Source organism: Ktedonospora formicarum, assembly GCF_016587355.1.
GTDB lineage: Bacteria > Chloroflexota > Ktedonobacteria > Ktedonobacterales > Ktedonobacteraceae > Ktedonobacter > Ktedonobacter formicarum.
The window spans coordinates 1-115,343 of record NZ_BNJF01000009.1 but is presented as its reverse complement, the minus strand read 5'-3'; the positions used below and the strand labels follow the sequence as shown (position 1 = coordinate 115,343).

General features: G+C 51.2%; 99 protein-coding genes, 1 tRNA gene, 13 pseudogenes and 1 riboswitch (1 of these 114 running past the window's edge). Of the genes and pseudogenes, 58 read left to right on the top strand and 55 right to left on the bottom strand.

Going from position 1 to position 115,343, the window contains the following annotated elements; genetic code table 11:
- The 4 genes and pseudogenes from K3T82_RS50705 to K3T82_RS43500 form a co-directional block, all read left to right on the top strand.
- Window positions 1-138 carry the 3' end of a DUF5372 family protein gene (locus K3T82_RS50705; RefSeq protein WP_220198350.1) on the top strand. The gene continues 159 nt to the left of window position 1, outside the view, so only the last 138 of its 297 coding nucleotides appear in the window; the start codon falls outside the window, past its left edge; it ends in the stop codon at window positions 136-138.
- Window position 139: 1 nt separating this feature from the next.
- A pseudogene (locus K3T82_RS43505) lies at window positions 140-982 on the top strand (recombinase family protein); the annotation flags it as partial.
- Window positions 983-1,007: 25 nt separating this feature from the next.
- Window positions 1,008-1,241 (top strand): annotated as a pseudogene (locus K3T82_RS50700) (recombinase zinc ribbon domain-containing protein); the annotation flags it as partial.
- A gap of 69 nt (window positions 1,242-1,310) precedes the next feature.
- Window positions 1,311-2,150, top strand: a complete 840-nt coding sequence (locus K3T82_RS43500) for a hypothetical protein (RefSeq protein WP_220198378.1) — start codon at window positions 1,311-1,313, stop codon at window positions 2,148-2,150.
- Here K3T82_RS43500 and K3T82_RS43495 read toward each other — a convergent pair.
- From K3T82_RS43495 to K3T82_RS43480, 5 genes and pseudogenes are all read right to left on the bottom strand, one after another.
- Window positions 2,081-2,926 carry a transposase gene (locus K3T82_RS43495; protein ID WP_220199701.1) on the bottom strand — a complete coding sequence of 282 codons (846 nt, stop codon included), beginning with the start codon at window positions 2,924-2,926 and terminating at the stop codon, window positions 2,081-2,083. The genes K3T82_RS43500 and K3T82_RS43495 overlap by 70 nt on opposite strands.
- A gap of 66 nt (window positions 2,927-2,992) precedes the next feature.
- Window positions 2,993-3,076: pseudogene (locus tag K3T82_RS49545) on the bottom strand (transposase); the annotation flags it as partial.
- Between the two features lie 52 nt (window positions 3,077-3,128).
- Window positions 3,129-3,605 (bottom strand): annotated as a pseudogene (locus tag K3T82_RS43490) (transposase family protein); the annotation flags it as partial.
- A 111-nt stretch (window positions 3,606-3,716) separates the two neighbouring features.
- Window positions 3,717-3,968 (bottom strand): hypothetical protein, encoded by a 252-nt coding sequence (locus tag K3T82_RS43485; protein WP_220199699.1) that lies wholly within the window; start codon window positions 3,966-3,968, stop codon window positions 3,717-3,719.
- Between the two features lie 24 nt (window positions 3,969-3,992).
- Window positions 3,993-4,595: a transposase gene (locus K3T82_RS43480; protein WP_268886741.1), complete on the bottom strand. Its 603-nt coding sequence runs from the start codon at window positions 4,593-4,595 to the stop codon at window positions 3,993-3,995.
- Window positions 4,596-5,112: 517 nt separating this feature from the next.
- On the opposite strand from K3T82_RS43480, the pseudogene K3T82_RS43475 reads away from it, so the two are divergent.
- Window positions 5,113-6,009 (top strand): annotated as a pseudogene (locus tag K3T82_RS43475) (IS6 family transposase).
- Here K3T82_RS43475 and K3T82_RS43470 read toward each other — a convergent pair.
- From K3T82_RS43470 to K3T82_RS43460, 3 genes are read right to left on the bottom strand one after another with little or no spacing between them, the layout of a single operon-like run.
- Window positions 5,987-6,892, bottom strand: coding sequence for a hypothetical protein (locus K3T82_RS43470; protein WP_220199697.1), 906 nt, complete (start codon window positions 6,890-6,892; stop codon window positions 5,987-5,989). The pseudogene K3T82_RS43475 and the gene K3T82_RS43470 overlap by 23 nt on opposite strands.
- 39 nt (window positions 6,893-6,931) lie before the next feature.
- A complete protein-coding gene (locus K3T82_RS43465; RefSeq protein ID WP_220199696.1) occupies window positions 6,932-7,150 on the bottom strand; it encodes a hypothetical protein in 219 nt (72 codons plus the stop codon).
- Between the two features lie 26 nt (window positions 7,151-7,176).
- Complete coding sequence (locus K3T82_RS43460; RefSeq protein ID WP_220199695.1) at window positions 7,177-7,353, bottom strand: hypothetical protein; 177 nt, start codon at window positions 7,351-7,353, stop codon at window positions 7,177-7,179.
- A 152-nt stretch (window positions 7,354-7,505) separates the two neighbouring features.
- Between K3T82_RS43460 and K3T82_RS43455 the strand changes: the two genes are divergently transcribed.
- On the top strand, window positions 7,506-9,617 hold the full coding sequence (locus K3T82_RS43455; protein ID WP_220199694.1) for a diguanylate cyclase: 2,112 nt from the start codon (window positions 7,506-7,508) through the stop codon (window positions 9,615-9,617).
- Between the two features lie 533 nt (window positions 9,618-10,150).
- Window positions 10,151-11,308, top strand: a complete 1,158-nt coding sequence (locus K3T82_RS43450) for a hypothetical protein (RefSeq protein WP_220196968.1) — start codon at window positions 10,151-10,153, stop codon at window positions 11,306-11,308.
- Between the two features lie 44 nt (window positions 11,309-11,352).
- Here K3T82_RS43450 and K3T82_RS43445 read toward each other — a convergent pair whose 3' ends face one another.
- The 4 genes and pseudogenes from K3T82_RS43445 to K3T82_RS43430 all read right to left on the bottom strand — a co-directional run bounded on the left by K3T82_RS43445 (window position 11,353) and on the right by K3T82_RS43430 (window position 14,747).
- Window positions 11,353-11,712 carry a hypothetical protein gene (locus tag K3T82_RS43445; RefSeq protein ID WP_220199693.1) on the bottom strand — a complete coding sequence of 120 codons (360 nt, stop codon included), beginning with the start codon at window positions 11,710-11,712 and terminating at the stop codon, window positions 11,353-11,355.
- Between the two features lie 191 nt (window positions 11,713-11,903).
- Window positions 11,904-12,665, bottom strand: a pseudogene (locus K3T82_RS43440) (IS701 family transposase).
- Between the two features lie 213 nt (window positions 12,666-12,878).
- Window positions 12,879-13,835, bottom strand: a complete 957-nt coding sequence (locus K3T82_RS43435; RefSeq protein ID WP_220199692.1) for an alpha/beta hydrolase — start codon at window positions 13,833-13,835, stop codon at window positions 12,879-12,881.
- An 18-nt stretch (window positions 13,836-13,853) separates the two neighbouring features.
- The gene (locus tag K3T82_RS43430; protein WP_220199691.1) at window positions 13,854-14,747 is read right to left on the bottom strand and encodes an alpha/beta hydrolase; all 894 of its coding nucleotides are present in this window, start codon (window positions 14,745-14,747) and stop codon (window positions 13,854-13,856) included.
- Between the two features lie 76 nt (window positions 14,748-14,823).
- Between K3T82_RS43430 and K3T82_RS50695 the strand changes: the two are divergent.
- Window positions 14,824-15,156, top strand: a pseudogene (locus K3T82_RS50695) (helix-turn-helix domain-containing protein); the annotation flags it as partial.
- Between the two features lie 140 nt (window positions 15,157-15,296).
- On the opposite strand, the gene K3T82_RS50690 reads toward K3T82_RS50695, so the two are convergent.
- Entirely contained in the window at window positions 15,297-15,422 is a 126-nt protein-coding gene (locus tag K3T82_RS50690; RefSeq protein ID WP_420799418.1) for a DoxX family protein, read from the bottom strand.
- 815 nt (window positions 15,423-16,237) lie between these two features.
- On the bottom strand, window positions 16,238-16,861 hold the full coding sequence (locus K3T82_RS43415) for a TetR/AcrR family transcriptional regulator (RefSeq protein WP_220199689.1): 624 nt from the start codon (window positions 16,859-16,861) through the stop codon (window positions 16,238-16,240).
- Between the two features lie 150 nt (window positions 16,862-17,011).
- On the opposite strand from K3T82_RS43415, the gene K3T82_RS43410 reads away from it, so the two are divergent.
- Together K3T82_RS43410 and K3T82_RS43405 are read left to right on the top strand one after the other, a co-directional pair.
- Window positions 17,012-18,652: an FAD-dependent monooxygenase gene (locus tag K3T82_RS43410; protein ID WP_220199688.1), complete on the top strand. Its 1,641-nt coding sequence runs from the start codon at window positions 17,012-17,014 to the stop codon at window positions 18,650-18,652.
- Between the two features lie 113 nt (window positions 18,653-18,765).
- Window positions 18,766-19,899 (top strand): IS630 family transposase, encoded by a 1,134-nt coding sequence (locus tag K3T82_RS43405; RefSeq protein WP_220199687.1) that lies wholly within the window; start codon window positions 18,766-18,768, stop codon window positions 19,897-19,899.
- Between the two features lie 418 nt (window positions 19,900-20,317).
- Here the strand turns inward: K3T82_RS43405 and K3T82_RS43400 are convergent, their stop codons facing one another.
- Both K3T82_RS43400 and K3T82_RS48735 read right to left on the bottom strand, forming a co-directional pair.
- Window positions 20,318-20,764, bottom strand: a complete 447-nt coding sequence (locus K3T82_RS43400) for a pyridoxamine 5'-phosphate oxidase family protein (RefSeq protein ID WP_236031921.1) — start codon at window positions 20,762-20,764, stop codon at window positions 20,318-20,320.
- Window positions 20,728-20,871 (bottom strand): hypothetical protein, encoded by a 144-nt coding sequence (locus tag K3T82_RS48735; protein ID WP_236031915.1) that lies wholly within the window; start codon window positions 20,869-20,871, stop codon window positions 20,728-20,730. Before K3T82_RS48735 ends, K3T82_RS43400 begins: the two co-directional genes overlap by 37 nt.
- A gap of 181 nt (window positions 20,872-21,052) precedes the next feature.
- On the opposite strand from K3T82_RS48735, the gene pdxR reads away from it, so the two are divergent.
- From pdxR to K3T82_RS43380, 4 genes are all read left to right on the top strand, one after another.
- On the top strand, window positions 21,053-22,543 hold the full coding sequence (gene pdxR / locus K3T82_RS43395; protein ID WP_220199686.1) for a MocR-like pyridoxine biosynthesis transcription factor PdxR: 1,491 nt from the start codon (window positions 21,053-21,055) through the stop codon (window positions 22,541-22,543).
- A 1,138-nt stretch (window positions 22,544-23,681) separates the two neighbouring features.
- Window positions 23,682-24,860 (top strand): RNA-guided endonuclease TnpB family protein, encoded by a 1,179-nt coding sequence (locus K3T82_RS43390; protein WP_220199685.1) that lies wholly within the window; start codon window positions 23,682-23,684, stop codon window positions 24,858-24,860.
- A gap of 254 nt (window positions 24,861-25,114) precedes the next feature.
- Window positions 25,115-25,819, top strand: coding sequence for an N-acyl homoserine lactonase family protein (locus K3T82_RS43385; RefSeq protein ID WP_220199684.1), 705 nt, complete (start codon window positions 25,115-25,117; stop codon window positions 25,817-25,819).
- Window positions 25,820-25,996: 177 nt separating this feature from the next.
- Window positions 25,997-26,434, top strand: a complete 438-nt coding sequence (locus K3T82_RS43380; protein ID WP_220199683.1) for a hypothetical protein — start codon at window positions 25,997-25,999, stop codon at window positions 26,432-26,434.
- Between the two features lie 162 nt (window positions 26,435-26,596).
- Here K3T82_RS43380 and K3T82_RS48730 read toward each other — a convergent pair whose 3' ends face one another.
- The 3 genes and pseudogenes from K3T82_RS48730 to K3T82_RS43370 form a co-directional block, all read right to left on the bottom strand.
- A complete protein-coding gene (locus tag K3T82_RS48730; protein WP_236031914.1) occupies window positions 26,597-26,962 on the bottom strand; it encodes an RNA-guided endonuclease InsQ/TnpB family protein in 366 nt (121 codons plus the stop codon).
- A 22-nt stretch (window positions 26,963-26,984) separates the two neighbouring features.
- Window positions 26,985-27,149 (bottom strand): annotated as a pseudogene (locus K3T82_RS50685) (transposase); the annotation flags it as partial.
- On the bottom strand, window positions 27,146-27,727 hold the full coding sequence (locus K3T82_RS43370; protein WP_220199681.1) for an RNA-guided endonuclease InsQ/TnpB family protein: 582 nt from the start codon (window positions 27,725-27,727) through the stop codon (window positions 27,146-27,148). The gene K3T82_RS43370 and the pseudogene K3T82_RS50685, both read right to left, overlap by 4 nt.
- A gap of 197 nt (window positions 27,728-27,924) precedes the next feature.
- Between K3T82_RS43370 and K3T82_RS43365 the strand changes: the two genes are divergently transcribed.
- The 8 genes from K3T82_RS43365 (at window position 27,925) to K3T82_RS43330 (ending at window position 36,804) form a co-directional block, all read left to right on the top strand.
- Window positions 27,925-28,362 (top strand): HEAT repeat domain-containing protein, encoded by a 438-nt coding sequence (locus tag K3T82_RS43365; RefSeq protein ID WP_220199680.1) that lies wholly within the window; start codon window positions 27,925-27,927, stop codon window positions 28,360-28,362.
- A gap of 27 nt (window positions 28,363-28,389) precedes the next feature.
- Window positions 28,390-29,478, top strand: a complete 1,089-nt coding sequence (locus K3T82_RS43360) for a LacI family DNA-binding transcriptional regulator (protein ID WP_220199679.1) — start codon at window positions 28,390-28,392, stop codon at window positions 29,476-29,478.
- A 333-nt stretch (window positions 29,479-29,811) separates the two neighbouring features.
- Window positions 29,812-30,777, top strand: a complete 966-nt coding sequence (locus K3T82_RS43355; RefSeq protein ID WP_220199678.1) for an ABC transporter permease — start codon at window positions 29,812-29,814, stop codon at window positions 30,775-30,777.
- Window positions 30,778-30,796: 19 nt separating this feature from the next.
- The gene (locus K3T82_RS43350; protein ID WP_220199677.1) at window positions 30,797-31,717 is read left to right on the top strand and encodes a carbohydrate ABC transporter permease; all 921 of its coding nucleotides are present in this window, start codon (window positions 30,797-30,799) and stop codon (window positions 31,715-31,717) included.
- A gap of 232 nt (window positions 31,718-31,949) precedes the next feature.
- On the top strand, window positions 31,950-33,536 hold the full coding sequence (locus K3T82_RS43345; protein ID WP_220199676.1) for an extracellular solute-binding protein: 1,587 nt from the start codon (window positions 31,950-31,952) through the stop codon (window positions 33,534-33,536).
- Between the two features lie 128 nt (window positions 33,537-33,664).
- Window positions 33,665-34,750, top strand: a complete 1,086-nt coding sequence (locus K3T82_RS43340) for a Gfo/Idh/MocA family protein (RefSeq protein ID WP_220199675.1) — start codon at window positions 33,665-33,667, stop codon at window positions 34,748-34,750.
- A 6-nt stretch (window positions 34,751-34,756) separates the two neighbouring features.
- Entirely contained in the window at window positions 34,757-35,896 is a 1,140-nt protein-coding gene (locus K3T82_RS43335; protein WP_220199674.1) for a mandelate racemase/muconate lactonizing enzyme family protein, read from the top strand.
- Window positions 35,897-35,898: 2 nt separating this feature from the next.
- Window positions 35,899-36,804, top strand: a complete 906-nt coding sequence (locus K3T82_RS43330) for a DUF6807 domain-containing protein (protein WP_220199673.1) — start codon at window positions 35,899-35,901, stop codon at window positions 36,802-36,804.
- A gap of 148 nt (window positions 36,805-36,952) precedes the next feature.
- Here K3T82_RS43330 and K3T82_RS43325 read toward each other — a convergent pair whose 3' ends face one another.
- Window positions 36,953-37,465, bottom strand: a complete 513-nt coding sequence (locus tag K3T82_RS43325; RefSeq protein WP_220199672.1) for a hypothetical protein — start codon at window positions 37,463-37,465, stop codon at window positions 36,953-36,955.
- Between the two features lie 139 nt (window positions 37,466-37,604).
- On the opposite strand from K3T82_RS43325, the pseudogene K3T82_RS50680 reads away from it, so the two are divergent.
- The 8 genes and pseudogenes from K3T82_RS50680 to K3T82_RS43285 all read left to right on the top strand — a co-directional run.
- Window positions 37,605-37,700 (top strand): annotated as a pseudogene (locus K3T82_RS50680) (pentapeptide repeat-containing protein); the annotation flags it as partial.
- Between the two features lie 219 nt (window positions 37,701-37,919).
- On the top strand, window positions 37,920-38,471 hold the full coding sequence (locus tag K3T82_RS43315) for an RNA polymerase sigma factor (protein WP_220199671.1): 552 nt from the start codon (window positions 37,920-37,922) through the stop codon (window positions 38,469-38,471).
- A gap of 5 nt (window positions 38,472-38,476) precedes the next feature.
- Complete coding sequence (locus K3T82_RS43310) at window positions 38,477-39,307, top strand: hypothetical protein (RefSeq protein WP_220199670.1); 831 nt, start codon at window positions 38,477-38,479, stop codon at window positions 39,305-39,307.
- A 51-nt stretch (window positions 39,308-39,358) separates the two neighbouring features.
- Window positions 39,359-39,754, top strand: a complete 396-nt coding sequence (locus K3T82_RS43305) for a hypothetical protein (protein WP_220199669.1) — start codon at window positions 39,359-39,361, stop codon at window positions 39,752-39,754.
- Window positions 39,755-39,846: 92 nt separating this feature from the next.
- A complete protein-coding gene (locus K3T82_RS43300; RefSeq protein ID WP_220199668.1) occupies window positions 39,847-40,083 on the top strand; it encodes a hypothetical protein in 237 nt (78 codons plus the stop codon).
- A gap of 1,284 nt (window positions 40,084-41,367) precedes the next feature.
- The gene (locus tag K3T82_RS43295; RefSeq protein ID WP_220194907.1) at window positions 41,368-42,765 is read left to right on the top strand and encodes a hypothetical protein; all 1,398 of its coding nucleotides are present in this window, start codon (window positions 41,368-41,370) and stop codon (window positions 42,763-42,765) included.
- 105 nt (window positions 42,766-42,870) lie between these two features.
- Window positions 42,871-43,119, top strand: a complete 249-nt coding sequence (locus K3T82_RS43290; protein WP_220199667.1) for a J domain-containing protein — start codon at window positions 42,871-42,873, stop codon at window positions 43,117-43,119.
- A 31-nt stretch (window positions 43,120-43,150) separates the two neighbouring features.
- A complete protein-coding gene (locus K3T82_RS43285; RefSeq protein ID WP_220199666.1) occupies window positions 43,151-43,867 on the top strand; it encodes a hypothetical protein in 717 nt (238 codons plus the stop codon).
- A 96-nt stretch (window positions 43,868-43,963) separates the two neighbouring features.
- Here the strand turns inward: K3T82_RS43285 and K3T82_RS43280 are convergent, their stop codons facing one another.
- On the bottom strand, window positions 43,964-45,205 hold the full coding sequence (locus K3T82_RS43280) for an MFS transporter (RefSeq protein ID WP_220199665.1): 1,242 nt from the start codon (window positions 45,203-45,205) through the stop codon (window positions 43,964-43,966).
- Between the two features lie 991 nt (window positions 45,206-46,196).
- Here K3T82_RS43280 and K3T82_RS43275 point away from each other — a divergent pair.
- A pseudogene (locus tag K3T82_RS43275) lies at window positions 46,197-47,336 on the top strand (nuclease/transposase family protein); the annotation flags it as partial.
- Window positions 47,337-47,778: 442 nt separating this feature from the next.
- Here K3T82_RS43275 and K3T82_RS43270 read toward each other — a convergent pair.
- Window positions 47,779-48,030: a hypothetical protein gene (locus K3T82_RS43270; RefSeq protein ID WP_220197514.1), complete on the bottom strand. Its 252-nt coding sequence runs from the start codon at window positions 48,028-48,030 to the stop codon at window positions 47,779-47,781.
- Between K3T82_RS43270 and ltrA the strand changes: the two genes are divergently transcribed.
- The 3 genes and pseudogenes from ltrA to K3T82_RS43255 all read left to right on the top strand — a co-directional run bounded on the left by ltrA (window position 47,918) and on the right by K3T82_RS43255 (window position 51,700).
- On the top strand, window positions 47,918-49,717 hold the full coding sequence (gene ltrA / locus K3T82_RS43265; RefSeq protein ID WP_220196912.1) for a group II intron reverse transcriptase/maturase: 1,800 nt from the start codon (window positions 47,918-47,920) through the stop codon (window positions 49,715-49,717). The two genes, K3T82_RS43270 and ltrA, sit on opposite strands and share 113 nt — an antisense overlap.
- Window positions 49,718-49,723: 6 nt before the next feature.
- Window positions 49,724-50,230 (top strand): annotated as a pseudogene (locus K3T82_RS43260) (AAA family ATPase); the annotation flags it as partial.
- Between the two features lie 69 nt (window positions 50,231-50,299).
- Window positions 50,300-51,700: an IS4 family transposase gene (locus K3T82_RS43255; RefSeq protein WP_220199664.1), complete on the top strand. Its 1,401-nt coding sequence runs from the start codon at window positions 50,300-50,302 to the stop codon at window positions 51,698-51,700.
- Here the strand turns inward: K3T82_RS43255 and K3T82_RS43250 are convergent.
- The 8 genes from K3T82_RS43250 to K3T82_RS43215 form a co-directional block, all read right to left on the bottom strand.
- Window positions 51,695-52,036, bottom strand: a complete 342-nt coding sequence (locus K3T82_RS43250; protein WP_220199663.1) for a MarR family winged helix-turn-helix transcriptional regulator — start codon at window positions 52,034-52,036, stop codon at window positions 51,695-51,697. The genes K3T82_RS43255 and K3T82_RS43250 overlap by 6 nt on opposite strands.
- Before the next feature lie 171 nt (window positions 52,037-52,207).
- The gene (locus tag K3T82_RS43245; RefSeq protein WP_220199662.1) at window positions 52,208-53,266 is read right to left on the bottom strand and encodes a DUF4126 domain-containing protein; all 1,059 of its coding nucleotides are present in this window, start codon (window positions 53,264-53,266) and stop codon (window positions 52,208-52,210) included.
- Window positions 53,267-53,748: 482 nt separating this feature from the next.
- Window positions 53,749-54,447, bottom strand: a complete 699-nt coding sequence (locus K3T82_RS43240; RefSeq protein WP_220199661.1) for a sensor histidine kinase — start codon at window positions 54,445-54,447, stop codon at window positions 53,749-53,751.
- Window positions 54,448-54,458: 11 nt separating this feature from the next.
- Entirely contained in the window at window positions 54,459-54,650 is a 192-nt protein-coding gene (locus tag K3T82_RS43235; RefSeq protein WP_220199660.1) for a hypothetical protein, read from the bottom strand.
- Between the two features lie 61 nt (window positions 54,651-54,711).
- The gene (locus tag K3T82_RS50675; protein ID WP_420799417.1) at window positions 54,712-54,840 is read right to left on the bottom strand and encodes an alcohol dehydrogenase catalytic domain-containing protein; all 129 of its coding nucleotides are present in this window, start codon (window positions 54,838-54,840) and stop codon (window positions 54,712-54,714) included.
- A gap of 164 nt (window positions 54,841-55,004) precedes the next feature.
- Window positions 55,005-55,670 (bottom strand): nitroreductase, encoded by a 666-nt coding sequence (locus tag K3T82_RS43225; protein WP_220199658.1) that lies wholly within the window; start codon window positions 55,668-55,670, stop codon window positions 55,005-55,007.
- Window positions 55,671-55,812: 142 nt separating this feature from the next.
- Entirely contained in the window at window positions 55,813-56,526 is a 714-nt protein-coding gene (locus K3T82_RS43220; protein ID WP_220199657.1) for an SDR family NAD(P)-dependent oxidoreductase, read from the bottom strand.
- 150 nt (window positions 56,527-56,676) lie between these two features.
- The gene (locus K3T82_RS43215) at window positions 56,677-57,294 is read right to left on the bottom strand and encodes a TetR/AcrR family transcriptional regulator (protein ID WP_220199656.1); all 618 of its coding nucleotides are present in this window, start codon (window positions 57,292-57,294) and stop codon (window positions 56,677-56,679) included.
- A gap of 395 nt (window positions 57,295-57,689) precedes the next feature.
- Between K3T82_RS43215 and K3T82_RS43210 the strand changes: the two genes are divergently transcribed.
- Window positions 57,690-58,694, top strand: coding sequence for an aldo/keto reductase (locus K3T82_RS43210; RefSeq protein WP_220199655.1), 1,005 nt, complete (start codon window positions 57,690-57,692; stop codon window positions 58,692-58,694).
- A 370-nt stretch (window positions 58,695-59,064) separates the two neighbouring features.
- Here the strand turns inward: K3T82_RS43210 and K3T82_RS50670 are convergent, their stop codons facing one another.
- Window positions 59,065-59,277, bottom strand: coding sequence for a hypothetical protein (locus K3T82_RS50670; protein WP_420799416.1), 213 nt, complete (start codon window positions 59,275-59,277; stop codon window positions 59,065-59,067).
- Between K3T82_RS50670 and K3T82_RS43205 the strand changes: the two genes are divergently transcribed.
- Window positions 59,213-59,467, top strand: a complete 255-nt coding sequence (locus K3T82_RS43205; RefSeq protein WP_220199654.1) for a hypothetical protein — start codon at window positions 59,213-59,215, stop codon at window positions 59,465-59,467. The genes K3T82_RS50670 and K3T82_RS43205 overlap by 65 nt on opposite strands.
- Before the next feature lie 225 nt (window positions 59,468-59,692).
- On the opposite strand, the gene K3T82_RS43200 is transcribed toward K3T82_RS43205, so the two are convergent.
- The 4 genes from K3T82_RS43200 to K3T82_RS43185 form a co-directional block, all read right to left on the bottom strand.
- Entirely contained in the window at window positions 59,693-60,568 is an 876-nt protein-coding gene (locus tag K3T82_RS43200; RefSeq protein WP_220199653.1) for a 5'-3' exonuclease, read from the bottom strand.
- A gap of 41 nt (window positions 60,569-60,609) precedes the next feature.
- Window positions 60,610-61,806, bottom strand: a complete 1,197-nt coding sequence (locus K3T82_RS43195) for an RNA-guided endonuclease InsQ/TnpB family protein (protein ID WP_268886740.1) — start codon at window positions 61,804-61,806, stop codon at window positions 60,610-60,612.
- Window positions 61,803-63,665: a reverse transcriptase/maturase family protein gene (locus K3T82_RS43190; RefSeq protein ID WP_220195552.1), complete on the bottom strand. Its 1,863-nt coding sequence runs from the start codon at window positions 63,663-63,665 to the stop codon at window positions 61,803-61,805. The genes K3T82_RS43195 and K3T82_RS43190 overlap by 4 nt, the downstream gene beginning before the upstream one ends.
- A gap of 566 nt (window positions 63,666-64,231) precedes the next feature.
- Entirely contained in the window at window positions 64,232-64,846 is a 615-nt protein-coding gene (locus K3T82_RS43185; RefSeq protein WP_220199652.1) for an IS607 family transposase, read from the bottom strand.
- 431 nt (window positions 64,847-65,277) lie between these two features.
- Window positions 65,278-65,344: riboswitch (guanidine-III (ykkC-III) riboswitch) on the top strand.
- Between the two features lie 35 nt (window positions 65,345-65,379).
- Between K3T82_RS43185 and K3T82_RS43180 the strand changes: the two genes are divergently transcribed.
- Complete coding sequence (locus tag K3T82_RS43180; RefSeq protein ID WP_220199651.1) at window positions 65,380-65,631, top strand: CBU_0592 family membrane protein; 252 nt, start codon at window positions 65,380-65,382, stop codon at window positions 65,629-65,631.
- A gap of 392 nt (window positions 65,632-66,023) precedes the next feature.
- On the opposite strand, the gene K3T82_RS43175 is transcribed toward K3T82_RS43180, so the two are convergent.
- From K3T82_RS43175 to K3T82_RS43155, 5 genes are all read right to left on the bottom strand, one after another.
- Window positions 66,024-66,953 (bottom strand): leucine-rich repeat domain-containing protein, encoded by a 930-nt coding sequence (locus K3T82_RS43175; protein ID WP_220199650.1) that lies wholly within the window; start codon window positions 66,951-66,953, stop codon window positions 66,024-66,026.
- A gap of 1,632 nt (window positions 66,954-68,585) precedes the next feature.
- A complete protein-coding gene (locus tag K3T82_RS43170) occupies window positions 68,586-70,025 on the bottom strand; it encodes a SagB family peptide dehydrogenase (protein WP_220199649.1) in 1,440 nt (479 codons plus the stop codon).
- 38 nt (window positions 70,026-70,063) lie between these two features.
- Window positions 70,064-72,070, bottom strand: a complete 2,007-nt coding sequence (locus tag K3T82_RS43165) for a TOMM precursor leader peptide-binding protein (protein ID WP_220199648.1) — start codon at window positions 72,068-72,070, stop codon at window positions 70,064-70,066.
- A gap of 7 nt (window positions 72,071-72,077) precedes the next feature.
- Window positions 72,078-74,249: a TOMM precursor leader peptide-binding protein gene (locus K3T82_RS43160; protein ID WP_220199647.1), complete on the bottom strand. Its 2,172-nt coding sequence runs from the start codon at window positions 74,247-74,249 to the stop codon at window positions 72,078-72,080.
- A 222-nt stretch (window positions 74,250-74,471) separates the two neighbouring features.
- Window positions 74,472-74,714 carry a hypothetical protein gene (locus tag K3T82_RS43155; protein ID WP_220199646.1) on the bottom strand — a complete coding sequence of 81 codons (243 nt, stop codon included), beginning with the start codon at window positions 74,712-74,714 and terminating at the stop codon, window positions 74,472-74,474.
- Between the two features lie 1,492 nt (window positions 74,715-76,206).
- Here K3T82_RS43155 and K3T82_RS43150 point away from each other — a divergent pair.
- The 3 genes from K3T82_RS43150 to K3T82_RS43140 are packed head-to-tail and all read left to right on the top strand — an operon-like array spanning window position 76,207 to window position 77,642.
- A complete protein-coding gene (locus K3T82_RS43150) occupies window positions 76,207-77,034 on the top strand; it encodes an alpha/beta fold hydrolase (RefSeq protein ID WP_220199645.1) in 828 nt (275 codons plus the stop codon).
- Window positions 77,031-77,198, top strand: coding sequence for an alpha/beta fold hydrolase (locus tag K3T82_RS43145; RefSeq protein ID WP_220199644.1), 168 nt, complete (start codon window positions 77,031-77,033; stop codon window positions 77,196-77,198). Before K3T82_RS43150 ends, K3T82_RS43145 begins: the two co-directional genes overlap by 4 nt.
- 21 nt (window positions 77,199-77,219) lie before the next feature.
- Window positions 77,220-77,642 (top strand): PPOX class F420-dependent oxidoreductase, encoded by a 423-nt coding sequence (locus K3T82_RS43140; RefSeq protein ID WP_220199643.1) that lies wholly within the window; start codon window positions 77,220-77,222, stop codon window positions 77,640-77,642.
- 284 nt (window positions 77,643-77,926) lie between these two features.
- Here the strand turns inward: K3T82_RS43140 and K3T82_RS43135 are convergent, their stop codons facing one another.
- The 5 genes from K3T82_RS43135 to K3T82_RS50650 all read right to left on the bottom strand — a co-directional run bounded on the left by K3T82_RS43135 (window position 77,927) and on the right by K3T82_RS50650 (window position 82,181).
- Window positions 77,927-79,783, bottom strand: a complete 1,857-nt coding sequence (locus K3T82_RS43135; RefSeq protein WP_220199642.1) for an ADP-ribosylation family protein — start codon at window positions 79,781-79,783, stop codon at window positions 77,927-77,929.
- A 139-nt stretch (window positions 79,784-79,922) separates the two neighbouring features.
- Entirely contained in the window at window positions 79,923-80,198 is a 276-nt protein-coding gene (locus tag K3T82_RS50665) for a Tn3 family transposase (RefSeq protein ID WP_420799415.1), read from the bottom strand.
- Window positions 80,199-80,229: 31 nt separating this feature from the next.
- On the bottom strand, window positions 80,230-80,340 hold the full coding sequence (locus K3T82_RS50660; protein WP_220199856.1) for a DUF4158 domain-containing protein: 111 nt from the start codon (window positions 80,338-80,340) through the stop codon (window positions 80,230-80,232).
- Between the two features lie 375 nt (window positions 80,341-80,715).
- A complete protein-coding gene (locus tag K3T82_RS50655) occupies window positions 80,716-81,009 on the bottom strand; it encodes a hypothetical protein (RefSeq protein ID WP_420799411.1) in 294 nt (97 codons plus the stop codon).
- A 242-nt stretch (window positions 81,010-81,251) separates the two neighbouring features.
- Window positions 81,252-82,181, bottom strand: coding sequence for a hypothetical protein (locus tag K3T82_RS50650; RefSeq protein WP_420799421.1), 930 nt, complete (start codon window positions 82,179-82,181; stop codon window positions 81,252-81,254).
- Between K3T82_RS50650 and K3T82_RS50645 the strand changes: the two genes are divergently transcribed.
- A complete protein-coding gene (locus tag K3T82_RS50645) occupies window positions 82,158-82,292 on the top strand; it encodes a hypothetical protein (RefSeq protein ID WP_420799420.1) in 135 nt (44 codons plus the stop codon). The genes K3T82_RS50650 and K3T82_RS50645 overlap by 24 nt on opposite strands.
- Window positions 82,293-82,664: 372 nt before the next feature.
- Here the strand turns inward: K3T82_RS50645 and K3T82_RS48725 are convergent, their stop codons facing one another.
- Window positions 82,665-82,979: a hypothetical protein gene (locus K3T82_RS48725; protein WP_236031913.1), complete on the bottom strand. Its 315-nt coding sequence runs from the start codon at window positions 82,977-82,979 to the stop codon at window positions 82,665-82,667.
- 643 nt (window positions 82,980-83,622) lie between these two features.
- Entirely contained in the window at window positions 83,623-84,660 is a 1,038-nt protein-coding gene (locus K3T82_RS43110; protein ID WP_220199640.1) for an NAD-dependent epimerase/dehydratase family protein, read from the bottom strand.
- 464 nt (window positions 84,661-85,124) lie between these two features.
- Here K3T82_RS43110 and K3T82_RS43105 point away from each other — a divergent pair, with 464 nt between their 5' ends.
- The 4 genes from K3T82_RS43105 (at window position 85,125) to K3T82_RS43090 (ending at window position 88,330) form a co-directional block, all read left to right on the top strand.
- The gene (locus K3T82_RS43105) at window positions 85,125-85,691 is read left to right on the top strand and encodes a TetR/AcrR family transcriptional regulator (protein ID WP_220199639.1); all 567 of its coding nucleotides are present in this window, start codon (window positions 85,125-85,127) and stop codon (window positions 85,689-85,691) included.
- Window positions 85,692-86,192: 501 nt separating this feature from the next.
- Window positions 86,193-86,262: transfer RNA gene (locus tag K3T82_RS43100), tRNA-Glu, on the top strand.
- 861 nt (window positions 86,263-87,123) lie between these two features.
- The gene (locus tag K3T82_RS43095; protein ID WP_220199638.1) at window positions 87,124-87,522 is read left to right on the top strand and encodes a PAS domain S-box protein; all 399 of its coding nucleotides are present in this window, start codon (window positions 87,124-87,126) and stop codon (window positions 87,520-87,522) included.
- 142 nt (window positions 87,523-87,664) lie between these two features.
- Entirely contained in the window at window positions 87,665-88,330 is a 666-nt protein-coding gene (locus K3T82_RS43090; protein ID WP_220199637.1) for a hypothetical protein, read from the top strand.
- Between the two features lie 653 nt (window positions 88,331-88,983).
- On the opposite strand, the gene K3T82_RS43080 is transcribed toward K3T82_RS43090, so the two are convergent.
- Window positions 88,984-89,913 carry an ROK family protein gene (locus K3T82_RS43080; protein ID WP_220199636.1) on the bottom strand — a complete coding sequence of 310 codons (930 nt, stop codon included), beginning with the start codon at window positions 89,911-89,913 and terminating at the stop codon, window positions 88,984-88,986.
- A gap of 31 nt (window positions 89,914-89,944) precedes the next feature.
- Window positions 89,945-91,417 carry an APC family permease gene (locus K3T82_RS43075; protein WP_236031912.1) on the bottom strand — a complete coding sequence of 491 codons (1,473 nt, stop codon included), beginning with the start codon at window positions 91,415-91,417 and terminating at the stop codon, window positions 89,945-89,947.
- Between the two features lie 205 nt (window positions 91,418-91,622).
- On the opposite strand from K3T82_RS43075, the gene K3T82_RS43070 reads away from it, so the two are divergent.
- The 9 genes and pseudogenes from K3T82_RS43070 to K3T82_RS43030 all read left to right on the top strand — a co-directional run.
- Complete coding sequence (locus K3T82_RS43070; RefSeq protein WP_220199634.1) at window positions 91,623-92,855, top strand: ROK family transcriptional regulator; 1,233 nt, start codon at window positions 91,623-91,625, stop codon at window positions 92,853-92,855.
- Window positions 92,856-92,959: 104 nt separating this feature from the next.
- Window positions 92,960-93,358, top strand: a complete 399-nt coding sequence (locus tag K3T82_RS43065; RefSeq protein ID WP_220199633.1) for a hypothetical protein — start codon at window positions 92,960-92,962, stop codon at window positions 93,356-93,358.
- A 102-nt stretch (window positions 93,359-93,460) separates the two neighbouring features.
- Window positions 93,461-94,408: an outer membrane protein assembly factor BamB family protein gene (locus tag K3T82_RS43060; protein WP_307811389.1), complete on the top strand. Its 948-nt coding sequence runs from the start codon at window positions 93,461-93,463 to the stop codon at window positions 94,406-94,408.
- 980 nt (window positions 94,409-95,388) lie between these two features.
- Window positions 95,389-96,027 (top strand): HD domain-containing protein, encoded by a 639-nt coding sequence (locus tag K3T82_RS43055; RefSeq protein WP_220199631.1) that lies wholly within the window; start codon window positions 95,389-95,391, stop codon window positions 96,025-96,027.
- Window positions 96,028-96,177: 150 nt separating this feature from the next.
- On the top strand, window positions 96,178-97,128 hold the full coding sequence (locus K3T82_RS43050) for an NADP-dependent oxidoreductase (protein WP_220199630.1): 951 nt from the start codon (window positions 96,178-96,180) through the stop codon (window positions 97,126-97,128).
- 280 nt (window positions 97,129-97,408) lie between these two features.
- Window positions 97,409-98,413, top strand: coding sequence for a GlxA family transcriptional regulator (locus K3T82_RS43045; RefSeq protein WP_220199629.1), 1,005 nt, complete (start codon window positions 97,409-97,411; stop codon window positions 98,411-98,413).
- A gap of 417 nt (window positions 98,414-98,830) precedes the next feature.
- Window positions 98,831-99,547, top strand: coding sequence for a PAS domain-containing protein (locus tag K3T82_RS43040; RefSeq protein WP_220199628.1), 717 nt, complete (start codon window positions 98,831-98,833; stop codon window positions 99,545-99,547).
- Window positions 99,548-99,664: 117 nt separating this feature from the next.
- On the top strand, window positions 99,665-100,795 hold the full coding sequence (locus K3T82_RS43035) for an RNA-guided endonuclease InsQ/TnpB family protein (RefSeq protein ID WP_220199627.1): 1,131 nt from the start codon (window positions 99,665-99,667) through the stop codon (window positions 100,793-100,795).
- Window positions 100,796-100,934: 139 nt separating this feature from the next.
- Window positions 100,935-101,708 (top strand): annotated as a pseudogene (locus tag K3T82_RS43030) (sensor histidine kinase); the annotation flags it as partial.
- A gap of 652 nt (window positions 101,709-102,360) precedes the next feature.
- Here K3T82_RS43030 and K3T82_RS43025 read toward each other — a convergent pair.
- Together K3T82_RS43025 and K3T82_RS43020 are read right to left on the bottom strand one after the other, a co-directional pair.
- The gene (locus tag K3T82_RS43025) at window positions 102,361-104,067 is read right to left on the bottom strand and encodes an outer membrane protein assembly factor BamB family protein (protein ID WP_220199625.1); all 1,707 of its coding nucleotides are present in this window, start codon (window positions 104,065-104,067) and stop codon (window positions 102,361-102,363) included.
- Entirely contained in the window at window positions 104,060-104,722 is a 663-nt protein-coding gene (locus K3T82_RS43020) for an RNA polymerase sigma factor (protein WP_220199624.1), read from the bottom strand. Before K3T82_RS43020 ends, K3T82_RS43025 begins: the two co-directional genes overlap by 8 nt.
- A gap of 338 nt (window positions 104,723-105,060) precedes the next feature.
- Here K3T82_RS43020 and K3T82_RS43015 point away from each other — a divergent pair, with 338 nt between their 5' ends.
- Window positions 105,061-106,197, top strand: coding sequence for a TOMM precursor leader peptide-binding protein (locus K3T82_RS43015; protein WP_220199623.1), 1,137 nt, complete (start codon window positions 105,061-105,063; stop codon window positions 106,195-106,197).
- Window positions 106,198-106,579: 382 nt separating this feature from the next.
- Here the strand turns inward: K3T82_RS43015 and K3T82_RS43010 are convergent, their stop codons facing one another.
- The 3 genes from K3T82_RS43010 to K3T82_RS43000 all read right to left on the bottom strand — a co-directional run bounded on the left by K3T82_RS43010 (window position 106,580) and on the right by K3T82_RS43000 (window position 109,615).
- Window positions 106,580-108,001, bottom strand: a complete 1,422-nt coding sequence (locus K3T82_RS43010; RefSeq protein WP_220199622.1) for a glutamine synthetase family protein — start codon at window positions 107,999-108,001, stop codon at window positions 106,580-106,582.
- A gap of 869 nt (window positions 108,002-108,870) precedes the next feature.
- A complete protein-coding gene (locus tag K3T82_RS43005) occupies window positions 108,871-109,239 on the bottom strand; it encodes a hypothetical protein (protein WP_220199621.1) in 369 nt (122 codons plus the stop codon).
- Between the two features lie 124 nt (window positions 109,240-109,363).
- The gene (locus tag K3T82_RS43000) at window positions 109,364-109,615 is read right to left on the bottom strand and encodes a hypothetical protein (protein ID WP_220199620.1); all 252 of its coding nucleotides are present in this window, start codon (window positions 109,613-109,615) and stop codon (window positions 109,364-109,366) included.
- Window positions 109,616-110,729: 1,114 nt separating this feature from the next.
- Here K3T82_RS43000 and K3T82_RS42995 point away from each other — a divergent pair.
- A complete protein-coding gene (locus K3T82_RS42995; RefSeq protein WP_220199619.1) occupies window positions 110,730-111,785 on the top strand; it encodes a M42 family metallopeptidase in 1,056 nt (351 codons plus the stop codon).
- Between the two features lie 628 nt (window positions 111,786-112,413).
- On the opposite strand, the gene K3T82_RS42990 is transcribed toward K3T82_RS42995, so the two are convergent.
- Window positions 112,414-114,294, bottom strand: a complete 1,881-nt coding sequence (locus tag K3T82_RS42990) for an ATP-binding protein (protein WP_220199618.1) — start codon at window positions 114,292-114,294, stop codon at window positions 112,414-112,416.
- A gap of 90 nt (window positions 114,295-114,384) precedes the next feature.
- Between K3T82_RS42990 and K3T82_RS42985 the strand changes: the two genes are divergently transcribed.
- Window positions 114,385-114,825: a class I SAM-dependent methyltransferase gene (locus tag K3T82_RS42985; RefSeq protein WP_220199617.1), complete on the top strand. Its 441-nt coding sequence runs from the start codon at window positions 114,385-114,387 to the stop codon at window positions 114,823-114,825.
- A gap of 444 nt (window positions 114,826-115,269) precedes the next feature.
- Window positions 115,270-115,343 (top strand): annotated as a pseudogene (locus tag K3T82_RS50945) (putative immunity protein); the annotation flags it as partial.

Genomic DNA, 115,343 nt, shown 5'->3' with positions numbered 1-115,343 from the left:
TCTCTCCCTCTGGCCTGGACCAGTCTCGCCCCTCCTGATCCCTTTCTGGTTGTTGCCGCAGGGCGAACCATGCTTCGTTTTGAAGACATAGGACCCCTCAACCAGCTACTCAAGACTCACCAGAAGGAGGATCACTAAGATGACCCAGCAGGTCAGCGCTCATCATCTCAGTCGCCTGGCATATCTGTATGTGCGGCAAAGTACACTTCAACAAGTGCTCGAAAATACCGAAAGCACTGCTCGCCAATATGCGCTCCGCGAACGGGCGCTGGCGCTTGGCTGGAGCCAGGAGCGTATTGTCGTGATTGATCAAGATCTGGGTCATTCGGGAGCCTCAACTGCTGATCGTTTAGGCTTCCAGCGCCTAGTGGCTGAAGTTGGCCTTGGACAGGTTGGGTTGGTCTTGGGGCTGGAGGTTTCTCGGCTGGCACGCAACTCCAGCGACTGGCATCAGCTCCTGGAAATTTGTGCGCTTACCCGCACCTTGATCCTGGACGAAGAAGGGCTCTATGATCCAGCGGCTTTCAACGACCGGCTTTTGCTTGGCCTGAAAGGCACCATGAGTGAGGCTGAGCTTTTTATCCTGCGTGCTCGACTGCAAGGCGGTATCCTCAACAAAGCGCGTCGGGGAGCCCTCAAATTGACCTTACCCATCGGATTTGTCTACACCGAAACGGATGTGGTGGTGCTTGATCCCGATCTCCAAGTGCAGGCCAGCATTCGCGAGGTCTTTCGCAGTTTTGCGCACACTGGCTCGGCCTTTACGACCGTCCGCCACTTTCGTCAACAGCATTTGCTCTTCCCGCGTCGCTTGCGTCGGGGAGCGCATCAAGGAGAACTGGTCTGGGCAGAGATCGAGCATCATGATGTGTTGCGGCTCCTGCATCATCCAGCGTATGCGGGAGCCTATGTCTACGGGCGTTCACGTACGACGAAGACGGCTGATGGCAAGCTCCACATTCAGGATGTTCCCCGCGCCAACTGGGTAGCCCTTGTGCGTGAGGCTCATGTTGGGTATATTAGTTGGGAAGACTTTGAGAGAGAACGCGTCACAGCTTGCTTTGAACAGCCAAGCGTATGCTCCCAAGCGTTTTTCCCCACCACGAGAGGGACCTGCGCTCTTGCAGGGTTTGATCCTCTGTGGCTGCTGCGGCGAACGGATGACGGTGCGCTCTCACCAGCGCAGAGGGCAGCGTATCATCCCAGATTATCTGTGCCAGAGCCGAAGCATTGCCCAGGGGAATACTCCCTGTCAACGCATTCCTGGGCGAGATCTGGATCAAGCCGTTGGGGCGGTGCTCCTGGAGCGCATGACCCCCGAAGCCCTCGCCTTGACCTTGGCAGTACAGGAGGAAGTCATCCAGCGAGCAGATGAGGCTCGTCGCTTGCGTCATCTCCAGGTGGAGCGTGCGCAATACGAAGCGGAGTTAGCGCAACGGCGTTATCTCAAAGTCGATCCGAACAATCGTCTGGTAGCAAGCGTTTTGGAAGCGGAATGGAACGCGAAACTGGTCGCCTTGGAGGAAGCACGAGCAGTTGAAGAGCGCTACAACCAGGGCGATCAGCAGCAAGTGAGCGTGGAAGAGCGGACGGATATTGAGCAGGTACCCGAACGGTTTCGCCGGTTCTGGAACGGCCCCAAGACCACCGCACGAGAGCGCAAGCGTGCAGTTCGGCTGGTCATTGAAGACGTAACGGTCCACAAAACGGATCAGATTGTGGCACATATTCGCTTCAAGGGAGGGGCTACACAGACGATCATGGTAGAACTCCCTCTGCCGTTGTCCCAATCGCGTTTGACCCCTCCAGAGACATTGGCAGCCATGGACCGCCTTCTTGAGGAATATACGGATGCAGAGGTGGCTGAGCAGTTGAACCAGCAAGGTTTCCGCACCTTTGAGGGGTTGCCTTTTCTCAGCACGCATGTCTATCAACTGCGTCGACATCACGGGCTTGCAGATCGATGTACCCGCCTGCGAGCTCAAGGGCTGCTGACCGCTGACGAATTGGCGCACTCCTACGGTGTTACAGCCCAAACCATTTGGCGTTGGTATCGTCAAGAACGTATTATTGGGATCTGTTACAATGATCGTGGATCCTGCCTCTTTCTTCCACAGGAGAGGCAACCGCTTCTGGCTGAAACGATATGATATTGATCCAAGTGACGAGGTGCATTATGCAACGTGATCGTTGTTCTGGGGAGGGTTAATCCTGCGAGGACGGCTGCTTTGTCTCGCTCAACACTCTTGACAAACCCTTGCAGTTCACGGATCTGACTCGCTCTCGTGCTCTCAAGCCAAGCATCAAGCTGTTCTCCGGTCCGCATGTGCAGCATCTGGGCAAACTGCCGAACAAGGTTGTAGGCCAGTTCGATTTCTGGATCGAGCTGTTTGAGGGTGATGAGTGTTTGTTGTTCATCAGTCGAAAGGGCTTCAAGCTGACGAAGGAAAAGGAAAGCTGCAGACCTGGAGGAGAGAGGAGCCGCAGAGAGGTTGCATGTGAGTGCAGCGTTCTTTGTCCCTCCTGGAAGCAGGCGAAACACCTGGTCATAGACTGACTGATATGACCCCTTGTAGCCACGCTCCAGCAATTCCCGATACATCTGCATGATGTTATGGCAACCCGCTCCCCAGCGTTCGCGGAGAAAGGGGAGGTGGGCATCAACGCCAGTCTTGCGCAAAGGCGGTTGTCGTTCAGGATACGTGTCACACCTCAACCAACGCGAGACCGTGGAGTGAGCGATCCCTACCCGATTGGCAATGGCCGTCTGCGAGAAGCCTTGTTTGCGTAAGGCCACGACTTGCTCGTATTGAGCAATGCGCTCTTCTCGCTTTGCCTGGCTCAGTTCGGCAGCCCTTGGATGAGATCGATGATATCTCGGCGGCAGTTTCGCTGGCACATCAGAGAGAGGAGTAGCCGAGGACATTTCTGCCTGGTCTCTTCGATGAGCAGCCAGATGACGGGCCAGCAGCCCCTCTACTGCCTCGCCAAGATTTTTCAGGACGTGAAACCTGTCTGCACACTGGACTGCCTGAGGAGCGGCAGTTTTGGTTGCTGATGCATAGTCCCCCCCGATCTCGACTCACCAGCTCAATTTCTGGGTGAGTTGCTATCCAGGCAGCTGTAGTTTCTGCAGACCTATCAGGCAAAATATCGATGACCTTGTGGCTTTGCATATCAACAAGGATCGTGCCCCATTTTCGCCCTCGTTTCCAGGCGAAGTCATCTATCCCAAGCTCTACTACCCGTTGGACTGGCTCTCTTGGCAATGCCATGATCCGACGAAGCACCATCATCCAAGAGGTATTGATCCCTAATCGCTCTGCTAAACGCGCTCCCAGCATGCCGCCAGTTGCCAGGCCGAGAGCCTGAACGACTTGAAACAGGCGAGCAGTAACTCGCGCCAGAGGTTCAACAAAAGGAGTCAAACGCTCAGCAAAGATTTTCCGCACGCATGTACTGGCATCACAAAAGCATTTGCGGACCAGAACGCGCAAACAGACACGCTTTCCACCAGACGGGAGATCCGTGATCTGGCGGACGTACTGGCTATGGAATCGTTGCGCCGGAGTGCCACAGAGGGGGCAGCTAGGAGCGTTCCGCATGGAATGAGCGGTAATAGTGAAAACTTCATCGATCATCGTGATCTCGGTGACCTCCAGTTCTTCTGGCAAGGCAAGCGGAGCAGGAACTTCCATCTTCTTCATCTGATCCTTCTACAAAAGCATATTATTCATGTAGAACGATCTGTCAATATGACAGTAGCAAGCGAGCTTCACCGAGAGTGTGTATGAACCATCGAGCATCTGCCGCAGCGTCGCTCGGTGCCATTGATCGCGGTGGATAGCACGAGCATCGCCCGCTCCAGAGCGCGAAGGAGCGAGGATCGAAGTGTGCAATACATGCACAACTTGCCAGAAAGTGCGAAGCCAGTGACGGATGGCTGGATGGCTGGGGGGGCGCCACATCTTTTGACTCTGTTGGTGAATGGTTTAAAGAGCAAGGGCAGCAAAACGGGAGATACGATGTTGGGAAGGAGTCTCACCCATTTGCCATTGGAAGAGGCGAACCACATTCATAGCCGTAGCAATCAGAACATGCTGGAGATGGGTTTTCTCTTGGCCAAGATAACGGGAAACACGAAGACCAAATGCCCGAATGCCTTGAGAAATCGTGCCTTCAATCCCGGATCGTTTGGAATAGCGTTCTTTGAACGCTTTCGTCGTTTGACGTCTTCGAGCTGCCTGAATAGCCTCATGATGTTCCTGCTGACGAAAGACGATTTGCCGTGGATTGACTGCTGCACGGGTACATTGTGAAACGGCCGGGCAGGCCAAACAATCTTTTTTGCCGAATTGGGCGCGAATGACATCCGAGACGGTTTTGTCCTGCTTCACAGTCCATTTCTTGCTTGTTTTCCCTTGAGGACACGTCATGATCTTCTTTTTCCAATCAATCAGAAATTGCGTGTTCTCCAATCCTTCTGGAGATGTAGACTGCCAGCTTCCATTCACGGCAACTGGTCCAATTACCTCCACTCCATAGGTTCTCTGGCATGTCACGAGATGCTCTCCATCTACATACCCTGTGTCCATCAGATGTTCTGAGGGAAGAAGCTGTTGCGCGCTCCAATTTCTGATGAATGACGCTTGTCATTTCCATATCTTGTGTCGTTGCTGACGTCGTTTCCACATGGAGAATCAAGTGTGGAGAGACATCGTCACAGGTCTCAGTCAGATGGGCTTTGTATCCAGTCCATACTGTCGAGCGTTTGACGTTCAAGTGCGCTTGCACGTCATATGGGGAAGCGATCAGAAGGGATGAAGAGGGAATAGTGTCATTTGAGCGCCACTGTATCCTACCCTCCTCCATCCAAAATAGTTGCATCCAGACCTGCCGCAGGATTTCCACCGCCGGAATATCTCGCAACCAAGAGGGAGCATCCGCCTCTCGTATCCAGGTTTATACCTCCCATCCATCTTGCCCAATTTGTTCCACCAAAACTTGCAGTTTTGTGGGATGTGTCAGAACTGAGAACAAAATCCCGAGCAGCGTTCCCACGAAGGCGCGATAGACTGAGAAGCGCACACCTGTTTTGAGGAGGAATGCCCCTTGAATTGTCCGCATTGCCTGTCAGGAACGACAAAAGAACAGCGCAAGAAAACCATACTCGGGTACCGAACCTTTCGCTGCTCAGCCTGTCATCACAGCGACAACGAACGAACAGGAACCCCTTTCAACTTCCTGGAATGACCTCCTGATATCGTCCTGCTCGTCGTTCTTTGGCGGCTCCGCTACAAACTGAGTCTGCGTGATCTGGCTGAGAAGTTTCTGGAGCGCGGTTGGGTGTTCACGCATGAGGCAGTTCGGGAGTGGGAAGCGCGTTGTGCTCCGTTGTTGGCAGATCAACTCCGTGTGAGGAGACGAGGACAAACGCGAACCTCCTGGTAGGTTGACGAAACGTACCAGGAGGTTCGCGGGAAATGGTGGTATTTGTATCGGGCTATCGACCGGGATGGGAATCTCGTGGATTCCATGTTGAGCCAGAAACGGGATATGGAGGCCGCCAAACGGTTTTTCAAGCAGGCGGTCGAGACGGTTGGTCATGCGCCAGAACGCGTGACGACCGACGGGCATGACTCCCACCCTCGTGCGATTCGCGAGGTCCTTGGCGGCGAAGTCCTCCATCGCTGCAATCAGTATCTGAACAACCGACTGGAACATGACCATCGTAGCATCAAACAGCGGTATTCTCCCAGGCGTGGGGTTGGATGCTTCACCTCGGCAGCCCGGTTTTGTCGGGCCTTTGATGAGCTACGTCAATGCTTCCGTGTCCCCATGACGATGAAACAGTCTGTGCCTCTCTCTCAGCAACGCACGATGTTTTGCCAACGTCTCGATACCTTAAAGGCTCTGATGCCAACTGCTGAAACAGAGAGAAATGGAGAGGAGGTGTATCGAACACACGTTGTTCGCTCTTTCCTTCTCAATTCTGACACATCCCTTTGATGTTCGTCGCCGATTCTTGACACTGCTGGGGCAGCAAACATGAGCGGCACTGACCGATCCGCGCGGCATACAAAACTCTCAGTGATCCATTGCGTTCTGGTCGGCGCTCTTGTGCATACAAGGGCCGCCCAGCCGGACAGAGGAGGGTCCCATCTGGCTGGAGCGCGAAATCGGCTCCAGCAAATCCTTTCGTGTACGATTGGCGCGCCCACTGTGGTGGTCCATACATGACGGGGGCTGGTTCTGGTGTCTGAGGGACAGGATCAGGTGCTGCTTCCGCAGACTCATCCGTCCTCGCGGAAGCGAATTCTGTTGTGCGCATGAGCGTGGGATGCAGTGCATGCCCCAATTCAATGCGAAGGTTCCAGATCCATTGTGCCAGAATGAGCCAGAACTCCTGGCCCCAGGCGGTGTGCGAGCACCAGCGGTCAGGGGCCTGTTCCCTGTCTTCGTCACCGAGCACACACTCGAACGCTCCCCGGTGAAGATACAGATTCACCACATCGGCAGGAGTGAACGCTTCTGGTGGCAAGGCGGTGTAGAACAGCTCGTAGACCACCTCGCCATGTGTGGTACCGATTGCAGCTTTCGTTTCGGTCGCTGGATGTGTGGCAACGATGACTTGTGCGTGAAGTCCTATCGGGGAAAGGTGCAGATTTGGGCAATCAAAGAGTGTGCGGCAGGTTCCGGTCTCGGGATGCGTCATTTGCTGGTCAGGGGGCTGAACCAAGCGAGCCTGCACCTCTTGCCCATCAAGGAGACCGTAGTCCTTGCCCCGCATGACGTAGGCGAGACCAGCCAGATCTGTGATAATGGCCCCGTTGCCATATTGACCATCCAATCGGACCACAGCTCGACAAAGCGGGAGGGACAGGGCTTGCATATACGCGCTGATCGTCTTTACTGCCTGTCGCAGCTCTCCTCAATAATCGCCATTCCCAGCGCCCGATACCCCCGAAAATGTGCCGACCCATTGGTGTGTATGTGCTTGGAGGATGGTCGTCCAAGTCCGAACGGCTTCCCCGCGTTTGTATCCTGTATAGCTAGGGGCGCAGACCTCACTTAACCGGCGTTGTGCTGACGGACGATCAAGCGTACAGGGCAAGGCTCGCTCCACCAGCACATCAGGGTCTTTGAGCAACACTTGCTGCTTTCATCGTTCCTGCGTCACTCCCTGAGCGCTCGCAGCACCACCGCGCACCTGGTCAGCAGCAGCCTTTCCTCTCCGAATGCCGCCAGGGCACCACCCACGCGAGCACCTCTCTCTGCCTCTAGAGGAACGCGCTCTAGACGCGACGATTTGCGGTACACATCGATCACTTTATACCTGGCAACATGCCACATCCAGCGTTGTTCCTGTTTGATTTTTCAATTATAATAGAGACATAAGCATGATTTCTTAACTAAAGCGAAGTTTTGAAGAGATTATCTTCTTATACTCATCATATCGAGATATCTCTGATAGGAAAGGAAGATTCCTACAGAAAGGTCTTTTCATGCATACCGAGGGATCATTGCTTCTTCGCTTCTTGCGTGGAGCAGCAACATCTTCCGCTCATCGTCAGCAAGGGCAGCATACGGACCTCTTCTCTGGCCTGCCAACGATTCTCGGCAGACGTGAGCTTGTTGCCCTCGGCATCAGCATTGTCTTATTCTTCGATGCAGTAGAGGATATGCGACCTTTTGGACCAGTGAGCTTGCTCTTTTGGGTTCTTGGTATTGTGACCTTTCTCTTGCCTATGGCCCTTGTCACCCAGTGGTTCATGCAGCATTTTCAATCCTATCAGCAAATAGAACGTTTTCTTGGACCTATGGCGGGATTTCTTCTACTCTTTGGCACCTGGTGTCCAGGTATCCTTGCTCTCGGTGGTGTGTTGAGTGGGATTCTCGTCCTCCTTGACCACACCTTGCCCCCCTGGTTCCATACGCCTCTCGGACAGACTATCTTTCTGCTTGGGGTTCTCTGGATCATGGGGGGAATAGCCTGCTTCCCACTTCGTCTCTTGATGTCCCTCCTCCCCTGGTGTTGTCTCATTATCTGTGCAGCGTATCTCTTTCTGGGGGGAACGGCTCTGTGGTGGCTCCTCACTGATCATCTCCCTGATCGTCTCTTACAGAGAGAACACTGGCAGCTTGGCCCATCAGCCATTTCCATGTTGAATATCACGCTCTTCGCGCTGCTTGGCATTTACTTTCCGTTCTTCATGCAGGGGAGCATACGAGGAGGGCGTGCTGGTATCAAGCGCGCATCGAGGTATGTGTGGTGGTGCGCCGGGATTGTAAGCCTCTGCTATCTGTCCGCGACCTTCGGCTTGCTCGTCCTTCCGCCTTCTATGACAGAAGGGACACTTCTCTCAACAGCCGATACTATAGCAGCCGTATTGGGTCCACAGTTCGGACTACTCTTTCGCGGGCTACAAGCCTTCATGTACCTCGTTTTTGCCATGAGTCTGATGGTGCTCTTTTCTCGTACCTTGGTCGTTCTGGCACAACATCATTACCTCCCACCCTCACTGGCGCGTCTCACTGCATATGGCGTGCCAGTACGTAGTATTCTCGTACAGGTGGCGGGAGCGACGCTCATTCTTCTATTTTCCTTCTTTGTGCTTCCCGTACTGTTTGAAGAAGCGGTCCAGCCAGCAGCGGCGGTGCAACGAATTTCGCATGTGCTCCTGGCAAGTACGAGTGTGCTCTGGTTAGGTTCGACCAGTATCGTGCTTTCCATGCCCTTGCTGGCCCTTTTCTCTCGCCATCGACGAGGTCGCAGATTGCGCAGCAAAGATATTCCCCTCTCCCTGTGTGCTTTCGTGGGGATCCTGGTCAGTTTGATTGGCATCTTTGGGACACTCTTCAATTCGTGGGTGCCCGGACTCATTTCTGATCGACGCTGGTCGGCATTAATCCTCCTTGTGGTGATAGCAACCATCGCTATTGGCTGGATTGCTGGCGAATCCCCGCGTTTGCGCACGTTTATGAAGGACTTGCAAGCACTTATGGAGCAGGAGCGCGGGTTCAGACAGCAACTAGAGGAAAGTTACAGACACCAGGAACAATTGCTCAGCGAAGTAGAACGTCTCTACCACGAACAGGAGCAGGCAGCACTCACCGACCCGGTGACGGGCTTGCCCAACCACCGCGCCCTCATGGGCAAGCTGAATGAAGTATGCGTGAGAGAGCATCCCGAGCCACGCTCCTGTGCCCTCCTCTTTGTGGATCTCGATCACTTCAAAAAGATCAATGATCGCTGGGGACATCGCGTTGGGGATGAGGTATTACGCCAGGTGGGGCAGCGCCTACGCGGGGCCATTCGTACTCAAGACTTCGTGGGACGTTATGGGGGCGAAGAGTTTGTCCTGCTCATCCTCGATGTGCAGCAGCAGGAAGCCCTGGCCCTGGCGGAGTCTCTGCGCATGCTCTTTGTGAAGCACCCTTGCGTATGGCACATGGAGAATGATATCACCAGTATTTCAGTGACGGTAAGTGTTGGGGTCGCCTACACGTCGCAACAGCGCAAGACACGCGATCAGTTGATAGAGGTCGCCGATCACGCAATGTATCAGGCCAAACACAGTGGACGAAACCGTGTCTCTATGACAACGCTTCAATAGGCATATGCTGCTGAAGTGCATATCTACATATTCTGCCCCTTCACAGGTATTTCATGAGTCGCTCTTCATTTTCGGCTCATCGCACGAGAGGCGCAACGATTCGGCAGCAAATGAGCAAAGAAGTAACGGAAGGGATGAGTAAAAACAGACTGAGACGTTTGACCCTTATGACGGTAGTGTTGCAAAAAATTTTGAGCGGAGAAAATGGACCCAGTAATTAACAGCATAAGCATCATTGTTATAGAGAAAGGGCGCATGTTTTGCATTTTTTTGCGAGTAGGGTGTATTTGTGGGTATTTTAATTTGCAGAACTTTCATTTTTTGCAACACTACCGTTTTTAGTGGTAGTGAGTGCGACGAGTTGACAGATTTTTTGGTGAAGAGTGGTTCTGTCTCACATTTAGTGATTGATGGGCTTATTAGATCTTCCTGGCCTTTTCTTCGAGCATAAAAGAAGAGCGGTAGCACTGCGCTAACTGGTGAAAAGGTCAGGAAAGCTTGAAAAAAGCAGCGTCCAAAGAGATGCTGCGCTTATGCAAAAAAGTACAGAGCCAATGGACGCATCCTCTCAATTTTGCCCGAACGAGATGTGTTGCGCAAGAGGCAAAAAAGGGGCAGGAAACATCAGTATTCATGGACGCAAGCGACCACGATATCGATGTCAGATGTGTCGAAAGACCTTTAGTGCCCGCAAAGGGACGATGCTGGAAGGCCTACGCAGGCCAGCGAGCCTGGTGATCATTGTGATGACGTTAGTGGCCTATGGTTGTCCGGTCCAGGCCATTGTGCAGGCGTTTGGGTTAGACGAACGCACCGTCGCCAGTTGGCGTGATCGAGCAGGCGAGCACTGCAAGCAGGTCCATGAGGCGATCGTGCAGCAAGGACAGCTTGATCTAGTGCATGTGCAGGCCGATGAGATCCGGGTGAAAGGGCGTCAAATGGTTGCCTGGATGGGGTTAGCGATGATGGTCTCAACGCGTCTGTGGCTGGCTGGGGTAGTGAGCCGAAGGCGCGATAACCAGCTCGCTGATTGCCTTCTGCGGCAGGTGCGAGCGTGCAGCCAATCGTTGCGGACGCTACTGGTCTGCACGGATGGATGGGCATCGTATCCGGGCAGCATTCGTCGAGCTTTCCGTGAAAAGGTGAAAAAGACCGCAGGCAAAGGAAGAGCATGCTTGATGCCGTGGCCTGACATCGTGATTGCAACGGTCATCAAGCGCACGGAGAAAAAGCGTGTAGTGGAAATCACGCGGAGAATGACACAAGGTCTGCTGTCTTCAGCCGAAAAGCTGTTACAGCAGTCACGAGGCGGAACGGTGCTCAACACCGCTTTTATCGAGCGCTTCAATGGGACCATGCGCGAACGGCTCGCGAGCCTCACGCGTAAATGTCGCCATGCGGCCCATCGTGTACACGCGCTGGAAACGGGCATGTATCTGCTCGGCTGCACCTACAATTTGTGCTTTGCACACCACGAATTGAGTTCGGCCAAGCATTTCGGGTTTCCTTGTACGCCAGCGATGGCGTCAGGCCTCACCAATCATATCTGGGGCATTGGCGAGGTGTTGACCTTCAAGATTGCTCCAGCACCTTGGGTTGAGCCGAAACGGCGGGGACGTCCTCGCTCACGCCCGTTGCCTGATCCAACGGTGCCCAAGCGACCGCGAGGGCGTCCCCGCAAGCTCGCTTGAGCACGTTCACCGGTTAGTGGGGCTGTACCCATGAAGCCGCCACCCTATGAAATAGGAGTAGCGGCTTTCATTTTTTCCGTCTGTTGGCACGTCATTTTGCTTTTGGTGGTATCTGGATTCTGCTTCGTTATGGACACTGCCCATTCGACCAGGCGCTGCCCGCATCGTCCTTTTCGAGACCAGACGCGCGTCAGGGTCGGATGAAAAGCCACCTGCATCTCATCTTGCAGAGAGAGATCAGCGCGTGGGAGCGGAGCGAGCAAATCGGCCGTGTTGGCGGGAAGCTGACCCCAGAGGTCAGCCTCGACCAGATCATGAACGGGTAGAGGTTCGGGTACGGTCGTACCGGCTAATTCTACAGTTGTAGATAACCAATGTACGCGTATCGACGCCTGTAATGACAAAACTGTGCGATGGCTTGGTGCGTGCGTCGCCAGCATGACCAAGCAAGGTGGTAGGCAAAAGAGAGAGAGAGAGAGCTGGGCTATCAGACGAAAAAACAGCCGCCGAATTTCAGCAATACTGAGAGGAACCATCACTAAGAGATCAGAAGATAGGTAGGCTTGGGCGAGATCAGGGGCTTCAGGCTCGGGTGCTAACTCAGGCTTTTTTTAAGCACAGCCTCTTCTCCATTAGCTCGCAGAGCCGTTAAAAAGGCCATAGCGAACATTGAGAACGTGACGTGACGGAACCAGCCATGCCAGGAACGAACTTCATATTCATCCAGACCCACTTCTCCTTTAGCTTCCTCAAAACCATGCCGAAAGCCTCCACTATCTCTTGAAGTGTTGTCCCAGCAGGAGCAAAGACCAGCACGTAAGCCATCTCCGCATGTTTGATTCCTTCATCCAGGGTTCGTTCCAACATACACAGTGCTAACTCTGGTTTCGTAGCGAAGGTTACCTCTTCTGGCACGTGAGCTTCTCGACAACGCTCCTGGTCATCAGTCCAACTCTTGGGCAGACACAATTCGCGATCCAGCAACGTGTGTCCACGCGAACTTGCGTAGGAAAGAAACACACCCACCTGACAGTTTTCGATGCGTCCAGCCGTACCGCTGTACTGCCGCTGCACACCTACTGATTTGCATCCCTTTTTGAGAAAGCCTGTCTCATACGGCATTGGGTTCTGCAAGCGTTTCCCATACGTACATACGCAACGCATCTCGTAGTCCAGCGCAATCCCACTTGGCCCGATCTAAGAGATGTTGTATACCATACGTAGTACTTTCCCCTACTTCCTCAGCGATCTGCCATCCGTTTTTTTGTTCAACAGGACTAAGCAGTCCGTAGAGATACTTCTTCGCTCGAAGCCAGGATTCTTGGCGCACGAAGGGGTGGCAGATACGTTGACAGATCTGATCAAAGGTTCTCTCCCAGAGCGTCTCAACGCAATGAGCCGAGTCTTTTACATTTGAGGAGAAAAAAGGTGTTTGCAATCTTTTCCCTTTCAGAGAAAAAGAAGGTCACAGAAAAGCCTCATGAACTTTCTTCTGTGACCTTTTCCTGTATGAGAACGTCTCCAGCACTGCCGTCCCTGAAACGTGGGTGTCCTTTTACAGAACACATGATCAGAGGCCCAATGGTTTGGCCTTGCTCTCAAGAGCTGTACGTAACTGCTTTGCCGTAAAATAGATGGCGGCCTTGCCCTGTGCCAATGATCCAGCCATGAGCATAAAGGGATGAATCATGCCATCAAAGCGTTTCAAGATGATTGGCACTCCTGCCTCTTGTAAACGGCTCGCATACTGTTCGCCTTCGTCGCGCAAGGGATCGTATTCAGCAGTGATGATCAGTGCAGGAGGCAGCCCTGCCAGGCTTTTCGCCCTCAGCGGTGCAGCATAAGGCGTCAGCGCTTTCGATGTGTCGGGAATATAGTGTTGCCAGAACCAGATCACGGCTTCTCTGGTCAGGAAATACCCTTCGGCATTTTCCCAGAGGGATGGAGTTCCTGGCTCATAGTAGTCGGTCATGGGTTGCAAAAGCACTTGATAGCGGAGCTGTGGGCCACCGCGCTCTTTTGCCAGGAGCGTGACCACCGTACTCAGATTCCCCCCAGCGCTATCACCCCCGATAGCCAGACGCGTCGCGTCGCCATTGATACTGGCCGCGTTTTCGGCGAGCCACATGGCTGCGGTGTAGCAGTCGTCCAGACCAGCAGGGAAGGGATGCTCGGGAGCCAAACGGTAGCCGACCGAGACGACGAGAGAACCAGACTGCGCCGCGAGGTGACGGCAAAGGCGATCATAGCCCTCGATGCTCCCTGTGGTCCAGCCACCGCCGTGAATGAACAGCAACATGGGTAAGGATTTCTGTCTCGATGGTGTGTAGACACGTATAGGGAGCGCGCCAGCCGGCCCAGGGATGGTCAGATCCTTGATATCCGCGAGTGGGACGACTTCGCCACCCATCGTTCCTACCGTATCGACAAGCTGGCGGATGGTCTCCAGTGGAAGAGTGTGTGCTGGCGGTGCTTCGGGATCGTTCATGGTCTGGAGCAGCGTACTCACCTGTGGGTCAAGAGGCATGTCCTTTCTCCTTTTCTGCTACAAATACTTCAAGAACCAGTCGCGTGCGGCCCAGGCGGCGAACGTGTGAACCTCCGGCTCGTCATACGCAGCATAGTGGTTGCCATGGTAGGTCAGCAGTTGCTTTGGCTCTCCGGCACGCTCAAAGTAGGCCTGATTGACCGACAGCGGGATCAACTCATCCTGGTCTGCAAAGATCATCAAAAGGAGGGTGGGCGCAATCAGATCGATAAAGGCCCCACCATCGAAGTTTGCCAGATGATCGAGCGAGAGCATGGTGAATTCATTGTGGAAGGTAGGAATTTCTCGCTCCAGACGCTCGTGCCATTGCAATCCCCCCGGGCCTAACGCCGACTGTTCCCCCGCCGGGGCAGTGATTTTGATGCGCCGGGGGATTTCTCCCTGGCTCAGACGCCTCCGCTCTTCCGTCCAGAGGTCACGAAGCCTTGTCGCATCAGCTGGGAACGCAGAGGTAAGATAGCGCCAGAAGGAGATACCCGGTATCTGGGCCACGACCGCCTTGACTCGCTGATCAAGCGCTGCGACATGCAAAACGACGCCACCGCCAGCGGAGGTTCCCCAGATACCAATGCGATTGGCATCGACCTCCGGTTGCTGTTCCAACCAGCTCATAGCGTTGCGCATATCCTCAGCCTGCGCGCGCGGATTCACTGTCTGGCGTGGTTCCCCACCACTCTCTCCCAAGAAACGATAATCGATCGCAAGGGCAATCAGCCCGGCTTCGACAAAATGCCGTGCAAAACTGGGCAGGTGCATCTCTTTGACACTGGCCGTGCCGTGACCGAGCACGACCGCCGGGGCAGTATGGGCAGGGGAAAGCGTCTCTGGAAGGTAGAGCGTGCCAGCGCACTCCACATCTTCACTCCAAAATCGAATAGATCTCTGTTGCATGATCGCATACCTTTTCCTTTGAACACAACGCTTGCACACGCTGTCAACTGCTGACGCGTTGCGTTGTGGTAGAATCATGCCAGAGGTTTGTTTCTGGAACCAGGACCCAGGTTATCGGGGGGATAAAAACTACCAGGATAGGAAGGGGTATCTCTTTATGAATGATCAAGAGCGACGCCGTGTCCTCGCTCAATTCTTACGCACACGGCGTGAGCGGGTAACACCGGAGCAGGTAGGACTTCCCAGCACGGGGCGTCGCCGCGTCAAGGGACTGCGGCGCGAGGAACTCGCCACACTTGCGGGCATCGGCGTCGATTGGTATACCCAACTGGAAAAGGGGAACGACATTACGGTCTCGACGCAGGTGGTAGAGAGCCTGGCACAGGCCCTCGGCCTGAGCGCTGAGGAGCGCAACCATCTCTATGTCCTGGCACGCGGCCAGTTTCCCGCCGACCCCTATCCCCTGACAGATATCATCAGGCCTGCGCTGCAAACTATGGAGATTGGCAGGAAACATCACGACAAGCAAGAGCGAGAGACAGGTACCAGCTACCATGCGCGTCGGGGGAGGAGCAGACCAAGCGCGCCAAGGATCTCCAAGACGCCTGTCAGAGGCACCAACAAGCGGGGAGCAGGCAACCCAGCAGGAACCATCTTCACCAGATCCTCCTTCATGGGTGCAAAGTGAGACCCCCCAGTGATAACGAACACCAAGGCCAGAGCGCTTGCTGCTGCCATGTTACAAAGAAAGCAATACCCTGCATCCCAAGCCCTCTAAAGATGAGGAGAGACACGATCAGTATCGAAGGAATAAGCATGCTCCTTACATCCCTTTATAAACATACATTAATCTAAATCCAAATAATGCTCAGAAATGTGCAAACAAAGAGGAAGTATTCGCCCATCTCCCGAAAAGAGCTCTCAGCAAGCGCTCGGTGAGTGTGTGCTTACCACTTCCGAACAACATTCAGTTACCAAACAATGTTCGGTACAACAACTACTATACACCATCCCAGCAAGCTACGCAAGAGGCGAGATTTCGCAGACCGTGCTCACCCCTACAGTCTTTGCTATTCTCTTTTACAAAAGCGCTTCTGTTCTCTCGCCAAGTTGGCAATACCACCACGATTTCCTGGCTCCCATTGAGAACGTTTGACGAGGTCAGATGTGGCAATCAAGCAATAATCAGTGGAACTGCCAACAGAGCTATCGCGATACCCCAATCCCTGGATGCGAGTCACACGCTCTCGTAGGATGAGCGCAGCCAGGATCACTGTTGCGGCAGGGTAGAGGGTTGTGTTGCAAGTAATCGCAAAGGAAGAAACGGGATGTGATTGTTCTTCACCTCCCTTTCCATACCATGAAGAAATGCATCACCAGAGGATGAAAGCGCTGCGCAACGCGAAACTCTTCGTGGCTGAGGCATCGAACAAGGAAGCTATCAGCCAAGCAGCACTATCAAACACACCTGTTTTCGAGCGCGTTCGCCTTTAGCTAATTATTACTCCCTTAAGGATCATCTGTGCAAGTTGCTCAAGAAAGAGCTCATCTAATGGGGCGTCTAAGACTAACATGCGCACATAGAGCGCTCCCGTCACCGCCGTCATCACCACATCTGGATTGATTCCTGGCGCGATTTCCCCCCTCTCGACCGCTCGCTGGATCATTACTCCTGCGTGACTGAAACGGGCCGTCCAGTAAATCTGACGCACTTTTGAATCCTCATGTTTCATGGTCGCAAACATCGATCTCGTGAGCAATCGCCCCTCAGAAGATTCGAGGAACACCGCGCTATCTCGCAAAAACATCTGCAAGTCTGCACGAAAACTCCCCGTATCAGGCAGAGGAATGGTCTCTTCCATATGCGCCATCACGGTCTCAACCAGGAGTTCCTCACGGCTTTTCCAGTGGCGATAGATCGTTGATTCGGGCACGCCAACTCTGGCTGCCACCTCCGCTACATGAAGCTCTTCCGCTGATCCCTGCTCGCGTAGCATGTTCATCGTGGTCTCAAGCACTGCGGCTCGAATACGAGCACTGCGGCCTCCTAGCCGGCGCCTGGGTGTAGCTAATGTGCTCAGGGCCTCAGCCTGCGCTTGCTCACCATTTCCCATGGCAAAACATTCCTCTCTATTTATTAATGCAAGTTACTTGCATTAATAAATAAGGCATGATAGAATAGCGTCGACTCAAAATTTGCAAGTGACTTGCATTAAGAGGTGATATTCCAGTGTATCATATACACTTCAGAAAGGAAAGAGACGATGAACGATGAGATGAGCACGACACATGAGATACAGGTACCTGTCCTGATTGTCGGCGGAGCGCTGGTGGGACTTTCCATGTCCCTTTTCCTCGCCTGGCAGGGGGTGCCATCCCTCCTGGTTGAGAAACACTCCGCGCCAGCTCGCCTGCCTCGCGCACGTGGGCATAATGCTCGCACGATGGAGTTGTTTCGAATGCTTGGATTAGAGGAGACACTCCGCGCGGCCCAATCGCCTATGGCAGAGAATCGAGGCATCATGCGCGTGGAGTCGCTGGCTGGGTGCGAACTCGCTCGTTTAGATGAGGGAGGTCAGGGAGATTTTTCAGCGTTCACTCCCACCACTGGCTGCATCATTAGCCAGGAGCAACTTGAACCTCTCCTGGTTGAACATGCCAGGAGGCTTGGAGGTGATATTCGTTTCAACACGGAGATGATTTCCTTTAAGCAAGATGAGGCCGGCGTGTGCGCGGTAATTCGTGAGCGTTCTACTGGGCGGACAAGGCGTGTGCGGGCACATTACCTGATCGCCGCAGATGGTAGCCACAGTAGCATTCGTGAGGTGCTTGGGATTCAGACCCAGAGATCAGGAGGTGTTTCTCATTCGCTCGACATGGTCTTTGAGGCAGATTTGCACGAAGCACTCCGTGGGCGGCATATCTTTATGTATTATGTAAGCAATCCCCGTTTACCCGATGGGTTGGGGGGATTGATGCCTTTGGATAATCAACGGCGGTGGTCTTTCGGCACGCCAATTCATCCTGAACGCGGAGAGCAACGAGAGAATCTGACCGATGAGCGCTGCATCGAACTCATTCGCATTGCCACAGGTGTTCCAGACCTGGAAGTCGAACTTCTCCCAGTGTATCCATGGGACTCGACCAAAGTGGGCATCTGGGAACTCCAGGCTCGCCATGCAGAGCGGTATCGGCAAGAGCGGGTCTTTCTGGTTGGGGATGCCGCCCATGCCATCCTGCCTGCTGGCGGATTTGGCGCGACCACTGGTATTCAAGATGCCTTCAATCTGTCCTGGAAGCTAGCCCTGGTTCTTTCAAGGAAAGCGGATTCTCGCCTGCTCGATTCCTATGAGGAGGAACGGCTTCCTATCGGCAAATTAACGGTCGAACAAACGCTCCTTCGCACCTCCTATCGCACTGGTATCGGAGAGCGCACGTTTCTAGACGATGCCGAAATGATCTTCGGATATCGCTACCAGAGCCTGGCAGTTCTCAGCGAATCAACGACTCCCCGCGCTTCGCTGACGCAGCATCCAAAGGTACTGTGTGGTGAACCAGGAACGCGTGCCCCTCATCTGATGCTGCAACGCAAAGGGGAATATATCTCAACTATTGATCTGTGTGGGGGCAAGTGGTCTCTATTGGTTGGTGCCCAAGAGGCTGGTTGGAACGAGGCGGCGCACCATGTGGCGCAGGAAATGGGTTTCGTGATAGCTGTTCACTCGATTGGAGCGCAGGCTGAATGGAGAGATATCGAGGGTCGTTTCGAGGAATGCTATGGGATAGGTGCAACGGGTGCGGCACTCATACGGCCAGATGGTTTTGTGGCCTGGCGTTCATCTGGTCGTGTAAACCATCCTCCAAGACAGCTCAAACAAGCAGCTGCCAGTCTTCTCGGCAGATAGCCCGCCCATGTTTTATCAACCTCTCTGAGGGGAATCAGGAGAGCAGATTGAGGCTTGCCTAATTCCCCTTTCTCCTCTTGAAGTACATCACAAACAAATGAGACGTGAGCCTTGTGAAAAAATATCGAGAGGTACTGACCACAGAACAGCGCGAGGAATTGTCCCTCATGATCTCGACCGGAAAAGCGTCGGCACGCGAGCTGACGCATGCCCGAATTCTGTTGAAAGCCGACCAGGGGCAAGTAGGGCCAGCCTGGAGTGACAAACAGATCCAGGAAGCTCTGGACATCAGTGCAGTAACTGTAGCACGGGTGCGCAAACGCTGCGCTCAGGTTGGTGTGCAGGAGGCGATCGTGCCAGCATCTGTCCAACGAGTGCGCCAGCATCGCCTGGATGGAACCCAGGAAGCGTACTTGATCGCCCTGGCTTGCAGTCAGCCACCAGACGGTTATACGCGCTGGACGTTGCGCTTGCTCGCTCAGCAGTTGGTCGAATTGGGCTATGTCGAAACCGTCAGTCACGAGACGGTGCGACAGGTCTTGTTGGTCAATGACCTCAAACCCTGGATCAAAAAGCAATGGTGCATTCCTACCCGAGCGGATGCCGAGTTTGTCTATCACATGGAAGATGTCCTAGAAGTCTATACCCGTCCTTACAGCCCGAGACGACCGCAAGTCTGCATGGATGAAGTCAACACCCAACTGCTCTCTGAGACGCGCGAGCCGTTTCCCATGGAACCGGGCAAGCCGAAGCGGGAAGATTATGAGTACGAACGGCAGGGAATATGTAACGTGTTTTTGGCCTGTGAGTCGTTGTCCGGAAAACGTTTCACCATGGTGGCCACGCGCCGGACCAAACAGGAATGGGCCGAATTCGTCCGCAGACTACCTGACAAATGCTATCCTGATGCCGAAAAGATTATCCTGGTGATGGATAACTTAAATACCCACACCCTGGCTGCGCTCTATGAGGTCTTCCCGATCGTCAAGGCACGCCACTTGTGCCAACGCTTTGAGGTCCATTACACCCCCAAGCACGCAAGTTGGCTCAACATGGCTGAGATAGAACTCTCGGCGCTGGATCGGCAGTGCTTGTCGCAACGCTTTGCCTCTCCGGAGGTAGCTGAGCGGCATATCGCTGCCTGGACCACCCGGCGCAATCAGCAACAAACCACTATCCAGTGGCGCTTTACTGCCGAGGATGCATCCATCAGACTCAAACACCTATACCCATCAATCAAAGATTGACAGAGTACTAGTTTTTTTGAAGAGAAACACGTAATCCTCCATACTTTCTATGCGCAATCCTTTTGATACGTTGAATCCTCTGGGAAATCTGATCCGTATACAAGGTCCGCTTTGTGATGGCATAATCAATGGTGCATCTTATCGACAGCGTGAGCAAACGAGGGAGCTCACCCAACACGCTCACCTTATCGACACCGTTTGGTCCTTTTTGAGGGGCAACGGTGCCGATAAAGTTCAGTATCATCACCATTGCCCGATACCGGCAGGGAGCAGTGGGAATGGTGAGATTTGCTCATCCTGCCCGAACTCCTGAAAAGAGATGATTGCGAAACTTTCGACCTCTCTGAGAGCCCTTCGTCCCAGTTCTTCTTCCGGGTTGCAATCCTTATCAACCGCAAATTACAGACTCAACATAAACTCAATAGGAATAAGTGTAAGCGCCGGGAAAATCCGCTGGAACTTCTTTTTTCTTCCCACTCCATTCTTCAATAGCAATGCGATAGACGCTGGTACGGGTCAATTCTTCTGGGGTAACCGCACGATAATCCTGACCCAGTTGCAAGTGTGGTGCGTATTTCTGGAGGAGTAAGTGCAAGGCATCAGTGGCTTGTTTCTCGTTACTGATACGCGTAGCAGTACCAAAGATGACAAGACTGGCATACTCAACGCTAAAATTCAGGGCGGCAGCTGCGGGGAGAAGTCGACCCATTTCATACACAGTGAAACAAACACGTTCATCGATCTCAATGTTTGCACGTGTACGACCCAATCGGGCCGTGTGCATGTAGATGGCTTGTTCCGCACCATCATAAACGAAAATATTGCTGTTTAAGAAAGGTTGTCCGTCATGGACAGTCGAAAGGATTCCAATGGGGCACGCTGTAAGAGCGCCTTCATCCAGGCCTCATCGTTGACTGCGCGGTCGCTGCGGCGGATCTGGGTGCGTGGCAAGGAAGTGTAGTCTCTCGGCATGGATAGCTCTCCCTTTATTACATAATAGGTTGAAAAGATGGCTTTCTCCAAAGGTTCATGTTGCCTTTTACCAAAGAGGCATTGTCAGTAGTTCCGATTGTACCGACTAATTGGTCTTGATACAATAGCCAATATCTGGTATGGTATACATACCAATCATTCGTTGGAGGGAAGCAAATCCATGAGTAAGCAACCGACTGCTGCATGGCCATATCTTTTGCAGCTTGACCATACAGGGAAGGAGCCGCTCTACTTGCAACTCTATCACGCCCTCAGGCAGGCTATTCTGAGCAGGCAATTGAGCGCAGGCACACAATTGCCACCCACACGTGTATTGGCAACTGAACTCGCTGTGTCGCGCACGACGGTCATCACGGCCTTTGAACAGCTTGTTACCGAAGGGTATCTTGAAGCGCATGTTGGAGCAGGAACGTTTGTGGCATCTACATTGCCAGAAGAGATGCTGCAGGTGCATGCCCAACAAGCTCCTCCTCAGGAGGGGAAGAAGCCTCCTCGATTGTCGCAACGCGTCCAACAGGTGATGCATTCCCCATTGCGTCCCCCTGTCCAAGCACTATCAGCCAAAGCTTTTCAGCCGGGATTGCCCGCTCTGGATGCATTTCCGTTCGACGTATGGTCCAGAATAGCGGCACGACGTTATCACCATCCACCGCCTGAATTGCTAACCTATGGCGATCCAACAGGCTACCGTCCCTTACGCGATGCACTTGCTCAGTATTTGACAGCTTCGCGAGCAGTGCGCTGTCAGCCTGAGCAGGTGCTGATTGTCTCGGGCGCTCAACAAGCCATCGATCTCATAGCTCGGGTCCTCCTCAACGAGGGGGATATGGTCTGGGTAGAAGATCCCGGCTATCCCAGAGCGCACACGATTCTGTTAGGGGCTGGTATCAGGGTCGTCTCGATTCCCCTCGATCAAGAAGGGCTCAATGTCGAGGCTGGCAAACGGCTGAGTGAAAGGGCACACCTGGCCTATGTTACTCCATCGCATCAGTACCCCCTGGGAGTCACCATGAGTCTGGCACGACGACTCGCGCTACTCGATTGGGCGCAGCGTGTAGGAGCATGGATACTGGAGGATGATTATGACAGCGAGTTTCGTTATTGTGGGCACCCACTTGCTTCTTTACAAGGTCTGGATACGCATGGACGAGTCATTTACATGGGGTCGTTTAGCAAGGTGCTCTTTCCGGCGCTGCGATTGGGCTACCTGGTATTGCCACTCGAGTTAGTGGAGCCCTTTATTGCGATGCGAGCGTTATATGGGCACACCTCCCCTCTGTTAGAACAGGCCATTGTGGCTGATTTTATCATGGAAGGCCATTTTCTCCGGCATATCCGGCGGATGCGTACATTGTACGCCCATCGCCAACAGATACTGATTGAGGCAATACGGCAAGAACTGCATGGAGTGATTGAATTGGAGAAACATGAAGCAGGAATGCACTTGATCGGCTGGCTTCTGCAAGGCCTGGACGACCGCCTGGTTTCACAACTGGCAGCACGGCAAGGCATAGACGTTCGTGCGCTCTCTGCATGTAGCAAGCAAGAGTTCAAGAGTTCCGGGCTACTCTTGGGATATGCAGGAGTCAATGAACAGGAAATACGCGAGGGTATCAAGCATTTGGCGAAAGTAGTAGAGGCAATAGTGTAGTCTTATGTGACAACTCCCTACGACGAAAGCCGAAAGCTTCTCAGGAAACGCGGCACCTCCTGGTGTACGCTGGCTCCTGAAGGTGGTGTCCTTCCTACAAAATGTTGTGAAGTAGGCGGTTGACGCGTTGCCTTGCAGCAAGCTTTCATCCCCCTCCCCGAATGAAGTAGAGTACCGACGAGGTACCATGGTTCTCTCATGGCCCTTTTCGCTACCCTCTTCCCAAATGCAGTAGGGCACCAGCGAGGTACTTGAAAGCCCTTATCTATTGCCTCCTTCCCAAAGGGTACGGGCGCATTTCTACGCATACCGCTTCCCAGAGAAGACCGATCATAGGGTCGGGAAGAAGCGAGGACGTATGCATTACTTGGCCTTGCAACCCTCGCAGTTCTGACCTGCCACTCCTGCTGCTCTTTGCCCTGCGACCGGCTCTTCCGGTTTTCCCTGATGAGGTGTTACGCTCGCGACTCCTATGGCAGCCCTGTCGCCCCATCTGACTCGCGTCAGGAAGGCGATCCTGTGGTACGTCGCTGTGGTGCGTTCTCGCTTCCCGTAGCGCCCTGACTCATCCTTTGAAAGACCTCGTTGGTCTTCGTTCACGTTTGAGGAGTGTATCAGCCCACAGTTCATGCCGATACAAAACGTGTCATCGGTTTCAAGCAATGCTATTATATCCCATGCATGGCTTTGGGAACTTTGCGTCAGCAACTCGCTTCTATTGTGCGTCTGATAAAATACGCCAATATTTTCGCTTTTGGTATGCAAGCCGCTCACGGAAGGGTTGCCACTGGCGCATCAGCGGCAACCCTTCCGTGAGCGGCTTGCAGTTTTATATGAACTGATGATTGCAACTTCGTCGTTCTGCAAATGATATCGAAAAGACTGTAAATGCGCTTGTGGGTGCCTGTCTTCTCAGTTCTGACAGAACTGGGGAGCGTGGATCCTGTTTGATTTTTTAATTATAATAGATACATATGCATGATTCCTTGATTAAAGCTAGAAATTGAAGGAATTATCATATCCGCACCAGAAAACCGCTGTGGTTAACCCATGGGGATGAATGGCGCGTTCCTCTGTTGTGTGGAGCGGGTGGGGCAGAGGATTGCTTGTTTACATTGTTTCTGCTAGACTGTAACCTATGAAACAGATACACGCCTACAAGTATCGATTTACCCCAACTGACGAGCAGAAGCAGACGCTGGCTCGCACCTTTGGCTGTGTTCGTTTCATCTCCAATTGGGCGCTGCGCAAGAAGACCGATGCGTTCTACAACGAGCACCAGCGCCTCTATTACAAAGACCTCTCTGCCATGCTCCCTGACTTGAAAAAGCAGGAAGCGTCTGCATGGCTCTCCGAGGTGTCGAGCGTTCCTTTGCAGCAAGCCCTTCGCCACCTCGACAAAGCCTTCCTCAATTTCTTTGAAGGGCGTGCCAAATATCCTCGGTTCAAAAAGAAGCGCGCACGCCAGTCTGCGACCTATGTTGGGACGGCCTTCACCTGGCGCAATGGATGCCTCACCCTGGCCAAAATGCGTGAACCGCTCGCTATTCGTTGGTCGCGTCTCTTACCAGAAGGTGCGATCCCTTCGAGTGTGACCATCACCAAAGACAGTGCGAATCGCTACTTCGTGAGCATCCTGGTGGAGGAGGAGATGGTGCATCTGCCATCCAATGAGCAGGTGATCGGGGCTGACCTAGGCTTGACGTCCTTTGTGGTCCTCTCCGATGGGGAGATCGTGGGCAATCCCAGGTTCTTCCACAAGGATGAGAAGAGACTCGCCAAAGCGCAACGTCGCCATGCCAGGAAGCGCAAAGGCTCCAAGAATCGAGAGAAGGCACGTCTGAAGGTGGCTCGACTCCATGCCCGCATTGCGGATCGCCGCCGTGACTTTCTGCACAAGCTTTCCACCCGCTTGATCCGTGAGAACCAAACGATCTGTGTGGAAAGTTTGCAGGTCAAAAACATGGTGAAGAATGGCACGTTGAGTAAAGCGATCAGCGATGTGGGCTGGTCTGAGTTTGTGGCGCAACTCTCCTACAAAGCTGATTGGTATGGTCGAACCCTGGTCAAGATTGACAAGTGGTACCCCTCCAGCAAGCGCTGTTTCGAGTGTGGGCATGTGCTCGATTCCTTACCGCTTGAGATTCGTCACTGGGACTGCCCTGAGTGTGGCGTTCACCATGACCGTGATCTCAATGCAGCCAAGAATATTGTGGCGGCTGGGCAAGCCGTCCTGGCCTGTGGAGAGGCCGTAAGACCTGGACGAGTCTTGTCTCGTTTGGGCAAGCCTCAGCGAAGCAGGAAACTCTCGAGGTGACTCGGGCAATCCCCCGGCTTGAGCCGTGGGGAGGATGTCAACAGGTATACTTTCTCTCAAATCTGCAAATTGTGTTCCCCATCGAGAGACGAACGAGCTATTGGAATGCGGAAGATGGGCGCGCATGTCAAGTGGGGTTGCTCATGATCGTGCCAGCAGTTGAAGGCATTGATCTGTTCTGGCATCGCAGATCGCGTCTTCGCCTTCGATGAGAATGCGAAATAGGAACACGAAGAAAGGTTTAAAACACAACAATGGCTGATTCAACGCTAGAGCGCTTGTATTTCATATTAGTAATACCTGATCCTGAGTGGCCGGTTGGCTGCTATCTCGTGCAGACAAACAATGGGAAGAATGTGCTCATTGATAGTGGCTTGCCTAGAGAGAATGAGGAAGCTGATGATCAGCCTCCTATTTGGGGGAAGAATGTGGTTGAGCAACTTGCTGAGATAGGTCTAGGGCCTCTCGACATTGATACCATTGTCTGTACCCATTATGATCGTGACCATATAGGCTATCATAGCTCGTTCACCAATGCCGAGTTTGTGGTGCAGCGAAAACACCATGAGGCGGCTCTTCAGGGACTCAAGCGTTTCGCTCGTAGTCGGGTTCATTGGGATCTTTCTGGGAGAAAATACCGTCTGATTGATGGAGATGTTGAATTGTTTCCAGGATTGCAGGTAGTTGAGACGAGTGGTCATGTGCCGGGTCATCAGTCAGTCCTAATCCATTTACCACAGACAGGCGCCGTGTTGTTAGCAATCGATGCGGTCACAAGAAAAGAGTTCTGGCGTGAAGATCGGGAGACGGGGCCAAATGATATGGATAGGAATGAGACCATTGCGAGCACACGAAAGCTGATAGACCTGGCAGAACGGGAGAAGGTGACATTGGTGGTTTGTGGACATGATAGCGATGGGTGGAAGGCATTGAAAAAGTTGCCAGAGTATTACGCTTAGCTTGCGTAGGCAGGACTGAGGGATCAGCAGGGACGCTCATGGTCACACCAACAGTTGAAGGCATTGATCTGTTCAAAATAGCGAACCGCTCCATTTCAAGATGGATTCCGAGCCTCAAAACAGGAACGGTTGTGAGGCAGCCGTTTTGTAGCCAACTGGAGGCGCGTCTCTTGATTGATGTGGCTTGAATACTATCCTCACGTTGTCAGTTACGCTCGTGGCGACATCGATCAAGCATTCGCACAAGCCTATCGATTGCCCATCCCCAAGCACTCGCCATTCGCCATTGGCTACACCTTTAAAGGTAAACCCCATCACTACCTGCCCGATGCCGTAGGAACACTCTCCAACGGACAGCTAGTCATCGCCGAGGCAGGCATGGAGGATGACAAGCGTGGGGATCGTAACCTCGCTAAGGCAGAGGCTGCACGAAGACTTGCTCACCTTCAACAAGGTGTTTTCTGGATTGGCACTGAGCGCTCCCTGACCAATCGTCGCTACTACAACTTGGCCTTTTTGCATGCCAGGCGCAAGATGTTCCCCGCCTTCGCTGACATCGCCGAGGCCATAGCTTCTATTTGGCCGTGGGAAAAAATGGCCGAGGTGCAGAGGTGACGAGCCGACTTTCACACCGGTTCCGTTCTCCGAAACTTACCCAAACATGGACAAACCATACCCAGCATTCGGTTCCTGCTTCAATGCAGACAGCAAGCCTTTCGCTCGTCTAACATCTGCTCCACAGGCGTCACTTCCCGCAGAACTTGCGGTACTGCATGTTCATTGTGCCAAGGCCGCGAGATTGTTGGCGGCATTGGCATCTCGATCCTGCACACTTCCACACTCCAGACAGACAAAGACCCGATCCGAAAGCGTGAGCGCCTCATTGACCCAGCCACAACACGAACAGGTTTTTGAAGAAGGTTCCCAGCGCGAGGCCAGCAGCACCTGTACCCCTGCCTGTTCGGCTTTGTAAAGGATCTGCCGCTTGAACTCGTACATGCCCACATCCGCGATCGCTCGGGCCAATCGGCGATTCTTGAGCATGCCTATAATGTTCAAATCCTCGAGCACAATCACACGCGGTCGCTCGGCATCGGGCGCGGGTTCTCGCCACGATCTGAGCCGTCGCTTGGTGTAAGGCATCGTTGCGTACGTTGGCGATCCGGGCATGCATCCGCGAGAGGCGCTGCTTGGCTTTCTGGCGATTGCGTGATCCTTTGGCCTTGCGGCTATGACGTCGCGAGACTCGCTTGAGGGCCGTGAGTTTCTTGCGCAACGCCTTGGGATTCTCGAAGGTGCGTCCATCAGAGAGAGTCGCCAGGGTTTTCACGCCAAGGTCAACGCCAATGACGTCACCTCTGGCTGGCTGGGGTCTTTCGCTTCCTCGTGGACACAGATCGAGACAAACCACCTGCCTGCTTGCTCATGGATGGTGGCACTGCTGATCTTGCTGTTCAAAGGGAAATAGCCATGCTCTTTGAGTCGTAAGAGCCCCAAACGAGGCAACTGGATGGCATCAGGAGACACCCGAATGCTCCCGGTGAAGCGGGCGCCACCAATGGCTTTCTTCCGGCTTTTGAAGCGAGGATAGCCACACTTTCCTTTCCATGTGCCCGCTTTTTTGAGCCGGCACTTGCGAAAGAAGTGCTTGAAGGCGGCATCCAGGTCACGCAATCCTTCTTGGAAGGCGCACTTGCTGACCTCGCGCATCCAAGGCTCAGAGGGCTTGAGAGCATTGATCTCGCGATGCAGATCAATAGCGGTGGGCGTTTTCTGCCCAGCTTTGTAGGCCTCTTGTTTGCGGCGAAGACCATAATTGAAGGCCCAACGAGCGGCTCCAGCATGTTTGCGGCAGCGCGTCTTCTGCGCGTTATTGAGGTCAAGTTCTCCCCGATACCCACGGATCATCGGTTGCGCTTCCTCCCTCTGTATCGTAAGTAGAACAAATATACCAGAAAACCGCAGCTTTGGCAAGGAGGGATATATGTCTCTATTTGCCTACATCTGTCTCAAGAAATAAAAACTAACTATAGCCCCATCAATCTGGTGGAGGCCGCGATCTGGAAAAATTGTTGGAGACAGAGCGGCACAGGGTCATCTGTTGGTTGATCTGGATCAGTTCACGTTATGAAACTTCGCTCTCCGTTCTGGCCAAAATTGAGCGAGGAGAACTCTCAGGTGCAACCACCAAACCATTGGTAGAGCTATTGCATAGTCAGGGTGCAAGTGCAAACGAGAGAGAATACATTGTGGATTTGTTAGGAGAGTCGGGGGAACGAGCAGCCGTTGAACCATTGTGTACCGCATTACAGGATAGCCATCCAGACATACGCATGAAGGCGGCTTATGCCCTAGGAAAACTGGGGGAGAGGGCTGCAACGAAGCCTTTGTGCGTGGCTTTATTGGTCCTCTTTTTCTTCTTTTCTCACCACTCTGACAGATCAGCTTTCTTTTGCAACACAGCCCCCCAGGAAGGGATTCCATTGACAATCGCTTATTTCATTGGTTATACTTCTAAAAACGTTTTTGAAAAACGTTTTTAGAAGTATAAAAGTGATAGGAAAGCGCTGATGCGTCGGAAAGCCGTCACTATTCGAGATGTTGCCCAACTAGCCGAGGTATCGGTAAGTACCGTTTCACAGGTCTTGAATGGAAACATGCAATATGTTAGAGAGGCTAAACGAGAGCGTGTCCTTAATGCCGTGCGGGAATTGCGGTACCGTCCAAATGCTATCGCCCGGAGTATGGTCAAGCGGAAAACTGCCACAGTAGGCGTTGTATTTACATCTCTCGTATCTAACCTCTTCTCGCCAATTATTGAATGTATCCAGGATATCTTGCGCCCCCACGGTTATAATATTATTCTGGCAAGCACTCCCGATGCAGAAAGTGAAATCCAGGCGATTAATGCATTAAAAGATCAGCAGGTGGATGGTTTTATTTTCGTATCTTTCATGTATGCACGCTTGCAGAGTCAATCAGACCATTTATTGGACTTGAAAGAGGAGGGGATCCCTTTTGTGGTGATCAATCGTCCTCTTGAGCAAGAGTATGATTTCAATCAGATACGATTTAATCATAGGGAAGCGGGTTATCTTGCAACCAAGCATTTGATCCATCTGGGTCATACCTCTATCGCTACTATTAGTGGTCCGCTCCATCATGTCCCCCCCTGGCAGAGCGCAATCGAGCGCCAACAAGGATGGCTGGAGGCACTCAAAGAGCATAATCTAGAGGTTGTACCAGAATGGATTCGTGATGGGAATTATACGTATCAAGGAGGATACGAGGCTGCCTGCTGGTTGCTTGAACATTGGGACATAGGGCGGAAACGACCAACAGCACTCTTTGTTGCAAACGATGAGATGACACTGGGAGCATTGAGAGCGTTTTACTATCACGGAGTACAGGTACCCCATGAAGTAGCTCTGGTTACGGTGGGAGATCCTCCATACGCGGCTCATATGTTTCCTGCTCTGACAACTTTTGCTCATCCGCTGAAAGAAGCAGGGCAAATTGCCACCCGCATCCTGATCGATCAATTACATGCCACTGATTCTCTACCAACGCAGAAGATTATGCTCAGCTATCAACTGCATACACGTGAGTCCTGTGGGACAAATCCAGAGCCAAAGAGTAGGGGGCTGATAGCCCATTGACACTGGGATATCATTCTACGTGGTCATCCTGAAACGTTGTGGAGTTTTAACGCGCTCCAGATTGCTTTTTTCGGGGGAGAAGATAAGAGGCCACCCATCAAAATTTGACAAACAAGGGCTGAATACGGCCCTTCAAGTAAACGTTTTCTCTCACTGGTAACGCGTTTATAACGACTAGTGAGAACGCGTGCACAAGATTGTTAGAGTGAACCTACACAAAACAACCTGACAATTGAAGATAGGTAGCATAAGAGAGAAAGTGAGTATATTGGTTTCATAGACAAAAGATCGTCAGGAAACGTTCGCAGTCTAGCGTATTGCTCAAGGAGGAGTATGAATACAAAGACATTGGTTGCATCCAGGATGCCAACGATACGATTGGCGGGCCGTATCAGGCTCTTACTAAGGCGAATGTGGCGTTATCGGATAGTCTACCTGATGCTGCTGCCCGGCCTTCTCTATTTCGCAATCTTCCGTTATGGGCCACTCTATGAGGCCCAGATCGCCTTCAAGGATTTCCAGCCGCTTTTGGGTGTCGAAGGCAGCCCATGGATTGGCTTCCAGAATTTCGCGACATTCTTTAAGTCCTACTATTTTTCTCAACTCATTGTGAATACGCTTATTATCAGCGTAGCAAAATTGATTTTCGGCATTCCACCAGCGATTATTCTAGCGCTCGCATTAAGTGAAGTCCGCTATTTCCCGAAGTTGGCACGAATAGCCCAAACGATGTCATATCTTCCGCACTTTCTCTCCTGGATCGTTATCTTCGGTATCTTGTTAGGCTTGTTGTCACCGAGCACTGGCCTGATTAACTCAGCCATCAGTAATGCAGGAAAAGAACCCGTTGGCTTTCTGACCGACCCAAACTGGTTTCGCATTATTGTCGTCTCTTCCGATATCTGGAAAGAGACAGGGTGGGGAGCTATCCTCTATCTAGCCGCGCTACTCGCCGTTGACCCCACCCAGCATGAAGCCGCAGCCATTGATGGTGCCTCACGCATACAACGCATCCTGTATATTTCCCTGCCGAATATCAAAGACGTGATTGTTTTGGTAACGTTATTGCGTCTGGGTTCGATTCTCGATGCTGGTTTCACGCAAATTTTTGCTCTTTACTCATTGCCTGTTTACAGTGTTGGCGACATCATTGATACCTGGGTATATCGTACAGGTATCTTAAATGCCCAGTTTAGCCTGGCAACCTCGGTAGGACTGTTTAAGGGCCTGATCGGTTTATGTTTGATCTTCACAGCCAATCGCATTGCGAAACGCTTTGCTGGAACTGGTCTATACTAACCGGAAGGGGTACGAGTATATGGAGAATACTGTTGAGACAAAGCATGTCTTAAAGACGAGCGCAGGCAAATCGGGAAAGAGCAAGATCAGCACGTTCGATTGGGGGATCACAGCATTTCTGATCTTCGTTATCCTCGTCACCTTTATACCACTCTGGTATGCTGTTGTCGTCTCGGTCACTCCGCTGGAGTTGACAAAGGAATCGGGATATAACCTGTTCCTTTCACCACTGAGTTGGTCATTTGCAGCCTATACCCAGTTGATGAGCCAGAATGCCTTTCTCCAAGCGCTGTTTAATAGTGTGTTCCTAACCGTCTCTGGGGTTGTCGTCAGTATGCTGCTCACAACGTTCATGGCCTATGGGCTTATCTTCAAAGAGATGCCTGGGCGCAACCTGCTGCTGACTCTGGCTCTATTTACATTCCTCTTCAACCCCGGATTGATCCCGACATACATGGTGGTGAAAAATCTCAATCTGCTCGACAACTACCTCGCTATTATTCTGCCAAACGCCGTCAGTGTGTATAACATGCTGGTCATGAAAGCGTTCTTCCAGAATATTCCCTCGAGTTTGCGGGAGTCGGCCATTGTCGATGGGGCCAACGAATGGCAGGTACTCTGGCGCATCATTTTGCCACTGTCCAAGCCTATCCTGCTCACAATCGGACTGTTTTACGCGGTCGTGCAATGGAATGATTTCTTTAATCCGATTCTGTATCTGAGCAACAATGACTTGATGCCGTTGCCAGTTCTGCTGCGTAACATCTTGCTAGCAACGAATATTAATGATTATGTTGAAACCAACTCACTCTTTACCGCTCCACAGGACGCGCTCAAAATGGCTGCAGTAATCCTGACTATGTTACCCATGCTCGCCATTTATCCCTGGATACAGCGCCACTTCACGAAAGGTGTCCTGGTAGGTTCAGTCAAAGAGTAGCTACATTGTGTACGACTTTTCATCAGCCTTTTCGCGCTCATTTGCATATTGGGCTCGCGAGCGGGATAGAGGATGTGCTTTGTTTTGTGTTCTGATGATAGAAAACTTTGCAAAGGAGGTGAGTGACAATGTGAGACGTCTGTCTATGCGTCAAGCTCCGAAGACAGTAATTAGCATCATCACTATTTGTGTTCTGAATCGCTGCGTCATTGACATGTAAGGAGAGATACTCATGAAGGGTGTATCCACTGCACGCACATCGATTGTGTGGTCATGTCTGTTGCTAACACTCTTGCTCAGTCCGCTAGTAGCTGCCTGTAGCTGGGGGAATAGCACATCCAATGGACCGGTTGATCTGACGCTCTGGACCGTCCCATCAGCCGGCGAGGTGGGGAATCCGCCACCTGATTGGTTTCTCACGAAGACGGTGCGTGAGAAGCTGAATATCAATCTGAAAGTCACATTTCTTCCCTATGGCGATGACGGCGATAACAAAATGAATGCCGCCGCCGCCGCCAACGGCCTGCCCGACTTCTTCCAGGTCCCAGCTAACAACAATATCTTCCTGCAATGGGTCAGACAAGGATTGATTGCTCCTGTAGATTCGTTGTTTCCTTTGATGCCTGGGCGCACCAAAGATCGCTACAGCGATCCGCAGATGCAGAAAATCGCAACCATGAACGGAAAGCCATATGTGCTTCAGGAGAAGGCCGGACTAAATAAACGGCAGACGCTCTTTATTCGCAAGGACTGGCTGGACAAACTGGGATTAAAGGAGCCCAAAACGCTGGATGATTTCTTCAATGTTGCCAAGGCTTTTACCCAGAGAGATCCCGATGGCAATGGGAAGAATGATACCTATGGCTTTGCGGCAACTATCAATACCAGCGCCCCAGAATTAGGCAGCGGCTGGCGAATGTTCTTTGGAGCCTACGGGCTTCCTGATGTCTGGAACTTCAATACTCCCGGCAAAGCCAGCCTGAGCCTGCGTGATCCAGGATATCTACAAGCCGTCGAATTTCTGAGAAAGCTGTCAGATAACAAACTCATAGATCCTGCCTGGCCGACGTTAAACACCAACGACTTCCGTGCGGGCTGGAAACAACAGGGCAAATATGGCATCATCTCAGAAGATTTCTGCGCCGCTATCTGTCAGGCAAATTACCAGGCGTTTGACACCAACTACCCCAATGGCGTGTGGCAGCCGCTGGCACCGCCGCAAGGACCTAATGGTCAATCTTACATGGGCACATTTACCAATGTTGGTTTGCGCATTGCGGTCTCAAAGAAAGCGCTGGATGCGGGCAAAGGTCCCGCAATTGCCAAGTTTTTAGAGTGGACGAACACTGGTGAGGGGTACTATCTAACCGCCTTTGGTCAGGAAGGTGTCCACTACAAATTCGACGCACAGGGCAATGTTACGGGAGAAGGGGTACCTGTGCCTTTCTATTCCCATGAAGCTGCTCCTCTTAATCAGATCCGCGCTCTCGTTTATAAAAATACGACAGCTGAACTCAAGGCACGCTATAACAGCTTCAAGACAAAGAATGGGAGAACCATCGACCCCATCGAGATATATCAGACAATCGGTACGTTTCCCTGGCGAGATCAAACTGGCGGTTTTGTCATCCAGCCAGCTCCCAACCAGGCAGACATCAACCGTTACGTCGACGAGAATCTGGTCCAGTTTATCACCGGGCAGAAAGCTCTCAATGATGGGAGTTGGCAAACCTTTATCACAGGGCTTGATGGTTTGAGCGTCTCGGACTGGGAGACAAAGGCCAATCAAGATCTCAAAGCCGGGGGATTCTTACCATAAGGCGCTAGCCAGGGATGCTTGCTCTGTGAGCAAGCAGTAGGAAGAGTGATCTATGTTCCATCTGGAATGTAGATCACTCTTCTAGGCAGCATTTCTACAATGTACCCTAGAAACACGGGAGTATTTTCATGTCACGTTATCGTGCTGCAATTATTGGTACGGGGAATATTGCAAGAAGTCATATGCGTGCTCTTAATGAGTTGAAAGATAGAATTGAGGTTGTTGCGGCGGTGGATGTTGTTCATGATAGAGTAGAAGCGTTCAGTAAAGAGAATGGTATACCGAGTTTTTATCTTGATGCATCAGAAATGCTGGAAAAGGTACAGCCCGACCTCGTCCATATCGCGACACCTCCTAATATACATTACCCTCTCATAATCCAATCCCTGCAAGCAGGAGCTTCAGTATTCTGTGAGAAACCGCTCTGTACCTCGTTGGCTGAACTTGATCGTATCGCATCTGTAGAGCAGCAAACAGGAAAATATTGTAGCAGTGTCTTTCAATGGCGCTTTGGATCAAAAGGTCAACATTTCAAGCAACTGATACAGGAGGATGTATTAGGCCATCCATTAGTCGGGATCTGTCAGACCACGTGGTTCCGCAACGCGGCATATTACGAAGTGCCGTGGCGCGGCAAATGGTCAACGGAGGGTGGTGGGCCCACAATGGGACACGGTATTCATGCTATGGATCTGTTCTTGTGGCTGCTTGGCGAGTGGGATGAGGTCAGCGCCTTCACCGATACCCTTGACCGTGCCATCGAAGTAGAAGATGTCTCGCTCGCTATGGTACGCTTTAAAAATCGCGCGCTGGGCAGTATTGTCAATAGCGTCTTGTCACCGCGTGAGGAGACCTATCTGCGCTTCGACTTCCAGAAAGCCTCAGTAGAGTTGACCGGGCTGTACGGTTATACCAATGAAAACTGGCGTTTCACCCAGCCCAAAGGGCAGGAGAGTGAGGCGGTATTGGCACGGTGGGACGAATTAGCGCTAAATACTCCCTCATCACACAAAACCCAGTTGAGCCAACTCTTAGACAGCCTGGATCAAAAGAAGCGGCCATTATCCAGCACGCCAGATATACGACCAACGCTGGAATTTCTGACCGCGATCTACAAATCCGCCGCAACCAGGCAAATAGTGCAGCAAGGCTCCATCGTCGCAGGTGATCCATTTTATGATCATGTCAGCGGCATCAGACAGCAAGGATCGTAACACGCGATGAGCATGATTCAGAAGATCGACGTTTTCCCCATTTCCTTACCAGTGACACAGGCCTTCCGCTTCTCTTCTGGTAGCGCTGGCGTGGCTGGTGGAAACGCACCGATTGTGCTGGTCAAATTGACGGATAGCGAGGGGGAAGTCGGCTGGGGCGAGGGACGCCCCATGCCACAATGGGCCTACGAGACCATTGAATCAGCCACAACCGCAATCCGTACATACCTGGGTCCGGCGATTCTCGGACAAGAGATCGTAGATCGTTGGGGACTGCATCAACGCATGCATCGTGCAATTGGTCGTGGCCCTAGTACTGGCATGCCTGTTGCTAAGGCAGCTATAGATATGGCGATACATGACTTATGCGCTCGCAGCACAGGTCTGCCATTGCGAAGTTATCTGGGCGGGAGTCAAGAGCGCAATACCGTCACACTCAGCTATACCCTTACCTCGCATGATGTCAATGGGGTACAGAAAGAGATCATTGCCGCCAGGGAGAAAGGCTTCCACCATTTTAACTTTAAAGCAGCTGTAACGCCAGAAACCGATGTCGCCGTGGCGAAGGCAATTCGGCAGGCAGCCGGGCCTGATGCCTTTGTCTGGGCAGATGCGAATCAAGGGTTTCAGTCCCATGAGGCGCTAACTGTAGCACGCGGCTTCGCCGATGCAGGAGTGAATGTGCTGGAGCAACCATTCCCCGCTGACCAGTTGCAACTTATGCGACGCTTACGCAATCAGTGCCCTGTCCCCCTGGCAGTCGACGAGGCAACTGTCAGCCCTGCCGATTTCTTTCACTATGCGGCAGAGGGTCTGGTTGATTTCCTTGTCATCAAAGTGACGCGTAGTGGCGGTATCTGGCCTTCCTTGCAACAGATAGCTGTAGCCACTTCCGCTGGCTTGCCCTTACTCGTAAGCGGTCTGACTGACAGTTTACTCACCAAGCTCGCCGCATGCCAACTGGCAGCAGCATTTGGGCATCAAGGGCCGGCGGCCCTCAATGGGAGCCAATTTCTTGATGAGTCTGCACTCTATCCAGATAAAGAGGCGATAGAGTTTGATGGAAGTGTACATCTCAACAAACAAAGCGGTATCGGGGTACAACCCGATCCACAAGCACTCACTCTGTACTTAAAGGATATATAGGAATGAAACCAACGCTCACGCATACACTTCATGATGCTATTGAGATGTCTTATCAGGGGCAAACGCTGTTCAAATACACCTACGCATCGAAGAATCCGTCCGTAGAGTCCCCCAGACCATATTTTCATCCACTGAGAACGTTAGCTGGCAACGAAGTAAGTTTGTTTCGCCCCTATGATCACCTGTGGCATATTGGTTTGACGATGAATATAGCTAATCTTTCTGGAGAAAACTTTTGGGGAGGACCGACCTATGTCCGCGGGCAGGGCTATGTCCAGCTTAATAATAACGGGCACATTCAGCATACTGATTGGCAAGAGATAACATGTGACGATACAGTGCGTTGTATCGAGCAACTTCAATGGCTTGCCCATACAGGGGAAACCTGGTTGCATGAAGAGCGACAGATTGTTGTTAGCGACATCAATCCAGATGCAGGTTATTGGAGCTTGGATTTAGCATTCCGCCTGGTCAATGTCACGCAGCAGTCGCTCTCTTTTGGCTCACCAACGACGGAGGGTAGACCAGACGCTGGTTACGGCGGTCTGTTCTGGCGTGGGCCGCGCTCTTTCCTCAATGGAAATATACTGGGGGCTGATGGCTTAGAAGGGCCTGATGCTATGGGTAAGCGCTCACCATGGCTGGCATTCAGTGGCAAGCATGATGGAAATAGTGCCCAATCAACCATTGTGTTTATTGATCAACCCGAAAACCCTCAGTATCCCAATAAGTGGTTTGTGCGTAATGTTCCTTACGCTTGTATTAGTTGTTCTTTCATGTTTGATGAATATTTCGATTTACAACCTAATGAAGAGCTAGCTCTCACGTATCGTGTTGTGTTTGGCAACGGTATATGGTCACGTGTTCAAATTGAGGAATATATGACCAAACACCAGCATACAAGGTGACAAAGGCTGAACAGCTACCTTCCTTCACTGCCTATGCCATTCCGCCTTTTCTCCTCAGTGATACTCACTCCACTCGAAATGTTTTTGGAGATAGAAATGCTCCTCTATCGTTGATGATGAGGGAGCGCAAACATGTGACACCCCTCATTTAGAGGAAGAGGTTAGCGGCGGCTGACCTCGCCAAAAGAAACCTCCTGAGAGAGAGTGAAAGCGTCATTGTCAAAGAACTTTTCACCCAATCCAGGAGGTTTCCCATGTCTTCACAGTATCCCATTCCTGCGGAAACGATGTAAGGCATATGAGCCCCAAGTCGTGGCTCAGGCCACCACCAGAGATCTGGCACTCTTCTTGTTTCCCCCTGCTTGTCCACCTTGATCGCTTGCTCGATGCCCGCTTGGTGCGCACCTTCTTGCTCACCATTGAGGTCCTCATCGCCTTTCGCGACCGCCTTCACAGCCTCCTGTTCTCGGAATTGGGAGGCTACCTGCTCTGCGCCAAGCAGTGCCGCGATGGCACCAAGCGCATTAGCAACCTGCTGCACTCTCCTAAGTGGTTGGCTCAGGTTTTGCACGACGTTCTGTGGCAAGGAGCCTGCTACCGACAAGAGCAGCTTGTCCAGCGAGTATTCTTCCTCTGAATGGATGAGTTTGAGCTTATTCACAAAGCCTCCACCTTGTTTGTTGGAATGGAATAAGTGGCGCAACACACACTACCATGCTCTGGTGGATCTAAGTAATATCAATCTTAGAGGGACTGACCTCCGAGGGGCCAGCCTCAGAAGGGTCTAGCTCAGTAATGCTTATCTCAAAGGTGCCATCCTCACATATACCAACCTCGATGGGGCTAACCTCGAAAGAGCCCAACTCAGTAACGCCAACTTCCGTTGTGTTCCTTGAGATCCAAAGTTCAGCGTGTCACTCCCCCATTGGACAGTGATCTCGTCCATCCACCAGCGCGATCATCTGTTTCTGCCGCGCAAGTGTCTCACAGCCAGCGAAAGGAGGGGGAGGACCACGCAAGGGCACAAACATCATTCATTACAAAAAATTGGGTTCTCTTTGGGAACTTTTTGGTCTATTCCCGCCGTAATGCCTCTATGAAGAGAGGAGGAGATCATGAATTTCGGTGAAGATGACTGTATCCGAAAGGCTGCATACGGAGACCAGGAGGCATTTCGCTCTCTCTGGGAGACGCACCATGCCTTAGCAATGGCAACGGCTCTGCGCCTCTGTCATCATCGTCCTCTCGCAGAGGAAATCACGCAGGGTGCTTTCGTCCTCGCATGGCGTGGGCTCCCACGGTTCCAGCTTGGGCAACCGTTTCGCCCCTGGTTCGTGCGTATTCTTTACCGACATGCACTCGATGTTATGGAGCGTCAACGTCGCTATCATACCGCCCTCTCTTTTGAAGCACTGCACGAGGACGAACAAGAAAATATGCATGTGGACATGAATTTACAAGAACACATCGTCCAACGGGAGGAAATACGACATGTCCTTGCACAACTCAACGCAGATCAATGCCGGGTCATTGCCTTGCGCTATGGAGCCGACCTGACCGAGGAGGATATTGCTCACGTTCTAGGATGGCCTCTTGGAACGGTCAAATCACGTTTAAATCGTGCGAGAAAGCAGTGTCGCACGCTACTCTTGAGGGAAAGGAGATAAAGACAATGCCTAAGCGGTATTCAAGGAAAAAAACACATGATGAGCATCAAGTCGTTGAAGAGCGCCTTAGGGCGTTTTATGGACCAGCTTTACCAGAACAACCACTTCCCCTCTCGTCCTGGCAGCGGCTCTCATCGCACTTACCACCTCGCCCCCCTCAGAGACGATGGACTCGTTCCCTATGGCATTTTTCACGGCGGCAAACTCGCCAAGCGCTTCCATTCGAGATGCAAACAACGCTTTCGCGTCTTGCAGCACAGATGGATATGCCTTATGCAGCACAAAACATACAGTGCAGGGTTCTTCCACGCGTTCACGTTCCCTTTGTCTCTGTTTCTCTGTTCAAGAAACCAGCCATTTGCCTCTCACTCCCAGCCCAGCGAATCCACTCGCTCAGTCAAGCGGAACGAGATCTCTTACTCGCGAGTGGTTTCGCTCGCTCCATCTACGTCCGCCGAGCGACCTACAGAGCTACGCGTCTTGTGCTCTCAACTTTAGCATGCGTATCCATCCTGGCAAGTGGACTCATGCTTGTATTCTGGCACTCTGTTTCCTTTCTCCTTGCCCTCTTCCTCCTGGCATGTTTCTGGGTATCGACCATTGTCTGCTTCTGGCTTTTGGGTCATCACGCTCGTCAAATAGCTTTTCGAGCGGACCGATTGATGGCCGAGTGGATTGGACGAGAACAGGCATGCCGAGGCCTGCATGCGTTAGCCGCTCGCAGTCGCACTCCCTCGCGCGCTCCCTGGGGCGAGCTGTCACTCAATGAGCGCATTGCCGCCATTTGTCATTCCTCTGTCGCTGCCGAAGATGAGCATGTTACCCTCGTCAGATAAACGAGAACTGGAGGTCGGACTTCAACGCTTCGTGAAAGAAAGGCTTGGAGAATGAAGCTGCTACTCATTACCACACCATCTGAGGTGCAAAAAAGCAAGAAACTGCCACTCGAACCAACCCCTCAGCGTTCTGGTGGCTGGTTGAGGCGTATTCTGCGTCGCGTGCGCCTGCATTTTAAAGATGACCACGAGACACTGATAGTCGAAAATACGACCCAGCTTCCATGGCAGGTCTACCACGATTATCACCTGCTCGGCATGCTTGATGCCAACGAAGAACGCACCTTTCGACTCATTAAGCGTGGAACACTCAATGTACGCCCGGTCGAAGGTGAAAGTGTTGAATACCTGCTGTTACCATTGAATACTACCATCTATGCTGTACAGATTTATCAGCATCGCCTGGATGAAAAGACCGAGATATACGATATGAAGCGTATAGCATAAGAAAATAGTGCAACAAAAATGTGTTTTGGAAATGCTGCTCACACGGCGAACATGAGATTGCGAACAACATTCCTCACATAAGGAGCAACTTGATGTCAAATACCGCACAGATCAGGCAGATGCCCACATCTTTTCTAGAAGAGAGAGCCAATAGGTCCACGCGTCAGACAGATTGTATCCGGCAACAACAAACGTTCAGTGAAATCGATGTGGTCCAGATGCTGGTGTTTGGCTGGTTATACAAACCTGACACGCGCATGAAAATGCTGACCTCCAAAGAGAAATGCTATGGGCAACGCGCTTGTTTTTGCCAAACCCCTCTTCAGTGACGAATCGCTCAATGCTGTCAAGCTGTGGAGCGGACACAATAACACTATAGGCATCTATCGCTCGAACGTAGGTAATTGATGGCAACATGGTAGAATACAGACAACTTTCTTGAGGATAAGGGAATCTGTGGTGCTTCCTCTGCCTGAGTACGTCCACGCTATACGAGAGGCGGCAACTCTTTACTAAACACTATGAGGACATCGCGACGATCGACATCCGTGGGCAGATCCTCTTGGAGGATACCACAGCCACCTCTTCCCGTACTGGGTCGCCGTGAATCGGCTTGATGATAGCCTGAACCTACTTGGGCTGGGCGATGGCACGGAGGTGCTAGAGGATGCGCGCCTGCTCTGGGTGCGCCCCCTCCAAGGCGAATTCGTCTCTAAGGAATGCAAGAAGAGAACTAGGAAGAACGCCATCGTGCCTTCAAAGCACTGAACCAGAGTGAGCAAACACGGGCGCGCTCGCGACAAGCACATGCATCCCCTCGCCAGCGCGCACCCTGACGCAGATCATCTCCAATGAATCTCATATGCCCCCTTTATAGAGGACCCACATGCAGCCTTTAGAACAAGCTTAACACATTCCTAGTGCATGCGTTCTCGGTTTCCGCGCTCTCCGCGTGCTCCCCCTTGCACTCCAGGACTAACACCTCATGCACCTGGCACGACACGGCAAGAGCAGGCATTTCTTGTGCGTTTTGAAACGCCCGATGAAGCGCACAAGAATAGAACAATCAAGGGTTTGGTGCTGTTCGTGGTTTCTCTGCGAAAGCAGAGATGCTCTTCCTTCTCCCTTCACTTCAGGTGCTCTTCCAAATCGGGTCGATTCCAGTTTTCACCTCTGGATGATTTTCAAAAAACCATCGTTCGTATCTTTACTGATCCGGACCATCGTTAGTGATATAATTGTCATGCATACCGCATTTGCCGAACGGAGAGAGAAAAAGAAAGAACCACGATGTATCACACATGGTTGAGGATCACGAATGTACCTATTACGTGTAAAAAACATTTATGATGTAGGGAATGATTATTATAGGATCCATATAGAGGATCACGGTATAAATTCACGCAATCGAGAAGTTCGCCAATCGGTGAAGGGCGCATTTGCTACCTTGCGCAAAGCCATCAATGCCTATCGCCTCCTCCCTGAGTATGCTGCGCTCTATCGTACGGATGAACGATATAGTGTCAAGGGTAATTACCTGACAACCACTCATAAATCCAGGGAGGGTGCTAGAATCAAGAGAGAAACCAAACCAGAGAGAAAGGATGAGACACATGGAATGGAGAAGCACCTGGACGGACCCATTCCAAGCGTATCTGAAGCCATTCGCAAGCTTGATAAGGGATCGCAGGACGTGGCGGGCATTGCTGGAAACGGTGAAGGGGATCATCGCGAGTGGAAGTGTGATCGGCACTCGTATCGCAGCGTCTTCTCAAGAACTGAGCCAGAGTAAGAATGGGGCGCAACGGGTGTTGCGGATGGCCAAAGGAGAGAGTACCAAGCGCTCAGAGCTAGACGCCGAGGAGCTGACAGCACGCTTGCGGCAAGTGGGAGTGGGGCAGTTGCGGGAAAGCAAAGCGGACGAGGTGTGGTTCATTGCTGATGGCTCCGAGCTCTGTAAACCGTATGCGCAAGAAATGCCATATCTGATGCAGGTCCGCGATCAGAACAAGAAATTGGTGCCGGGCTACCGTACGCTCACCGTACTGGCAGTCACCCCAAAGCAGCGGGGGATTCTCTATCAGAAAGTGTTCAGTAGCGAGGAACCCGGTTTCGTGAGCGAACCCGCCGAAGTCCAAACCATGCTCATGACGGTGCATGAGGCAATGAAAGATGGCCAGGTGCAGTCTCAGGTGACCTGGGTGCTCGATAGTGGCTTTGACGATGTCGCGGTCTGGCGCACGATGTGGGAGCAGCAGGAACACGTGGTCTGCCGAGTCTGCCAGCGGAAGCGATTGGTCCAATGGCAAACAGAGTCAAAGGCCTGGAGCAAGGGGCCGTTACAGGAGGCAAGCAAACGGCTGAAGATGCTGGCAATGGTACGCACCAACATGGAGGTGCCCCTGGGGAAGCAGGCTCATCCCAAGCGGCAAGAGGTGGATGTGGAAATTTCGGCCTGCTCAGTTGGGCTCACCTATCACAGCGAGGTTCGTCGTCTGAGCCAGGAGCCAGATCAGATCCTGCCCAAGGATCTCTGGTTGGTGCAGGTGCGCATCCTCAATTGCCCGTGGGAGCCGTGGTGGTTGATCACCGACTGGCCGGCGGAAACCGAAGCCGAGGCCATGCGCATCTTTTGTATGTATCGGCAAAGATGGGGAGTCGAGGAGAGCTTCAAGTTTACCAAGACGTGCTTCGCCTGGGATGAGGTGCAAGTCCTTGATTGGCAGGCCATCAAGACATTGGTCGCTCTGGCTTGGGTTGCAGCAGGCTTTTTGTATGAGATGGGGGTGACCTTCTCCTGGGAAGAGGTCCAATTGCTCGCCAAACTCGGCGGATTTGTTCCCCATCGTGGTCGCTTTCCTGGCAAGATCGTCTTGTTACGCGGTCTGGCACGTTTGCTGGAGATGCTGGCCACTCAGGCCATTCTCTCGCGCTACGCTTCTGAGCATGGGACTTTGCCTCCCAAGATTACCGCTTTCTTACACGCTCTTTCTCCTCCCAACGAGTTATGATGGGATGTCAGTAATTACTGGTGTTTGCACAAACTATTGCTCTTACACTTTGCAACCTGGCTAGAATTTTCAGCTCCACTTGAAACATTGTTATGGGAGGCCAGGATGCGCGCCGAACAGCAATATTCTAGCTTTCAAGAGCCATATCAAGTCTCTCGGGCTGGTATAGAGAATGCATTGCACTTCTTTGGCCTGGATCATACAGCTACGCAAGAGGATCTGAAACGGCAGTATCGCCAGCTTGCCAAGCGCTATCATCCAGATATGGGCGGGGACGAAGCAAAATTCAAAACACTCCAATATGCCCATACTCTCTTGAAAACGTACATAAAGTCCGGTTCGCTTGTTGGCTAGAAAATAAGCGTGAGGAGCCCATCCCTTCACGTTGCTTTTGAGACGAACGGTCGGATACTACAAGCGATCCCATCTTGCTTCGCTCATGCCTGATGCTCCAATTCATGTTCCACAGGAAGCTAGTCTTCAACTCGTATGCTTGTGGAAGCCAACCAGGCATCCAGATCATGCAAACCTAACCGATGATCTCGTTGGTGAAAGATTGCTTGACCCCGTAGGGCATCTTCGTATCCTTGGGCTGGCATTACAGCCCGACCAGCGGGCTCGTTTAGAGATGAAAGCTCGAACAGGAGAGCATCGAGTGGCGCGAGCCAAAGTACAAAGTGAACAAGAACTCCAGCAATTAGTAGATACTCATGCCAACGAGAGGAAGTCAGCTCAGACAGTCAATCCAGCCGCAAATGGAGAAGGGCGGAAACGTAAAGGAAACCTGGTTGAAAGAGCGGCTGTCCGCGATCCAGTGGGCAATCAGACACCGTCGGCAAACACGCTAAGATGCATCTTTTCTGATGTGCTAGATATCGATCCAAAACGCTTTCAGGACAGCGGAGTGGCGTGTGGAGAATGCCCTGAATGTGCAGCATTGCGTCAACTTCAACTCCGCAATGGGATTCTTCGTTATCCTGCTCATGAGAGGCGAAAGACACAGACGCTTCAGACAGAGCAACAATGGGTGCAAGGCGAAAAGAATGATTGGAGCACCTGTAAATCCCAAATTTGGCGAAGCAATTTCAGCACAAGTATCTGAGGCAATTTGAAGGCTATTTCCTCAGATACTTGTGCCTATTTCCTTTCACAGAATGCTGCGATTTATACATGAGTATCAGCAGCGGCATGGTGGGATTTACTCGTGTGGGAATGTCGCTTGCCGCATGTGCCGGGAGAGAAACAACCATCCGGTGATAAGAAGCAGGCCACTCCACACAATGCCCACGGTCGGCAACACACCCAAATGCTCCAGGCTCAGCCCGAGTGCGAAGGAGCCGAGGGTTTGGACGCTGAACAAGATCAGGCGAGAGACGCTATTGACGCGGCCTTGCAGGGCATCGGGAACGACAGCGAAGCGATAACTGTCCATGAAGATAGCACGGATCGAGTCGGAGAGAGCAATGGCCGCGAAGACAGCTCCCAACAGCAGTGGCGTCGTGATGAAGCCATAGAGAGGGAAGAGCACCACGAACACGATCAGGGCACAGCAAAGCATGAGGCCAAAGCGTATGCGCCGCTGCAACGGCGGGCAGAGCGCCGCGCCAAGCAGATTCCCGATGCCGCCACATGCTCCGATCAAGCCGTAGAGCACCGACGGGATATGCTGCTGTTGCACAATGTCCAGGACGAGAAGCATACTGGCTGTGATGGTGAGGTTGACATAGCTGGAAATGAGAAAGATCGAGCGTATGACCATATGCTCCCGCAGCCAGGTGAGCCCCTCGCGCACTTCTTGGAGCAGGTGGTGACGCTGTGTCCTCCGTTCATCTTGCAAGGGCGAGCGTATGGAGAAGAGTGAGCTAAGCAAGATCAGGGAGGAAAGCGCGTCGGTGACGAACGGGAGCAACCTGCTGATGCTATAGAGCCAGCTACCCAGGGCGGGTCCGACAAGCGCGCTGGAGCCAACAATCACCTCGTTCTGTGCGACTGCTGTGGTGAGCTGGCTCTTTGGCACTATCCATGCCAGTGCTGCAAATTGGGCTAGCTCGTAGAAAAGCGAAATGGCTCCCAGGCTAAAGGCGATGGCGTAGAGGAGAAGCAGCCGCAGTGCTCCGCTGGAAAGGCTCAGCACCAGGGGAGTACTCGCCACGCACACCATCAAGCAGAAGGTAGAGAGCAGCATCACGCGTTTGCGCGGCCAGCGATCCACCAGCGACCCGGCGGGGAGACTCAACAGGACGTAGGGGAGCTGTCCCAGGCTATACGCGAGGGAGGCAGCAGCGATCGAACGCGTCAGTCCCACAATGAGCAGTGGAAACGCAAACTGTGTGCATGAAGTGCCGAGCGAGGAGACGGCGTTGCCGAGCCAAAGCAAGAGATAGTCACGATTGCGCCAAAGGGAAACGGGCTGTGGTGGAATGACTTCTGTGTTGGTCATGAAACATCCTTTCGTTCGACTTGTTTCTGCAAGAAGGGAAGCAAAAGGAGCCCGGCAACCGAGGCGCGGTCCAATCAACACGGGGCTGAGATACATCGCAGGATGAAGACAACACATATCCTCGCACCAACGCGATCAGCGCTGCGCGTGAGGAGGGCGCTATTCACAAACAGCCACGTAAGCCAAAAGTGCCGGGCTTACGCGGTCAAGAGCGGTTTCACACCGCCTGAGGGGAACAGATATCTTTTACTCATCGGCAAGATGATAGCATGGAGACCGCATCGGTGTCAATGAATACTGCTCACCGTTATCCGAAACTTACCCAAAGAAGGGCAAGCCGTCATTGGCGTTCGGTTCCTGCTTCAGCCACCATTGCTTGATGTCTCAAGTCTGACATGATGTCCACAGGCGTTTCACTTCCCGTGTAACTCACGGTAGTTCTTGTGTTTCTTCCAGGTATGCAAGGTTCTTCGCTGCGTTATAATCTCGGTCGGTCACATAGCAGGGCAGGCCGAATCGTGGTGAAATCGAGTAAATCCCCCACAATAACTTCAACGCCTCGTTTTTCTAATTGAGTACTTTGTATATCGCGCTTATGGATGACTAGCTCACTCACCTTCATGGCATCTAACCTTTTTGTCTAATGTGGGTATATACTCGCATTAGACAAAAAGGTTAGATGCTTATCTCTTCCAATTGAGAAAGGAGCGTCCTCAGCATCTTCAGTTGATCCTCTCCGAGTGTCTCTTCAACGGCTATCTGGGACTTTTGCCACAAGGGAGTAGCGAGAGAAAAAGTTTTACAGAAAACCGAGCGAGAAAGCCCCTGTGATTCATTCAGGGGATGAATCGCCGTTCCTTTGAAGGCGCAGGGGAAGGGGAGATCCTCGCAACAACGGATGGTAGAGGGCTTGACGAGATACCACCATGCTGCTATTCTATGGAATATCCGTTCTAGTCAAGAAGAGCCAGCCATGCGAGAGAGAGATGGGATGCGCAAAGAGCCAGACGGCAAGAGACCACAAAAAACAGCAACTCCCCGTACACCGACCTTTCTGCTGGAACTGCCCCTGGTGGTGAACGCCGGGCAGGCCAAGCGCCTGCGTGCCCATCTGGAAGCGGCTCGCCAGCTCTCCAATGCCATGCTCTCCCTCGGACAACAGCGCCTGCGCCGCATGCGTGCTGACCCCGCCTGGCAAGAGGCCCGCTCCCTTTCTCGCGCCCACAAGGCTCAGCGAGCGGCGGCCTTCTCCTCCTTGCGCACAGCTCATGGCTTCACCGAAGCGGCCTTCCATCAAGCGGTCAAAGGTTTGCGCGTCGGCTGGATCGCTGAACACATTGAGGCGGTACTCGCCCAAACGCTGGCGAGCCGTGCCTACCGTGCTCTCAATCGTGTCTGCCTGGGCAAGGCCAGACGAGTGCGGTTTAAGAGCCGAGGGAGGGGCTTCTCTAGCATTGAGAACAAGCGCAACGACACCAGCCTGCGCTTTGTCCTGCAGCCACCCGAGAAGGGAAACGCAGGGTTCCTGCTCTGGAACGGGGACCAGTTGCCAGCTCTCATCGATTGGCAGGATGAGGTGGTGTGTCATGGCCTCAGACATCGCATCAAGTACGCTCGCCTCCTCCAGCGTCCTGCCAGCAGCAAGAGAGCAGCGGGCGCCGATGCTGAGGGCCGCCGCTACTGTGTGCAGCTCGTCCTGGAGGGCACGCCTCTGCAGAAGCCCAAGCACATGGTTGGGCACGGAATCGTTGGTGCTGATGTGGGTCCATCCACCCTGGCGCTTGTTCCCCAGGAGGGGGAGGCCAGTCTGCAGGTGTTCTGCGCGGAACTGGCGCCTGATGAGAGAGCCATACGTCGCTTGCAGCGGCAGATGGATCGACAGCGGCGAGCAGGCAATCCCGAGCACTATGACGAGAAGGGGCGCATCAGGAAGCAAGGCCCCAAGAAGCGAGAGTGGAAACAGAGCAAACGTTATCAGGCGACGAGGCGGCGCAAGGCGAGCAAAGAGCGCAAGCTGGCGGCGCATCGTAAGAGCTTGCATGGGCGTACGGTCCATGAGGTGCTGGCGCTGGGCAAGACCATCATTCTCGAAAAGATTTCCTACAAGGCATGGCAGAAACGTTTTGGCAAGGTGCGATCCGTTTCGTCGAAATCGAGAAGATCGAGGGATGACGAGCTCGCGAACACGAGACAACTTGTTGCCTGATGAGAGGTGTAATTCCTCTCTCCTCTGGTGATGAGGAAACAGCATAAACCCTGGAGTAGCGACTGGTCATCAATCTCCAAAGCGGGTTTAAATGAGGATAAGACAGGAGTCTGCCCTGTTGATCTCTTCTAGCAGGCTATTACGGTCAGCAGTTCGTCTAACAAGACGGATGAAACGAATGCATGAAAGAACCATCGTTAACTGTACCAAGCCTACGCAGAATAAGAGGCTTGCCCAAAAAGGGAACATGAACTGGAGAAGGGATTTTTGCCGCTCTTCTCATCACCCAAAGAGTTCATCGGTGGATAGTGCAGACCTACGATAGCGCAAAACAGGTAACAGGAACGGAATAACCAGGTCAAGGCTCTCAAGGGAGGTCGATACCATGAGCAGGTGCCAACCGTATGCCTCTCCTGGCGAGATCGCTTAAAAAGCGAATGCCTGGAGTAACGTCCAGGATATGCTGACGTAAGCGCGGTAGTACAGAAGGAAAAGGCACAAGTACGATGGCAGAGAGGAAAGCATCCAGGATCAAAACCTCAAAGAAGGCCAATGACCCTGAGAGTGAGGCTTGGAGCAGCATTCCCTGGCGCAAGCTAGAGAAACATTGCTTCCGCATCCAAAAGCGCATTTTCCGAGCGAGTCAACAAGGCAACCAAAGAGCAGTACAGAAACTTCAGAAACTGCTGATCAAGTCGGAAGCAGCCCGAACCCTGGCGGTACGAAAGGTGACGCAGGATAATCAGGGAAAAAAGACGGCTGGGATTGACGGAGTAAAATCAGTCAAACCGGCACAAAGACTTGATCTTGTGAAACACATCCATCCTCAACAATGGCCCGAAAAATCGCCCCCCGTCCGAAGAATCCACATTCCGAAACCGGGAAAGCAAGAGAAAAGGCCATTAGGCATTCCCGTTCTCTCGGAGCGAGCGCGACAAATGCTCGTCAAACTTGCCCTTGAACCAGAATGGGAGGCCAAGTTCGAGATCAATAGTTATGGTTTTCGTCCCGGTCGTTCCTGCCATGACGCGATCGATGCAATCTTTATCAGCATCAAACACAAAGGAAAATTTGTGCTAGATGCTGATATTGCAGGTTGTTTTGACAACATCAACCATGAAGAACTGATAAGGAAACTTACGACCTATCCACAACTGACTCAGGCGATCACAACATGGTTAAAAGCGGGTGCGATTGAAAATGAAATGTTTGTGAAAACAGAAGCAGGAACTCCGCAAGGAGGAGTAATTTCTCCATTACTGGCAAATATTGCATTACACGGACTAGAAACGACCATAACAAGCGCATATAAGCCCAAGGAGGGTATTCCTCAAGTCATCCGATATGCTGATGATTTTGTGGTGTTACACCCGACAGAGGAAGGAGTAAAGAAAGCCCAGACACTAGCCATACAGTGGTTACAAACCATAGGGTTAGAGCTAAAACCAAGTAAAACAAAAATCGCCCATACACTCAAAGCACGAGGAGGTCCAGCTGGATTTGACTTTCTGGGCTTCACCATCCGACAATTTCCCGTAGGGAAAACGCACACGGGGAAGAATGGACACGGAAAACCTCTCGGGTTTAAAACCATTATTAAGCCAGAGAAAGAAAAAGTCAAACGACACCTCCGAGACATTCAACAAGTGGTACGATCACTGAAAGGAGCACCACAAGAGAAGCTTATTGCGGAGTTAAATCCTAAAATCGTAGGATGGTCAAGATACTATCAAACGGTGGTCTCGAAAGAGACCTACCAGAAATGCGATCATCTGGTCTACCAAAAACTGCGTTCATGGGCAAAATTCAGGCATCCACACAAGAACACACAATGGAGAACGGAAAAATACTGGAAAACAGTAGGAGAACGCCATTGGGTCTTTGGGAATGGAGAACTCAACCTGAAAAACCACCGCGACACAGTAATCAAAAGGCATGTGAAAGTCAAAGGAGCAGCAAGCCCTTACGATGGAAACTTGGTCTATTGGAGCCAGCGAATAGCAAACCATTCCATGACAAAAGGCAAACTCGCAAAGCTCTTACGAAAACAACAGGGCAAATGTAGGTGGTGTGAACTCATATTTCGAGAGGGTGACCTGATAGAAATTGACCACATCGATTGCAATCACAGCAACGATGTACTGCACAATCTCATGGCAATTCATCGACACTGCCATGACGAAAGACACGCGAGGTTGCAAAAGACGAGCATCAATGACAATGACTGTACAACTGAGGAGCCGTGTGAGGTGAAAATCTCAAGCACGGTTCTGAAGCCGAGCAGAGGAGGTGACTCCTCTGCTTAGGTTAATAGCGTGGGACTGCGAGCGCCAGGGATGTTTGTAGCACTGTTGAGACGCACCGCCGTGCCCCCTCTGGGGGTTGCGAGTACGGGCGGCATCCTGATCGAAGTTCCCACACGTACCACGGCGCTGAGCCAGTGGTGTCATGGCTGTGGCACAAAGGTCAAGAAGCCCCTCTCAGAGCGTTGGCATCAGTGTGCCTGCGGCGTGGGTCCCATCCAACGCGATCTCTATTCGGCATTTCTTGCTGCCTACCTTGATCCAGCAGATCCCATCCCCTCGTGTGCCCGATACCAGGTGTATTGGGAAGGTGCGGAAGCGCGCCTGCGGGCAGCACACGAGCGTACCGTTCAACGCGCGAGAGAGGGGCAGGTTCTGCCTCGAAGCTTGGGTTTGACTCGAGCCAGAGCGCGTCTGCCCGAAAGTCGAGGCGAACCACCACAAGGGCCTGCCTTCCTGCTTCGGCAAGGAAGATGGGAAGCGTGGAACGAACGCCTGGAACCCCCGCTGCTTTAGCACTGACACTTACACACAAGTTGTGGCGTGCTGAAAAGAAAAGGAAGGCCAAGCGAAGGAGGAAGGCTCATGCATCAAGAACCTTTACAGCACGCCGACACATGGGCCGCCCAGGTCTTTGGAGCGGCGGAATTGGGAGATCCGCGTCGCACGGATCGTTTGATCAAGATCGCAAACGCCCTGGCAGAGAATCCCTCAGCCTCATTGCCTCACGCGTTCGAAACCTGGGGTGGGACGCAGGGAGGATATCGATTTCTCAGGAATCCAGCATTCGGATATGAAGATCTCATTCTCCCCCACTGGAGCCAAACCTACTACGCGGCGACCCACCTCGCTCGTACGTTGCTGTTGGCTGACACCACCGAGTTTGACTTTACGAGACACAACTCGCTCAAAGGACGGGGGCCGGTGGGCAACAGCCGAGACAATATCGGGTTCAGCTTGCACACGGTGCTCGCAATGGACCCTCAAACACAGGAAATCTTGGGATGTATGATGCTCACCCCATTCATTCGCCAGCTTGCCCCACTTGGAGAGACGAAGGCACAGCGCAAAAAGAGGGTGCGAGAATCGCGAGTCTGGGAAGAGAGTATCCAACAGATCGGACAAGTGCCAGAGCACCACCAATGGATCTATGTGAGTGATAGCAATAGCGATGTCTACACGTTTTGGCAGGCATGCGAGGAGCTTGGGTATGATTTTGTCCTACGAGTGGCTCAAGATCGCAACGTAGAAATTTCGCAAGGAGAGGAGCAAGCCGCGTTCGATGAAGGGCATCTTAAGACATTGGCTCGTGCCCTGCCTGGCGTGGATGTTCATTTGGTGAGCATTCCTGCCCAGCATGCTCAACCGAGGCGAGATGCCCTTCTCCAGATCAATTTTCAAAAGGTACGTGTCCAGCCTCCTCTGCACGGAGCGTGTTTCCGCAAAACGGAGATTGTCGCCTGGGTGGTACGGGTTTGGGAATCGCAGCCACCCGAAGGACAAGAGCCGTTGGAATGGATCTTGTTGGCCACCCTTCCAATCACTTGCCCAAGCGAGGCATGGGAAGTGGTGCAATGGTATGGCTGGCGCTGGCTGTTGGAGGATTTCCACAAAGCCCTCAAAACGGGTTGTCGGATAGAACAGCACAATGTGCAAAGCATGGAGGCTCAGTGGAAATTACTTGCAGTGTTGACTCCCATCGCCTTGCGTTTGTTGATTATTCGGCACACGGCGCAGGAAGCAGAGGAAACGCCTGCGACCAACGTGATTTCGCCAGAGGCCGTCCAAGTGCTTCTCTTCCTGGATAAACGCCATCGCAGCATCACGACGGCCAAAGAGGTGTGGCACGCGATTGCGCGTCTGGGAGGCTACCTCGACCGTAAGAGCGATGGTCCCCCTGGATGGCAGACCTTATGGAAAGGATGGATGCGCGTCATGGACGTCTTGGATGGCGTTCATCTCGCTGCCCTTCTCCATCCTTCATAATTTGTGTGTAAGTGACAGTGCTTTAGCACGGGGAGCTTCAGGTCCCTTCTGGGTGACACAGACGGTATGCTCTCGTTTGTCGTTCCCTTTCCTTAGAGAGACCAACCCATCGCGTGCGAGAATATGCACATTCCTTCCAATGGTCGAACGATCACTTCCAAGCTTTTGGGCAAGATCAGTCAGGCTTTGCTCAGTTTCCTCCTGAAGAATGCTTCTTAGAAGCACATATTGAGTCACCCTGAGACCACTGGGCGTAAGCGCGTGATCATAGACCTCAGTAAGTGTCTGGGCTGCGTAGCGCAGAGTTGTGCAATGACAAAGAAATGTTCCTTCCATAACGCGAAGGCTCCAGACCCGCGTCAAGCACCAACTCACACAACAGCGTCTCACAACGCCCATATCGATGGATAATTAACCTTTCTCGACCCTGGCTTGCAGACATCCAGCACACGCACACCTGATGCACATGAGTTTGGACGTTCAGACGATATACCCATCTTCTATTGATCAATGAACATGCCAGGAAGGCTGAGCACCAAACTTAGCCCTTTGAGGAGATGTTGTCGGGAGGTGATAGGTGGTTATAAGCATCCCTACCAGCTTCTCGGTCTGCTCCTGGTGCGTCTTCAATACTGTAAACTCATGTCTTTGACCACTATGTTCTTGAATACGTAAAGCACCTTTCACCATCGACTTCTTGAAATCGAGTGCCCGAATTGAAGCAAATGGCACCACCAACAGCAAACGAGGATGAGATGGGGGAGAGAAGAGGAGGACCTGATCCGTTGCCACAACCCACGTCGGAAGTACTACACGCCGCTTTCCCCACGGGCCTCTTCCTGCTAGGTGCCGATGCCAGAGCAGGTCAACTCCTCCCAGAGGCCGCGCGTGTGGCAGCATTTGGGCAAAGAGTGCTCGCTCTGGGGGGCTTATATGCTCGAGAAAGTCCTGGGGATTTCCAGCCCTTTGGGATCGCTTGGCAAAAAATGCCATCAGGATAAGCCATTGATAACGCAAGGCCCCAAACAAAGACGGCGCAAAGAGCAAAAAAAGTATGACAAACACAAACAGAAGATAGAAAACTACAAGCGGAGCAACAAACACTACAATCATAGCGACACCTACTCCCACATCCTCTGCCAATCCCAACACTGGTGTTGCACCACCACCTGTCACGGCAGACGCAGAAGTGCGAATACCCATTTTTGTAGTATGACTGAGCGCTGCCATAACCGCACCCACAATTGCCAGTGGCATGGCTCGATGATCCACCCCTACAGCTCCCGCAACCAGCGCTCCTGCTATGGGTCGTAGTACAGTATGCACAGTATTCCAAATTGCACTTGCACCTGGAACCTTGTCCAACACAAAATTGAGGATCGCAAGTATCGCGAGAATAACCAGTGAAATGGGATGCGAGAGAAAAGCGTAATCAGGATTGATGTGAAAACCAGGAATGAGATGCAATTGTGCAAAAAGACACACTGCCAACAGAGGGAGATAGGCATTGATCCCAGATAAAAAAGCTAATCCTGCAGCAAGTCCTAAAAGACCAAGCATATCCATGAAATATCCTCATTTCTCCATATCACTATATCTTTTACTTATCTTTATTCATTTGCTTTTAATACTTGCATGAAAGTCACATAACATCAAAAATTATATTATGCTGCATCGCCCCTGTATCCCTTGAAACCATCTCGCAAGATCGGATACAGTGACAATGTGCGACAACACTACTCGCAGCAATACTTGAGCGGGCGATTCACTGAGAGAGATGTTCATATGAACGCGGTTATCGCCATGAGTGCTGTGAGCAAAAGGGGCACCTTTTTCAAAGTATACAAGTAAGAAAATCTCTTTACCAGGACAAAAGCCAGACATTTTCAGGATACTTTGCTTTATTATCTATATCAATCAACTTTTTACACTTAAAATCATATAATACTAATTATCATATTATTCTTCATTTTTTGCAGCAAAATCGCAGAAATCAACACATCACCTCCACACAAATGTGACTCTCCTAGGATGCTTTCTCTTTTCACTTATAGAGTAAATGGCTTGCTCCACCAATCTCGCTGTTTATCCTCTTTCTCACCCCTCATGTGCTCTCTCCAGGCAAAGCTTTGGTGAAAGATCGCAAGCCCTAGTCCACTACTGTTCCTTTCCGTCTGCCTGCGCGATGGATCAGCACGATAAAACCGCTCAAAGAGATGTGAGAGGTGTTCTGGGATGATCACGATGCCTATATCACGGATGGTGAGGCGGGCCTTGGCTGAGGTCTTCTCAACGGTCACAGTGACATATCCTTTGGGGTTGGTGTAGTAGATCGCGTTCTCCAACAAGTTCATCACTAGTTGAATCAGCCTGACTTCATCGCCCATAGGGACAACATTCGCTTGGACATGTAGGTCAAGTTGAATGCGACGCTCAGTTATAAGAGCATGAAGCGTCTCGACCACGGTTTCTACGAATCTGTCAAACTGTACCAGCCCGCGCTCAAATCGCACCTGTCCCTCATCCATGCGCGCCAATGTTAATAGATCACTGATCAGTTGGCTCAAGCGTTCCGTTTCGCCTCGAATCTCGTGGAGGGTGGTGATTGCTTCTGGGAGGGTTGGTGTTTCTAGCAAGGCTATCCCCGCTTTGTTGCGGATGACGGCGACGGGTGTCCGTAGCTCATAGGATGCGTCGGCGACAAAGCGGCGCTGGCGGCTGAAGGATTGATCGAGGGAGGAAAGCATCTCGTTGAGGATCAGGGCACCTGTAAATGGACCAGCTTCTGCACTAAATTTCCCATAAAGCCTGCCCCAACGATCAGGATGTCGTCACCGAACGAGATGTTTGCTTGCTCTACAGCGTTGATTGCGCAGGAGAGGGGTTCGAGTAACACCTGTTCCAGCGGGACATCCTCCACACATACACAGTCCTCTGGTTTCGCCGCCACGTATTCTGCATATCCTCCCTCCGGTATCCAAACACCCACCTTATTCCCAACCCCGAGGTTCTCAAGTCTGCTCAATAACACCACTGATCTCATGGCCAGGGAAACGTGGAAATGGATCCATCTCGCCTCTTCCAGACCACACATCCACTTCTGAAGTACAAACGCCACAATACGCTACTTTGACGAGCACCTCGCCTGCTGCAAACTGTGGACAAGGGCGTGTGAGTAGGTAACAGGGGAGCGCCTCCTGCTTCCAACTCACACAACTGTGGCCCTATATTGATGCGCTTATGAGCGTCGAACCAGGGCTTTGCGCTCGAACCTACGCCACCATGATTGGTAGAGCAACGGCTTCTAACTCTCGACGAACCTGACCGTCTCGTCGAGCGGTGCCCGACCCAGACGAGCATGATTTGCCGTGAGGTCCTCGAACCCGATCGACATGCCGCAGAAGAGAATGAGCTCGTCCGGGGGTGAGAGGATCTCCGCGACGGTCTTGTGATACTTCGCCCACGACATCTGCGTACAACTGTGCAGCCCTTCGGCGCGAAGCAGCAGCATGATGGTCTGCAGATACATGCCAACGTCTGCCCATTGGGGCGGGCACATGTCGCGATCGATGTAGCAGAATAGGGCGGCGGGCGCGCCGAAACAGTCCCAGTTCGCGGCAGCGGCTCTCTGGCGGGCCTCCCAATCCTCGCGCGAGATGTCGAGTTCGCCATAGCGCTGCTTGCCAAAGGCAGATCGACGCTCGTTGTACGGGGGCTTCAGTGCGGGTGGGTACATCTCGTACTCCTGCTTGTCCCAGGGGTCGCCTGCGGCCACGCGCTCACCGGCGCGTTTCTTGAGTTCGACCAGCGGCGCGCCGGTTAGCACGTAGGCGTGCCACGGCTGGAGGTTCGATCCGGACGGCGACCAAGCTGCGGCGGACAGCACGCGCACCAGCATCTCCTTCGGGATAGGCCGGTCGGTGAATCCGCGCACAGCCCGTCGACTCGTGACGGCCTCATAAATGTCCAAGATTTCCTACCTTCCTAAAAGCGCATTCATCACGTCTACGATCACCCGAGCGCCGACAAGCACTTGAGCTAATCTCTCACCAGTAATGGTGTTGACGCGACTAATTCCAAAATTTACAGTAGAGCGCTAATTTGAAAATCGCTTAACGATCCATATATTGATCGTGTGGCTCATTGCGTGCCGCCTCGAGAATCTTCTGGGCCACAGCTTCAGCACTATCGGGTTCTGGTCCGCTATGTGCTGGCCGCGGAGCCTGATTTATATTCGTTAAGCTATTTTTGCCGAAATTCGTTGCCGTTTTACGAGGGAACATCGTTGTTATGCGAATATTATCCGAAGCTAACTCCTCTCGTGCACTATCAGAGATTTTATTGAGAGCAGCCTTTGTAGCGGCGTACACCCCCACGCCGGGAAGGGACATTTTTGAAACGATCGCACTAACATTGATGATCAGACCTCCACCGTTTTGACGCATCTTTGGGATCATAGCCTGCATCGCTTCTATGGGGCCAAGCACATTGAGTTCAAGAATCTGGCGAAACTGATCGATATCCACATCAGACACGTTGCCACTCACTGCTTGTCCGGCATTATTGATGAGAATATCAATTCGTCCATATTGCTGAAAAACGCTGTCTACCATTGCCTCGATCGCAACCTTGTTACGCATATCGGTGGGGATCGCGATAGCCTCGCGATGTTGCTCATGAAACTCATTGACAATGGTATGAAGGGTATCGGCAGAGCGCGCTGCAAGTGCGATCTTTGCTCCTTCTTGAGCAAAGAGACGTGCGGTAGCCAGGCCAATACCTCCAGATGCGCCTGTAATGATAACGACTTTATCCTGAATATCCATAAGAAGGTACCCCCTTTTTCTTGAGCAAGAAGCTTGTCCGGCAGTAGTTTGCTAAACTACGAGCCTTCTGCTGTTTTTTTAGCGAAAAAGATACGACCCATTTGCGCATCCTATTTGTTTGTACGACCAACCAATTTCGCACAAAAAAATTTATTGATCGGACGAAGGTTCAGCCACAAAGAGCCGTTGCACCAGTTGATAAGCAGCTGTGAGATCGAGGCCTGGCTGGGCAAGCTGCTGCAGCGCGAGACCATCGGTGCATGCTTGCACCACCGCCGCGAGCGTCTCGGCTCGGACATCATCCATCCCGGTCTGTAGCTGGATCGTCTGCGCAATCCCCTGTCGTCCTTTCGCCAGCATTTCGCCTATCGCGAGGAGAAACCCAGGATTGCGCAGACCGAGGGCATAGAGCTCATAGCGCAGACGATACCAGGCTGGATCATCGCGACTGACCGCTGCAACGGCAAGCATGACCACCTCGCCAAAGGAACACTCCCTTGACGACATACTCTCCAGAGTCTGCATCAAGCGCTGGCTGAAGCTCACACCAGCTTCATACACCACGGCTAGCAGCAGGTCGTTTTTAGAGGCGAAGTAATAATGGAATAGCCCAGGAGAGACACCCGCTAGGCGCGCAATCTCCTTGACGGTCGTAGCCTCAATCCCTTGCTCGGCAAGCAAGGTGTAACCGGCCGCAATCAGGCGCTCCCGATTATCCTCATGGTGAGTCCAGGTTCTCTTCTGCTTCGCATTTGTTTGTTCGTCCATACAAATAAAATAGCAGCAGCAAGCTATTTTGTCAAGGGCCCTATCTGACACCTATCTGACATCCGCTAATATTCTTCTGGCGGACCGCAGGCTCGCTTTGAGAGGAGAGGGAAAGTGCAAGGGCAACTCGCGCTTCCCTTGCCAGACTAAGGAGTACTTCGTTGTCTTTCGCCATAATATGGAGCAACGTATAAGGAGGCAAATCTAATGATAATCAGGTGAAATCCATATCATAAGTGTAAAGAGAAAGGAGGGTTCCCTACCAGGACAAGAACCACACCACTCTTGATGGTGCTTAAGAATTGGTAGTCTCAAAGTTAAGTGCAGATGAGGATGACATCAAGAAAAATGTGTGTCTAAATAGATTTATCTACAAGAGAAGGAGCGCATCTATTATGAAAACCAAGCGCCTTGGACGCACTGGATTAAAGGTCTCTGAAATTTGCCTGGGTACAATGACTTTTGGCAACCAGTGTGACGAGCCAACCTCGCACGCTATTATGGATAAAGCATTCGATCACAAGGTTACCTTTTTTGATACGGCGGATGCCTATCCACTCGGAGGCTCACTAGAGACTGTAGGGCGAACGGAAGAATATATCGGTACTTGGCTCAAAGGCCGACGTGAACAAATTGTGCTGGCAACCAAGTTCTTTGGACAAATGGGCAGCGGCCCAAATGAGAAAGGGGGGTCACGCAAACATATCATGAAAGCGGTCGAAGATAGCCTAAGCCGCTTGCAAACCGATTACATTGACCTCTATCAGATGCATTTCCCTGATTCTGAAACACCTCTTGACGAAACACTCAAGACGCTCGATGATTTAGTACATAGCGGCAAAGTGCGTTATATTGGCTGCTCCAACTATCCTGCCTGGCTGTTGTGCAAGGCCCTATGGATAAGTGACATACAAAGGCTTGCTCGCTTCGACTGCGTACAACCGCGCTATAATCTCCTGTTCCGCTATATTGAGGCTGAACTCCTTCCATTGGCTCTCGATCAAGGAGTGGGTGTCATTGCCTATAATCCTCTTGCAGGCGGCGTTCTCACAGGACGATATCAAGTAGGGCAGAATCTTGAGCAAGGGACGCGCTTCAGTCTGCAAAACGCGGGCAAAATCTATCAGGATCGGTACTGGCATGAGCCACAGATGCGCGCCGTTGCGGAACTCAAACAGCTGTGTGACGAGCGAGGACTTCCAATCGGACAGGTTGCTATCGCCTGGGTACTGGCGCAACCTGCAATCACATCAGCTATTGTTGGCGCGAGCAAGGCAGAACAACTCGATCAAACGCTGCCTGCTGTTCATCTCACCCTTGATGAGAAACTACTAGCGGCATGTGACACGCTCTGGTACCAACTTCCCCGCGAACAGAACAAAGAGGTTGCCTTCCGCTAGAGAATCAATCGAGAAATCACGCAGTCTTCCGAGGCTCTCTAAAAGCTGAGGGTTAAAACAAGTTACTTGAAGAGTGGACAAGTCTCCCTTTCTGTTGACATCTGTTGCTCTTGCGTTCGTCCCTCGTTTCTGCTAGAATTGCTCCTTGTACGGTGAGTTACACCGGAATGTACGCCTGTGGAGATCCTGTAAGACCTGGTAGATCCAGGCAGGCTGTTCGTTGAAGCAGGAACCGAACGCCAGATATGGCTTGTCCATCTTTGGGTCAGTTTCGGATAACGGGACATAGAGAACGCATACATTGTGAACGACGGAGCAGTGGTACAAATCGAAGAGATACCTGGGGTTGCCACGATACCGAGCCCGTCGTTCACACCATCAACCAATATGCGATGCCAAAGCGCGCCAGCATGGTCATGATCCTCTCCGAGAGGTCCTTGGTAGAGGGCATAGCACACGCTAAAGACAGCCACGTTATATCGTTCAATGACCTCTCGGATTTGAAAGAAAGGTACCCCATGCCAATCGCTATGCCCTTCGCCGCCCTATTCCGCGCGATTACACTGGCATCATTGTTACTCATCACCACCACCGGACGCCCACGGATCATCCCATCAAAAGAATTCCTGCGCCGACGCGTAGAAGTTGTTACATCGATTAATACAAAGATCCGCCGCTTCATCGCTCCTCTCGCCACGACACCCACGCGAGTCTCGCACGCAACGTGTACATGCCTGAGCATACCCGATACGCATCCCTTTCACAACAAATGAGACGGCTCCCCAGGCCTCGAATGTCATCCTCTCTGTGACTGTCAAGGGTGGAAAGCGCGGATGCGCTGAGGTCAGGAAGAGGCTCTTTTTAGCTCGCGGAAGGCCAGGCATGGCTATACGCTGGTAGTTTGTAGATACGAGCGCTCGCTGCCGAATGTGGGAGCGTTTCCCACGCAAATGGTTAAAAAGCCAGCGTTGCGCGATCCCTGCTCGAAGGCACCAAATTCATCTCTCGCGCCACCTCGGAACACGCCCAGGAAATTTTTCATCGCCCAGCCGTTGGCAGACATCTTTCAGCTGCTCGAAGGCACCCTGCCATTCCAGATCAGCGAGCGTTTCTTTCAATGGCACGTCCTCTCGCAGCGTCGCCAGTTTGCGGAAAAGCAGCGCCTCATCCCAGTGCTGTGCCAGGCTCTCAGCCAGGCGCGCGGCGCGTCTGGCGCTCACCCCCCAGGTTTGCGGATCTGCAGGGATCGCCTCGAGGTGCTCGTATTTTGCAAGCACGGTCGCCGCAGATTTTTCACCCCAGCTCGGGATGCCAGGGAAGCCGTCGGCCGCATCGCCCACCAGCCCCAGCCAGTCGGGGATCGACTGCGGGCGCACGCCAAATTTCTCCACCACACCCGCCTCATCGATGAGAATATCGCGGCGGCGATCCCAGCCAACGATGCGGCTTCCAGAGACCAACTGAGCCAGATCCTTATCCGGCGAGCAGATCACGATCTGTTCAACCTCTGCTTCGTTCTTGAAACGGGCGGTCGCGCTGGACAGGGCATCGTCGGCCTCGAACTCCACCATCGGCCAGACCACTAGCCCAAGCGCGGAAACAGCCTCTTCGGCCAGCGGGAACTGGGCTATCAGGTTGGAGTCAACGCCCGCGCCGGTCTTGTAGCTGGGGTACTGGTCGTTACGGAAGGACTCGATCACATGATCGAACGCGCAGGCCACATGGGTGATGCCAGGCGTCGTCAAGAGCTTCAGCAGGCTGCGTAAAAGGCCCAGCGTTGCGCCGACCTCGCGCCCATCTGGTGCCTTGCGCGGCGGCGCGCCAAAGTGGCTGCGAAACAGCTCATAGGTACCATCCACTAGGTAGATCTTCATTGAATTTCTGGTACTGCCCTTCTCAATCTACTCAAAAGTGCTCACGCACAGTCGAATAGTTTCAATTGCTGCACTTGCCCCTCACAGGAAGCCTCTTTGACTTCTCCGCTGCTTTGGGTCGCACGCAGCACACCGCACTCAGATTGAGTGTGTGGCTCTTGCCGAGCAAGGAACCTCGTCAGAATATTTTGAGCACTATTCTCATCCCGATCCATGACAAGTCCGCATTCTGTACAACAATACGTTCTCTTCCACAATGGCATGGCTTGTAGATTCCCACAGCCACTACATTGCTTTGAGGTATTGCGCTCATCTAAGAAGTGAAGCTCTTTCCCGTACAATTGACATTTGTATGAAAGCATTTGGGTGAAGGTGGACAAACCCCATTCGTTGAACACTGCTCGATTCAGATGCTTGTTGCGCTTGTGATGCTCTTTCATGACCATTTGTCTTTGGGAAAGGTCTCCGACCACAATGGTTCTCTCAACCACTTTGTGGGCTATGAGATGAGATGCCTTATGCAGGCTATCTCGCTGCTTCTTGCGTTTCTTCTCGCTCACGCGCTTGTACACCTGAGAAAGATGCTTATAGCGGCGTGACTTTTTCTTACATGTGTCTCGCTTTGAGCGAATCTTGTCGAGTTGGCGGTTATACCATTGCCCTCCTTTGCATCCACCAACATGATAGAACCGTCCTTGCTCATTCACGCCAGTTGCCAGTGTCTTCATGCCTAAGTCGAAGGCAACAATACCATCATACTCATGCCGTTCTTCTTTGCGCTCGGTCACAAAGGATGCGTAGTAATTGCCTCTGGCGTCACGACTAATAGCAACTTCTTTGTAGTCCTTTGGTGCTGTCTCGGTGAGGCGAGCAACAATATTGGGATAGGACTTTGTCCCATGCCTCCCTCCTCCTCCGGTGGGCAGGGGAAGTGTGTTGCCCTCTACCTTGATGTACATAGCTGGGTAGCAGAGCGTAAAGAAACAATGACGTGGGCGCACCCTTGGGAACCCAGGTGTCTCGCCTGCCTTCACTCTTCGGTAAAAAGCTTTCATGGCTTTGTCGAGGCGAAAGTAGACCTCATGTAGCAACTTGCCATAAACCTGAATGAGCTCAGGATCATGGACCTTACTCTCCTGCAAGCTCTTCTTGGCTGCATAAAGGTTCCACTTCGCACCTTCACGAAGCCTCATCACCTGCCAGTTGTACAGTAGGGTAGACTGGGAGCGAGGTTTCAATTGCTTGCTCCTTTTCTCTCAGTCTCCCTCAGAACCGGACTTGAACCTTTCGACTCATCCGGCTCGCCAGTGATGTTCAAGTTTCGGTGCCTTCGTTCTCCGTAGTGGATATTTTCGTGGCATCGACGACAGGTAATCAGCGTTTTTCTTCTTCTTGCTGCCATGATCTGTATCCAGCGAGGCTTTTCTTTCCTCCCCTTCACATTCAGGTCAGCCAGTTTACGGATATGATGAACCTCTACTTGTTCTTTGGAGCCGCATAGTTCGCATGTATCTGCGAGAAGCCGTTTAATCAGTTCATTGCGCTCAAATTTCTTGTAGATCGGTAGCTGATCGTTGAGGAGTGTCGCTTTTCTCCTACGGAGTGGTATTCCTCCAAATTGTGCTATCAATGGTTTCTTTCCCTGTCGTTCTACTTTAACTTCCAAGCATTTCATTTGCCCGTATGGAGTCTCTGTCTGCGTTTGATACTTGCGCACCATAGCAGTTACGCGGGCTTTATGCTTGTTTGCCAGTGTTTTCAGCAGCGACATACGCATAATCCAGTGGAGCTTGTTGAGCCGTCGAATATTGGTGGCAAGTATATAATATTGAACTATTCCCCGGTATTCTGACTGGTATCGACTGATGATACTGTAGTCATCATCTGAAAGCAGTTCTGCTCGATAGGTCGGCTTTTCTTCTTTCATGTATATGCGGCTTTTCTTTTCAATGACGTCAGTCGGGATACGTAGACCAATGTTCCGATTGATCTTCCGCCGTCCGTTGCCATCAATTTGATCCGTCGCATGTTGACTCATCAGTTCATACCCCAGAAAACGGGCCGCTTCGGTAGCTGCATGGGTGATAAGCGTCTTCTCTTCTGAGAGATGGAGTTTGAGCGTTTCTTGGAGATACGCCCCAATTTGACGTTTAATCTCTTCCAGTTCCGATTGCGGGCCAATGAACCCGATCAGCCAGTCGTCCGCATAACGAACGTACCGAAGCCGCCGGTAAGAAGGGTCATCAGGATCGCTAGAGGCTTCCTGTCGGAGTTGTTGATACAGTACCTTCACTTCTCTGATGTGACCCTCTTGTTTGGCGTTCTCGATTTTCCTCTGGATGGCAGTGTATCTGGGATTTCTTCGTCTGATCTCACCTTTGGTGTAGGTTGGAAGGAGCCTCTCTTCAATGTACTTATCCAGTTTATCCAAATAGATATTTGAGAGGACCGGACTGATCACACCGCCCTGTGGGCTCCCGCTCCAGGTGGTATGGTAGGTCCAGTCTTCCAAATAGCCAGCTTGGAGAAGGTTTTGGATCAACCGTAGGAACCGATTGTCATGAATACGTTCTCCCAGAATGGAGAGCATGATTTCGTGGTCCAGGCTCCCAAAACAATCTGATATGTCGCCCTCAAGGAACCACTTGGTGCCTGACCAGACATTTGCCACCTCACGTAATGCGCTGTGACATCCCCGTTCAGGTCGGAAACCATGTGAATGCTGATTGAACTGAGGTTCATAGTACGCTTCTAAGATTTGCCGGAGCACCTCTTGCAGCAATTTGTCAGACCAAGAAGGCAGGCCAAGCGGGCGGAGTTTGCCATTCTTCTTTGCAATGTAAACTCGCTTTACTGGTGTCCATCGATACCGTTCCTCACGGAGTGCTTCGATGATCTTCTTGATCTTGGTGAGCGCCATCGCATCCACGGTCTCCGCTGTTGTTCCTGGTGTCATTGCTCCATCGTTGGCATACAATTTTGCATAGGCACGCAGGTACAAGTCTGGATTGTACAATTGCCGATAGACTTCTTCCAACGGCAGTCCTCGTTTGCCGCGTTCTTGAATGATACTCAGGACGGTTTCGGCTGTCCTCATCTCAAGTACCTCACTTTGCTGAGTATCTCATCACCTCATCCCCTTTGCCGTGTAGAGGGCTTTCCCCTCCTCTGACTACTATGGGATGTCCGTCATCATGGGGGTCTCCCCCTTTAGATGATCCTATGGTTCGTCATCGTAGTACGTCCGAGCGCGACGTAGGTAGCTCATTCATCTCTTTAGGTGGCGTCGTTCGCCATCGCTCATATGGAAGAAGTTGTAAAAGTCGAGGATTCAGACCTTTACACCATATGACACTGGTTTCAAGCACTCTACCAGTGGGGGAATGTGAACCCCGATGGAGATTGAGCTTCAAGCAGTTTAGCTTTTACCATATCGCACGGGTCTTGCGGGACATATCCTACAGTGCTTTGGGATATCCACCGCGTTAGCAGCATGCTACGGTCCCCTGGCACTTTTCAGTGTTAAGGTAAGCTGTTAACCCTAGAACTTACTTCTCAGTTCTACCTGGCTGAACCAGGGATACTACGATGCGCTCTCATAGCGCACAGCCTCGACACTTCCCCTGCATGAACTCAAGCGTGGCGGCGTCCTGCTCATTCACCTCAATCTTGATTTTTGTGCAAAGCAGCATCTTTGATCGCTTTCTTGTAGGGGCGTAACCCGTGCAGTCGAGCACTAAATACCGTTACTATGGCGAGAAGATCACGCACAAGCTCTTGCTCAGGAGAAAGGTTTTCTCCATTAATGACCACAAGTTCGGTATGATGTCGCTCACAGAAGGCTTCAAAGTATTCGTATCCGAAGCGTACCAACCGATCTCGATGAGCAAGAACAATGCGCCTCACCCGCCCTAACTCAACCATCTCCATTAGTTGATTGAAGCCTTTGCGCTTGTAGTTGAGTCCACTACCAATATCCTGTATCCATTCATCAACAGTAACATCATGGGTAGTGCAATACGCTTGTAACGCCGCCAGTTGGTTTGCAAGGTCAGGCTTTTGTGCGACTCCTGAAACACGAGCATAGACAATGGTAAGGCCCTGTTCAGGTGCTTTGAACCCACGATACTCAAGGTACTGATCGTGAGTGTAGTAGCGCCGATTTGATTGTGGAGAGCGATGGGCGACTAACTTGCCTTCACGGTCCCATTTTTGGAGCGTCTTGGTTGACTTGCCAATCATTTTACCAAACGTCTGAATGCTATATGTGTTTGACATAAGTATATTTTAACACATTTGAGTGCTTATGTCCAAACTGCTTTAATCCTCCTCACATAATTTCAGAATTGTCCAGCCTCTGCGAAAATAGACATCACCATAAGGCAAGATAAATGATGTCATCTGTATACTTTTAATGATCTGGATGATCGGTGCATACATTGCTGTCTTCGTCGTTTATCTTATCACGAAAGACACATCCGTTGTTCTCATCTGGACGAACTACGCCGCTCGACTTTGCCACGAGCCAATGGTGTTTACGTACCCGATAGAATAGGTAGGGAAAAGAGAAAGTCTAAAAGGTACGGATGATCAATGGCACAGAAAAAAGCAAAATACCAAGGATCTGATTTGTTCAATAAGAGGGCATATATCGCACAAGAACACCTGGAAGTAATGTCAGAGATTACAAGACTGTGTGCTATACTGGGTAAGCGATCCTCTCATGTTCGCCCGGACGAGGAGTGCGTCGTACCCGGTAAGTAAAGACGACGCACAAAAAATCTGTCACAAGCGACCTGAGGAGGTTCTTCATGAGCGGTATTTTGCAAATTGTTGGTGCTCTTATGGTTCTGGGAGGATTTGCCCTCTCACAATTTCGCGTTCTCAGTCAGCAATCCTACCCCTACCTACTTCTCAATGTCATTGGTTCTGGTGTTCTCGCAATCCTTGCCGCCCTGGATTTCCAGTGGGGCTTTTTGATGCTGGAAGGGGGATGGGCATTGGTCTCCTGTTGGAGCGTTTTCGCTCGGATAAGGGAGGGAATACCTGGTTCAGCTCACTGATTTTCCCACAACGAACCAGAAACTCGCCAGGCAGAGACTCTGTCTGGCGAGCGGCCTTACAAGATTTGAGCTCAACATGCCCAATTTGTATGCAATCTTGATTTCATGGGAACCACCTGGGTGATGATGTGATAGGTGAGGCCTGCGAACGCAAAGTGCTCAGGGACATTTTTGTTCGTTCACAGTATCAAACACCTGCGCATTTTTGGGTGAAACCCAGAAAAAAGATCCAGGCGAGATACGAAGAAAGCGCTCCTCACCTGGATTCATCTCCCATCATGCTGGAAATCAAGAATGTGGTGAGGGGGAAACGACTGTTTTTTTCCTGCGTGATGCTTTTTCCAAGAGAGAACATCGGCCTCCCCTCCCTCCGCACGAGCCAACATTCAGCATCAAGAGGCAAGCGTCTTCCCATTCTGGTGGTTGCGCAGATACGTGAGGGTGGCTTTGAGCCCCTCATGAACCACCTCAGGAGGTGGATGGTGCAGGTTCGGGTTGTCAGCCAGGTCGAGGGACTCCAACTGAGAGAGCTGGCCCAGTTCCTCTGGCAAGGACGTAAGCTGATTGGCATTCAGACACAGGGACATCAATTGAGAGAGTTGGCCCAGTTCCTTTGGCAGAGATGTAAGTCGATTGGCGTCCAGATCCAGACGTAGCAATTGGGAGAGCTGGCCCAGTTCCTTTGGCAGAGATGTGAGCTGATTGCCAAACAGATCCAGGCGTTGTAATTGGGAGAGTTGGCCCAGTTCCTCTGGCAGAGATGTGAGCTGATTATCCCGCAGAGAAAGCCATTGCAATTGTGAGAGCTGACCCAGTTCCTCTGGCAGAGATGTAAGTCGATTGGCGTCCAGATCCAGGCGTTGTAATTGGGAGAGTTGGCCCAGTTCCTCTGGCAAGGACATAAGCTGATTGGAGTCGAGATCCAGGTACTCCAGTTGAGAGAGTTGGCCTAGTTCCTCTGGTAGAGATGTGAGTCGATTGGAGCTCAGATACAGGTACTCCAATTGGGAGAGCCGGCCCAGTTCCTCTGGCAGAAATGTAAGCTGATTGCCATGCAACTCCAGGCGTTTCAATTGGGAGAGTTGGCCCAGTTCCTCTGGCAGAGATGTGAGCTGATTGGAGTCGAGATCCAGGTACTCCAATTGGGAGAACTGGCCGACTTCCGGGAGTAGCATGGTGAGACCAAGTCCGGACAGCCTCAAACGGCACACTCGTCCCTGCCGGTTATACTTGACATGCCGATCTTGTTGATACTTGGACCAAGTCGTGAATGCGGGAAGCAAGCGGTCAACGATCGCTTGATCGTGTGGTGAACGTGGCATACGTTTCCTTTCCTTTCTGTTGCACCTGCCAGCGGTGTGGCAGAGCATGAGAGACGCCTGTTGGCGACGCTCCGATTAGGGGCGAGCAAACACGAAGGTGGGGCTGCCCTCCCATCACTATGCAGGTACTTCAGGTAGTTTCATTCTCGCAGAACCGTTCTGGTTCTGGAGCGTTCTGGGACCATTGGCTCAGAGGACAAGCTTTGGAGATGGCGTTGCAAAACTGGATGTGCGGCGTGGTAGCCTGCTCCTGTAAGAGAACAACACAACGGCGCGTAATTATACCCTTCGTATCTCCTCGCGCTCCAATGCTACACCATCCTGGACCATCCTCACGATCATCTCCGCTGTTTTCTCGCTCACAATGATCATCCCTTCTCTTGTCCTCAACCCAATCGTGCTTGCGCTTCCGCAATCGCTTTGCATACACGCACCTGATTTCTCAACTCTTCTCGCGAAGTCACCTCCCAAAAACCAACTTCATGCCCCAGCGTATATCCCCTTTCATACCATTCAAATCAACAACCATAGATATGCTTTCTCGTCACCACCCTGAAAACGCCGAGATCTCGCCTGAATACCGGCTTCCGGGAAGATTGTCTCTTTCTGGCGCATTGATGAACACTTCATAGTCCGTGATCCCGACCTTCGCCAACAGCATCCTGATAATCTGCTGCTCACTCTCCGTCAATTCCATTCCTCACATCACATATACCTCTCTTTAGCGCATATTCGTCCCTTCACATCACCTTCTCCGCCTTCACCTCAACTGGAAAGGCCGTCTCATCTTCCAGCACAGATTTGAGGCGGTAGAGCCGTCGGCAATCAATATGTCCAACGACTCTCTATCGCTGCATCCTCGCAGAGCCGAACAAAGATAATTTGCTCCTGCAAGAAATGTCTGTATGTTCTTTGTCAAAAGATTTTGCGTACTTGTATGTATTCCCTTAACCAGGTACATTCACTATGTGGAAAGGGGGAAACAAGTGCAGCGCAATTTTTTTGTGAGGAGAAATGCGATGTAGGAACATACACATAAAGCCATTTAAGCCATTTAAACTTCTTGTTTACAGGATGGGGAACTTGTGTCTATGACCGAACCATGATGCCACTAGTCAAAGGTTGTATCAACGCGTCATCGACGATATAACTCCTCTCGGACTCGTCGAGGGGAATAAATTCCTCAATCTGCAGACTTTGTAAAGGCCACACGTCGCGGCTATCACGATACGTTTTGCGTGAAGAGAAAACATGCCGATGCTCATCACCTCTGCAAGAGGTTACCACGAATAGGCGTACCAACTGCTCAGAGCAAGGATGTTATTGAAGAAAGGAATACGCTTTGTGTTGAAAAAAGCATTTTACATTCTATTATCCATTGTCGCTCTTTTGAGTTTCTGTGTGCTGACAACGCCAAATGATCTCGGATGATCTACCTCACAAGCAGGTTAACTCGTTAATAGCTGAACTGATCACTCTCTGCCGCACACGTTCCCTAAGCCACCCACTATCATGCTCCCTCATTCGGAACATAGGAATATCCAATCTGCCCCACAGGCAAGCAAGCTCTCATTATAATGGCGAGATGAGGACAATTGATACTCCCATTTGATCAAATGGGAAGCATGACAACTACTTTACCGGTTTACTACCCAACAAAAATTCACCAACAGACGTTTCCTTCAGATAATCGGTACCTGATAATTTTGTGAAGCGATCGGAGTCGCCTGCTCCTAGAGCACAAGGGGCTAAGTTCATAGCAGTAGCAACAAGATACATAGTAGAATAAATTACCCCTACATTTTTCAGTGTAAGCGCATAAGCTATACTTTGATACTTCCATGAGACCCTCTGGAAACGTGCAGCAAGATTGATCAAGATCTGGGGGCGGCTGTGCCCACCAGCGGATCGAGATGCCTCCGATAACATATTTTCAGTATCTTGATTTGCTTCTCGGATAAAAGACAAAGCATGATTCAATGGATCATACCAATAGAAACCTGGAGTGAGACCTTCACAACGGTCAATGGTCAGGTAAAACTCTATTTCATAGGCTGCGCCGCTGCAGGGATATGGTCGTTTTGTAATGTCACCTGTTTCTCCATTTTGATGGACTTCTTTGACACGAGCAACCCGATAGAGAAACTCACCAAGTTGAGCAACCGTAACTGGATTATTATCATACTCGCGTATCGAGGCCCGAGCATCCATCACAGCGGTTAAACCAGGATCTACTTGACGAATCCTCTCCCTATCAGGTTGGGGCAATGGTAGAGTCACAGGCCACTGAGTTTGCTTCACTGCGGGCAGAGGAGGAATGCGATGCAGAAAACGGTAGGTACCTCCTACCATGTTATCATGTCTCCCTATCCGGCTACGACTATGAAACAGGAGGTCATGAAAGTCCCACTGCATACAGGTTTCATCATCCTCTTCGCTAAGCCGACCTTCATGTGTTGTCGGAGACACGAAGTTGGCCATCACCAATAAAGCAAGTAAACCTGTCACGGTATTGCTATCCTCTCCGGGGAGAGTTTGGGCAAGCTCAATGGGAGTAACTGCATTGCTGAGATGATACACTACACACGCCGCAACTGCATGATCAAGCCTGATTCGAGCATGAGAGAGAGGAGATTCTATATAATTACACCCATCCTCATCCCGTCTTACATAGGCGAACCGTGACATTCTGTAAGCCTGATCTCTCTGGATGGCTACCCATCTCTGTTGGAAGTGCGATGAAATTGCTATCAACGTTGCTAGAGGTCGATTTTGATCGCCGCTTTCCGCACAAATGAAGAGCATCTGATGCCGCATCAGACAGGACAAATAACGATAGAAAGTAGCTAGCATATTCTCTTCATGCGCTTCAATAAGAGACTCATTAATCTGCTGCATCGAACAGGCTGTTGTCGTAAGCATTATCATCACACGGAGTTGGCCCGGACTAAGATGAGGAAGAGTAATCTGGCAATGAGGAGAGGTCATCACGACCCCATCCCCACTTTCACGTATCTCTACATTCTCTTGCAAACGATAAGAAATGCATTCGGATTGTGTTGTTACGTTCATAGCCAACTCCTCTCAAAGAACATGGCGATAGGATCTTCCTAGTCAAATGGATGTGGGTATGGATTGATCTCTGCCTCTGACAGAGGATAGTTTCGATATCCCAAGGCAAATGGTAGTTGATGCAGCCGCTCCAAACCTACGATTCGACGATTGTCGTGTCCGAAAGTCATGGGGAGCATACCAGGCATGAGGATCTTCACACAGCGCAAACCACAAGGAATATGTTCTGGCGCTGTTTGATCAACCACAATGGTGTCTATACCACGCTTGAGATAATAGCTGATGAGGTACTCTAAGTCGTCTCGCAAATCCATACGTTCTGGCGGATGGTAATAGAAATCACCAAATGCTTCCTGGAAGGTTTGTTGTGGTTGTGGATGGTGTAAGAAAAGAAGTCGATCAAATGCCTCTGGCAAATGGTACACCAGTGGGTGATCGACTAATGTTTTGACCAGGCTAGAATTGGCGAGCATCTCTAGTGCGTGCACTCTCTGCCGTTGATATGACTGAGGAGGAAGAGCAAAGAACTCCGAAAGCTCGCATAGTGTTCTCAACAAAGCTTGCTCTGGATGGGGGTGTGAACCCGCCGCTACTTGAGCCTTTGGCATACTTATACGATTCTGATCATCGCTTCCTAGTAGCAAGAGGCAGGGAACCGCATGATCTAAAGTAGCGTTCAAGATATGGATAGTATAGCCAGAACGCCCCTCTAAGTGTTCAACGAGTAAACGGATCATAGGATCTGTTACTGAGCTAGGGTTAAGGCGCGGCAAACAAAGTTGAGCATACCACGTAAGTAAGAATGCATCGCGCTCGACGACTTCCAAGATGCCGTGGAAGATAGCCTCTTCGAGACAGTTACCAAGAGCACAGCCATTTGATGAATCGCTGACAAATGCCGGGTTTTCTTTGCTCACGGGGATACGATAATAGGCACAATGCTCTGGTACGAGAATGGGAGACTGGTGTTGGAAGGAATACCCCCAAACCCAATTACATGTTAGATTTTGATGAAATGCTGTGAGATGACGATGATTTTGATCGTATTGCTCATATCTTTCTGGACTATGAAGCCCTAGGGTTGTGGGGTCGAGCGCTTGCTGTTCCTGTTGAATGAGCTGATGGTAACTTGCTCGTACTGTTGTATGTTTACTTCTCGGGTACAAGCCAGCATAACGTTCCATGGTTTCTAATAGAGACACAACCTTGCTCTGTTCAGGGCATAATGTACGGCCAGAACCCAAAACTGACCCTAACTGATCGTGTAGCTCACATGAGACAATAGGAAGCAAGCCTCTTTCATGGATTGAGAGAGCATCAATCACTCCCGCTCGTTCATCAACGTATGTAGAGAAAATCTGTTCTGTTTTCGTTTCAGATTGTTGGGTACGGTATGTAAACGCAACCGGCTTTGGCCGTGACTGTAGGGTAATGGTGGCCATCTCAGCCGTATCTTTGGAAAGTTCTCCACAATCAGGACAAGAAGAGAGAGGAAGGAAAGAATGTCGACAACAATCTAAGGTTTCTAATGAGATGGAGAGCAATGCAAGGCTTGTTCGCACCTGGCTTGATCTATGGAGGTACGCAGTAATTTCCTCTCCAACCAGTGCGGCTAATATCTCCGTGCTAAATGATGATAGCCACGGCTGAGAGACCTTTAATTCATGTTCGTTATAAAGGTACTGGTGCAAAAGTTGGCGGTCGGCATCCGAGAAAGTTGCCCCTAATTTACGAAACTCAGCACAGGTTGCACACCCTTTTTCTTGTGGAACGACACATGGGCCGATTATGCCTTCACCAAATTGAGTGTACACCGGAAGCAATGCCACTCCTGATTGAAGACAATGTTGATTGATCTTCTGAAGTGTCCTGGGAGTCCAGATATCACTGCAATAGACCATGATGCCACAGGTTGCAACTTGTTGGGGAAGATTCTCAGTGGTGAAAGGAATAATCCGATACATGTGCTCCACATAACGCTTTACACGCTGGTAGACAACTCCCTGCCCAATGAGTCCAATGGGGCGCTTTTTGTCCTCTCCCATAGAGTTTCTATCCGTTCTTCACTTCTGTTCTCGTTAAAAGAACACGCACTATAGCGGATAGCACCTGCGTCACTGCCGGGTCATGGTTTAGAGGGATAGCAAGTGCACGTAAACCATTTGTCTGCAATGTCCTTAACAGCCATGCTTGCCGGTCTGGCCATGCTTCTGGCAGCATATACTGAGGCACGTGTAATTGATTTCGGCGTCGAGTCAATGGAAAATCTAGCACAGGAGCTACCGCATATTCAGGTTGCTGGCATCGCTCTGCTTGCAACTGCTGTAACGCTTGCTCAAGTCCCATTTTCAACGCTTGTGCTACATCAAAATGCGTACTATAGGCAATAACCATCCCATTTAAACATGTGGCGAAGGTTGGAACCTGCAATGTGCCTGTTACATCATAGATAGTGAGTTGCTCGGCTGCCACTTTGAGAAGGCGGTACAGATGTGTTCCTTCTGGAGTCATGGGAGCACTGGCAAGGTCAACCTGGAGAAACGAGTGATGAGCATCTTTCAACTGTTCAATGGAGAGATAGTTACACCAATCTAACAGTGCCTGACAAATAGCCTCCTCCCAGGTCATCCCCGATGCAATCCCTCGTTCATTTTCAATTTCTTGTGCTGTCTCGTTTAAAGCAGGGAAAACATACTCTGCAGGCACAAGATAAGCTTGTTGCCTATGCAGGTCCAGTGCCCAGGTGTACGTTGAAACTTCTGGAAGAGGTTGTTTTATTCCTACCCATTGATCGGTCGATATGGTAGGCAAGACGTGCTGGTGTACTCTCTCGCAGGGAAGCAACCGTCGTCGATCCACAAGAGTAGCCGCGTAACGCTCGGATGCTCTTTGGAGGGCACGCAATCGGGCCTCTCCCATATCTGTGTCCACCGCAATGACATCGAGAAGTTCATACTGGCACTTCCTGAGCATTGGATTGGAGAGATGTATTTTATAAACGGCGAGGGGAACCTGGACGAAATGATTATTGTCAAGCGTGGTAAAAAGCCCAAATCGATCATCAATATAACGGGCGATGTTTTCTTCAAAGAGCGTATTCGGGTTGATTGGACTCTGGCGCTGGAGTTGCTCGATCTGCTCAAGGAAGGAAGACGCCGTTGGGAGAATAGGATGCTGACAGGCCAGGCAATGGGGGTGTGGTAAAAACATATGGCTCTTACTTATAAGCGTTTCGAGATCAATATCAACAATATTTCCCACAGTTTTTGTGAACCAGGCTTGCGTGAAATATTTAAACAACTCAAAGACGAGCCGATTCGCGGTCATGGTAGCTATCGGCATTGCGAGGAACCGACTGGGAGAGGCTATTGGCTGATCATGGAACTCGTAGCGTGAAAATTGTTCTGAGAGATTCGTCAGATTCGCCTGTAGGCGCCGCCATGCGCACTCCCAGCATCCACCGGTATCTGGACCCACCAGTGGGCCCACCCAGACATGATCATCAATCATAATGGCCTGGATGAATGTTTTGCGCTGTTCAATGCACAGCCGGTTTAACAGTTGGGCCCGCGCTAACATCGGTCGTTCAGAAAGGTGGAGAATAGCATCGTAGCCCTGGATCGAGGCCAGCACGCTGGTCTCGTTATCCCAGGAAGGAGTATCTATCACTCGCACAATTTGTTCAGAATCGTGGGGAGCAAATACATCAAGCCTACCTGAGGAAGACTTTGAACCCTTTTTACTTTCGGGCGTGCTAATCATATCAATCTGTTTCACTCCACATTGGAGGCTAGCCTGGACAAGTAAAGTGAAGCTGAGCCCGGAGCCAATGAGAAGAAGTCGCTTATTACGAAAACACTCAAATCGGGAGGGAGCAGAGGTTTGAAAAGAGTCAATAAAAGTAATGTCTGGGGAGTAGGTTTCTCGCACTACAGGGCGAAGTGCATGAGGTTGATCCTGACTTGTGTCTTGAAGAAAATGATGAGCGAATAATTTCTCTATCAGATTCGTGACCATCCTTTTTCTATTCTGGTCCAATCCATCTGTAATCTCTTCAAGAGTCACTTTTCCATTGAGGTTGGGAAGAAGGTGTTCTAACAGACGATATAAGCTTTTCCCTTTAAGGATGAGACCGCAGTTGTTACTGCGTAGATAGAGGCCATCATGTAAGGGGATGTAACACAGATCTGCTTTCAATTTTGGTCGCATATTCTGTGCCAACATATGTCCATCCCCCTTGAGAAAAGAAGTACAGCAAAAATGAAATCCGGCTTCCGTACAAGCATCTCTCTAGAAAAGATTGCCTTCTTTCATGTGCTAGGGAAAGTTATCACACCTGTAATATAACTTCCATCATGTACAGATAGTGATAACTTTCCCGACTTAGGTCAAACAATCCATTTGAATCTCTTGTTAGAGGTTCAATTCACACAATACTTCAATCCTCTAATCTCGGCAGCCTCCATTAACTCTGGGGCCGCAGTAGCCGCCAGCACCTTCGATGCTCTCGCTGGCACTGTAGTAGCCGGCACCTTCGCTGCTCTCGCAGCCGCAATAACCACCATGAGCGCCACCAAACTTAAGAATCTCGACCTCTTCCAAGTCTTCGTCAGTCAGATCAATAAACTCAACGAATTCTTTGGAGAGCTTATTCTCTGGTGCCTGACGACCACAACTGTTAAAATTCATGAGTTGTTCTCTCCTTTCTCTACGAAGCTTACAGGTTCATGCAAGCTCATTCACACAATTCCTTCTTTATTTTCTACGTTACATCAACCACCCTTCTCAACCATTTGTTTGCTCACAGTTGCTATACCTACCTCTATGGTCAGACCTGGAAAATAACCCGTCTATGCTCAATGCTCTCTTGTACTTTTTCACAAAATGCCCACTGAATGCTGCCAGAATATGTGATTGTCACTGTAGCTGTACCGATATGTTCAAGCGTTGCAGATCAGCACATCTACTCACTCAACTGACTGATACTCTGGCACTCACCAAAAATAACACATATATTTTTAGGATCTCCTGTCGTTAGCCAGTAAATAACGAAGGCACATAGAATAAGATATTCAATATGTGAAAATTCATGCACAGGCACTAATTTGCTCAGCAAACACAAAACACAACTATTATTTCATAATATCTATGAATAGGCTAGTAATATCATAATTAGCAACATAAATCAATAGCGTAATTAATATCTATAAATAGGTATCGACTAAAAGATATTGGATAGTTTGTCCAGGAGAGCGCCCCACTAACCGGTTCATCCACACTTTCGAAACATCATGCGCCACAGGCCACTGAGATGAACTCAATGAAAAGTAAATCAGGTGACTTTCAATGACAACTGAGCCGCCTGAGGAGATTTGGCTTGGGACACTCTCATTGCCTTGGCTTCTTTGGATGCTTGTCGCCTCTGTCGCCGTACTTCATAACCACATACGTGTTTAGTGGGTTTTGATGCACACACACGCGGAGCCGAGGGAGCGTGTCCTGGCCGTTGCCTAAATCAGGGAACTGAGATCCTTTTGTCCAGTCGAGTTTCCTCGCAAAAGCATGGGCTGTTTTTGCCTACACAAGAGGGTACCTTTCCAAATCATGCTCACGTCTTTATTCACTCTTTATCCGGGGATAATTCTGTCTCTATGTAACACTTATGAAGTGGTCAAGCTCTTGATAGGAAAGATGGTATCTGTATCTGCTTCACGCTCGTTATCTCTCTTTGTTAGGCCACAAAGATAGCACAATAAGATTCTGTTAGGCAACAAAGAGAGGTTGCCCTTTCGCATGTTTAGGGCGTATCGTCTCTGCTTCCAGTTGAGCACTATCAACTTCAGCGGTTCGAGCAAACGAAAAAATACTCAAATTAATCATCCCGCATGAGAAAAAACGCACTCCACGTTGGTCACGGGAAGAGTATAAATCACGTGAGCACACGCTCAAGCCTATGTTACTCCACTCCGTTCAGGGCAAGGCCTTCATTGAATCATCTTCATAATCATCCCTTTGGGTGAAGCCAATTCATCCTTGCGAAAGGTATCCTACTGACAGAAACAAAAGGGCTTTCCCACAACAGAAAGATCCTTGTTCTAGGAAACCAGAAGTAAAGGAAACAGTGGGCACTACCAAATTCAGTGGATGTCCATTCTCCTACTTATAGAAAAGGGCGAAAAACATGCAAAAAGTCACTTCATCTTCTACTTTTCTCGACGCAGAGACAAATCTCAGTGCGTCAAGCGATCAGCCGAGCATTGCAATACAAAGACCTTTTGAAGTGGACCCATCGGAATATCCCTTCACTGATCACTGGATGCCTTATCGTGACGGGTACATTCATTACATTGACGAAGGACAAGGACCAACCATTCTTCTCCTTCACGGGAATCCCACCTGGTCGTATCTCTATCGGAATATCATTAAAGAATTGCGCAGCAACTGCCGCCTTATCGCTTTAGATTATCCTGGATTTGGGATGTCAAAAGCACCTTCCCATTATGGTTTTACGCCACAAGAACAATCGGATACGGTACAGGTCTTCATCCGTCGTCTGAACTTGAAGGATGTTGTGCTCGTCGTTCAAGACTGGGGAGGACCAATTGGCGTTAATTACGCGGTCCAACACCGAGAAAACCTGCGCGGCATCGTCGTGATGAACACGTGGGCTTGGCCCACAACGCTCCTACCAGTAAAGCTGTTTTCCTTGGCGATGGGAGGATGGCCTCTCGGGTACTGGCTTCAAACACAGCGCAACTTCTTCGCCAAACACATTGTCCCCTATGGGATTCATCATACTGAAAACATCACGAATAGCTTGAGAAAGGCCTACACTGATCCGTTCCCAACGCCCACATCAAGGATACCAACCTGGATATTTCCCGGACAAATTCGCAAAGCACATCTCTGGTTAAAGGAAATTGAATCGAGACTATCAGTGCTCTCTGATGTCCCCTCCTACATCCTCTGGGGGCGAAAGATAGTGACGGGTTCCCCCTGTCAGAGATGAAAAAATGGCAGCAATACCTCAAACAAAGCGACACTGAGGTCCTGGATGACGCCTCACATTATGTTCAGGAGGATCGACCAGATCGCGTGGTAACTGCTATCCGAAGCGTTCTTGAGAAAACGAACATCGCACCCACCAAATTGACACATGATCAGGCGGAGTAAGAGAAAAGCGAGCAGCAAACCATGAGCACATTTACAGCAGAAGAAATCGCCTTTTTCCAGAGCCAGCACTTCGGCAGGTTAGCAACTGTTAGCCCAAAGGGCGAACTACATATAGCGACGGTGACATTTGACTACAATGCGCTTGAAGACAGCATCGATATTAGTGGATATAACATGACAGCAACGAAGAAGTATCGTGACGCAATCCGTCATGGGCGGGTGGCCTTCCTCATAGACGACATCGCGCCATCTGGGCAAGCGCGTGTCGTTGAAATACGCGGAAGGGCTGAGGCAGCGCCAGAGCGTGGAAACGAGATCAAGACGATGTACACGCGCGAGCTTTTGCGCATCAGGCCCATGCGTATCGTCACTTTCGGTGTGAATGGGACCAGTACTCTACAAGATAGGATAAGAGGGATTTTTCTCAGTCGGAATGTGGAATAAAGCAGGCCAGTTCCCCCAAAGACACGACAGGAAAGACGCAAAGGGATTTGAGCCACATGCCTCTTGGCATGCATGTGGCTCAAATCCCTTGTTCTGGTATTCATCACGGAGCTCTCCTGTGAGCGGATGCGTCGACAACAATATCCTGGAGGCCTACATGCGACACACCTACATCTGTGCCTCATCATCACTCAGGAACGGCCTCGACGCGACCTTTCCCACTTGAGAGATGAACTCACTCCATCTTGTTGGTGTACATGGTACCAAGCATTGCCTCAATGCGACTACGAAGAAAAATCGTAATGAAAGTTATAGATATCGACATTGGGCAGATCGCGATACTGGTGATGGAGCGTTGCAATCTCGGCAAGAGCCCGATAACCGAGCATCTCGTAGGCCCTGATCAGCAACAGGTGGGCGGCCTCTTTTCGTTCCTGTTGATCGTGTGAGAGCCAGTGCAGATCATGACCGAGCGCCAGTGCCCGGGCGGGCTGGCCCTGTGCACAAGCCTGTAATGCTTCATCGATCCATGTCTTGACCTGGTGGTCATCGGTGCGAATAGCATGGTAGATTGCCTCTACATCGCGTTCCAACAGTTGCTCGTGCGGTGGTGGAACGATGACGCCAAGTTCATTGCAGGTGGGGATACGTCCCTCAGTGTTCCCGTAGGTATCGACATAATCTTCACCTCGCTCGGGTCGGTCCCCTGTCTCATATTCCATTACCGCATCACGCAGGAGTTGTATGCTCAGGCGATGCTGGCTACGCTCCTCTTCCTGCTCGCTATAATCATCGCTGTGAAATTCTGTCCACTCGATCTCCTCACGTACAGCCTCTAGTAGCGTCTGACCCTTATAGGCAATGCCGCCACCATCCCTCGAATAATAGCTGGCGGCAAAGGCGGAGGGCTCATGAGGATTATCGTACCAGAGTCCAAAATGCAGACCGTCAGTATCACCGTGGAGAGCAGTGAAGAATTCCGGTGGATCGCGATAGAAGCGGTCGTTGAGGCGATGGTCGAGGCCAGCTTGAGGGATGCGTTCGCGCCCGGCTTTCTCGAAGTACTCAAAGATGCCGCCTGGTGAAATGCCCAGGACTGACATGGTCACGTCAAATTCATCACGTTCATTGATTCGCCAATCCATAGCTGCGCGTTCCAGCGGGGTGAGACCAAGCCAGAAAGCCCAGAAGGCGAACACATGATCGGGCAACGTCAATTGATATGCCTGTTGAAAAAAAGCTTGTACAGGTTCGCGCTGTGCTTCGGCCTGCTGACGAGCTCCGGCCCGCAAGGCTGCCAGTTCTTCCAGTGGAGGCAGATGTTCCTGGCGGAAGTGTGCATACTTGGCCTGATGATGGCGCTCTTCGGCGGCCTGCCAGAGCAGAGAGCGGTAATGGTGGGGTGAGGGGAGTTTCGAGGGGTTTCGTATTCCCCAGATTGCAAGAAGCACTTTGCGCTCAGCCGAGATGGCGCCCCGCTCAAAATCTTCCCACCAGCCTTCCTCTATCGCCGCCCATTCCTCCGAGGTCGCATCGGTGTACTGAGTTTTGAGAGACGCAAGCGTCTCCTGCCAGCGTTGCCGCATTGATGCTTGCAGATCAACCTTATCATCGATGAGATCCAGTCGTTTGAGGCAGTGGAGTTCAAAGGTCGTGAGGGGTTCACCATATCCTCTCTGCTTCAGCCTCTCACGTTCAAGCCACTCCGACCAGCGTGCCTTGAGCTTTGCATTTCCCTCCTCATCAAGCAATCTATCTGTGAAAAGAGAGGAAAAGTCATGGTGCAATTGCGCTGAACGGCGTACGTGTTCAACATCTACACGTGTGCGAAATTGCAGAAAGGCACGATACTCTCCAGCCAGATCGTCTTCCGATTGATCAAGATGCTGGAGCCACCAGTCGTTTAACTTCTTAGTGCGTTCACTTTCGAGCTGATTTGTGAGATCCTGCCGAAACGTTGGTCGTAGATCCAGTTCTTCCCATTCAAGCTGTTCCAGCCGGAATTGTACAGATGTCTCTCTTTCGAAGAGCTTGACCATAACGGTGATATGTATACCACTGACGGCCTGAACAGTACCTTCAAACCCGGCAAACGCTCCTTCCAAAATCTTGACCGTGCAGCCTGGCTGTAGTTGATCCATATTTTTTCTCCAAAGATAGAAAATGACCTATCTGATACTCTTTCACTTTCACTTCTCTCGCACCTTGTTCTTTTCGGTTATGTGATAGCCTTTTTCCTCTATTTCAGAGCCTCCAAGAGTGCTGCTTCGTTCCTTCCTCTCATCTACCTGTCACAGGAAGCGTAGGTTTTTTGACACTCTTGCAGACGCCCTCCAGTTCATTCTTCGGCTTTGGCATCGTTAGTGATTCTAGTGAAGTGCGTTCAAGCTTGCCTATTTCTGAAAGCACGGTCGCCAGGCTGTTTAGTCGGCTGTAGGCCGAGAGCTTGCGCGTGAGGAGCGAAGCAGAAACTGACCCATGACGAATAGAGGATGCAAGCCTTTGCATCTCTTCCCAGTTCTCTAGGATATATTTTGGCCGGACCGGGCCAGCGATGAGAAATGGTTTTGAGGATAATGTAAGGGACCTAGCAAAAATCGCCGTGATATTCTGCTAGCGGCCTTCTTGGAAAACGGAGTAATGCGAGTTGGACTGCAAAGCCAAAGCGTTTCTCAGGACGACGATGACTCTGGATCAGTTTGAATTCTTCTTAAGTAAAGGAGTAATGCCGGGCGAGATCTCGTTCTGAGAGGTCAGATGGAATCTCCATGAATGCCTGACGCTGCTCAACCTTCAATAGCTAGGATTCTTCTGATTTGCCATAATGGCGCACTCCAACAACAAAAAAAGTAGGAATGCGTCGTTCTTAATACACTTTTGGAGAGAGCAATCCTAGAGAAAAAACTGATTATCAGGCTCCTCAAGCGTCGTGAACCAAAAAAATGTGTGTTGTTAGACGTTCCAGCAACTTGACGACGCGCTCCTTCTTGCCAAGGCTTGTTTGAGACATCGTCGATCCATCCTTCATCAGTGCTTCGTCCATGCTTTGGGACATATCTGAAAGCTCTCCGTGCTAAAGCAGCGGAGGTTCCAGGGGTTCGGCCCACGCTTCCTGTTCTTCTCGCCAAAGGAGAAGAACAGGCTCTAGTGGTGGTTCCCCTGGACTTTCGGGCAGGCGCACTCTGGCTCGAGTCAGACCCAAGCTTCGGGGCAGGACCTGCCCCTCTTTCGCGCGTTGGATGAGACGCTCGTGTGCTGCCCGCAGGCGCGCCTCCGCACCTTCCCAATACGAGCGCGTATCGGGCACACGAGGGGATGGGATGTGTCGGATCAAGATAGGCGGCCAGAAACGCCGAATAGAGGTCACGTTGGATGGGACCTATGCCACATGCGCAGTGGTGCCAGCGCTGAGAGAGCGGTTTCTTCACTCGCTTGCCACAGCCATGACACCACTGGCTCAGTGCGGTAGTGCGTGTGGGAACTTCTACCAGGGTGCCGCCCGTGCTTGCAACCCCCAGAGGGGGCACGGCGGTGCGTTTCAACAGTGCTACAAACATCCCTGGGGCTCGCAGTCCCACACTTGTGCCAAATTGCCTCTGCCATGCCTTATTAGGAAATCTTTTCGAGGATGATGGTCTTGCCCAGTGCCATTACCTCATGGACTGTGTGCCCATGCAGGCTCTTACGGTGCGCTGCCAGCTTCCTCTCTTTGGTGGCCTTGCGCCGCCTCGTCGCCAGGTAGCGCTTGCTCTGTCTCCAGCGTTGCTTCTTGGTCCCTTGCTTCTTGATGCGTCCCTTCTCGTCATAGTTCTCCGGATTGCCTGCCCGCCTTTGTCGATCCATCTGCCGTTGCAAGCGACGTATGGCCTTGGCATCAGGTTTCAGTTCCGCGCAGAATACCTGCAGACTGGCTTCTCCTTCCTGAGGAACAAGCGCCAGAGTCGAGGGACCCAGGTCAGCGCCAACGATCCCTTGCCCAACCGTGTGCTTCGGTTTGCGGTGGGGCGTGCCCTCCAGGACGAGTTGCACACAGTAGCGGTTCCCTTCTGCATCGGCACCGTCCGCTCGCTTGCTGCTGGCAGGACGCTGGAGGAGGCGAGCGTACTTGATGCGATGTCTCAGGCCATGACACACTACTTCATCCTGCCAATCAATACGGGCTGGGAGGCGGTCACCGTTCCAGAGCAGATGCCCATCATTGCCTTCCTCGGGGGCTTGCAACACAAAGCGCAGACCAGTGTCATTGCGCTTGTTCTCGATGCTGGAGAAGCCTCGCCCTCGGCTCTTGAAACGCACGCGTTTGGCCTTGCCCAGGCAGACACGATTGAGAGCACGATAGGCGCGGGTGGCCAGCGTTTGGGCAAGCACCGCCTCGATGTGTTCGGCAATCCATCCCGCGCGCAAGCTTTTGATTGCTTCATGCAATGCCGCCTCGGTGAACCCGTGCTGCTTGCGCAAGGCAGAGAACGCTGCTGCTCGTTGGGTCTTCTGCGTGCGAGGAAGAGCGCGAGCTGCTTGCCAGGCAGCGTCAGTACGCATGCGGCGCAGGCGTTTCTGCCCCTGGGAGAGGATGGCGTTGTAGAGGTGACGAGCGGCTTCCAGGTGAGCGCGGAGGCGAGTGGCTTGTCCTGGATCAACGACGAGGGGTAATTCGAGCAGAAAGGTCGGCGTTGCCGGTCGCTTCTCCTTAGGAGGTGGCTTCTGCTATCTCTGGCGTGGTCCAGGCATGTCGGCTCCTTCTCTCCATTCCCACTGATGCGTCGTGCTGATCTCCCTATTCTACCAGAACGAGGAGAAGAACACAAGTTCTATTGCAAAACACACACGACGCTATTCCATTCGCGCACGAGAGCGGATGTGGCGATTCATCCCTGCCATCAATGAGCAGGGCTTTCTCGCCACCTTCTCTGTAACTCGCTATGCAATGATCAATAAGAGTCAGTATGGGTCGTATATATAATTGAGGGATGAATATTCTCAAATAAGAGCGTTTTTGGTAGGAACGCTCGAAACCTTTTTTGATTAGCGGCACTTTCCGGCTGGCCAGACCATCTGAGACTGAAGGAGGTTTGGACTTGTGACCAATACGCCTCCCAGCCCTGGAGAGACATGATCACTTGGAAGTTGTCCTTGCCACGTGAATGTAAAGTTCGAGAGACGCTGACCAGGCAAAATGGTTAACTTTTCCGTCGCTTGGGAACGCCCATTATTGGTGGTATAGGAGAACACAATCGTTCCCCCGTTTGGGCCTGAGGTGACATGAAAGACAGCATTATACACGACCTGAATGTAAGAGCCACATTTCCATAACGAGGTAGTACTTGGGGTGACAGACATATCAATGCTTGTTACTCTAAAGGACGACGTGTTTATCATGGTTGCATTGGTTGAAGATGTTGCATGCGAAGGAGATGGAGAGGCTGTTGATGCATGAGCTACACGGTTCCCAATGACACTTCCTAAGCATACAAATCCCACAACGAGAAAACAGGCTAGAATGACAAACGTTTTCTTTTTGTTGCTCCACATTGAGTCACCTCTTTGACAGACATTTCAGAAGACGAGGCTTTGCTTTATTGAGCCTGCTTGTTTAGTACGCCTTAAACAACAGAAGCTACGATAGAAAACTTTCTCTCACTCTCATAAATGCTTGTGGATGGAATTTCGTTTCGTTCCAACAGGTCATCTTCCAAAAGCTCGTTTTGCTGTTGTTGTCCCGGTTTGGAGGATCATCCGCAACGTTCGTGCACCATCTATAACCTAGATTCGTAAATAAAAAGAAGCAATACTATCATCTAAAAAAGCTTCCCAGGTGATAATCTTGTCTCACATTCCCTTTTCACTTCCTGGCTTTCAAATTCAGCAGGTCACATCAGTCAAGGGTCAGCTTCTTATTACGGCAACAGCGACCAATGAAGAGCGCTCCCTTCTTCCAAGGCGTCGCGCTCTAGCCATCTCGCATCCAGAAAACAGCATTCATCTACTTGTTCTTCACTTGAATGGCTTTTTTCTCCAGAAGATCATCTATAGTATCTCGGACCATTTGGGTCAAGTCGGTATAGCGATAGTGATACACCTGCGGGTATTTTGTCTCGCGCCACGTCTCCTTCCCCAACAGCGGGTAGAGCGAGGCAGCATCTGCATTGAAGAACTTTAACATCCACACCAGGAAGCGCGGGAAGGTTCTCACCTTGGGCGCAAAACCCAATCTGGCATAATGGTTACGAATGGTGAGCGCGAGATCCACCGTTCTTCCTCGCACACTGTAGCAAAGATGACGATGCCAATCCGTGCTCGGATCGTTCATAAGGGTGATATGCATGGATCCACAATCACGGACATCGACAAAATAGTTCGACATATCAGGTACCATCCGGGTCTTCCCTTCAACGAGATTCTTGACAGTCTCGTGACTATAGCGGACCCAGGGAACCAGCGATGGACCTAGGATCATGGACGGGCTGATGGTTGAGAGGGCTATATGCCGAGGGTTCTGTGTGTCGTCATTAGCCAGATCCCAGGCAAGTTTCTCTGCCAGGGTCTTGCTGCGAAAATAATCACCCGCGCCCTCTGCGTTCGTCCAGTCATCCTCGGTAAAGCGTGTTTTGGATGTTGGGAGATTGTAGGCTACGGCTGCTTCAGAACTGGTAACCACTACTTTTTCAACCGTCTCCGTAGCAAAGGCAGCGGTCAAGACAAAGCGAGTTCCGCTGAGTGCGCCACCCGTGCGATCCCTTTCCGAGGCGACTGCCTGGGGACTGGCAACATGAAAGACCCATTTGCACCCTTTAGTAGCCTTTTCCCAACCGTCGCTGCTTCGTAAATCAGCCTCTACGAACTCAACACCAGGAAGGAGTTCATGCATGGTGTGGATTTTCTCTTGATCATTGAAACTGCGAACCGTTCCCCGGACGCGGTACCCTTGCTCCAGAAGATCCTTGCCAATCCAGGAGGCGACATAGCCGGTAATTCCTGTGACTAAACAGAGATCTCCAGGTTGCATACGTTGATTCTTCATTTCTCATCTCCTCTTCTTCTAAACACACATATATGCAGGCAACACAAAAAATGGCCAAATTCGTTGCAGTCTCGCTCTCATCCAATCCCGTTCTTGTCGACAGTCACCACGATGGATAGTCAATTTGCCCTGCCCATCAGGGATGGTTTGAAGACTCCTAGCGTTCATAGCCCCTCCTGAGTAGGCAATGTAGTTGCCCCAAGTTGGAGCAGCAGGGCAAGGATGTCTTCCGTGAACCGGGCATCAGAAACTCGTTATTACTGATGGTGGAAAGTGCCATTTCAAGAAATGGCACTTTCCATGCCGAGCACGCTAAGTGCTAAATTATCAACCAACTAGATAGTTGATAACAAAAGTTTATATCACCCCTCACCATTTGTCAACCATCTAGTTAGTTGATAAAAATTCGTTTCATCCACACATCGATTTGTCAACCAAACAGTTAGTATGGTATAGTGAGTGCCATGATACGAGATGCGGAGGCAACCAAAAAACGAATACTGGAGGCCGCGCTGCAGGAATTTGCCACTCATGGTATCGCAGGCGCACGTGTAGACAAGATCGCAGAGATCGCCCGATCCAACAAGGCACAAATTTACTACTATTTCGGCAATAAAGAGGGGCTGTTCGATGCCGTCTTCAATGCCCTGTGCGTTGAGGGTCTGCGTGCCACCCCGATTGACATTACTGACCTGCCTGGCTATGCTGGGCACCTCTTCGACAATTTTGAAGATCACCCAGAGATTGCTCGTCTGACCACTTGGTACCGCCTGGAACGAGCAGGATCAGCAGAACCATTGACCATCGTGCTGGAAAGTCTGCAGGGCAAGGCCAATACGATTGCTCAAGCACAGCAAGCAGGCCTGCTCTCTTCGCATTATGCTCCCGCAGATCTGCTGGGACTTATCCTCCATTTGAGTATGCTGTGGGCATCGGCCACGCCCGAATTCGAGGTATTGATCAGCGGTCAATCCCGTTCTCATCGCCGCAAGGTCGTGACTGACGCAGTGAGGGGGCTCCTCACGCAGTAGAGAGGATCGGTGTGATGAAAACACTGACTCTATTGGTGAATGATTTAAAGAGCAAGGTGTCGAACAAATTTTATGCTCTGACTCATCCGACCCTGCTTGATCGTTGTACAGAGTTGTATCTCCCATGGCATAGTGCTGTCAGCCGATTGATGAGAACGGCTAAAGCGTTGCATGTCTATGTATGCTACATGTCCAACGTGTGTACGTCTTTTCGCTGACACTGTTCGTCCCCTGCACGCCGTTGTTTGAGTCATTCATATCGTTGTTCCTAGCTTGCGCGGCGTTGTTCGGCGCTTGTTGCTACTCTGCAACTCTTTGTAGTTGCTCTGCATCTGTTTATATCCATGCTGCAACAAAAATAAGCGACCTCAATCGGCTTCACTTATTCTATGAACGCTTTTTCTAAACTCATGTATGTGGTAAGTGGTCCTCGATGAAGCTGCTAAGACCATGTAGCAGAGAGGCGGCGAGGGGGTTGAGACCAATCCCCCGAATATTTGGGCCTATGGTGTAGTGGCAGCACAGGAGACTTTCAATCTTTTAGCACGGGTTCTAGTCCCGTTGTGGGGCTCTCACGTCTTCCAATACTTTATCTTTACACCCCATACCCCGCTCGCAGTAAGGGTTAAGTATCCATGTGTTGATGAACTTACGCCCTGTGATGCCTTGCGACTGCGAGAAAAAGGCTACACCACAGACTGTCGGTGTTCCGCAGACGACGCAGGGAAGTTCTTTATCAAATATAAGTTCGACATAGAACTCATCCATATCTTTCCCTTTCTTTCTTTAGGATACAAGCCGGGGAAAATTGATCCTGTTTGGCCTCATGGTGTAACGTCAGCATTAAAGTCTTTCAATCTTCCGATGTGGGTTGATATACGATCACTGACATGGAAACAGATCAGTAGGCAGAATACGTCTCTATCGCTCCGCGACAGCGTTTGGGGCGAGGAGATGGGCCTCTTCCCATTCTACGCAACATCCCGGAACAAGATGTGGGGCTGCACATTTTCTACTACGCTCTGCAACTCACCACCTTCTCGGCCATTTACTTTTACATTGATCAACTCGGAGAGGATATTGTGGTAAACACATCGCATTAGAAAAGTGCAGCATTCTTGCAGAAGAGGGCTGTGCCCTGAACCAATCTATATTCTTTGTTTGCGTTAGGCGAATATCGCGAGCCACCGCTCCTCCGTTACTGTAAGCTCGCACCTATCACGCCAACTTTAACCCTTCTCATATGCCTGCCTTGCCCACGGGTTGCACAACGTGTTTTACTCAGCAGTGAAAGGCTGAGAGCTATGAAGAACGCTCTCAGCCTTTCACTGCTGAGTAAAACACAGCAAATATGATAGACTTTCTTCCAGGGAGCTCACCTGGCGAGCAACGTCAGTCGGGCTTTGAAAACACCTGGAGGAGAAGACAAACAATGAAAAAAATGGCATCTCAAGCTGTCGTTATCTCGGACAATGAGGGAGTGATTCACCTCTGGAGCCAGGGAGCCGAGTTGTTCTTCGGATATGAGGCAACTGAGGCTGTCGGGCAACGGCTTGATCTCATCATTCCTGAAGCGTATCGAGAACGACATTGGAAAGGTTTTTTCGCTGCCATGAGGACTGGTCTCATAGAGGATGAAGGAGGAGCATTTCAATCGCCTGTTCTTTGCAAAGATGGCCAGGTAAGGGTCTTCCCTGCACGGTTATTGTTGTTGCGTGATGCGCGAAATGACCAGGGGCCCGTTGGGGCGCTCGCGCTCTTTTCCCCCATTGATTCTCTCGATCCCCACGATATGCGCAGCGAGTTCACCTCAAGGAGCAACCGCCCCTGAAAATATGCCTCCATACGGAAAGAACAAAGCAACCATCTTTCTGTAAAGAGGACCTATAACCAGTATCGTGTCTTCTTTAGCCAACATCCAGACCTCGACGCAATCCGTTCCTGCACTACCCTGCTAATTCGGGGAACTGACCTTGATCATACACCACGTGCAACGCCCGGGGGTGCTTGCCGCCATCGAAGAACAGGTACACTTTGCCCGTCGGCGTTTCGGACGCTACGAACTCATCGATTTTATGGCTGTGCTGTTCGGCTATGCGATTAGCGGGGAGCGCACGCTCGAAGCCTTCTACGAGCGGGTACAGCCCTGGGCCTGCCCGTTTATGGCCCTCTTCGGGCGCGAGGGTCTGCTGTCTTGTTCAGCGCTCAGTCATTTTCTCGCCGCACTTGACCAAATTGTGATGGAAGCCTTACGCACGCTCTTCCTCGCCGACCTGCTGGCTCGGCCTCTAACCAAAGAAGAGCAGGCGAGCTGTTCGACCGTCAAGGAAATCATTCCCTCATCTTCGATGTCGATGGGACGCGTGAGGCAACGCGCCAACGGGCTTTACCACAGACAGCCCCTGCCCAACGGGGCTTACGCCTGCTCTGTGCTCCTGGTTACACTAGACGAAAGCACGGGGAAGTGGTGCGCTCGCGTACCACAGTCTTGCAGGCCCATACGCATCAGTGGATTGCCACATTTGGAACCCTGGCAACGACGAGTATCGGGCCGAGTTGCGTCGGGCAGTCACAGCCATTCAACGCTATCTGCAGGCCCATCATCACCCCGCAGAACGCGCCTTGCTCCGCTTGGATGACCAGTACGGGACCGGAGCGATCCTCACCGATCTCGGCGGACTGCCGTTTGTGATGCTGGGCAAAACATATCATCTCCTGAAGCGAGCCGAGATCCAGGCCCGGCTTTCGTTGTCTGCCGATCAATACCTGACCCACGCGGAGAGAGGCATCACGCGCTCTACGACTTTTCTGTTGTGCCGGTGGGGACAGAGGTCATCACATGCCGGATGGTGGTGGCCCATTCAGCGGGTTGAAAGAAGAGTCCCGTTGGCGTCACTCGGGCTGAGGTCGTCTACGAACTTTTCTTGACCCGTCTCCCGCTGCAGGCGTTCACCGCTGCCGACGTTGTCACGTTGTATCAGCATCGTGGTGCCTTGTTTCAGCGGCACTCTGCCAGGTGGCTTGCCTGGCTTCAAAATCGGGGGCCAGATGAAAATCCCCCATCCCGGAGGTATGGGTCAATAACTGATGGATGGTGACCGAAGATGCACCAAAACGGCGAAACCTATCTCATCAATCGACCGTTTAAAGCAAAAGTCAACCCTTGAGAGCAGAAAGTGCTCGACATTCAGGGAATTTACCACTATCATAGCAAGTCTCGAAATAAGAGAACGTGTGCGAAACACGGTATTGCACACGTTCCCTTATTCCTAAGCATCATAGGCCAGAAGACTTATTTCCATTTCCCATCCACCCATTCTGTGAGTGCCAGGGCAATCGCGCCATAGAGCGATGAATCACTAAGGAAGTGAGCAGGAACAAGCTCAGGCGGGAAGGGTACGGCATATGCCAGGCGAGATGAAATGGCGTCCAGAATGAGAGAGCTTGAATTCATCAAGCCGCCACCTATCGCGATTCGCGCCGGATCAATCAGGATAGCTAGATTGGCAACATGGGTTGCCAGTTCGGTCAGTGTCTCTTCCACGAAGGAGTGCACGCGCACATCGGCATGAGAGAACAACTCAGCCGCACTAAGTTGCTCTCCCAATAACTTACTTCCACGTTCCCCGATGAAACGTCCGCCTACCACCTCTTCAAGTGGAGCGCGTCCATGAGCGGCCCCATAGATGTCCGATACGCCACGCAAGTTATAGCCGATCTCACCGGAGGCCCCATGAGCGCCAGTCAATACCCGTCCATCGACGATAAGCGCGGAGGCAATCCCGGTTCCCAGGCTGAGAAACACCGCCGGATTCGCGTTTTGAAGCGCGCCCCAACGTACCTCTGCCAGCGCGGCAGCCTTAACGTCGTTCGCCGCCACTATGGTTGCGACACCCAGGGCAGTTCGCATCGTAAAGCGTAATCGTACGTGCTCCCATCCTGGAATGTTGGGTGAGAGTGCGATTCCATCATCACGTACAATGCCAGGACTCGCGATGCCGATTGAGACACATTGCCCCTTGCTCTGTGCCTCCGTGCGCGCTATAAGGACGCGCGCTTCAGCCAGTGTACGCGTCAGAATCTGTTCTGCTCCATCCAAGGCCCTCGTTTCGAGTCGAGATTGCTCTAGAACATGTCCCGCTAGATCGGCGGTCGCGATGGCAATCTTTGTTCCACCAAAATCGACCGCGAGCACAAAATCATGGACGCCAGTGTGATTCATCCTACTATTGCTTCCTATCTACGGTTACCAGCTACGCTTCTACTGAAGGCTCTGTCGCACCGGGCTGTTCTTGTTGCTCAAGATACACTTCATGAACCTCTTTCGGGCCAAAGGGCCAGGTATGCTCAACACGTGCCCAGATGAGGTATGCGATCACACCCACCACGACCCAGGCCAGAGACAGACCAACGGAGGTCCAGCCAGATGCATAATAAACATAGAGCCAACCAGCAACACCGATGATGACAGGAAGCGGATAGAGCCACATACGATATGGGCGTTTCAAATTGGGCTGCCGTCGTCGTAAAACGACCAATGCCACTATCTGCCCAATGCTCTGAACCAGCACGATGACAGCAATCAACATACTGATAACTGTCGCGAGATCAAAGAACGATCCAATGGCAGTGATAACACCCATAACGATCAACGCGATATGTGGGAAATGATGACGCGGATGCAGTTTGGCGAAGGGGCGCAGAAACACACCATCTTGCGCTGCGTTAAAAGGAACTCGTGATCCACCAAGCAGACCAGTAAAGACAGAAGCGAAGGCTGTAATGATGATGAGAACTGTTATGACGCTGGAAACACCCTTACCCCAGGTCTGCTCCAATACCAGGGAAGCAATCGATGGCGACTTCGCAACTGTTTCCCAGGGCATAACACCAAGTACGCCAATATTGAGGGCCAGATAGAGCAGCATTATCCCCAGAATCGAAATGATGATGGACCAGGGGATAACACGGCCAGGAGAACGCATCTCATCCCCCATATAGGAGGTTGTGTTATAGCCCAGGTAATCATACACGCCAACCAGCAAACCAGCACCAAGACCAGCAAAGAACTTTCCGTCAAATGTGAAGGCGTTGGCGGGATAGGTAAAGGCCAGATTTGGATTAAAATGACTGAAGGCGGCAATAATCACGACGCCAATAGAGAGAAGCATGACACCAAATAATATGTTTGTCAGAAGGCCAACCGACTCGATACGTCTGTACAAGGCAAAGACCACCAGGCCTATGACTAGCAACGAAACCAGATGAATCTCAAGCCAACTCATATTCGGCCAGAGATAGCCCAGGTATTGCACCAGACCAATCACACCTGTGGACATAATAAGGGGTATCGCCAGGATAGCCGTCCAGATGAATAGGAACGGCATCAGGCGTCCTGTGCGATACTGGAAAGCTTCACGTAGATAGATATAGGTGCCACCAGCCCCAGGCATCGCAGCGCCCAGTTCTGCCCAGACCAGACCATCAGCCAGGGCCAAGATCGCTCCGGCAATCCAGCCGATAATCGCCTGCGGTCCTCCAAATGCCGCTACCATGATGGGGATCGTAATAAACGGACCGATACCGCACATTTGCGTCATATTGATGGCAATTGCAGTCGGTAGTCCCACACTCCGTACAAATCCATTTTTCGTCTGTGTGGCTTCGTCTCGCCCTAGCCCGGGAGAAGTCGCCGATGACTCGCTGTTAATCTCTGAAGAACTCACGTGGACCTCCTCATGTACCATCGCCTGTCTTACATGCTAAAGATTATGTTTTGAGTGCAGCCATTGCGCTCATTAGTTAGTATAGTTTCCTAACTAAAGCTTTGTCAATGGCAATTCTTGAGCGATTGATGATTTTCGGCCCCTTTCTAAGTTGGTTAAGATCATTTACAATAGTGGAGCATATGTCATCGCAAAGGAGTCATCAATGACTGTAACCGATTCCAATCGGCCTCATGCCTACCAGCCAGGGACGCCAACGCACCTTAGAGCAATCAATGAGCGCTCATTATTAGAGTATCTGCGTAAGCACGGCCCTACATCACGCGCACAACTCGCGCGCGAAACTGGACTCTCTAAGCCAACAGTATCACAGGCTCTCGCGAACCTTGAGCAGGCGAATCTTGTTCATCCGACTGGTCAGGCTACCTCAAACAAAGGAGGACGGGTTGCCATCCTCTACGAAACGAACCCGAAGGCTGGCTATGTACTTGGAATCGATGTCGGGCGGGGCTGGGTACGAATCGCCGTCGCGGATCTGGCGGGTCAGATTGTTGAGCGACGTGATGAGAAGAACACGACACAAAGCGCCGCCACGCTCGTCGCCCTGATTAGTCGCCTCTCGCGCGACCTCGTGGTTGGCGCGGGCCTCACCTGGGATCAGGTCATCCACGTCGTCATTGGGACGCCAGGTGTCTTTGATGCGCAAAATGAGCGCGTCCGCTTCGCGTCCAACCTTCCCGAATGGGGACGTCACGGCCTGCTCGCGGAATTACGCGAGGCCTTCGGGCTAAGCCTCTCCATCGAAAACGATGCGAATCTCGCGGCCCTTGGAGAGCGTACATTTGGCTGGGGAGCCGAGGCACGTACCTTTGTCTATATCACAATAGGAACCGGCGTAGGCATGGGTATCATCATTGATGGTACGCTTTATCGCGGAGCAGGGGGTGCGGCGGGCGAGATCGGCTTCCTACCCTTCGGCGCGCAAGAAGCATCCACCCAAATAACAGAGATCGGAGAGAACTACCTGGGCATGCTTGAAGAGGCGACTTCAGCGCAGGGAATCGCGCGCCAGGCTCAGACACTTGGCCTACCCTCAACACTCTCCGTGAGACAGATCTTCGACGCGGCACAACAGGGGAATCAGGTCGCGCTCGCTGTTGTGAAGCAAGAAGGAGAAAAATTAGCCCTGGCAATCGCGGCCATTACCGCCGTTCTTGACCCCGAACTCATTGTGCTTGGCGGCGGTATCGGTCAGAGAGGAGAGCTATTGTCTGAACCGCTACAACACAAGTTACAGCAACTCCTCCCCTCCTGGCCGCGTATCGTCGCAACTCGCCTGGGGGGCGATAGTATCCTGCTCGGCTCCATCGCCATCGGGCTAGATATCGCGCAAGATCTTGTCTTCCAACGCTACTTCAATCAGGTCTCCCATAGCTAATGCCGACAGGAAACGCGGAAGCCTTCACGTTACCATAAGTAGATTGCCGGTGTTGCACTAAAAACTTGCATCTGGCATACAAAAGAGATGTAAGGAGAAGAAGATTGTCTAGAAGTTACGGGGTATCCGGGCGGAAATGGTCAATAAGCTCTCGCTTCGCACTCCTGGTGATGTCAGGATTGTTGGTTATGACTGGGTTAGCCTGTGGGCTGAGCTCAAGGAGTGCTCCAACCAGTCGAGACGTTCCAGTAACGGCATGTCGTACACAAGGGGAGTTGAAGCAGGGTGACTCTCTTGCGGGAGAGAAAGCCCTGATCGCTGCTTTTCGTTCGGGGAGTGGCTCTGGGGCAAGGGTAGTTTTGTGTTTTTTGCGCACACAGGATGGCGCTTTGCTCAAGCATTATGATATAGAATCACCTCTGGTGGTAGGTCGAGTGGATGATCAGGTGTATGTGACGAATAACAACGGTGCATTATGTGCTGTGAATTTGCGTGATGGGTGACAGCAATGGTGCCAGGAACAGGTCATTGGCTCTAAATTTTCACATATTTTAAGTCAGAATGGCACCATATATGTAAAGGTCAGCCAGACACCACCTGACCGGGTGGTGAAAGGAGATGCTCTTTTTGCTTTGAATGCAGCTACGGGGCAGATCCTGTGGCAGTATAACGTCGATAGGTACGGTGGTGATCCTTTCAAGAACTTCGCGCTTGCCAACGATAGTATTTTTACTACTACATATACTGATGATAATGAGCGAAATCATCCCGGAATGCTGGACCCCAAAAGCGCTAAGCGCAGCGTTTGTGCGCTCCAGGCGAGCAATGGCAGGCAACTCTGGTGCTCACCATTGGCAGAATCAGGGAATGCTGGTATAGCCGTTGAGGGTGAGGTGTACGTGTGGACTGCGACGTACGAAGAGAATTGGGCGACTGTTCCCAAAGTAACGCTTTCTACACTCAATCCCCTGACTGGTTCTCTAGAGAGGCAACAGCCTTTAGGTTCATTGGAGGTACGTAAGAGTGAGCCTCTGTTCACAGTCTCTCGAAGGGTGCTCTTTTTTACGATTAACTCAGCACGAGAGAATGACTATACGCAACACTTACTGGCTATAAACGCGAAGACTGGAAGCCTGGACTGGAAGGTGACTTTTCCAGTGCCCGTCTGGGGGATGTGGGAGCAGAATGCGGTGCTCTATGCAGGCTATGACAGTGGTATCAACCTGAGAGCTATCCGTACAGGGAATGGGTCACAGATCTGGCAGTACACAACGCCATCTCAGTATCAACCCTCAGTTCCGGGCCCCCACAGTTTTGAGCAGGATGAGCACTCATTTTATATTCTGACCTTTGTTGGTACCTCTCCTTCACTCATGGCAATTGCTAGAGACACTGGCCGGCCTCTCTGGCAGGATAGTGGTTGTCTCAACCCTCCTGGGAGTTCCATAATAGCAACGCCCCTTCCTCATCCTAAGCCTGTACAGCCTGGACGTTGTTATTGGGGAGATCAGGTAACACAGCCTGCGCAGTTGCTTGGCTTGGTGACGCTCTAGCTTCTTTCTTTACCTGATTGCTGGCAGGCTTGAGATGCAGTATGTCCTCTTTTAAGACAAAATGAAGACCTTCAGGAAATTTCTTTTGAGGCTGAGCCAAATGAGAAGGGTGTCAAACCGAGGTCTCTTGAAATAGAGTATCCCGGAAATGGCATCGATCTGCTTGCTGTTGAAACCTGTACTATCGCAATTTGGGCGAAATTTCTCAACAAGCCGATTGATACGGCTCACCTCAAGGAGGCAGAGGGTCAACGGTTGTTTCTCCTCCACGCGTTAACAGAAGTAGCAGTGAGCCATTCCACTGTGATCGAGAAGGATTTTCGATGCAGTGCTGGGCCGCTCAACGCATCGCTGCAGACATGGTTGGCACAATCGGCACAGTAGCACTTCGCCCAAAAAGGGTTGCTACAGGACTGTGGTTCCTGCTATGGATCGGTTCATCCATAGCCCAACTTGGAAGGAACTAGCGGCATTGCTGATCCTAGTGAAGGCAACCAAGCCACAGCCACTTCACTCCAGTGAGTGTGCATGCACACTCACTGGAGTGAAGTGGCTGTCCAGTACAAGAATCAGATCTAAGCGTCAGTAGCAGTGTTTTTTCCTAAGTTCACCCAGGTATTTGCAGATCCGTGCTGACAGACAGCCCTTATAGAGCTGAAAACAGTTCCCTGGGTCCTGGCGAGATTCGTCCTCATATACACATGATTTGCCCCTGGTAAGGTTATAAGAAGATGATTATACTATGTCCATGTTTCCCTTGAAGGAGCTACAATAAGGGGCGGACTACATGTCGTCCTCATGTACTAGCGAACGAAAGAAGACATGATTCACCGCTACAATGAAATAGTGCAGACGCCTTTGCAAGGGGTTCTGTTGTCATTACTCTTTCTCTGCGTTGCCCTTGACCAGATGCCAAATAGCTGAAATAAGAAGCATCTGCCTCGCAGAGTGTTTTCAAATCCCATAAGGAGTCTTATACGATGCCGAAAAAAATTGCTGGTATTATCATTCCTGATAGTTCCCTGGCCAACGAAGCCGCAGAACTCCTGCGCGAACATGGGACCCCGCTGCTTTGGAACCATTCACATCGCGTCTACCTCTTCGGAGCCCTACAGGGACACCAGACAGGGATGCACTATGATCCTGAATTGCTCTACATTAGCGCGCTCTTCCATGATCTCGGGCTGACAGAGAAATACCGCAGCCAGGACAAACGCTTCGAGGTAGATGGAGCCAATGCCGCCCGTGATTTTCTTACCAGTCATGGCATTCCTCACGCCTCAATTCAACTGGTTTGGGATGCTATTGCACTCCATACAACGATTGGCGTTGCGCAATATAAAGAACCTGTTGTGGCTCTGGTCAATGCTGGCGTTGGCCTCGATGTCATAGGAGAAGGCTATGAGAATCTTGCCGAAGAGGTTCGTGGTCAGATCGTAGCTGCTTACCCACGCGATGGCTTTAAACACAAGATTCTGCATGCCTTCCTTGAAGGCTTCGCACATAAACCAGAGACGACCTTTGGCAACATCAAGTCGGATGTATGCGAACGCTTCCTTCCAGGCTACAAGCGACCAAACTTCTGTGACTACGTCCTCCAGTCACCATGGAATGAATAGGGACAGAGAGAGAGAAGACTTCTGAAGCAGAACGCGTAGTTTCGGTTTCTATCTCATAGAGGTGAAAGCTCAGGTTGTCTCGAATCCAACGCATGTCAACTGACTCATACATCGAAGATAAAAACATCCAAGGTTAAAAAGGAGAGGCGAATGAAAGCTATTGGCATTCTGTCTGAAAACATTGGCGGTCCCGAGCTTTTGGAAGTGGTAGAGGTTACGAAACCGGTTCCCACTGCTGGAGAAGTGCTTTTGCAGGTGAAAGCTGCGGCTTTAACACCTGATGAACTTACATGGCCGGAAACATGGTACGTCCATGGGGAGAGCACCCAGCCGCGACCACGTCCTATTATCCCAGGCCATGAAGTTTCCGGGATTGTTGAAGCAGTTGGTGAGAAGGTAACAGAGTTCCAAGTAGGCGATGAGGTCTATGGACTATCCCGCTTTGATCATGATGGTGTCTGGGCTGAATATACCATTGTCACTCCCAATCAGATTGCCCGACGACCCCGATCAGTCGGTCATGAAGAGAGTGCGGCTCTTTCCCTCTCGGCGCTCACCGCCTGGCAGGCACTCTTCAAGAAGGGAAACCTGCAAGCGGGGCAGCGTATCCTCATCCATGGGGCAGCTGGGGGTGTTGGTAACTATGCCGTCCAGCTCGCTCATCGGAAAGGCGCATACGTGATCGCCGTGGCTTCTGGACAGCATCGCGAGACGCTATTAGGCCTCGGTGCTGACGAAGTGATCGATTATATCACGACCAACGTTTCTGAAGCGGTGAGTAATATCGATTTCATCTTCGATGTGGTGGGAGCCTCAGTGATTAAAGCGAGCTTCAAATTACTCAAACCGGAGGGGACCTATGTAGGAATTGCCAGCAACGCCTATAATCTGGTGAGTAAATATGCCGAGCAATACCAGAAAAAAGGAATCTGGTTCATCGTTGAAGCCGACACCGATGATCTTACCCAGCTTGCGCACCTCACCGATGAAGGGCATCTAAAACCACAGATTGAGAAAGTATACCCTCTGGAACAAGCTCGTCAAGCCTACGAGCGCCTCTTAAAAGGTCATCTGCGCGGGAAATTGGTTCTGAGTGTCTAGAACAGACGCAAGCATTGTTTGGTCATTTGGGCGAAAGTTGGTAAATTGGCTAAATCTTCGGACAAAGGCGAGCGTGGATTGCTTCTGCTCCCGAAGCTCGGTCAAATTTTTCATGGATGAATCCAGGGTCACTTCTGGCGAGATCCGTCCTTTTTTGGACAGAATTTGCCCCTAGCGAAGCCCCTAGCCACGATGTATACTCAATTCATTCCTTGAGAAGGGATGACTGATGGAGACATGTTTTCCTCGTGGTATCTCTCCGTCGAAGGGAGGTATGGAAATGATGCACATTCAGAATCAAAACCGACTGGGGTCAACCGACAGTAGAGCGCGGCGCATTGTGTTTTTCGTGCCCCCTCATGTGCATTTGCTTGACCTGGCAGGTCCTGCACAGGTGTTTGATACTGCTCTCCGAGCAGGAGCGCCTTATACGTTGCACTATTGTTCCTCCCAGGCAATACAGGAAAGCGCACAGGGGATGATCATCGCCTATCTTACCCCTCTTGCTTCCGTCACGAGTGGCGATTTGATCATCGTACCAGGAATGCAGTGGGAAGCTTTTCCCTTAGAAGCAGCCCTACTCGATCAGGAGGCGCGCGATTGGCTTCGTTCCGCCGCTCAGGCTGGAGCGCATGTCGCATCCATCTGCACAGGTGCCTTTGCTCTAGGAGAAGCAGGGCTGCTCGATGGCCGACGTTGTACAACCCATTGGGCGCAGGTGGAAGCGCTGCAAACTCACTTCCCTCGCGCTCGAGTGCTTGAGAATGTGTTGTTCGTCCATGATGGAACAATTACCACCAGTGCTGGCATTGCCTCTGGTATTGATCTGGCGCTAGCATTTCTGGAACATGCCCAGGGACCAATGTTTGCGGCTCAGGTTGCGCGCCATCTGGTAGTGTATATGCGGCGCAATGGGTCCGAGCCGCAACGGAGCATCTATCTGGAGTATCGCACCCATCTCCATGCTGGCGTTCATCGTGTGCAAGATTACTTGATCAGCCATGTTGCGGAGCATGTTTCGCTTGAGGAGTTAGCAACCATTGCGAAGGTCAGTTCTCGGGGATTGAATCGTGCTTTTAAGGAAGCGACAGGGCTGACGCCGGTACAATATCATCAGCGGTTGCGCCTGGAGCTGGCGGCGACATTGCTCGCGAATTCCACCCTCCGTGTCGAGGATGTTGCACGACAATGTGGATTTGAAGACGTGCGACACTTTCGCCGGCTCTGGCAAAGGCACTTTGGTCTGCCGCCCTCTTTGAACCGTACCTTGCACCACATCGTCTAGGAGCATGTTCCTCTGGCACAATGGGGGAAAAGAAGCGATGAAGCATGGCTCGAAGAGGCCACATTCCCGTACTGTTTGCCGGAAATAAATCCATTGAGATTCCTCCCTTTACGCTATTTCCAGCCATCTGGACAGAGAACCAGCACAACCAGATGCATTGGTCGACTGATACTATCCATGAGACCTGCTTTCGCAAATTGTTCAGGAAAAGAGCAACTTACTCAGGGTGTTTTCCCATGCGTTTGCGTCTCCTCTCTCGTATGCCCTGTTTTTCACATCAATGATCGTGCCTCGTCACAATGGCTCCTACTGGAGGAACGTTTGGGGAGGACATTGAGGTATACCACGTAAGAAGAAGGACAAGAACGCTTTATTCGCACAAGGGATTGAGCATGTGAAAAGGAACAAGACCACGCTATGCTTAATAACACATCTCCAACGGGTACCTCACTCGTACCACCTTTCGATCTCTCAACATTATTGAAGACCATTCCAGAACTGGTTTGGACAGCACAACCAGATGGTCGGGTCGAATATGCCAATGCTTGGGGGTGCCGTTTGTTGCAAGCCAACTTTGAGCAGATACGGGATGATGGGTGGCACCAATTTGTGCATCCTGAGGATCTTGAACGGACGCTGGCTCTGCGACAACAGGCATTCGAAACAGGGGACCCCTATGAGAATGAATATCGGCTCAGAGATGGTCAAGCAGGGGCATATCGCTGGTTTCTGGTTCGCGCGCTCCCAGTGCGTGATACCCCAGGGCAGATCACCCATTGGCTCGGCATCAGTACCGATATCGAGATGCAGAAACGGAGAGAGGGAGCCTTACGCCAGAGTCAAGAACAAGCGCGTGCCCTGTTAGATTCGAATATTATTGGAACCATCGTTGCAGATGGGGAAAAGATCGTGGAGGCCAATGATACCTTTTTGCGGATGACCGGATATAGCCGAGAAGATCTGCTTCAGCAAAGGGTGAACTGGGTTCACATCACAGCGCCCGAGGATCTTGATCGTACCCGACAAGCTCATCAGGAACTCGCACAATATCAATCGATGCGGCCTTATGAGAAAGAGTACGTATGTAAGGATGGCAGCCACTTGCCCGTGCTTGTGGGAGGGGTATATAGTTAGTTTTCTATTCTCTAGACAGAAAGTGACAAATAAGGACATGTATCTCCCCCTCTTGCCAAAGCCGTGGTTATCTGGTATGTTTGTTCTACTCTCAGCACCGAGGAGGAAGAGCAACCGATGGTCCGTGGGTATCGGGGAGAACTTGATCTCAATAATCGACAAAAGACACTCTGCCGCAAACATGCCGGGGCCGCTCGCTGGGCCTTCAATTATGGCCTTCGCCGCAAACAAGAGGCCTACAAGGCAGGAGAGAAATCACCCACCGCCATCGATCTGCATCGCGAGATTAATGCCCTCAAACCCTCTCTCCCATGGACGTACGAGGTCAGCAAGTGCGCCTTTCAGGAAGGACTCCGCGATCTGGACCAGGCCTTCAAACACTTCTTCCGCAAATGTCGGCTCAAGAAAGAGGGGATGTGGAAAGGAAAATGTGGCTACCCACGATTCAAAAGCCGGAAGAAAGCCATCGGTGGAGCACGCTTCACCGGAACCATTCGGGTGTCTGCCGGTGCCATCCAGTTGCCTCGTTTGGGGGTGCTCCGACTCAAAGAGCACGGCTATTTCCCTCTGGGTGGCAAGATTAGCAGTGCGACCATCCATGAGCAAGCAGACAGGTGGTATGTCTCGATCTGTGTGCACGAGGAAGCGAAAGACCCCCAGCCAGCCAGAGGTAACGTCATTGGGGTTGATCTTGGCGTGAAAACCCTGGCGACCCTCTCTGATGGACGCACCTTCGAGAACCCCAAGGCGTTGCGCAAGAAGATCACGGCACTCAAGCGAGCTTCACGACGTCATAGCCGCAAGGCCAAAGGATCACGCAATCGCCAGAAAACCAAACAGCGCCTCTCGCGGATGCATGCCCGGATCGCCAATGTGCGCAACAATGCTTTACACCAAGCGACGGCCCAGATCGTGGCGAGAACCAAACCTGATCAAGAGCGGCCGCGTGTGATTGTGCTCGAGGATTTACACATTGCAGGCATGCTCAAGAACCGCCGGTTGGCTCGAGCCATTGCTGATGTGGGCATGTACGAGTTCAAGCGGCAGATCCTCTACAAAGCCGAGCAGGCAGGGGTGAAGGTGCTGCTGGCATCGCGCTGGGAACCCTCCTCAAAAACCTGTTCCTGTTGTGGCTGGATCAATGAAACACTGACGCTTTCGGATCGGGTCTTTGTCTGCATGGAGTGTGAGAATGTGCAGGATCGAGATGCCAACGCCGCAAGAAACTTAGCAGCGTTGGCACAATGAAAACGGCGTACCGCAAGTTCTGCGGGAAGTGACGCCTGTGGAGCAGGTGTAAGACGAGCGAAAGGCTTGCTCTCTGCATTGAAGCAGGAACCGAACACTGTGTATGGCTTGTCCATATCTGGGTCAGTTTCGGAGAACGGTTGTCTTCCCATATGACCCGTCTCAAAGTCTCTATTTTGTGCTGGATAATTCCGCACGTAAAGAGTTGGAGCAGCGCAAAGAAAATTTTCTGAGCATGGCAAGCCATGAACTTAAGACACCGCTGACCGCTGTGAAAATGCAGATCCAATTGGCCAAAACACGCCTGATGAAACAAGGATATCATGAAGCGGCTGTGGTGCTCTCAAGGACGGAGGGATCAGTGAAACTCCTTGAACGCCTGATAAAAGAGTTACTTGATGGGTCCAGGATTCAGGCGGGGAAGCTTGAATACGTTCAGGAGCCAGTAGATCTGGAGGCATTGCTCTCTGAGGTTGCGGATACCATGCAGCAAATGAGTGTTACCCACCGCATCATGGTGCGTGGGACCATCCCATGTACGCTCATCGGAGATAAAGGGCAGCTCGAACAGGTCTTCATCAATCTGATCAGCAATGCAATCATGTATTCTCCTAGCGCCACCACAATTGAGATTGACCATTATGTTTCCGGTGAGACCGTCACGGTCAGTGTGCGTGATCATGGCATTGGTATTCCACAGGAACTACACGAGAAAATCTTTGAACGCTTCTATCGTATCACTGGCCTGAGCCAGCAGGCGATCCCAGGCCTGGGGATGGGACTCTACATTGCGGCGGAGATCGTTAGGAATCATAGAGGTACGATACAGGTGGAGAGTGAGGTCGGGGATGGATCAACCTTTTATGTGACGCTTCCCCTCAAAAGACGCAATACGGTATTGCCAACAGAATGAATTGAGAAGACGCTGGATCAAGGGAAACATCTCTGAAAAGAAACGGGCGTGTTCCCAAAACAGAAGCTGATGTGCTTATAGGTGGTGCTGGTAATGATGTCGTTTGCCATCCTTCCTGCCACCGCATGCGCTCCTTCAAGTCAAGATCGGCATCCCAGCGCCTGGGGCATTCCCGCTCTTCTTCTGAATGAGTCCAAGCCAGCAAATTGATCGGCTCTCAGAATGGAGATGACCGTTCGCCCTGCTTCTTTCAAAGCAGCAAGAAATTCTGCCGCCATTCCCTCACGATCCACGATAATTTGCTGGATAGTACCGGTACCAACTGCTTTTTCATACTTCTTTCAGAACAGCACAGAACCTACTTTCTGTGCTGAAGCAGGGGTCGTGCTGCCTCACACAACCTCTTCCCCTTCTTTTCTCTGCTTATCGAATCGCTTCTTCTGCTAGTATGGATGCAATATCTTCCTGAACTAGCTTTTGTGTGTTTCTGGCGCTGATTGCGGCGCGCCGTCAGCCCACATCAAGCCCCAACATGTACTCTGCCACATTCCTTGTGCAAGGCCACCCAGAGCACATGAGTAGCCTTGCATGTGCTAGTATTTGCTTTTTAGATCAGGCCAGTGGCATCTCCCACTTGATACGTTATGACCTCTCACCAGGAGCTCTTGTCCACATTGCAAAATCCATTGAAGAAGATATCATCAGAACTGTTGGCACTCTGAGATGGCCTCTGATAGCTCCAAAGAGCACTCCCTCTTTGATCAAACGCCCAGATATGATTCGCGGTAGCAACGAAAAGCTGCTTGTTGTCCACGGTAGCATTACCAGTGCTCCAATCATCTAATGTAGTGCCCCACTTTTTCGCCTGGCCATCGCTCGCATCATACACCTGTATAATTGTTTTCTGGTGTACTTTCGGCGTGCTCGCGGTCTTCCCCTTTACAACCTCAGTGGCCGTACCAACTATCGTGCTCTGAGGAGAGAAGAAATAGAGGGCACCGTTAGCAACTAGATAGTAGGGAGTCCCAAACAACTGAGGATCCCCCGTATACGAATGACACCACACCTGATGTCCATCTTCTACCTGCCAGGAACAAATTTGTTCGCTATTGCCGTTGTGTTCATTGAGGAAGAGCCGACCCCGATCCATCTGAAGCTGATAGATCCCATTCGACTTGACCTGGGTAGTCCAACGCTGGTGCCCATTTTGCACATTGAGAGCAAGAATAACTTTTTCGTCCTTATGCATACCACTGGGATCTTGTTGGATGGTATGAGCCATCGCAAAGAGATAGACATTCGTCTCATCAGCGATAACAGAGATTACCTCTCCGCCGGGATAGGCCCACATCTGTGTGCCATCGCTTCCACGCAGAGCATGTAACTGGGATTCATTGGCAATATTCGTTGCCAGATACACAATACCATTGGAAGCACCAAGGAAGGTTGCGCCTGAGCCCTTATAGGTATGCTGCCAGGCAATTGAACCATCTTTGGGGCGCAGTGCCACAAGTTGATCCACAAATGGCATATTGCCGCCAGGGCCGGACCCAACATAGAGCATGTTGCCATCAGACACAAGTTTATAGCTCTCTTGTGGACTGCTTGCATGAAAAAGATCTGTGTGCCAGAGCAATTTTCCATCGGTAGCTCGCAACGCATACACCTGGCTATTGAAGAGTGCATAGATCGTCTGTCCCTGCACAATCAGATTCTGGCTCATATTTTGCCCAGGCTTCCCCTTTGGCAAAGAGAAATACCAAACCTGCTCACCGGTATCTGGCCGTATGCCGTAGACCCTGGCACTGGATGACGACGTGCCTTCTCCTGTCATAGCAACGACGATACCATGAAGCGCTTGGGCATTTGGAGGTGTGGTTGTAGATGAGTGCATTGCCTGCTCATATATCATGAAGAAACGCACTCCTATCGTGAGTAGAAAGCAGGCCACTAATAGCATCGCCCCCCTTTGCAATCCATGCCTCCATCTACTTCTTGTCGAAGGTTGATGATTGTGTCTCTGCGGAAGCGGTGATAATCCTTGTACGTTAACGAGCGTTCTTTTCTTATCATCATGCATATACTGTAATAATGCTGGCTGATTCTGCTCCAGATGACTATTCTGGTCGAGCTTAAGGACACAGTGATAAGCTCGCCGTGCTTCTAGTTCAGAAACAGCTGTCCTGTCGATGGTTTGATAAACGGTATCCACTTCCTCTAGCAAACCACTTAAGACAGCGTCCTGGCTTGCCTCCTTCAAAATGATACTCAAGGTCTCGATATCACTCAGCTCCAACGCACTGATGTAACGATAGATGGCAACAAGACGCCTCTTTGAGGGTTGTGTGTACTCAGACATTACGCTCCCCTTTCTGTCTTTTCGCCCATTGAGTCTTCCATGCGATGCGCAGGCGGCTGAGGGCTCGGTGTAGGCGCGCACGGGCTGCACCGGGTGTGATACCTAGTTCGTGTGCCAGGGACATATGCTGGTGACCTTCTAACACAGCCAGGCGCAGGATATACTGATCTTCCTGCGATACAAGAGCAAGGATGATAGCAGCTTGCTCGTCGGCCTCTACGACCTGAGATGGATCGTTCATCACCACGGGCATCAGAGAGTCAAGCGCCGCGTTTTCGTCGGGCAAATTTGGATAGCGGCGTACGAGATGGCTCATTGTTTCTTCGCGCTGGAGCTGTTTTGCCTGCACTACTTTCCGACGCTTCATAATGTTCGCGGCAATACCCAGGAGCCACGCCCTTGGCGGAGCCTGCTGATCAAAGCGTTGGGCAGAAGCCAGAGCCTCAATGACGCTCTCCTGGAAGATTTCTAGCGCGACCTCCTGAATCTCCTTCCCTGATGCTAAGCCCATGCGCAGGACATAGACACGCAATGTGCCAAGTAACGAGGCAGTGTTTTCTTCGATATAGCTGCGAAGGAGCTTCTGAGTACTGGCAGAAGCTTCCACTTGGTCTGTTGGGCCAAGTCTTTGCCTCGAAATGTGTTGGGGGTTCAAAGACCTGTCTCCTCTCAATCTATCTAAATAGGGCTACTGTTTATTATTTCAACAAGGAGGGTCGATGTGTTATACAACAGGGACATATAGGACTTTAAGAAATTAAACAACAGAAGAATGAAAGGAGCTAACGATGAAAAAACTACGCATATTCGACGATGTTCGTCGAAAGAGTTACCGCACCTCTCGCCTTATGTTCCATCGTAGTTGTATTATACGTATTAAAGGTTTTTACGTTTTAGAAAGGCAGATGATCCAGAACTGTTCAGAATATAGGCTGGCAGGGGATGATCTGCCTCCGCTTTGACGCTGAAGAGGCTGTTTGTAAGGAAGAAACTATGCCCTTTACCAAACCGTGTTTTAAACGATTTCTCCATGTCAAACGCCTTGGCACGCAGCCCGCACCCTCCTCCAATTCTCAACAAACGATCAGCATTCACTATGGGCGGGAACGCGGAGTCATGCTCGAAGAGATTGATGAAGCACAACTACTGTTGCTTTCGCAACTCGATGGTCGGCACTCATTTGAGGACATTGTCAACACGCTGCAACAACACCACCCTCAGGTGACTACCGAAGAGGTGAGTGAAGCGCTAGAAGAACTGCTTCACTTTGGCTTGCTGGAGGATGCTGCCATTGAGCCGCCTGCCGCTCTGCTTCCATCCGATCTGGAGCGCTATAGCAGTCAGATCCACTTTCTCTCTCTGCTCGATGCCAGCGGGACCCAGAAATATGTGTTTCAAGCCAAGCTCAAGCAAGCACGTGTCGCTGTGCTTGGCCTGGGCGGCTTGGGCAGTAATGTGCTACTGGGTCTGGCCGCCATCGGGGTCGGCTTCTTACGCGGTGTGGATGGCGATCAGGTCGAACTGGGGAACCTCAATCGCCAGGTGCTCTATGAAGTCAACGATCTGGGGAAACCGAAGGTGCACGCTGCAGCAGAGCAGCTCGCCCGCTTCAATCCCAACGTGCAGTTCGAGCCGGTTCAGCAGACCATCACAAGCTCGCAGCAGCTCGGTGCATTGATCGAGGGGGCGGATCTGGTCGTATTTTGCGCCGATCAACCTCGTGAGATCACGAGTTGGATGAATCAGACTGCTCTTCAGAGAGAGATCCCATTCATCATGGGTGGGTATCATGGGGCCGGAGCTGAAGTTGGCCCATTTGTGGTTCCCTTTCAAACGGCCTGTCTGGCATGTGTATATACCAGCCTCGATCCAGATGAGGGGACTGTTGAGGAGCTAGCCTGGATTGAGCAGGCGGCATGGCTGCGTCATCCCAATATCCATTTTGTCACTGCGCTCTCGGCCCACCTAATCTGCGCTGAGATCTGTAAGTATCTGCTGGGCAACTCCGAGCCAGCAACTTACAACCACCGCTACCTGCTCGATCTACAGCAGTTTACCCTGACAGCGAACGCATTGATACGCGATTCCAATTGCCCCCAGTGCGCAAACAGGAGTTCCCCCAACTCCTAGGCGGTATCGATGCGTTGGACAAAAAACGAGCATCAGCCGCTATCTGCTAAGCGTGACTGACTGGCGCTCGGGCCCAACTTCCTCTAGGAGCTCCTTCATCTACTCCATGCATGTGACGAATCAAGGTCGCGGCTCGAGCACGGAAGTTGCGGGAGATCCATTCTATCAGGTGCGTAACAGAGCGACTTTTGTTGGCTTCTCACGGAGAGATGAGGTGGGAACGGCGCTTAATGCTATACTCTTTACAGCTTCTCGAGGAGCTTGGAGGCTGCAATGCCTCCTGGGGCTACTTAGCGCTTGGAGGCTGCAACGCCTCTCGTCGACTTAGCATTCTCCATTCCGTGCGTCGATCGATTTGTGCAAGTGCACGCTCAATGGAGGATTAGAAGTTATTCCATAATCCTTGGTTGGTAATCTCATGATGATAGGTGACTTCAGATGTCTTTACCAACGTTCCCAGATCACTAGGGCTGCGACTGGCTACCTGTTTTTTGCAAGCCAGATATTTCTCGATATTCTCCTTACCCAGGATCTTTTTCACGAAATCGCCAGACTCAAAAAGCGCTATAGCCTCTTGAATGGTACCAGGCAACAGGCTCGCTGGCTCATGCTCCGTAGCAGATACTGATGAAAGCTCACCATGTAGCCCCGTTTTGAAAAGAACATAGAGGAGCAGGTAGGGATTGGCATCCGGACCAACAGAACGGACCTCCATACGCGCGGTCTTCTCGTTGCCCACCGGGATACGTACCATTGACCCCCGGTCTATCGCCGAGACCTTGATCTGATTCGGCGCCTCAAAATGTGGATCTAGCCGACGATATGCATTGACGCTCGCGTTCAAGACCAGGCAGATCTCTTGTGCATGGTTAAGCGTACGGGAAATAAAGTCATGTGCAAAGGTCGATAATTGCTCTTTTCCCGCTTTATCATAGAAAAGATTCTTTCCATTTTTTGCTACAGACATGTTGATATGCATACCACTGCCGTTAATACCCATAACGGGCTTTGGCAGAAAACAAGCAGTCATGCCCAAGTTGCTAGCGACCTGACGACAGAGCAATTTGTAGAGTTGAATCAGGTCGGCCACACGCAAGGCTTCTCCATAGGAAAAGTTCATTTCAAACTGGGATGGAGCCACCTCAGGGTGGTCTTTCTCATTCTTAAAACCCATAGCTCGCTGGACCACCGAAGCCTCATCGATAAATTGACGTAGCGGGTCACGCGGCAACGAATGGAAATAGCCACTCGTGGAGAGCAGTTGAAAACCATCCTTCTCATCAAAATTCTGCTCCGCGTTTCGCCCCGCTAACACAAACCCCTCAACCTCTCCCGCTACGAGTGCGCTTAAACCTTCTTGTGCCTTGAGATCTCGCGTGAAGTTCTGCAATAAACCACGGAAATCAGAGGCGTATTGGTCACCTTCGCGCGTTAAAATATTGGCAAACATAATGACTTTGCCAGGTCCAAAAAGATCGGTTGGCAACCAAAAAAAACTGCTCCAATCAGGCTTGATACGCAAATCTGATTCATGCTGAGCCGTAAATCCACGGATAGATGATCCATCAAATGTCAGATTATCTGCCGAATCTAAAAGAAACTTCTTGTCATAATCTAACATGTGGAAGCGCCCTTCCAGGTCCGAGAAGCAGAGCGTCACTGCTCTAATGCGCTTCTCCTTCTCCAGATAAGAGCGGTATTCTCGCTCCTGTTCCTCCATTGGAACTGTGTCGCGCTTTTCCCTCGCACCAATGTTTAATTCTTCAAGCTCATCATAAGGAAGTGCCAAAAAAAGATCGTTCATGTTTTTCCATTCTTGAATTTCTGACAGGGGACGAGAATAAGAGGTTCAGTCAATCTAAGAGCAGAATATGCACATTACATGGAACAACATCATGATAGTAAAAATCCTGGAGATAGCATCAAGTTCATGAACAATAAACTAGCATAGCTGCGCTACAATTTTTAACTAAACATTAATAAAGTATAAAATTAGTCTCCAGCATTGTCAATATAGTGCCTGCTTGCTCTTTCAGAAGGTTACTAACAATTCTTCTTTATTTAGTTCACTTGAGTAGGCTGGCAAACACCCCTACAATGTGCTCTGACAGGACTCGCTAGATAGCTTTATATTGTTCCACTCTGGCTTTTTCCTGGTACCTCTTTTACCAGCTATGGCTATCGCTCGCCGTACTGTCTGATCTGGTACCTGCTCATCACCAGTGGCTTTCTGCTGGCCTATTTAATCACAGAACCACACTACTTCACCTAGTGGATGGCTTTGGGAGAGGGTGGGAATATCTTATATGGTCGCGGAGCCTCACCTATCATCTCGCAACGAGAACACCCGGCACGCTTCGCCCTGCTGAACATCTAAGATTGTGCTAGTGGCGGCAACCGTCCAGCGCTTCTTTGGCAAATAAGCCAATTTCCCTACGCCCAGGAAGGGACTGTCAATGCCAACCTGAACGAGCAAGAGATCATGCACAGAGCAGAGAGTGACGCAACAAAGACCAACGCATTCCGTGACGCAGCTATCTCTTTCCAGAGATAGCGTCATTAATACATTTGATAGGTGCCTGATCAGCGTCATATGGATTGGTGAGAGGGTATGAAAACCTATCTCCACCCCAGAAGCGGCAGACATACCTATTTGGCCATTACTCGATGACCTTAATGAAGGCTCTGGTCTTCATTAAGGTCATCAGGCATAAAAGCTTGCCCAGAATCAACTATGTAATAGGTATCATCGATATATTGGGTAAGAACATAGGGCTGTAGGAGCCTCAAATCAAGATCACTTTCGGGTGATGGGAATTCGCAATGAGCAGAGAGTGTTGTTTCTTCATACTCGTCGATGTTGACAGGAGGAAAGTCGTTGCGGAGCCAGACCTCAAGGGTCTGAGAAAGGGTCTCAGAATACTCATGGAACCAAGCAAGAAAGGACAACGCTTGCTCAGCCGTGAGGATGCAGGAGCGTCCATCGGGAAGAGGAATGTGCAACGTTAAAGGCGTGTGATCGGTGTGATAAGAGGTCGCCATAGCATTTGCCTGCTTTCTAGAACCTGTCTGAAGCAATCCGCATTCTAAGAATCTCTTTCTCGCACTCACGTGTTGATTGTCGAGAGGAAGAGTTCTCTACCATTGCACAGCCTCCTTGTCCTGGCTATGATCTAGGAGGCTGTCCGTAAGGTGATTGCTGTTGTGATTGCCCGTAGTAGGGTTGTGGCGGCTGTTGTGGTTGCCCATAATATGGTTGTGGTGGCTGCTGTGGTTGCCCGTAGTAGGGTTGTGGTGGCTGCTGTGGTTGCCCGTAGTAGGGTTGTGGCTGTCCGTAAGGTGATTGCGGCGACTGCCACTGTGTATAGGGCTGGGACTGGCGAAGCGAGGCTACTTGGCCCGTACGAGATTTTTGCATGTTCCTGAAACCCATGATGATAGAGAAACTTCCAAGAGCAATGAGTATAAGTGAGAACACTAGCCCGACAAGAAAGTCCTTGCTTGCTGTATTGCTGATGCTGGAAATAAATGATAGCATGCCAAATAGGGCAACAATTGCGCCTATAATGCATTGACCCAGGGGGTATTTGAGACCCCAGCGTACAAAATACCTTATCATAATGTACATCATCCTTTCTCTGGAAACTTATATCGGGAAAATAGGCAAAATCACGACTCTTCTCAGCTTCAGATAGGCCGTCGTGTTGGCGAGCAGGGAATACTGTGAATGGGCAGAAAAGGAAGCCAGGTTGTGCAAGAGAGTTACCAATACTGCTTGCTTGCTGATTTCATCAAGGCAGAGGAACGTCTCTCATCCCAAGCGGATCATAACGGAAGCGCCATAGTTTTCCTATGACCTAATTCACAAACCCTAAGATTCCTACTGCAGGAAATTCTCCCTCTATTTCCTCACCCGTGAGCGACGGGGGCTCGATCGACGAGAACCATCCGCTACGCGAACGTCACACCAGGAGTACGAAGACAAACATTTCGGTGAGAGGGAGAATATCTCTCTATTTCGCTGATACCCTCTTTGAAGAGGCTAATGTGCAATTAAAATGTGCTGACTCACGAATCTTCCTCGATACCCACACGGCAACAGGGATAGAGCCAACCACGTTTGCCGTGTTTACTCGTCTCACGCTCTCTCGAGGGCATGAGGCGTAATGCCATACCAACCAGTGTTCCAAATGATAGAATAGAAGGCAATAAAGAGTAAGAAGTGAGCATTGTTGAACACAGATAAATTTTTGCCTTTGGCTCTAGGATGACAAGGAGAGAAATAAAGGACCGAGCGCCAAAAGCCCACTTCCCTCATCTCTGTTTTCGAGAGCATAGCTCAAAGCAAACAGTGTATTATCGACAAGCGAGAGTATCCCACTGTATTGAGCACATCTATCGCCAGCCCTTCTTGCTTGCCTATGGGCTGGACAAGCTTTTGCTGGTGATGTAAAAGAGTATGACTTTGAAGAGCCTATACACTGCACCTGCGTCCTACACAACAATCAATAAAAAGTAAGAGGAAAGTAACAATGGCACTTAATATTGAATTGCTGAAAAAAATTGCAGAAACACCCGGTATTTCAGGGCGTGAAGATCAAGTGCGCGCCCTGATCTTGGAAGAACTGCGCACACTTACTGACGAAGTCAGCGTTGATCGCATGGGCAACATCATCGCCTTAAAGCGAGGCAAAAATGAGCGTCGTGTCATGCTAGCTGCCCATATGGATGAAATTGGCTTCATCGTCAAACATATTGATAACCAGGGGTTCATCCGTATTCAGCCGGTGGGTGGCTTTGATGCCCGCGTGCTCTTTGCTCAGCGTGTCCTGGTCCACGGCTTTGCGGGCCAGACCTTACGGGGAGTCTTGATGCCATCAAGCAAGCCTATTCACCTGTTAGGCGATGAGAAAACCGCGGCAGCGAGACTCGATGATCTCTTTATTGATCTTGGCTTACCATACGAACAGGTGCGCGCAAAAGTAGAAGTGGGCGATATGATCACGATGGATCGCACGCTGGAAGTCGTTGGCGATATGGTCGTCAGCAAGTCGCTGGATGACCGCGCCAGCCTCTTTATAATGCTTGAAGCCTTGCGTGCTCTGCAGAGCCATGAGGTGACTATTTATGCCGTTGCCACGGTCCAGGAAGAGGTGGGGCTACGTGGTGCAACCACTGCCGCCTATCAGGTTCAACCAGATGTGAGCGTAGCGCTGGATATTACTCTGGCGGGGGACATCCCTGGCAGTGCTAATCAAGATGCGGTCACACGACTGAACGAGGGCACTGCCATCAAAATCTTTGACTCGTCGCATATTTCCAACCATAAGCTCGTGCGGCACTTCCGCGACTTGGCGAAGCGGCACAACATTCCCTATCAGCTTGAGGTGCTGCCACGGGGCGGGACAGATGCGGGAGCGATGCAACGAACACGTGAAGGCTCACCTACAATCACGCTCTCTACACCTACCCGCTACGTCCATACGGTCAATGAAATGATCCACCAGGCCGATCTGGAGGCGAGTATTACCTTGCTGGCCCGCTATCTGGAAGATGCTCACAACGGCGACTATTCGCTCTACTCTTGAAAACGCTTCATCCCTCTCACTTTTCATATGAAGAGCGAGAGGGATGAAGCGTTTTCAAGAGTAGAGACGACAAAGGGGTGATCATAGCTTCTTGAACTATGAACATTTCTTGCCATTTGTAGACATTTAAGGCCCTTGACTCATCTGCTATACTCATTGCTAGTACGGCGAGTTACGTCGGAATGTACGCCTGTGGAGATCCTGTAAGACCTGGGAAACCAGGCAGGTTGTTCGTTGAAGCAGGAACCGAACACCAGATATGGCTTGTCCATATTTGGGTCAGTTTCGGATAACGGTAAACATGGACATACCTTCCCTTGCAACAGCAGCGGGATGTCATGAACCCCTACATTTTTACTGCTTTACTTCTTCTGCAGATGGCTAACACACAAATTAATGATGTATCTTTAGAATGTGTACTACCACCATCAGATTGGAAATCTTGGTGCGAGCTTGGTAAGCATGCGATAGCTCGCCGAAGGTTTGATAAACGCCTTGTTGTGAGTTGGTGGTACACCAGCATCGACCTGAAATGATATGGGCACTTCGTCTGCTTAATCTCCATCCCTCAGACACAATCCTGCAACAATGTTCACAAAGATTGAGCCAGATGGCAAAGGAACGTGCCTCATTCCCCTAAAGATGGTGTGATGGGCAAGATAAACCAGAATGTGGCGCCCTCGCCAGGAGCACTCTGTACCCCAACGCTCCCCTCATGCCGTTCTATGAACACCCGGCACAAATAGAGAGCTAATCCCCAGCTCAGATCCAGTTCATGCTGGACGGTACTCCCTTTGGCACGATAGAAGCGCTCCCAGAGATGATCAAGATCATCTCTCGCAATGCCTGCTCCCTCGTTATGGACAGCGACACGGGCGAGCGCATCTGCAACCCGTAACTGCACCGTCACAGGTCTTCCAGGGGGTGCATATGTAAGCGCATTTGTCAGGTATGTGGTGAGCACATATTTGATCCGCTCGGCATCGGCGAGGATAGACACGCCTTGCTCCAAAGGTGGAACATCCAACATGATGGGGTGCTCTGGTGCAGCGTGTTGCTGCCCGGCTGCCACGTCTCTGAGCAGGGTGCCCAAATCTTCCGGCTTCAAAGAGAAGAAAAGCGTATGGGTCTGGATACGCGCATCATCGATCAAGTCATTGATGATACGCTGCTGAAGCTGGGCACTCTGCGAAGCAGATCCTAAGGGTTGTTGAACCTGGGCCAGGGGTTCGCGGATCTGAGCGGACAGAGGGGTGAATTGCTCTTTGAAGGTCTGCAATCGGCGCTGTGCTAATTGCAAATTGCCCATGATCCCCGTCAGCGGGGTGCGCAGCTCATGGCTGGCCAGGATCAGAAATTCGCCAGCCATGCTATGCATTTCGCGCTGGATGAGTGCTCTCTTCTGTTCCGCTTCCTGTGAGGAGAGGCAGTGGATGCCTTCAATGAGCAGCATGGTCTGCGCGGTGACAGCTTTCGCCAGTGCGATCTCCTCTGGCGTAAACTCCTCCTCAGCACTCGCTTTGATGACAGTTAGATACCCAACCCACTGTTGCTCTAGAAGCAGCGGAACAATCAGAAAGTTTACGGAGCCAGGAGACCCGGGGCGAAGAGACGCTGGAACAGGCAGTTGTTTCCCGAGGCGTTCAATCGTGGGCAGATGATCCGTTGCACGCACGACTTCCTGGTTGGCGCCCAGGCGGGCGAAGGCCGCATCATCAAGCACTTCTGAGGGATGGAAGTTTCCCCCAATGTCCCGCCAGTACTGTTCTTCTTCAACGGTCAACCCACTGCCCGCAACAAAATACAGACGGCCCGTTCGATGGCCAAACGCGAGCATTTTCACCTGGAGACAATCCAGGACAGACTGGATAACGCCCACCACCTGCTGGACCACGAAGAGCACCGGAGGCGAGAGGAGGAAGGTTTCTTCCGGCAAAATATGATTCATCTGCTCAGGAATCTGCGCGATCGCGGTGAGCAGATCCACCATGGCCTCGTGGACCCGTTGGAGATGGGAGATCTCAGGCCAACGCTGAAAGACCGAGATGGTTTCTTCCGGGTCGCACCCTTGAGCACTCACAGAAAAGGAGCGAACCTTCACCGAAGTCTTGCGCCCAGAAGGCAGATGCAGCCGCAGTGTCTGTTCTGGCAAGCTGGATCGTGTTGTCTCAGCAAGACCGGAGTTCATCAGCCATTGCTCTGATGACGCACATGGTAGCTGCTCATCAGAGCGGATGTAGGAAGTGAGAAATTGCAGGTAATCTCTTCCCCGCCATTGAGCTTCGGAACCCGCTTCAAAGAGCTTACGAGCAGCAGCATTGATCCGCACAATCTTCTGGTTACGATCACAGACAATGAGGCTCTCTGGGAAAGCCTCCCAGATAGCTTCCAATTGGTTGAGTCGCTTGCGTGCTTCCACTAGAGAGCGAGCATGAGAAAAAGGCTTCCCTCCCAGCGTTCCACTCCGTTTCGATTTGCACTTTGTGACGTGTCGCAATCTTCTCCCCACCTGAAAGCTCCTTTTAGAAATGCTCAATTGTGTCGCAAGCTGAGAAAATGAGCACCCGCATACCGTTATTGTATGCGTCGTGAAAAAGAGATGGCAATCTCATCACATGCAAATTGCCAGGACGAGCACACTGGTTTGAAAGACTGGCTGAAGCATGCGGTGGCTCAGCCTTTGCGAACACCGCTGCAGAGGTCAGCCGGGCAGGCAATCAAACTCGCAGCAGAGCACATCCACAATAGATGTGTCATCGGCATCGACCTTTCAGAGGAGATGATGCAGGCAGCAACTAAGCACAACGGAGCCTCGCGGCAAAACGCCGCTTCATTGGAAACATCCTCCTCTCAAATGCCAGGGATGGTCTTGAAGAAAGCCTCGATACGCTTGGGCAAGAATAACTGTTGCATAAAGGCATGTGGCGCGCCGCGATGCGGAGTCATGTTTGAAGAGATTGATGAAGCACAACTGCTGTTGCTTTCGCAACTCGACGAAAAAAATGGAGTCAAGAAGCGATCAACAGAGCCCGAGCCCTAACAAGACTCAATAATATGTAGGGTGTTGCCAAGCTTCATGTAGAACTCTCGATAAGACATTTGAGGCTTTTTGCGACACACTCCTCATTCTCTCACAGAACTCCAAGCATGTTGAATAGGCTCAGATCCATTCCTGCCCATACCTATGCTTCTGGCTTTCTTTCTACCCTCTATTATTGCATCAGTGTTATACAGTAGAGACGTCATCTAGAAAAAGCCCAGCTAGCTTAGATTGGAGATGCATGCGACCCAATGCACAACCTGTCGAAACCAGGAGCGTGTTCTCACTTCTCCAGGCTTCCGTGCTCTTGAGAACTGTAGACGAGAACATGAAGCAAAAACATTATTTAATGTATATTGGTGAGGACATGAACAAGGTCAAATCTCATATCGGCGCCCAACTACAGTCCTCTTCTTTTTTTGATACTTTGAAAGGGATATAGCCGTGATCCTCCCGAAAGACCGCGACCCTCGCTTCATCACCATCCGCCGAGGGGGAACGCTCACAGACTCCGACCA

Bases quoted from the DNA above. Each gene is read 5' to 3' on its own strand.
- K3T82_RS42985 (WP_220199617.1), top strand. From the start codon at position 114,385: ATGGCAATCTCATCACATGCAAATTGCCAGGACGAGCACACTGGTTTG.
- K3T82_RS43040 (WP_220199628.1), top strand. From the start codon at position 98,831: ATGCTTAATAACACATCTCCAACGGGTACCTCACTCGTACCACCTTTC.
- K3T82_RS43135 (WP_220199642.1), bottom strand. From the start codon at position 79,783: ATGGATCAACTACAGCCAGGCTGCACGGTCAAGATTTTGGAAGGAGCG.
- K3T82_RS43140 (WP_220199643.1), top strand. From the start codon at position 77,220: ATGAGCACATTTACAGCAGAAGAAATCGCCTTTTTCCAGAGCCAGCAC.
- K3T82_RS43470 (WP_220199697.1), bottom strand. From the start codon at position 6,892: ATGCAAGCCCTGTCCCTCCCGCTTTGTCGAGCTGTGGTCCGATTGGAT.
- K3T82_RS43220 (WP_220199657.1), bottom strand. From the start codon at position 56,526: ATGGATATTCAGGATAAAGTCGTTATCATTACAGGCGCATCTGGAGGT.
- K3T82_RS43295 (WP_220194907.1), top strand. From the start codon at position 41,368: ATGGAATGGAGAAGCACCTGGACGGACCCATTCCAAGCGTATCTGAAG.
- K3T82_RS43050 (WP_220199630.1), top strand. From the start codon at position 96,178: ATGAAAGCTATTGGCATTCTGTCTGAAAACATTGGCGGTCCCGAGCTT.
- K3T82_RS43305 (WP_220199669.1), top strand. From the start codon at position 39,359: ATGAAGCTGCTACTCATTACCACACCATCTGAGGTGCAAAAAAGCAAG.
- K3T82_RS50670 (WP_420799416.1), bottom strand. From the start codon at position 59,277: ATGAGTAACAATGATGCCAGTGTAATCGCGCGGAATAGGGCGGCGAAG.
- K3T82_RS43205 (WP_220199654.1), top strand. From the start codon at position 59,213: ATGCCAATCGCTATGCCCTTCGCCGCCCTATTCCGCGCGATTACACTG.
- K3T82_RS43105 (WP_220199639.1), top strand. From the start codon at position 85,125: ATGATACGAGATGCGGAGGCAACCAAAAAACGAATACTGGAGGCCGCG.
- K3T82_RS43455 (WP_220199694.1), top strand. From the start codon at position 7,506: ATGCATACCGAGGGATCATTGCTTCTTCGCTTCTTGCGTGGAGCAGCA.
- K3T82_RS43025 (WP_220199625.1), bottom strand. From the start codon at position 104,067: ATGTCTGAGTACACACAACCCTCAAAGAGGCGTCTTGTTGCCATCTAT.
- K3T82_RS43360 (WP_220199679.1), top strand. From the start codon at position 28,390: ATGCGTCGGAAAGCCGTCACTATTCGAGATGTTGCCCAACTAGCCGAG.
- K3T82_RS43485 (WP_220199699.1), bottom strand. From the start codon at position 3,968: ATGTGGCGCCCCCCCAGCCATCCAGCCATCCGTCACTGGCTTCGCACT.
- K3T82_RS43480 (WP_268886741.1), bottom strand. From the start codon at position 4,595: ATGGACACAGGGTATGTAGATGGAGAGCATCTCGTGACATGCCAGAGA.
- K3T82_RS43095 (WP_220199638.1), top strand. From the start codon at position 87,124: ATGAAAAAAATGGCATCTCAAGCTGTCGTTATCTCGGACAATGAGGGA.
- K3T82_RS42995 (WP_220199619.1), top strand. From the start codon at position 110,730: ATGGCACTTAATATTGAATTGCTGAAAAAAATTGCAGAAACACCCGGT.
- K3T82_RS43150 (WP_220199645.1), top strand. From the start codon at position 76,207: ATGCAAAAAGTCACTTCATCTTCTACTTTTCTCGACGCAGAGACAAAT.
- K3T82_RS43270 (WP_220197514.1), bottom strand. From the start codon at position 48,030: ATGCGGAAGCAATGTTTCTCTAGCTTGCGCCAGGGAATGCTGCTCCAA.
- K3T82_RS43290 (WP_220199667.1), top strand. From the start codon at position 42,871: ATGCGCGCCGAACAGCAATATTCTAGCTTTCAAGAGCCATATCAAGTC.
- K3T82_RS43415 (WP_220199689.1), bottom strand. From the start codon at position 16,861: ATGGGAAATGGTGAGCAAGCGCAGGCTGAGGCCCTGAGCACATTAGCT.
- K3T82_RS43210 (WP_220199655.1), top strand. From the start codon at position 57,690: ATGAAAACCAAGCGCCTTGGACGCACTGGATTAAAGGTCTCTGAAATT.
- K3T82_RS50650 (WP_420799421.1), bottom strand. From the start codon at position 82,181: ATGCGTACTGACGCTGCCTGGCAAGCAGCTCGCGCTCTTCCTCGCACG.
- K3T82_RS43370 (WP_220199681.1), bottom strand. From the start codon at position 27,727: ATGATCCGTGGGTATCGGGGAGAACTTGACCTCAATAACGCGCAGAAG.
- K3T82_RS43190 (WP_220195552.1), bottom strand. From the start codon at position 63,665: ATGAGGACAGCCGAAACCGTCCTGAGTATCATTCAAGAACGCGGCAAA.
- K3T82_RS43340 (WP_220199675.1), top strand. From the start codon at position 33,665: ATGTCACGTTATCGTGCTGCAATTATTGGTACGGGGAATATTGCAAGA.
- K3T82_RS43080 (WP_220199636.1), bottom strand. From the start codon at position 89,913: ATGAATCACACTGGCGTCCATGATTTTGTGCTCGCGGTCGATTTTGGT.
- K3T82_RS43255 (WP_220199664.1), top strand. From the start codon at position 50,300: ATGCATCAAGAACCTTTACAGCACGCCGACACATGGGCCGCCCAGGTC.
- K3T82_RS43460 (WP_220199695.1), bottom strand. From the start codon at position 7,353: ATGTGGCATGTTGCCAGGTATAAAGTGATCGATGTGTACCGCAAATCG.
- K3T82_RS43005 (WP_220199621.1), bottom strand. From the start codon at position 109,239: ATGGCGACCTCTTATCACACCGATCACACGCCTTTAACGTTGCACATT.
- K3T82_RS43410 (WP_220199688.1), top strand. From the start codon at position 17,012: ATGAACGATGAGATGAGCACGACACATGAGATACAGGTACCTGTCCTG.
- K3T82_RS43170 (WP_220199649.1), bottom strand. From the start codon at position 70,025: ATGAACGTAACAACACAATCCGAATGCATTTCTTATCGTTTGCAAGAG.
- K3T82_RS43110 (WP_220199640.1), bottom strand. From the start codon at position 84,660: ATGAAGAATCAACGTATGCAACCTGGAGATCTCTGTTTAGTCACAGGA.
- K3T82_RS43385 (WP_220199684.1), top strand. From the start codon at position 25,115: ATGGCTGATTCAACGCTAGAGCGCTTGTATTTCATATTAGTAATACCT.
- ltrA (WP_220196912.1), top strand. From the start codon at position 47,918: ATGGCAGAGAGGAAAGCATCCAGGATCAAAACCTCAAAGAAGGCCAAT.
- K3T82_RS43495 (WP_220199701.1), bottom strand. From the start codon at position 2,926: ATGTCCTCGGCTACTCCTCTCTCTGATGTGCCAGCGAAACTGCCGCCG.
- K3T82_RS48730 (WP_236031914.1), bottom strand. From the start codon at position 26,962: ATGCCTTACACCAAGCGACGGCTCAGATCGTGGCGAGAACCCGCGCCC.
- K3T82_RS43435 (WP_220199692.1), bottom strand. From the start codon at position 13,835: ATGCCTCTTGACCCACAGGTGAGTACGCTGCTCCAGACCATGAACGAT.
- K3T82_RS43390 (WP_220199685.1), top strand. From the start codon at position 23,682: ATGAAACAGATACACGCCTACAAGTATCGATTTACCCCAACTGACGAG.
- K3T82_RS43045 (WP_220199629.1), top strand. From the start codon at position 97,409: ATGATGCACATTCAGAATCAAAACCGACTGGGGTCAACCGACAGTAGA.
- K3T82_RS43430 (WP_220199691.1), bottom strand. From the start codon at position 14,747: ATGCAACAGAGATCTATTCGATTTTGGAGTGAAGATGTGGAGTGCGCT.
- K3T82_RS43380 (WP_220199683.1), top strand. From the start codon at position 25,997: ATGTGGCTTGAATACTATCCTCACGTTGTCAGTTACGCTCGTGGCGAC.
- K3T82_RS43180 (WP_220199651.1), top strand. From the start codon at position 65,380: ATGAGCGGTATTTTGCAAATTGTTGGTGCTCTTATGGTTCTGGGAGGA.
- K3T82_RS43280 (WP_220199665.1), bottom strand. From the start codon at position 45,205: ATGACCAACACAGAAGTCATTCCACCACAGCCCGTTTCCCTTTGGCGC.
- K3T82_RS43015 (WP_220199623.1), top strand. From the start codon at position 105,061: ATGCCCTTTACCAAACCGTGTTTTAAACGATTTCTCCATGTCAAACGC.
- K3T82_RS48735 (WP_236031915.1), bottom strand. From the start codon at position 20,871: ATGCCGAGAGACTACACTTCCTTGCCACGCACCCAGATCCGCCGCAGC.
- K3T82_RS43155 (WP_220199646.1), bottom strand. From the start codon at position 74,714: ATGAATTTTAACAGTTGTGGTCGTCAGGCACCAGAGAATAAGCTCTCC.
- K3T82_RS43055 (WP_220199631.1), top strand. From the start codon at position 95,389: ATGCCGAAAAAAATTGCTGGTATTATCATTCCTGATAGTTCCCTGGCC.
- K3T82_RS43200 (WP_220199653.1), bottom strand. From the start codon at position 60,568: ATGAAGATCTACCTAGTGGATGGTACCTATGAGCTGTTTCGCAGCCAC.
- K3T82_RS43245 (WP_220199662.1), bottom strand. From the start codon at position 53,266: ATGGATATGCTTGGTCTTTTAGGACTTGCTGCAGGATTAGCTTTTTTA.
- K3T82_RS43315 (WP_220199671.1), top strand. From the start codon at position 37,920: ATGAATTTCGGTGAAGATGACTGTATCCGAAAGGCTGCATACGGAGAC.
- K3T82_RS43310 (WP_220199670.1), top strand. From the start codon at position 38,477: ATGCCTAAGCGGTATTCAAGGAAAAAAACACATGATGAGCATCAAGTC.
- K3T82_RS43185 (WP_220199652.1), bottom strand. From the start codon at position 64,846: ATGTCAAACACATATAGCATTCAGACGTTTGGTAAAATGATTGGCAAG.
- pdxR (WP_220199686.1), top strand. From the start codon at position 21,053: ATGAGTAAGCAACCGACTGCTGCATGGCCATATCTTTTGCAGCTTGAC.
- K3T82_RS43000 (WP_220199620.1), bottom strand. From the start codon at position 109,615: ATGCAAAAATCTCGTACGGGCCAAGTAGCCTCGCTTCGCCAGTCCCAG.
- K3T82_RS43145 (WP_220199644.1), top strand. From the start codon at position 77,031: ATGAAAAAATGGCAGCAATACCTCAAACAAAGCGACACTGAGGTCCTG.
- K3T82_RS43240 (WP_220199661.1), bottom strand. From the start codon at position 54,447: ATGCTTTCCTCCCTCGATCAATCCTTCAGCCGCCAGCGCCGCTTTGTC.
- K3T82_RS43160 (WP_220199647.1), bottom strand. From the start codon at position 74,249: ATGTTGGCACAGAATATGCGACCAAAATTGAAAGCAGATCTGTGTTAC.
- K3T82_RS43350 (WP_220199677.1), top strand. From the start codon at position 30,797: ATGGAGAATACTGTTGAGACAAAGCATGTCTTAAAGACGAGCGCAGGC.
- K3T82_RS43070 (WP_220199634.1), top strand. From the start codon at position 91,623: ATGACTGTAACCGATTCCAATCGGCCTCATGCCTACCAGCCAGGGACG.
- K3T82_RS43035 (WP_220199627.1), top strand. From the start codon at position 99,665: ATGGTCCGTGGGTATCGGGGAGAACTTGATCTCAATAATCGACAAAAG.
- K3T82_RS43250 (WP_220199663.1), bottom strand. From the start codon at position 52,036: ATGGAAGGAACATTTCTTTGTCATTGCACAACTCTGCGCTACGCAGCC.
- K3T82_RS43450 (WP_220196968.1), top strand. From the start codon at position 10,151: ATGCAAAAAAGTACAGAGCCAATGGACGCATCCTCTCAATTTTGCCCG.
- K3T82_RS48725 (WP_236031913.1), bottom strand. From the start codon at position 82,979: ATGTCTGTCACCCCAAGTACTACCTCGTTATGGAAATGTGGCTCTTAC.
- K3T82_RS43335 (WP_220199674.1), top strand. From the start codon at position 34,757: ATGAGCATGATTCAGAAGATCGACGTTTTCCCCATTTCCTTACCAGTG.
- K3T82_RS43330 (WP_220199673.1), top strand. From the start codon at position 35,899: ATGAAACCAACGCTCACGCATACACTTCATGATGCTATTGAGATGTCT.
- K3T82_RS43215 (WP_220199656.1), bottom strand. From the start codon at position 57,294: ATGGACGAACAAACAAATGCGAAGCAGAAGAGAACCTGGACTCACCAT.
- K3T82_RS43165 (WP_220199648.1), bottom strand. From the start codon at position 72,070: ATGGGAGAGGACAAAAAGCGCCCCATTGGACTCATTGGGCAGGGAGTT.
- K3T82_RS43500 (WP_220198378.1), top strand. From the start codon at position 1,311: ATGACCCCCGAAGCCCTCGCCTTGACCTTGGCAGTACAGGAGGAAGTC.
- K3T82_RS43175 (WP_220199650.1), bottom strand. From the start codon at position 66,953: ATGCCACGTTCACCACACGATCAAGCGATCGTTGACCGCTTGCTTCCC.
- K3T82_RS43300 (WP_220199668.1), top strand. From the start codon at position 39,847: ATGTCAAATACCGCACAGATCAGGCAGATGCCCACATCTTTTCTAGAA.
- K3T82_RS43010 (WP_220199622.1), bottom strand. From the start codon at position 108,001: ATGAACGATCTTTTTTTGGCACTTCCTTATGATGAGCTTGAAGAATTA.
- K3T82_RS43355 (WP_220199678.1), top strand. From the start codon at position 29,812: ATGAATACAAAGACATTGGTTGCATCCAGGATGCCAACGATACGATTG.
- K3T82_RS43345 (WP_220199676.1), top strand. From the start codon at position 31,950: ATGAAGGGTGTATCCACTGCACGCACATCGATTGTGTGGTCATGTCTG.
- K3T82_RS50690 (WP_420799418.1), bottom strand. From the start codon at position 15,422: ATGAAGGAGGATCTGGTGAAGATGGTTCCTGCTGGGTTGCCTGCTCCC.